Source organism: Nocardia anaemiae NBRC 100462, assembly GCF_001612725.1.
In the GTDB taxonomy this organism is placed as follows: Bacteria; Actinomycetota; Actinomycetes; order Mycobacteriales; family Mycobacteriaceae; genus Nocardia; species Nocardia anaemiae.
Map to the genome: position 1 here is coordinate 403,700 of NZ_BDAZ01000001.1, position 82,569 is coordinate 486,268.

77 protein-coding genes, 1 tRNA gene and 3 pseudogenes (1 of these 81 running past the window's edge) are annotated in these 82,569 nt (G+C 64.4%); 41 read left to right on the forward strand and 40 right to left on the reverse strand.

The genetic code is table 11. From position 1 onward, the window contains the following. Window positions 1-1,110 carry the 3' portion of an FAD-dependent monooxygenase gene (locus tag NA5_RS01755; protein ID WP_218020029.1) on the forward strand. 90 nt of this gene lie to the left of the window's left edge, so 1,110 of the gene's 1,200 nt are visible here — the last part of the coding sequence; its start codon lies off the left edge, out of view; the stop codon is at window positions 1,108-1,110. A gap of 66 nt (window positions 1,111-1,176) precedes the next feature. On the opposite strand, the gene NA5_RS01760 is transcribed toward NA5_RS01755, so the two are convergent. After that, window positions 1,177-2,082 carry an aromatic prenyltransferase gene (locus NA5_RS01760; RefSeq protein WP_063813137.1) on the reverse strand — a complete coding sequence of 302 codons (906 nt, stop codon included), beginning with the start codon at window positions 2,080-2,082 and terminating at the stop codon, window positions 1,177-1,179. A 288-nt stretch (window positions 2,083-2,370) separates the two neighbouring features. Between NA5_RS01760 and NA5_RS43100 the strand changes: the two genes are divergently transcribed. The 3 genes from NA5_RS43100 to NA5_RS01775 all read left to right on the forward strand — a co-directional run bounded on the left by NA5_RS43100 (window position 2,371) and on the right by NA5_RS01775 (window position 4,436). Further along, window positions 2,371-2,508, forward strand: a complete 138-nt coding sequence (locus NA5_RS43100; RefSeq protein WP_084483802.1) for an RICIN domain-containing protein — start codon at window positions 2,371-2,373, stop codon at window positions 2,506-2,508. A 310-nt stretch (window positions 2,509-2,818) separates the two neighbouring features. Beyond that, entirely contained in the window at window positions 2,819-3,166 is a 348-nt protein-coding gene (locus tag NA5_RS01770) for a hypothetical protein (protein WP_062981064.1), read from the forward strand. 355 nt (window positions 3,167-3,521) lie between these two features. Then, window positions 3,522-4,436: a D-alanyl-D-alanine carboxypeptidase family protein gene (locus NA5_RS01775; RefSeq protein ID WP_062981348.1), complete on the forward strand. Its 915-nt coding sequence runs from the start codon at window positions 3,522-3,524 to the stop codon at window positions 4,434-4,436. Between the two features lie 33 nt (window positions 4,437-4,469). On the opposite strand, the gene NA5_RS01780 is transcribed toward NA5_RS01775, so the two are convergent. The 6 genes and pseudogenes from NA5_RS01780 to NA5_RS01805 all read right to left on the reverse strand — a co-directional run bounded on the left by NA5_RS01780 (window position 4,470) and on the right by NA5_RS01805 (window position 10,027). Continuing rightward, window positions 4,470-6,251 carry an ABC transporter ATP-binding protein gene (locus NA5_RS01780; RefSeq protein ID WP_245672036.1) on the reverse strand — a complete coding sequence of 594 codons (1,782 nt, stop codon included), beginning with the start codon at window positions 6,249-6,251 and terminating at the stop codon, window positions 4,470-4,472. A 211-nt stretch (window positions 6,252-6,462) separates the two neighbouring features. Continuing rightward, window positions 6,463-7,389, reverse strand: coding sequence for an LppP/LprE family lipoprotein (locus NA5_RS01785; RefSeq protein ID WP_062981066.1), 927 nt, complete (start codon window positions 7,387-7,389; stop codon window positions 6,463-6,465). A 420-nt stretch (window positions 7,390-7,809) separates the two neighbouring features. Then, window positions 7,810-8,211, reverse strand: a complete 402-nt coding sequence (locus tag NA5_RS01790) for a PPOX class F420-dependent oxidoreductase (RefSeq protein ID WP_062981068.1) — start codon at window positions 8,209-8,211, stop codon at window positions 7,810-7,812. A gap of 267 nt (window positions 8,212-8,478) precedes the next feature. After that, window positions 8,479-9,087, reverse strand: a complete 609-nt coding sequence (locus tag NA5_RS42010) for a DUF2510 domain-containing protein (RefSeq protein WP_245672037.1) — start codon at window positions 9,085-9,087, stop codon at window positions 8,479-8,481. Window positions 9,088-9,453: 366 nt separating this feature from the next. Further along, a pseudogene (locus tag NA5_RS01800) lies at window positions 9,454-9,660 on the reverse strand (type II toxin-antitoxin system VapC family toxin); the annotation flags it as partial. Between the two features lie 22 nt (window positions 9,661-9,682). Beyond that, window positions 9,683-10,027: a YrdB family protein gene (locus NA5_RS01805; RefSeq protein ID WP_062981072.1), complete on the reverse strand. Its 345-nt coding sequence runs from the start codon at window positions 10,025-10,027 to the stop codon at window positions 9,683-9,685. A 249-nt stretch (window positions 10,028-10,276) separates the two neighbouring features. Here NA5_RS01805 and NA5_RS01810 point away from each other — a divergent pair, with 249 nt between their 5' ends. The 3 genes from NA5_RS01810 (at window position 10,277) to NA5_RS01820 (ending at window position 12,554) form a co-directional block, all read left to right on the forward strand. Further along, a complete protein-coding gene (locus NA5_RS01810; RefSeq protein WP_062981074.1) occupies window positions 10,277-11,092 on the forward strand; it encodes a class I SAM-dependent methyltransferase in 816 nt (271 codons plus the stop codon). A 26-nt stretch (window positions 11,093-11,118) separates the two neighbouring features. Next, window positions 11,119-11,541: an NUDIX domain-containing protein gene (locus NA5_RS01815; RefSeq protein WP_062981076.1), complete on the forward strand. Its 423-nt coding sequence runs from the start codon at window positions 11,119-11,121 to the stop codon at window positions 11,539-11,541. A 389-nt stretch (window positions 11,542-11,930) separates the two neighbouring features. Then, on the forward strand, window positions 11,931-12,554 hold the full coding sequence (locus tag NA5_RS01820; RefSeq protein WP_062981078.1) for a hypothetical protein: 624 nt from the start codon (window positions 11,931-11,933) through the stop codon (window positions 12,552-12,554). 355 nt (window positions 12,555-12,909) lie between these two features. Here the strand turns inward: NA5_RS01820 and NA5_RS01825 are convergent, their stop codons facing one another. Next, window positions 12,910-13,557, reverse strand: coding sequence for a CatB-related O-acetyltransferase (locus NA5_RS01825; protein WP_062981080.1), 648 nt, complete (start codon window positions 13,555-13,557; stop codon window positions 12,910-12,912). A gap of 53 nt (window positions 13,558-13,610) precedes the next feature. Further along, window positions 13,611-15,218: a ribosomal protection-like ABC-F family protein gene (gene abc-f, locus NA5_RS01830; protein ID WP_062981082.1), complete on the reverse strand. Its 1,608-nt coding sequence runs from the start codon at window positions 15,216-15,218 to the stop codon at window positions 13,611-13,613. Window positions 15,219-15,372: 154 nt separating this feature from the next. On the opposite strand from abc-f, the gene NA5_RS01835 reads away from it, so the two are divergent. Next, complete coding sequence (locus NA5_RS01835; protein WP_062981084.1) at window positions 15,373-15,999, forward strand: TetR/AcrR family transcriptional regulator; 627 nt, start codon at window positions 15,373-15,375, stop codon at window positions 15,997-15,999. A gap of 245 nt (window positions 16,000-16,244) precedes the next feature. On the opposite strand, the gene NA5_RS40085 is transcribed toward NA5_RS01835, so the two are convergent. Both NA5_RS40085 and NA5_RS01845 read right to left on the reverse strand, forming a co-directional pair. Beyond that, a complete protein-coding gene (locus NA5_RS40085) occupies window positions 16,245-16,679 on the reverse strand; it encodes a hypothetical protein (protein ID WP_157110174.1) in 435 nt (144 codons plus the stop codon). A gap of 603 nt (window positions 16,680-17,282) precedes the next feature. Next, window positions 17,283-18,110, reverse strand: coding sequence for a hypothetical protein (locus NA5_RS01845; RefSeq protein ID WP_062981088.1), 828 nt, complete (start codon window positions 18,108-18,110; stop codon window positions 17,283-17,285). 346 nt (window positions 18,111-18,456) lie between these two features. Between NA5_RS01845 and NA5_RS01850 the strand changes: the two genes are divergently transcribed. Beyond that, window positions 18,457-19,650, forward strand: coding sequence for an NAD(P)/FAD-dependent oxidoreductase (locus NA5_RS01850; RefSeq protein WP_062981090.1), 1,194 nt, complete (start codon window positions 18,457-18,459; stop codon window positions 19,648-19,650). Then, window positions 19,647-20,558, forward strand: a complete 912-nt coding sequence (locus NA5_RS01855) for a sigma-70 family RNA polymerase sigma factor (RefSeq protein WP_062981092.1) — start codon at window positions 19,647-19,649, stop codon at window positions 20,556-20,558. Before NA5_RS01850 ends, NA5_RS01855 begins: the two co-directional genes overlap by 4 nt. Before the next feature lie 161 nt (window positions 20,559-20,719). Here NA5_RS01855 and NA5_RS01860 read toward each other — a convergent pair whose 3' ends face one another. Both NA5_RS01860 and NA5_RS01865 read right to left on the reverse strand, forming a co-directional pair. Next, complete coding sequence (locus tag NA5_RS01860) at window positions 20,720-21,451, reverse strand: MerR family transcriptional regulator (RefSeq protein ID WP_062981095.1); 732 nt, start codon at window positions 21,449-21,451, stop codon at window positions 20,720-20,722. A gap of 40 nt (window positions 21,452-21,491) precedes the next feature. Further along, window positions 21,492-22,871 (reverse strand): serine hydrolase domain-containing protein, encoded by a 1,380-nt coding sequence (locus NA5_RS01865; protein ID WP_062981097.1) that lies wholly within the window; start codon window positions 22,869-22,871, stop codon window positions 21,492-21,494. A 1,942-nt stretch (window positions 22,872-24,813) separates the two neighbouring features. Between NA5_RS01865 and NA5_RS01880 the strand changes: the two genes are divergently transcribed. The 3 genes and pseudogenes from NA5_RS01880 to NA5_RS01890 all read left to right on the forward strand — a co-directional run bounded on the left by NA5_RS01880 (window position 24,814) and on the right by NA5_RS01890 (window position 30,329). Then, on the forward strand, window positions 24,814-25,755 hold the full coding sequence (locus NA5_RS01880) for a glutathione S-transferase family protein (RefSeq protein WP_062981103.1): 942 nt from the start codon (window positions 24,814-24,816) through the stop codon (window positions 25,753-25,755). A 200-nt stretch (window positions 25,756-25,955) separates the two neighbouring features. Beyond that, window positions 25,956-27,149 (forward strand): annotated as a pseudogene (locus tag NA5_RS01885) (radical SAM protein); the annotation flags it as partial. A gap of 96 nt (window positions 27,150-27,245) precedes the next feature. Further along, the gene (locus NA5_RS01890) at window positions 27,246-30,329 is read left to right on the forward strand and encodes a glycine--tRNA ligase (protein ID WP_062981104.1); all 3,084 of its coding nucleotides are present in this window, start codon (window positions 27,246-27,248) and stop codon (window positions 30,327-30,329) included. Window positions 30,330-30,689: 360 nt separating this feature from the next. Here NA5_RS01890 and NA5_RS01895 read toward each other — a convergent pair whose 3' ends face one another. Then, a complete protein-coding gene (locus NA5_RS01895) occupies window positions 30,690-31,649 on the reverse strand; it encodes a DUF6924 domain-containing protein (RefSeq protein WP_062981106.1) in 960 nt (319 codons plus the stop codon). Window positions 31,650-32,005: 356 nt separating this feature from the next. Between NA5_RS01895 and NA5_RS01900 the strand changes: the two genes are divergently transcribed. Continuing rightward, window positions 32,006-32,518, forward strand: a complete 513-nt coding sequence (locus NA5_RS01900; protein ID WP_062981108.1) for an NUDIX hydrolase — start codon at window positions 32,006-32,008, stop codon at window positions 32,516-32,518. A gap of 136 nt (window positions 32,519-32,654) precedes the next feature. Here the strand turns inward: NA5_RS01900 and NA5_RS01905 are convergent, their stop codons facing one another. Beyond that, the gene (locus NA5_RS01905; RefSeq protein ID WP_062981110.1) at window positions 32,655-33,029 is read right to left on the reverse strand and encodes a DUF397 domain-containing protein; all 375 of its coding nucleotides are present in this window, start codon (window positions 33,027-33,029) and stop codon (window positions 32,655-32,657) included. Next, complete coding sequence (locus NA5_RS01910; protein ID WP_245672038.1) at window positions 33,026-33,445, reverse strand: DUF5753 domain-containing protein; 420 nt, start codon at window positions 33,443-33,445, stop codon at window positions 33,026-33,028. Before NA5_RS01910 ends, NA5_RS01905 begins: the two co-directional genes overlap by 4 nt. A gap of 447 nt (window positions 33,446-33,892) precedes the next feature. On the opposite strand from NA5_RS01910, the pseudogene NA5_RS01915 reads away from it, so the two are divergent. From NA5_RS01915 to NA5_RS40090, 6 genes and pseudogenes are all read left to right on the forward strand, one after another. After that, window positions 33,893-34,938, forward strand: a pseudogene (locus NA5_RS01915) (ADP-ribosylglycohydrolase family protein). 76 nt (window positions 34,939-35,014) lie between these two features. Beyond that, window positions 35,015-35,995, forward strand: a complete 981-nt coding sequence (locus NA5_RS01920) for an ADP-ribosylglycohydrolase family protein (RefSeq protein WP_245672039.1) — start codon at window positions 35,015-35,017, stop codon at window positions 35,993-35,995. Between the two features lie 417 nt (window positions 35,996-36,412). After that, window positions 36,413-36,703 (forward strand): WXG100 family type VII secretion target, encoded by a 291-nt coding sequence (locus NA5_RS01925; protein ID WP_062981115.1) that lies wholly within the window; start codon window positions 36,413-36,415, stop codon window positions 36,701-36,703. A 33-nt stretch (window positions 36,704-36,736) separates the two neighbouring features. After that, complete coding sequence (locus tag NA5_RS01930; RefSeq protein ID WP_062981116.1) at window positions 36,737-37,027, forward strand: WXG100 family type VII secretion target; 291 nt, start codon at window positions 36,737-36,739, stop codon at window positions 37,025-37,027. Continuing rightward, the gene (locus NA5_RS01935; RefSeq protein WP_062981118.1) at window positions 37,024-38,481 is read left to right on the forward strand and encodes a WXG100-like domain-containing protein; all 1,458 of its coding nucleotides are present in this window, start codon (window positions 37,024-37,026) and stop codon (window positions 38,479-38,481) included. Before NA5_RS01930 ends, NA5_RS01935 begins: the two co-directional genes overlap by 4 nt. Before the next feature lie 11 nt (window positions 38,482-38,492). After that, the gene (locus NA5_RS40090; RefSeq protein WP_157110175.1) at window positions 38,493-38,780 is read left to right on the forward strand and encodes a hypothetical protein; all 288 of its coding nucleotides are present in this window, start codon (window positions 38,493-38,495) and stop codon (window positions 38,778-38,780) included. Between the two features lie 472 nt (window positions 38,781-39,252). Here the strand turns inward: NA5_RS40090 and NA5_RS01940 are convergent, their stop codons facing one another. The 5 genes from NA5_RS01940 to NA5_RS01960 all read right to left on the reverse strand — a co-directional run bounded on the left by NA5_RS01940 (window position 39,253) and on the right by NA5_RS01960 (window position 42,587). Further along, window positions 39,253-39,528 carry a MafI family immunity protein gene (locus tag NA5_RS01940; RefSeq protein WP_062981120.1) on the reverse strand — a complete coding sequence of 92 codons (276 nt, stop codon included), beginning with the start codon at window positions 39,526-39,528 and terminating at the stop codon, window positions 39,253-39,255. Between the two features lie 448 nt (window positions 39,529-39,976). Beyond that, window positions 39,977-40,459, reverse strand: coding sequence for a SitI3 family protein (locus NA5_RS01945; protein ID WP_157110176.1), 483 nt, complete (start codon window positions 40,457-40,459; stop codon window positions 39,977-39,979). Between the two features lie 15 nt (window positions 40,460-40,474). Further along, complete coding sequence (locus tag NA5_RS40095; RefSeq protein WP_062981124.1) at window positions 40,475-41,932, reverse strand: CdiA C-terminal domain-containing protein; 1,458 nt, start codon at window positions 41,930-41,932, stop codon at window positions 40,475-40,477. Beyond that, window positions 41,929-42,240 carry a WXG100 family type VII secretion target gene (locus NA5_RS01955; protein WP_063813117.1) on the reverse strand — a complete coding sequence of 104 codons (312 nt, stop codon included), beginning with the start codon at window positions 42,238-42,240 and terminating at the stop codon, window positions 41,929-41,931. Before NA5_RS01955 ends, NA5_RS40095 begins: the two co-directional genes overlap by 4 nt. 23 nt (window positions 42,241-42,263) lie before the next feature. Continuing rightward, on the reverse strand, window positions 42,264-42,587 hold the full coding sequence (locus NA5_RS01960; RefSeq protein ID WP_062981128.1) for a WXG100 family type VII secretion target: 324 nt from the start codon (window positions 42,585-42,587) through the stop codon (window positions 42,264-42,266). Between the two features lie 479 nt (window positions 42,588-43,066). Here NA5_RS01960 and NA5_RS01965 point away from each other — a divergent pair, with 479 nt between their 5' ends. Further along, entirely contained in the window at window positions 43,067-43,693 is a 627-nt protein-coding gene (locus NA5_RS01965; protein WP_062981130.1) for a dihydrofolate reductase family protein, read from the forward strand. A gap of 1,015 nt (window positions 43,694-44,708) precedes the next feature. Here the strand turns inward: NA5_RS01965 and NA5_RS41140 are convergent. Continuing rightward, a complete protein-coding gene (locus NA5_RS41140; protein WP_062981134.1) occupies window positions 44,709-45,125 on the reverse strand; it encodes a DUF262 domain-containing protein in 417 nt (138 codons plus the stop codon). Between the two features lie 422 nt (window positions 45,126-45,547). Here NA5_RS41140 and NA5_RS01980 point away from each other — a divergent pair, with 422 nt between their 5' ends. Together NA5_RS01980 and NA5_RS01985 are read left to right on the forward strand one after the other, a co-directional pair. Next, complete coding sequence (locus NA5_RS01980) at window positions 45,548-45,943, forward strand: Het-E N-terminal domain-containing protein (protein ID WP_063813119.1); 396 nt, start codon at window positions 45,548-45,550, stop codon at window positions 45,941-45,943. A 360-nt stretch (window positions 45,944-46,303) separates the two neighbouring features. Then, window positions 46,304-48,580, forward strand: coding sequence for a tetratricopeptide repeat protein (locus NA5_RS01985; protein WP_169811247.1), 2,277 nt, complete (start codon window positions 46,304-46,306; stop codon window positions 48,578-48,580). Between the two features lie 128 nt (window positions 48,581-48,708). On the opposite strand, the gene NA5_RS01990 is transcribed toward NA5_RS01985, so the two are convergent. The 5 genes from NA5_RS01990 to NA5_RS02010 all read right to left on the reverse strand — a co-directional run bounded on the left by NA5_RS01990 (window position 48,709) and on the right by NA5_RS02010 (window position 52,235). Continuing rightward, on the reverse strand, window positions 48,709-49,275 hold the full coding sequence (locus NA5_RS01990; protein WP_062981140.1) for a hypothetical protein: 567 nt from the start codon (window positions 49,273-49,275) through the stop codon (window positions 48,709-48,711). 545 nt (window positions 49,276-49,820) lie between these two features. Beyond that, a complete protein-coding gene (locus NA5_RS01995) occupies window positions 49,821-50,339 on the reverse strand; it encodes a site-specific integrase (RefSeq protein WP_062981142.1) in 519 nt (172 codons plus the stop codon). Next, window positions 50,340-51,071 (reverse strand): hypothetical protein, encoded by a 732-nt coding sequence (locus tag NA5_RS02000; RefSeq protein ID WP_157110178.1) that lies wholly within the window; start codon window positions 51,069-51,071, stop codon window positions 50,340-50,342. A gap of 125 nt (window positions 51,072-51,196) precedes the next feature. Further along, window positions 51,197-51,272: transfer RNA gene (locus NA5_RS02005), tRNA-Gly, on the reverse strand. 96 nt (window positions 51,273-51,368) lie between these two features. Further along, the gene (locus NA5_RS02010; protein WP_062981146.1) at window positions 51,369-52,235 is read right to left on the reverse strand and encodes an NAD(P)H-binding protein; all 867 of its coding nucleotides are present in this window, start codon (window positions 52,233-52,235) and stop codon (window positions 51,369-51,371) included. 96 nt (window positions 52,236-52,331) lie between these two features. On the opposite strand from NA5_RS02010, the gene NA5_RS02015 reads away from it, so the two are divergent. Further along, window positions 52,332-53,102, forward strand: coding sequence for an AraC family transcriptional regulator (locus NA5_RS02015; RefSeq protein WP_062981148.1), 771 nt, complete (start codon window positions 52,332-52,334; stop codon window positions 53,100-53,102). A gap of 5 nt (window positions 53,103-53,107) precedes the next feature. On the opposite strand, the gene NA5_RS02020 is transcribed toward NA5_RS02015, so the two are convergent. Then, on the reverse strand, window positions 53,108-53,863 hold the full coding sequence (locus tag NA5_RS02020; protein WP_062981149.1) for a lysophospholipid acyltransferase family protein: 756 nt from the start codon (window positions 53,861-53,863) through the stop codon (window positions 53,108-53,110). Window positions 53,864-53,871: 8 nt separating this feature from the next. Next, entirely contained in the window at window positions 53,872-54,624 is a 753-nt protein-coding gene (locus NA5_RS02025; protein WP_062981151.1) for a lysophospholipid acyltransferase family protein, read from the reverse strand. A 172-nt stretch (window positions 54,625-54,796) separates the two neighbouring features. On the opposite strand from NA5_RS02025, the gene NA5_RS02030 reads away from it, so the two are divergent. From NA5_RS02030 to NA5_RS02045, 4 genes are all read left to right on the forward strand, one after another. Continuing rightward, window positions 54,797-55,639, forward strand: coding sequence for a hypothetical protein (locus tag NA5_RS02030; protein WP_063813120.1), 843 nt, complete (start codon window positions 54,797-54,799; stop codon window positions 55,637-55,639). Between the two features lie 42 nt (window positions 55,640-55,681). Beyond that, window positions 55,682-57,220: a Rieske 2Fe-2S domain-containing protein gene (locus NA5_RS02035; protein ID WP_062981356.1), complete on the forward strand. Its 1,539-nt coding sequence runs from the start codon at window positions 55,682-55,684 to the stop codon at window positions 57,218-57,220. Window positions 57,221-57,402: 182 nt separating this feature from the next. Beyond that, window positions 57,403-57,741, forward strand: coding sequence for a hypothetical protein (locus tag NA5_RS02040; protein WP_176580242.1), 339 nt, complete (start codon window positions 57,403-57,405; stop codon window positions 57,739-57,741). 553 nt (window positions 57,742-58,294) lie between these two features. Beyond that, the gene (locus NA5_RS02045) at window positions 58,295-58,585 is read left to right on the forward strand and encodes a hypothetical protein (RefSeq protein ID WP_157110179.1); all 291 of its coding nucleotides are present in this window, start codon (window positions 58,295-58,297) and stop codon (window positions 58,583-58,585) included. A gap of 142 nt (window positions 58,586-58,727) precedes the next feature. Here the strand turns inward: NA5_RS02045 and NA5_RS02050 are convergent, their stop codons facing one another. The 3 genes from NA5_RS02050 to NA5_RS02060 form a co-directional block, all read right to left on the reverse strand. Then, a complete protein-coding gene (locus NA5_RS02050; RefSeq protein ID WP_062981157.1) occupies window positions 58,728-59,684 on the reverse strand; it encodes a DMT family transporter in 957 nt (318 codons plus the stop codon). A gap of 765 nt (window positions 59,685-60,449) precedes the next feature. Next, window positions 60,450-60,650 carry a hypothetical protein gene (locus tag NA5_RS02055; RefSeq protein ID WP_157110180.1) on the reverse strand — a complete coding sequence of 67 codons (201 nt, stop codon included), beginning with the start codon at window positions 60,648-60,650 and terminating at the stop codon, window positions 60,450-60,452. Between the two features lie 203 nt (window positions 60,651-60,853). After that, window positions 60,854-62,107, reverse strand: coding sequence for an oxygenase MpaB family protein (locus NA5_RS02060; protein ID WP_062981161.1), 1,254 nt, complete (start codon window positions 62,105-62,107; stop codon window positions 60,854-60,856). Between the two features lie 95 nt (window positions 62,108-62,202). Between NA5_RS02060 and NA5_RS02065 the strand changes: the two genes are divergently transcribed. Further along, window positions 62,203-62,928 carry a TetR/AcrR family transcriptional regulator gene (locus tag NA5_RS02065; protein ID WP_062981163.1) on the forward strand — a complete coding sequence of 242 codons (726 nt, stop codon included), beginning with the start codon at window positions 62,203-62,205 and terminating at the stop codon, window positions 62,926-62,928. Here NA5_RS02065 and NA5_RS02070 read toward each other — a convergent pair. From NA5_RS02070 to serS, 3 genes are all read right to left on the reverse strand, one after another. Then, on the reverse strand, window positions 62,872-64,263 hold the full coding sequence (locus NA5_RS02070) for an MFS transporter (protein ID WP_063813140.1): 1,392 nt from the start codon (window positions 64,261-64,263) through the stop codon (window positions 62,872-62,874). The genes NA5_RS02065 and NA5_RS02070 overlap by 57 nt on opposite strands. 124 nt (window positions 64,264-64,387) lie before the next feature. Further along, window positions 64,388-66,166 (reverse strand): putative bifunctional diguanylate cyclase/phosphodiesterase, encoded by a 1,779-nt coding sequence (locus NA5_RS02075; RefSeq protein ID WP_245672040.1) that lies wholly within the window; start codon window positions 66,164-66,166, stop codon window positions 64,388-64,390. A 189-nt stretch (window positions 66,167-66,355) separates the two neighbouring features. Next, window positions 66,356-67,618 (reverse strand): serine--tRNA ligase, encoded by a 1,263-nt coding sequence (gene serS / locus NA5_RS02080; protein WP_062981169.1) that lies wholly within the window; start codon window positions 67,616-67,618, stop codon window positions 66,356-66,358. A gap of 92 nt (window positions 67,619-67,710) precedes the next feature. Here serS and NA5_RS02085 point away from each other — a divergent pair, with 92 nt between their 5' ends. The 6 genes from NA5_RS02085 to NA5_RS02110 all read left to right on the forward strand — a co-directional run bounded on the left by NA5_RS02085 (window position 67,711) and on the right by NA5_RS02110 (window position 73,492). After that, window positions 67,711-69,402, forward strand: coding sequence for an aldehyde dehydrogenase family protein (locus tag NA5_RS02085; protein ID WP_062981177.1), 1,692 nt, complete (start codon window positions 67,711-67,713; stop codon window positions 69,400-69,402). 131 nt (window positions 69,403-69,533) lie between these two features. Beyond that, entirely contained in the window at window positions 69,534-70,631 is a 1,098-nt protein-coding gene (locus tag NA5_RS02090; RefSeq protein ID WP_371856361.1) for a septum formation family protein, read from the forward strand. After that, window positions 70,631-70,981 carry a metallopeptidase family protein gene (locus NA5_RS02095; RefSeq protein WP_062981179.1) on the forward strand — a complete coding sequence of 117 codons (351 nt, stop codon included), beginning with the start codon at window positions 70,631-70,633 and terminating at the stop codon, window positions 70,979-70,981. The genes NA5_RS02090 and NA5_RS02095 overlap by 1 nt, the downstream gene beginning before the upstream one ends. Before the next feature lie 169 nt (window positions 70,982-71,150). After that, a complete protein-coding gene (locus NA5_RS02100) occupies window positions 71,151-71,462 on the forward strand; it encodes a PE domain-containing protein (protein ID WP_062981181.1) in 312 nt (103 codons plus the stop codon). Between the two features lie 51 nt (window positions 71,463-71,513). Then, complete coding sequence (locus NA5_RS02105; protein WP_062981183.1) at window positions 71,514-72,665, forward strand: PPE domain-containing protein; 1,152 nt, start codon at window positions 71,514-71,516, stop codon at window positions 72,663-72,665. After that, entirely contained in the window at window positions 72,662-73,492 is an 831-nt protein-coding gene (locus NA5_RS02110; RefSeq protein ID WP_062981185.1) for an ESX secretion-associated protein EspG, read from the forward strand. Before NA5_RS02105 ends, NA5_RS02110 begins: the two co-directional genes overlap by 4 nt. A 27-nt stretch (window positions 73,493-73,519) precedes the next feature. Here NA5_RS02110 and NA5_RS02115 read toward each other — a convergent pair whose 3' ends face one another. Next, complete coding sequence (locus tag NA5_RS02115; RefSeq protein ID WP_245672048.1) at window positions 73,520-74,083, reverse strand: NAD(P)H-dependent oxidoreductase; 564 nt, start codon at window positions 74,081-74,083, stop codon at window positions 73,520-73,522. Between NA5_RS02115 and NA5_RS42015 the strand changes: the two genes are divergently transcribed. Continuing rightward, complete coding sequence (locus tag NA5_RS42015) at window positions 73,967-74,572, forward strand: MerR family transcriptional regulator (protein ID WP_245672041.1); 606 nt, start codon at window positions 73,967-73,969, stop codon at window positions 74,570-74,572. The genes NA5_RS02115 and NA5_RS42015 overlap by 117 nt on opposite strands. A 29-nt stretch (window positions 74,573-74,601) precedes the next feature. Here the strand turns inward: NA5_RS42015 and NA5_RS02125 are convergent, their stop codons facing one another. The 3 genes from NA5_RS02125 to NA5_RS02135 are packed head-to-tail and all read right to left on the reverse strand — an operon-like array spanning window position 74,602 to window position 76,626. Beyond that, on the reverse strand, window positions 74,602-75,264 hold the full coding sequence (locus NA5_RS02125; protein ID WP_062981191.1) for a histidine phosphatase family protein: 663 nt from the start codon (window positions 75,262-75,264) through the stop codon (window positions 74,602-74,604). After that, window positions 75,261-76,175 (reverse strand): prephenate dehydratase, encoded by a 915-nt coding sequence (gene pheA, locus NA5_RS02130; RefSeq protein ID WP_062981193.1) that lies wholly within the window; start codon window positions 76,173-76,175, stop codon window positions 75,261-75,263. The genes NA5_RS02125 and pheA overlap by 4 nt, the downstream gene beginning before the upstream one ends. 10 nt (window positions 76,176-76,185) lie before the next feature. Further along, window positions 76,186-76,626, reverse strand: coding sequence for a hypothetical protein (locus NA5_RS02135; RefSeq protein ID WP_062981195.1), 441 nt, complete (start codon window positions 76,624-76,626; stop codon window positions 76,186-76,188). A gap of 201 nt (window positions 76,627-76,827) precedes the next feature. Here NA5_RS02135 and NA5_RS02140 point away from each other — a divergent pair, with 201 nt between their 5' ends. From NA5_RS02140 to NA5_RS02160, 5 genes are all read left to right on the forward strand, one after another. Beyond that, the gene (locus NA5_RS02140) at window positions 76,828-77,589 is read left to right on the forward strand and encodes a DUF2470 domain-containing protein (protein WP_062981197.1); all 762 of its coding nucleotides are present in this window, start codon (window positions 76,828-76,830) and stop codon (window positions 77,587-77,589) included. 253 nt (window positions 77,590-77,842) lie between these two features. Beyond that, window positions 77,843-78,631 carry a CPBP family intramembrane glutamic endopeptidase gene (locus NA5_RS02145; RefSeq protein ID WP_062981199.1) on the forward strand — a complete coding sequence of 263 codons (789 nt, stop codon included), beginning with the start codon at window positions 77,843-77,845 and terminating at the stop codon, window positions 78,629-78,631. 110 nt (window positions 78,632-78,741) lie between these two features. Next, on the forward strand, window positions 78,742-80,124 hold the full coding sequence (locus NA5_RS02150) for an LCP family protein (RefSeq protein ID WP_084483810.1): 1,383 nt from the start codon (window positions 78,742-78,744) through the stop codon (window positions 80,122-80,124). 10 nt (window positions 80,125-80,134) lie between these two features. Further along, window positions 80,135-80,683 carry a ferritin gene (locus NA5_RS02155; RefSeq protein WP_062981201.1) on the forward strand — a complete coding sequence of 183 codons (549 nt, stop codon included), beginning with the start codon at window positions 80,135-80,137 and terminating at the stop codon, window positions 80,681-80,683. A gap of 71 nt (window positions 80,684-80,754) precedes the next feature. After that, window positions 80,755-81,303, forward strand: coding sequence for a ferritin (locus tag NA5_RS02160; protein WP_062981203.1), 549 nt, complete (start codon window positions 80,755-80,757; stop codon window positions 81,301-81,303). A gap of 279 nt (window positions 81,304-81,582) precedes the next feature. On the opposite strand, the gene NA5_RS02165 is transcribed toward NA5_RS02160, so the two are convergent. Next, window positions 81,583-82,506, reverse strand: coding sequence for a DUF5926 family protein (locus NA5_RS02165; protein WP_062981205.1), 924 nt, complete (start codon window positions 82,504-82,506; stop codon window positions 81,583-81,585). Between the last annotated feature and the right edge of the window lie 63 nt (window positions 82,507-82,569).

Genomic DNA, 82,569 nt, shown 5'->3' on the forward strand with positions numbered 1-82,569 from the left:
GACCTGCTGGACATTCTGTATCGGAATGACCCCGACAGCGCCCAGGCGGTGCGTGCTGGGTCGGTCCTATGGCGTGAACAGGCAATACATCTGCGCGGCAACCAAACCGCACATTTCAGTGGCTACGGGTTCAGCATGGGTCGAGCGGCATTGCTCGACGTACTTTCCCGACGCGCGAGCGACCTCGGTGTCGATGTCCAGCACGGGCGACAGGTCCACGATCTGTCCGGCTTCGACGACACCGATCTCATCGTCGCCTCCGACGGCGCGAACAGCCGGGTGCGACAGCTGGGTAACCATCGTTTCGGCACGTCCGTCACACTCGGCGAGAATCGATATATCTGGCTCGGCACGGACAAGGTCTTCACCCGATTCACCTTCGCCTTCGAACACACCTCGGCCGGTTGGATCTGGTTCCATGCCTACCCTTCGGTTGCCGAAAAAATCAGCACCTGCATCGTCGAGTGCCAACCGCAGACTTGGCATGGACTGGGATTCGATGCCATGGACAATCTGGAGAACTTGCGTGTTCTGGAGAACATATTCACCCGCCATCTCGACGGTCACTCGTTGATCAGCAAGACACGCGGCGAATTCGCAAGGTGGAGCCGGTTTCCCGAGGTGACCAACAAGTCCTGGTATCACGACAACGTGGTGCTGCTCGGCGATGCGGCGCACACGACGCACTTCACCATCGGTTCGGGCACCCGGTTGGCAATTGTCGACGCCGTCGTGCTCGCACAGAACCTGTACGAGCATGCCGAGGTCGCCGACGCACTGGAGAACTACGATGCGCAGCGGCGCGCCGCGCTGCGCCCGATACAGGCCGCCGCCCGTACCAGCATGATCTGGTTCGAACACGCCGACCGCTATCTCGACCGCAGCGCCGTGCAGTTCGCCTATGCGATGGCGACTCGGCACGGACTACAAATGCCGTGGCAATATCAGCTACATCTGCTCACCCAGGTACCCACTGTGCGCAGGATCCGGCGGGCCATCGACTCCGGACGGCGGTGGCGGCGGGCTGCCCGACGGGGCGAACTCGCGATGCCACTGCCGTCACCACGACGCCCACCCGAACCGATTCCGACCGATCAATCGATGTTCTGATCCCCACAATCCGGGCACCATGAGCAGTGCCGAGATTGCTTCAGTTGGCACGCTCTATTGGCAGTTCTAGGAATCGGACGTCTTCATCTTGTCCAGGATCCTGGGCTGCCATTGGTAAAACCAACTGAATTTGTAGGACTCTCCGTCTGGCGACGAGGTGGCGGCATAGGTGAATCGACGGTCGGTCGTGCTGAACGGAACGTTGTCGACGAGTCGCTCGAAGGCCGGGTCGATCGGGACTGGGAGTGTTCTCGGGTCCGGTGTTATCACGGGGAAACAGAGGCGCTCGATCCGCGGAGATTCCCAGCTGAAGGTGGCATATATATCGAATGCATTCTCGGTGAGCGAGAGGAATTGATCGCTCGGGTCCGGTAGTCCGGCGTCTCGGTGCAGCGAGACGATGGCGCCGGGTTCGAAGCAGTCGGCTGACAGTCCAGGGAAATACACGTTGATCGTCTTGTCGTGGTAGTCGATGCCGAGCAAGCCGACTTTGTCCGCCAAACCGTGACGTGCGAACATGCGGGCGTGATCGCCGAGACTGGGCGGCATGGCCGGGAGTGCGGCAAGCTCCGATACCTTTTGCACACCATCGGCAGGAAAGAACGGCCAGATTTTTTTGAAGCCGCCGACTACGCCGATGTCGATCCCGTAGCTGTCGATGGGGCACTGTTTCCGAACCTGGTCCAGGAGAGCTCCGACCGGATGATCGGTCTCGGGAATCAGTTTGTTGGAAAGGGCGATGTCGTAAGGGTCGGTGTCCCTCGGCAGCGTCAGAAAACGGTAGTCGAGGTCTCCCGAGCGGCGGGCGTCGGTAACCACTCTGAACGAGATCACGGACTGCGTGAGCAGCGTGCCGTATGCGGTGAGGGTCGACCAGACAGCATCTCGCGCGCAGGGGACATTCACCAGCTGCGCGGATTTCTCAATGGCCGCATAGAGATCGTCCAGCTCGGATTCGGTCGTGGTGAACATGCGTCCTCCCAGATTGAGTGCTACGAGCAGCATCGCGGTCTCGCCAATCCCATTCCGCCAGACAGCAAGTCATGTCCGGCAGAGTCGAATATGGCACGTAGACAGCACTTTACGCTGCGACGCGACCGTTGACCTTCAGTCAGCGGACTCGCGCATGGGAGTCATACGGGACTGAAACTCCTTGACTGCCTGGCTCATTGAGGGCGCGCGGGCGATCAGGACCCCGCCGCGGTTGTACATCACAGACCTGAAACGGTCACTAGCGGATGGGTTCCGGCGACTGCGGGCATGCCCCGGCGCGCCGACTACAACAGCCACAAGTGCCTGGACGTGCCCGCTTTCAGCACGGACGACGGAACGATCGTCGAGCAGTATCAGTGCAATGCTGGCACGAACCAGCAATGGGACCTCCGAGCCAACGGATAGCAGACCGACATTCATGCGAGTCACGCGGCCGGGGAACTGGCGCTCCGAAATCACCCCGCCCAATGCTCATTCGCCACATAACGGCGCTATTCGCGCGCACCGGTGGATCCCGGCTGTCCGTTCAGATCCCCGGTGATCATTTCGTGATGCCGATAATGTGCGAGTTCGCGTGTAGCGCAGTATCGTCGGGCCCGGTGCGCAATAGTGGCGGCTCGATTGCTGTCTATTCATGCGAGCAGCAAGAGGCAGTCTCCCCCTGATGAAGTAGTGGAACTCGGTTGTTCCGAGGATCCGAAAGGTTAGGAAAACAATGTTCCGTTCTGCCCTGATCAAGACGAGTCGCGTCCTTGCGGTGAGTGCCCTGCCGTTAGCTGCGGCCGTTGTATTCGCGGGTGCGTCTTCCGCCTCCGCGGATCAGGCTGCTGTCGCGGCGGCTCCGGTTGTCGCCCAGCCGATCGCCGGGCTCCCGCTCGAGGATGTCACCACCAACCCCGGCGCGCAGTACCCCGATCCAGTGCTGAACGGCGCGGCCGCGGGCGCTGCGATCGGCTCCGCCACCGGTTCCTTCATCGATCCTGTGCCCACCCTTCTCGGCGCCATCATCGGCGGGATCGTCGCCTCGGTAAACCCGGACGTCATCCCGCAGGTGCTGCCCTGATCCCTTAGGGCACAACCCTTTTGGTCGAGTCCGAGCCGCTCCCGCCGCTCGGACTCGACTGGTTCACCGACCCTGCACGTGGGCCAATGCTCACTCAGCCGCTGCCAGGCCACAGTTCCGGCGGCATCGCATGTGCCCAGTAGCTCGGCGCCACGCGTCTGGCAATGCCGGTGTGCAAGAGTTCTCGCCGACCGGCGGGACGCATCGGCCTCGCCGAATGGGGCGACAAACCATATCCGAGCGGGAAGCGCTCAGCGCATCCTGGATTAGCCGATTGCATGCTGTCGCCGGAGCCGCGCATATTTCGAGCGGTGAAATCCCACTAGTTGACGGCGCGACACAGCAGAATGTCGCCATGCAGACATTTGCCCGATTGTTGCAGGCTGTCGTCGCCGGGGCGCTGGTCGTGGTCGCCGGTCAGGGTGTCGCGGCCGCTCCCGCCGCGAGCGAGGCCCATATTCAGTTGCCCTGGCTGACTTCTGAGCCGGGCGCGGTGCAGGCGTCAGGAGCAGCGCTGGCAGACGGAATCACCGGCACACTGCTGTGGTCGCGAGAGCCGAACACCCCGGTCCCGATAGCCAGCATCGCGAAGGTGATGACGGCACTGGTGGTGATCAACGCGGGCGACCTCGACCGGACCATTACCGTGCCGCAAGAGGTCATCGCCTACAGCAGCAAGTACGACGGAAGCACCGCGGGCCTGGTCCCCGGCGAGGTGCTCACCGCGCGACAGCTCCTATACGCGATGATGCTGCCGTCGGGCTGCGACGCCGCCTATACCCTTGCCGAGGCGTACGGGCCGGGCCAAGACGGCTTCGTCGCCAAAATGAACGACACCGCGCGTCAAATGGGCTTGGCGGGAACACAATTCACCGACCCCAGCGGGCTGCCCGCCCCCACCGACTACTCCACCTACTCCACACCGGCGGACCTGATCGCCCTTGGCCTGCGCGCGATGAGCCTGCCGGTGTTCCGCGAGATCGCCAGCTCGCAGAGCTATCACCTGCCCGCCGGGCCGGGTAACCGCGCTCACTTCTGGCAGACCACGAACAGGCTGCTGCGCGACTATCCCGGCACGATCGGCATCAAAACCGGATCCACCGACGCTGCGGGAACCTGCCTGCTGTTCGAGACGGTCAGGGCGGGAATACCGCTGATCGGCGTGGTCCTGCACAGCTCGCCCGACAGCGCCGCCGTCGCAAAGGACGATGCCGAGCGCATGTTGAACTGGGTCTACGAGCCGATCCTGAGCGCACTACTGATCGGCTAATGCCTGCGGATTCGTCGTGTCGGCGGCTGGCGATCAATGGGCCACCATATCCTCGCCGAGGAATCCGCCCGACTGGTGCCGCCACAGTTGCGCGTATGTCCCTTGCGCGCAAAGCAACTGCTCGTGTGTCCCCTCCTCGACGACTCGCCCATGGTCGAGCACAACCAGCCGATCCATCCCGGCCACCGTGCTGAGCCGGTGCGCGACGACCAGCGCCGTGCGCCCTTCCATCAACTCCCAAAGCGCTTGCTGCACAAGCAATTCGCTTTCCGAGTCGAGGGCACTGGTGGCCTCGTCCAGGAGCAGGATGGGCGCGTTCCGCAGGATCGCCCGGGCCAGCGCGACCCGCTGACGCTGGCCACCGGACAGTTTCACGCCGCGCTCGCCGATGAGTGTTTCCATACCCTGTGGCAGCGCGTCCGCGAACTCGGTGACGTGGGCGGCCTCGGCGGCCCGCAGGATCTCCTCGTCCGTAGCGTCCGGGCGCGCGAATCGGATGTTCTCGCTCAGGGTCCGGTGAAACATGGCCGGATCCTGTGGCACATAGGCGATCAGACTGCGCAGATCCGCCTGCCGCAGCCGGGCGATGTCCTGCCCGCCGATGCGTATCGTTCCGGATTGGATATCCATCAACCGCAGCAGCAGTTGGGTGATGGTGGTCTTGCCACCACCGGATCGTCCGACCAGTCCTACCTTGGCGCCGCTCGGCACGTGCAGATCCAATCCGTGGAACAGCTGCCGCGCACCCGCGTGTGTGAAGTCCACTCTCTCGAATCGCACGTCGAAGGCCTTGGGCCGCAGTGGTTCCGGATGTCGGGTATCGAGCACCTTCGGTTCGTCGAGCAGCAGTTCGGTGAACTGCGCCGCCTCGGTGAGCACGGTCTCCAATCGCCGGTAGATCTGGTTGAACCGGAACATGATCCCGGTGGCGTTGAAGTAGTAGGTGAATGCCACCACAATGGCCTCCACACCCGCATTCCCGCCGCTGAGGCCCAGCGCGATCAGTAGGCCGATCACGTTGGTGAGCACCAAAAGCGGCGCCACCAACGTATCTATCCGCTGGTTCGCATAATCCCAGGAGCGCAACGACTTTCGTCGCGACGAGGCGACCCGCCGCCGATGCTCGGCCGCCTCCTGCGGTTCGGCGGCGAAGGCGCGCACCACCTGCATATTGGCCAGGCTGTCGGCCACATGCCCGGAAACCTGCGCGATGGCGGCCTCCCGGTCGTCGACGAGCTTCTGGCGGCGCTGGATCAACGGCATGATGACCAGCGCGGTCACCACGATCATCCCGATCAGCACAACGACCAGCATGGGGTTGTAGCGCCACAGCACAACCGAGGCGAACAGCAGTGGCACCAGTGCTGCCAGGATCTCGAAGGCAAGGGTGTCCACGAACTGTTCGAACCGAGTCGCGAAGCTGAGCGAGCGCTTCGTCAGCGAACCGGCGAAGTTGTTGTGGAAGAACGCCGCGTCCTTGGCGAGCAGCTCGTCCATGGCAAGCACATACAGATGCTCGATACCGTAGGCGTCGACTCGGTTCAAACAGTGAATCCCGATGCGCCACAGCAGTTCCGCGAGTAGCAGGACGCCACCGAAGGCGAAAATATAGGAAGCCAGACCCCCGATGCTCGTATCCCCGGTTACCGCGACCCGACCGACCATCATGGCGACGATCAGCGGCGCGACGTACAGATTGCAGACATTGCCGAGTGCCGGTGCCAACAGCGCCGGAATCGTTATAGCCTTGCGAGAGGCCATTTCCCGGCCATAAAAACGCAGCACCAGCCTGACCGCCGTCGCGCGTGAACTCATGCTCCCCCTTTGTCTCGAATCGAACGAGCGACGCAGGTGAGCAATGATCCCGCGTCCAGGCGGTTACGGCCAGCGAATATTCGCCGACCGCGAGCCGGATCCGCTCTCGGAACCAGTCGGTTACTGCGTGGGTTCGCTACGGACAGACCCTGAAGCGTGCGATCGGGAAGATCCGCATACCGCGCTGACCAAATCGGTCGGCGGGTGGGGCTCAGCGACAGATCCTGTCCGCGACATCGGCAGGCACGCCGATCTCGGTGCAGCGCAGCGCACTACCGACGTCGACAGGCCGCCAGCCTCCCTCGGCCGCTACGTAGTGGAACAACACTTGGGCTCGGTTGACAGTATTGTTGTGGGTTCCGGTATGGGCCATCGCCCACTCGCCCGCACAGTCGATTCGATCCTCGAGTTCGATCGGCGTCGCCAACCGCGCCTCGATGTCAGTGCCGCGCAACGCTTCGAGCAGAACGGCCTTGGTAACCGGGCACACCGACGGCGAACTCGCTGAACTCGGATCGGTCACCTCCGTCGGGAAGTCACGGTCCGGAGTCACCGTGCGATCGTCGGCACCCAAGGTGAGAGTGACAATGACCGGCCCGCCCGAGGGACAACAACTGGCGTCTTTACCCGCCAGCCACCGGTACTGGACCCGGACACTGCGATCGGACGAGCCGACCACCTGTGTATAGGCAGTCGAGTTCTTGGTCGCGGTGCCCAGATAACCCGCGTGGTTGAACAGCATCACGTGCCAGGGTGAGCTGGCGGTGCCGTGCGGAGTCCCAGCGAGCACCCAGAGTAGGGCGGGACAGGCACCGACGGAGGCGTCGGTGCCGCTGTCCGCGTAGAACCCTTCGCCGCCGACACCGGTACCGAGTGTGCCGAGCGCAGCTGCTACCACCGCCGACTTCAGATCGACGCATCTGCCGTTTCCGGCAGTGGCAGGAGCATTGTCACCAGCGGGCTGCGTGGCACCTGGTGGCTGCGCGGTGACAGGAGGCTGAGCCGATTCCGACGCGGCAACGGTGGCGGAGTTCGACACCGACGACGCCCCGGACATCGGCGTTGTGACGCCGTCCTGACATGCCGTCGCCAGCGTCACCCCCGCGACCGCCACGATGATGGCGATGATCCTTTTCATCGAGTGCCCTTCCCTCGGTACTACAGAGCACTTCGGGTCTTGGCTGAATATCGTTGCGCCCCTTCTTTCATGGGCACGCCCGGCGGTGTCCTCGTAAACCCGCCGTCGGCCTCACCGAGGACACCTACATTCGGATTCGAGAAAACCGCGTCGACCGAATCCGCCACGGTGGGCAACCGCGACGCGAGACCTGTTGTAGCTCAGTGCATCCTCGTTGATCCAACCGGCTCCTGGCCGAATCACGCGGTGGCAACTTCCGGCGCTGATGCGGTACCGCCGTCACCAACGCTGCCGCACGACGCGGGTCGACTACATCTACCGCCAGTGCGGCGCGGTCGCCTATCCGGCCGCCTACGACATCAGCCGAGCGAAACGACCCCGCGCCGCGCAACCCATCGAGGGACCTGCGGACGCGACCACTCAGCTGTTGGGCGTCCGACTGGTGAAATCGAAGGGGCCGCTGTCGATCCCCCAGGAGATGATCCGCTCGGGATGGATCCGAATGATCGAGCGCTCCTGGGGAGGGAACGGCGGCTCCTGGTCCTCGAGCGCCTCCGCTGTACCGCGCACCTCGACACCACGAATAACGTACGGCTCCACCGAAACCTGCTCGTCGACAACGAACGACACCCGACTGCCCGCCGCAACATTGCGGTACTTACGGCTGTTCTGCATACGCATACCGCCGATGTCGATGGTGCCGTCCTCATTCACCCGATAGCTGGTCGGGTTGTTCTGCACAACACCATCGGGGGATACCGTGGCCAGCCGACCGATCCCGGCCTCCGCAAGGAACTTCTGCTCATTCGTAGTGAAAGTCACCGATGAAGCCTAGCGAGATGCTGCCTTCGGGCTCCCACGAGCTACCGCTTATCCCGCTGGCGACCGCGGTGTTTCGTCGCAGGAGAACCTGCCATGCGATGGACCCGTTGCTGCGGGTCGCTGACGGGACGTGAGCATGAAGACTTCAGAGCAGTAGTTGCCCTCAGAAGGCCCGGTGTGGCCACAAGTGGTGAGATACGCGACCAGGGTAGAAACCGGCCTACCACTCGCTGCGAGCTCTCCCGATCTGTCACGCCTCCAGGTGCATCAGCTTCTGCGCGTCGCATCCACGACACAGGCATCCACGGCTCGCACTCGCTCGTCGCCCGGCGAAATACCCAGCGGTGACGACGAGGCTTTCGGGAATTGCGAATTGATGCGTGCGCCACCGGTGGAGGCGAAGACGACGTGGTCGCGCAGGATCCACACGTCCGAACGCTCTTCCATCTGTCCAGATGCGTCGAGGGTCGTCGCACCGAAGAACGTGAGACGACCGTCAATGATCACCGTGGCATTGGTGAGCCGGTAGCCATCCATGGTGAGGCCCGCTTGCACCTGCGCGACGAGATTTTCAGGCGCTGGCGCGCATCGCGGATCCGACAGGGACGTCGGCGCAGCGGCCGGTGTGGTTGGCGGCGCGGTAGGGGCTGAGCTGGTCGTAGTACTCGCCGTAGTCGATTCCGACTCTTCCTCATCTAGTCCGAGCGCCTTCGAGATGAGCACGACGACGACTATCAGTGCGAACACACTGACCACGCTGGTGATCAGGGCGTGTACCACAGCCTTGGATTGCCCGCGTATGCCAAGGCGTTCGTCTGGTTCGATGGGCATGGAATCCTTTGTGCGATTGACGGATTGAAACTGCGCCGCGAGCACCTATTGCCCGTGCGCACGAGGCGCAGGAATCAGCCTTTCACGGCACGCCATGGCAACGTTAGCGCCATAGGAACCTGAGCAGCGAGCTGATCTTCACTCACGAAATCGTGCCACGGCGCGACCAGTAATGAAGTGTTACAACAAGTTTGGCCGTCTGTCCGCTGCCAGTTGAAGGGCTATGCGTGCCGCGTTTGTGGCCTGAGCATCTGCACAGCGGTTGGATGGCGAGTTTTGGTGCTGTCGGTCGAGGCTGGCTACGCGGCAGCATCCGCCGGGAGCGGCTGTCCGACAACGGTTGCCAGAATCGACGGGCAAAGTGTTGCCTCCTGACGCGAGGGGCTTCGCGCCGTTGGTACACACCCCGAATCAGAGCAACGTGACGCGGATGTCTGGTTTGGTCTGTTCGGCGGCCTTGGCGAGCCGGGCATCGAAGGTTATGAGCGGCGCGTCGTGTAGGACAGCGACGGCCAGGTAGGCCGCGTCGTATACCGAGACGTTGTGGCGCATCGCCCAGACCGTATGTAACAGAGAGACATCGGTTCCTACGTAGACGATCTGCATAGCGGCGAGCGCTCGGAACGCGGCATCGGCGTCCTCACAACGTCAGGTGCCCAATCCTTATCGCCAGCAGATTTGCTACCAGGACGGCGACGAAGACGACCGCGGCAAGTCGGTAGCTCACAGCCCACAGTCCGACCGCAGCGCTGCCGAAAACCACGACCTTGGTGACGACCGCGAGCGGTGGGTTGTCGAATGTCGCCTGCGGCGCCGCGAACAGGCCCCAGGCCAGCGCCGCGAGGAGTGGCGCTCCCACAGCCAACACGAGCTTGACCGGAGTCACAGTGGCGGTCTTCCAGCCCCACAGTCCCAGCGCCCCGAGCGCGACCAACTCCATCCCGAATGCCAGCGTGAGGTTGGCCCATTTCCAGACTTCCTGCATGTCCGTACTCCCATGATCATCGAGAGCATCGCTCTCTAATGAGAGCAGTGTGCACGGCAGGCTCAGCTTCGTCAAGTTACCGCCTTGCACCGGCCGTGAGCGTCGGCCAGAGAAATGGTGCGTGAGACGAACGCGCTCGACCGTCATCAACTCGAACGCGGTGACGCAGGGCGACGACCCGGCATCGGGCGGTGGTGGCCGGGCGCCGCTTCAATAGGCGGGGCCGACAATGTGAGTAGTGTCGCTGGCGTGAAAGACGCCGGACTCGTCGGAGCACAGAAGACGGCCAGTCCCGTCCTCAGAGCTAAAGCACTGGACAACCGGCTGTCGGACCCAATCCTCGGCGATAAATACGCCGAGCAGGCAATGCGCCGCCTCGACCCGGATTACGACAACCGCAGATTCGGCACCAGCCAGATGGGCCTCGCCGCCGTGGTCCGCGCCAAGGCCCACGACGACTGGGCCCGAACCTTCCTCGCCGATCACCCCGACGCGGTGGTACTGCACCTGGGCTGCGGCCTCGACGCCCGCGTGTACCGGATCGACCCGCCCGCCACCGTCGACTGGTACGACCTGGACTACCCCTCCATCATCGAACTGCGGCAACAATTCCTGCCGCCGCGAGAGCACTACACCCTGATCGGCTCCAACGTCACCGACCTGACCTGGCTGGACAGCATCCCCCGCGACCGGCCCGTGCTGATGATCGCCGAAGGCTTGGTGCCCTATCTGACCGAGGCCGACGTCCAGCGGCTGCTGACCAACATCGTCGACGACTTCCCCACCGGCCAAATACAATTCGACACGGTGCCGGTCTGGGCGTGGCGCACCTCGAAATGGGACCCCACCCTGCGCAAATACGACACCCAGTTCCACTGCGGCTTCAACGATCCCGCCGCACTAGCCGATTGGCACCCACGCCTCGAATACCTCGACGAGGCGCCGATGAACGACTCACCGGTGCTGATGGCCAAGGCGCCCGCGAACGTACGCCGCATGTTCCGCCTCTTGAACCTGCTGCCGGGCATGAAACGCTCCACCCGCATCGTGCGGTTCCGGTTCTGAAAACCCTTCGACACGAAGAGCCACCGATGAGCGTCGCCACCGAAATCATTGCCCGCGCGATCATCCGCGATGACGGTCGGCTACTCGTGGCACGCGAACGCGGCAAAACCTGGGCCTTCCTGCCCGGCGGACATGTCGAACCCGGCGAACGCGTCGAATCCGCACTCATCCGCGAACTCGCCGAAGAGCTCGGAACCGCAGGAAGGATCATCGGCTTCGCCGGTGTAATCGAGCACCGGTATACCAATCGTGGCAACGCACACCACGAACTCAATCTCATCTTCGAAGCAGAACTCGACGGCATACCGATCAGCCAAGAAGACCACCTCGAATTCGACTGGCTCCCAATAGACCAGATCGACACCACCGACCTACGCCCCAGCGCTCTGAAAGCCGTCATCGTCAGCGGCACCCGATCGTTCTGGCACAGCTGGAACGACGCCCAGTAACGCGGTTGCATTCCGCAGCCCCGATCCGACGAAGACGAACCACGGCATCACGACGCCACACGCAGCGGATGCAACGCAGCGGCGCAATGCATCGAATCGAAGAATCGCCTACTCCCGAAGAGGCATCGTGGACCGACCTCCACGACATACTCATGCGAAATGATCTGAGCCACATCGTTTGTCGAGTAGCTGGCCGCCTTGTCCCTACCGAGCCGAACCGGACAAGCAACGATACGAATTGCGCGAGACCGACAAGATGCCGGTCCCAGCCGAGCAGGTTCGGCGCATGCTCGGCATGGTCGAGGAGATCCGTCAGCGGTGACGAGCGATCACGCGGCGCGACGTTCTGCGCGGAGCGGCTCAGAGGGACTTGACCGATAATCCATCGAATGAACGCGGATCTGATGGGCTTGGGAGTCGCTGTCGTGGGCGTGTTGGGCACTGTGAGTGGAGCTGCCTTAACTCAGCTCGCCGCGCTTCGCGGCAAGCGCGTAGACGCTGAGATTCAACGCCTACAACGCAAAGATGAGCGTCAAGAAGCCGCCAGCTTGGCGACGCAGGAGCAGAAGCAGGCGCTGTACGCCGAACTCAACACAGCCGCGCGTCGCTACCGGACTATCGTCCGCGATCATCTCGCCGACTTGCAACGTGACAGCACGATCCCTATACCCGAGCAGCTCGAACCGATGCGGTCGACGTATGGGGACTTGTTCTCGAAGGCCCAGATGGTTCTGCCTGAATCCGCGTTGGCCGTAGCCGTCGTGCTGAATGACTGCCTTGGCCAGGGCTACAGCGCCCTACGCGCCCTCTACGGAACAGACAGTCCGGCCACCGTCGACGAGCTCTTTCAGTGGTTCGACGGACCGGTGTCGGCCGGCGTGTGGCTGCAGCGCCGAGCCTTGCGCACGGATCTTGGTGTGGAGGCCCATGATCCCGAGGTCGAACGTCGGCTCCAGCAGCTCGAGCAAGACCGCGTGGCTCAGTTCGGCAGCTCAGTGCCGGTGGCGGATTGATCGAGCGTGAGCGTGCCGGCCAGGTGCCGCGACCGGGATAGGTCGTGTCGGTAGCCATGTCGAGCTGGAGATCTCATGGCCACGGACACCACACGCGTTTGATCTGCGGAATTGAGGTGGCGCAGATCGAGCTGCGCTGTGGCCGGTGGGCGCTGTCGCTGCGGTCGCGGCTGGTGATGTCTGCCGAGTGGCCGCGAACTACGATGTCACCGGCCAGGGCTGAGATCCGCTGGTATCGGCGAACTACGACGTCGCTGATGCGCGTGGACGTCCGAGGGCTTGGGAGTGCGGCTGGTCACTGTCCGACGTCATCGGCCACTGCTGTGGGAGCGCGGCCACATGATGGCTATACCGCCTACGCGGGCACTGCCTTCTCCAGGTCGTCGATGGTGCCGGACATGATCGTGCGGACGTTCGCATTGATGTGCTCGATCGGCCAGTCCCACCAGGCGATGGCCAGCAGGCGATCGATGTCGTCCGCGCTGTAGCGGTAGCGGATGAGTCCGGCCGGATTGCCGCCGACGATGCCGTAATCCGGGACGTCGGCAGTCACCACGGAGCCAGCGCCGACGATCGCGCCGTGGCCGATCCGCACTCCGGGCATCACCGTGACGCCGTATCCGATCCAGACATCGTTGCCGACCACGGTGTCACCGCGATTCGGCAGGTCCATGAGCAGATCGACATGCTGCGACCACGCGCCGCCCATGGTGGGGAACGGGAAGGTCGACGGTCCGTCCATACGGTGGTTGGCGCTGTTCATGATGAATCGCACGCCCGTGGCCAAGGCACAGAACTTGCCGATGATCAGCTTCTCCGGACCGTAGTGGTATAGGACATTGCGGGTTTCGAAGGTGGTGGGGTCGTCCGGGTCGTCGTAGTAGGAGTACTCGCCGACCTCGATCAGCGGCGAGGTGACCAGGGGTTTCAGCAGTACCACGCGCGGCTGTCCTGGCATCGGATGCAGCACGGTGGGTGCGGTGACCGGGGGCTGTTCGGGCATGCGGAATCCGTTCTGTGAGTGAGTGATCGAGAGTTGTGGTCGATGATCGAAAATCAGGCGGAGGCCAGCGCGCGCATATCGAGCCGGGCACCACGCCAGCGGTCTCGGAGCCGACGATCGTGGCTGACCACTACCAGAGCACCGTGATAGTCGGCCAGGGCGGCTTCCAACTCCTCGACGAGTCCGGGCGAGAGGTGGTTGGTGGGCTCGTCCAGGAGCAACAGCTCCGATGGTGCACTGACCAGTCGTGCCAGTTCGAGCCGCTGCCGCTGCCCGGTGGACAGATTCTCCACCCGGTTCGTGAGCTGGGCGCGTGTGAACAGGCCCAGTGACAGCAGGCGTTCGGTGTGATCGCCGGGCTGCCCCGAACGGCCCTGGGCGAAGGCGGACAGCAAGGTCTGACCGGGTACAGCGGGACGCGGTTCTTGAGCGAGATAACCGACTCGGCCGCGCCGGATCACCGTGCCGCAGTCGGGCGTGAGCTCGTCGGCCAGCACCCGCAACAGAGTGGACTTGCCCGCACCGTTCGGGCCGGTGATCAGCAGCCGTTCTCTCGCGGACACCCGCACACTCGTGGGTGAGAGCCTGCCGTCCACCGCGATATCGTTGACATCCAGGACGACCCCATGCGCGCGTCCAGCCGGGGGAACCGCCTTGAACTGCAACGGTTCCGGCGGTGGCGGTACCGGATCGGCCAGTAACCGCCGCAGGCGTTCCTCGGCATTGCGTACCCGGCCCGCCAGCGACTGCTGCACGCGGCCACCTGCCCGGTCGTAGGCCATCTTGTTGTTGTCCTTCATCGCGCGCCCCGGTGCGACCCGCCGTGCCGTGGTGGCGATGGTTTCGCGCAACTGGTCGGCCTCGCCCTGCCAGCGCAGATGGGCCTGAGCCCAGCGTTGCCGCGCCACATCACGTTCGGCGAGGTAGCCGCTGTATCCATTGCCGTGGCGCACGACGCATCGACGATCGGAATCCACTTCGAGCAGCGTGGTTGCTACCCGCTCGAGGAAGGTACGGTCGTGCGAGACGGTGACCGTTGTGCCGCGCCGAGTCCGCAGATGGTCCTCCAACCAGGTCAACGCGTCGTCGTCGAGATGGTTGGTCGGCTCGTCCAGCAGCAGCACCTCGGGTGCCGCGGCGAGCAGGGCTGCCATGCGCAGACGGACCTGTTCCCCGCCGGACAGTCCACCGACCGCTCGATCACGCGGAACCACCCCCAGCCCGAGACCGTGCAGGGCTCGCTCCACGCGAGCATCGGCATCATAGCCGCCGCGCAACTCGAAAACCGTTGCCAGTTCGGCATATTCGCCCAGGTGGGACTCGTCGCCGGTAGACATCTCCATTTCGAGATGGCGCATTCGATCCTCGATCCGGCGCAGCTCGTGCAACGACCGGTCGATGATCTGCTGGACGCTCAGGTGCGCGGGGAGTTGCTCGTCCTGAGCGAGATAGCCGACGCCCCCCTCGGCGTGCACGACGATCTCACCCTGATCGGGCTGCTCGCATCCGGCGAACAGGCGCAGCAGCGTGCTCTTACCGGACCCGTTCTCCCCGATGATCCCGGTGCGTTCACCCGCGCCGAGCGAGCAGGTGACCGCATCGAGAATCGTGCGGCCGTTGAAGGACTTGCTGACCGCGAGCGCGGTGATCTGAGTGGGCACGAACTACCTCCGAAGCATTCGAGGACGACACGGTCAGGGGCGACCGCTGAGCCTGGTGAACACTTCGAATGAGCATTGGCGACCTCACTAGTGCGACGAATGTTGCGTTAGTATGATCGCACATGATGTCCCGCCGAGCAACCGGATAAGTCCCATGACCCGTGCCACAGAGAGCGCCGCCCCACCGCGGTTACGCCCGGGCGGCCGCACGGCCCGCATTCGCGCCCAGGTCCTCGCGGCCGTTGAGGCGGAACTGACCGAAAACGGCTACGACGCAATGACCGTCGATACGGTCGCCGCCCGCGCGGGCGTGCACCGCACCACTGTGTATCGCCGCTGGCGCGATGTCGGTGGCCTGATCGCCGATGTGTTCGCCGCCGCACGCGATCTGGATTGGCATCCACCTAACACCGGTTCACTGGGCGATGATCTCGCGGAATTGAACCGCGAGATCCAGGATTCGTTCACCGAGGAATCGTCGATCGCGATGGCGCTGATCGCGGTATCTTTTCGCTCGGAGGACGCGGCGCGAGCACTGCGGCAACTGTGGGAGGATCGCTATACGCAGTGCGAGATCGTCGTGCAGCGTGCGATTGGGCGCGGTGAGATCCCGACCGAAACCGATACGCGCGCACTGCTTGTCGCGGCTACGGCGCCGGTGTATCACCAGTTGGTGCTGTTGCGCACTCCGGCCGCCGCCGGTTTTCCGGAGCGTGCGGCCGCGGCGGCGGTGCTGGCCGCACAGGCCGGTGCTTTCCAATCGCTGATTGGCGGAAGCTAATACCGTTGGAACGCGCAGCGGATAGCAGGCCTCGGGCGGTCCGACACACTGAAACCCCGGTTCCCCCGATCGACATCGGTCCGGCTCCCCAACCACCGCTGCCGGTCACCAGCGAAGTCGAAACGCCACGGATCGCACCCAAGACAAAGCCATGCGCATAATCCCCGCCCGGCCGCCGAGCCCAACATTGCGCCAACAACCTGGCAGGAACCCCCGTGGCGCGGGTGAGGGTGTCGGCGAACGTGCTACCCCTTCTTCAATCCGTCCAGCGCCCTGCGAGCTTGGTTTTCGGCGATCCCGGCGAGCTCGTCCCGGTTCACCGGGGGTTCGCCCTTCGCGCGCAGGACAGCGACTTCCACTCGCACCGAGACATTGCTGTCCTGCACGCCGACGATATAGGTCATTCCGTTGCCAGTGTCCGTGGTCGCGGTATGCCAGTAACTCTGAGCGCCGATTCCGGTGACCTCGCCCGAGGCTAGCCCCGATCCGGTGGTGACGGTGTCGGTCTGTTTCCAACGGTCGTAAGCGGGGGCGGCGTCGGCGCCGGTGATCTGGGCCTGCAGGCCGACGCCAGCTTCGTCGATGGCGGCATCATCGGGGACGGTCGAAGGGCTGGTGTAGCGGAGGGCGCAGTACAGGTTGCCGCCGTCGAAGCTATTCGGCGGGAATTCCTGATGCACAGGGGCTTCCCTCGGGGTGGACGACCACCTGTGCAATGGCGTGGGATCGACAAGATCACACGCGTTGGTGATCCCACTCATCGAATAGATTCCCGGCGCCGGTTCCCGGAGGGATGTCGTCGTGGCCGCAGTGGACGAGGCCGAGCTGCTGGACCGGTTCGGGGCAGCGGCGGACCCGCTGTCTCTCTTCCCGACCACGACACCGATCACCACACCGAGACCTAGCACCACCACCAACCCGAGCACACCGGCAACGATCAGACCCGCTCTGCCGCTGCCGGTTCGCGGCGGAGGATACGGTGGCCGCCCGTATCCCGGACCAGGTTGGCCGTATGCGGTAACGGGCTGACCGGGGGCAGCCCCGAGCGCAGGCGGGTACATGCCCGAGTCCGGAATATCCCAGCCCCCAACTCGCGGATCGGGTTGTCGCACAGGAGGATCGGCGCCCTCTGGCGTCGGCCGATCCTCAGATCCACGCTGGGAATCGGTCATCCCTATAGCCCCTCCGGTTGTGCAAAGGTCTCCCCGTCGACCTCAACTCCGCCCCGATCGTATTCCAGCCACCATCGGTCGTACGCACCGTTCCACTCGAGTCACCGGTCGCTACTTCTCCCGCAGACCGTCCAGTGTCCTACGGACCTGGGACCTGGCGATCGAATCGAGTTCGTCCCGCCGCACCGCGGGAGAACCCTGCTCACGTGTGAGGGAGATCTGCACCCGCACCGAAACATTGCCGTCCTGCACACACACGACATAGGCCATGTTCGCGACGAGGTCTCCTCTGACTTCGGAGTACCAGTAGCCCTGATTGCCGATTCCGGTGACCTCACCAGAAGCCGACTCCGCTGCAGGTGTGGCAACATCGGCGTGCTTCCAATGGTCGTAATAGGGAGGCGCCGCACCATTGGTGAATTCGGCCTCGACGCTCATGCCGACCTTGTTCATGGGGAACTCACCAGCGTTCGCGCTGGTATATCCGGCATCGCACTTCAGGCCGCCGCTCTCGTAGGCGGTCGGCCGCGTTTCCCTATGCTCGGGAACACCTTTCGGCGTGGGTGACCACTTGGTCAACGGCGTGGGATCGACAAGATCGCAGGCGTTGGTGATCGCATTCATCGAATAGGTGGCCGTTTTCCCAGCAGCCGAGGCCCCGGCGGACTCACTGCTCCCGTCGCCACGGCCGACCACGATGCCGATCGCCACACCGAGCCCCAGCACCACCACCAGCCCGAGAACACCGGCGATGATCAGAACCGTTCTGCCGCTGCCAGTCGATGGTGGCTGATACGACAGTGTCGGCCCATATGCCTGGCCAGGTGGCCCGTCCGGCATGACCCAGCTGCCCGTCGGCGGGTCCGCTTGCCGCGCAGCAGGATCGACACCCCCCGGCATAGGCGGCTGACCGTCAGGTCCGCGCTGGGAATCGGTCATCCCTGTAGCCCTTCGATTCCGCAACGGGCTCCCCCGTCGCCCCACAACTCGGAGCCGATCGTATTCCCGCCCCCATCGCCACGGGCAGCAACGGTCGCTGCCACTCCCGGCACGTCAGCTTCCTGGGCAGAGGATTTCGTGGATGACGCGCCTAGTCGGCATCCACCCTCGACAGGTATTGCCTCCAGAACGACGCGAGCGACCATCGAGGGCGAATGGTTCGGCGATGTCTCGGGAGCGAGTCCGGCCTGGATCGGCGACCTCGACGGGTGGGTGGCGGCGGGGTCGCGAAGGTGACGAGTGTCACTTCATGTCAGATCTGGGTGGTGGGGCGTGTCTCGGGGGTATGACTGATTTCAACTCCATCACCAAGGTGGTCGTCATCGGCGGCGGTTACGCCGGAACCGTGGCGGCCAATCGGCTGTGGCTGCGTCGCGATGTCGAGATCACGCTGGTCAACCCACGCCCGGAGTTTGTCGAGCGGATGCGGTTGCACCAGTTCGTGGCCGGTACCCACGAGGCCGCCGTCGGTTACGACACGCTGCTCGGCGCGGGTGTACGGCTGATCGTGGATCATGCCGTCCGTATCGATACCGCCGCTCGCACAGTGGAACTGGGCTCGGGGCGCCCGCTCGGGTACGACTATGTGGTCTACGCGGTCGGCAGCACCGCCGCGGTGCCCGAGTCGGTGCCCGGCGCGGCCGAGTTCGCTTATCCGATCGCCGAATACGAACACGCACAGCGGCTGCGCGCCGCACTGGGGGAACTGCCCGCGCAGGCGCCGATCGTCGTCGTCGGCGGCGGGCTCACCGGTATCGAGACCGCCGCCGAACTCGTCGAGCAGGGCCGCGTCGTCACGCTCGTGGGTGGCGGTATGTTGGCGGCGAAATTCTCTGATCCGGCCCGGCGGTCAGTGGCGAAGTGGCTGTCCGAGAACGGAGTCGAGGTGCGCGAGCAGGCGCGGGTGCGCGAGGTGCGAGGCGACGGGGTCGTCTTGGCCGACGGCGATGTGCTGCCCAGCGCGATCACGATCTGGACCGCCGGATTCGGAGTGCCCGAGCTGGCGGCGCGCAGCGGGCTGCGCACCGACGAACAGGGCCGGTTGCTGACCGATGAGACGTTGACCAGTATCGACGACGATCGCATTGTCGCCGCCGGGGACGCGGTCGCGCCCTCGGGCCGGCCGCTGCGGATGAGCTGTTATGCCGCTCAGCCCCTGGGCGCGCAGGCCGCAGGCAACGTGCTGGCCCGCATCGCGGGGTCCGAGCCCAGCGTGCTGGATGTGGCCTTCGTGGCGTGCACCGTGGGTTTGGGCAGCCGCGCGGGTGTGATGCAGTTCAGCCGTCGTGACGACACGCCCGTGCCGATGTACCTCGGCGGGCGCGTGGCCGGACAGATCAAGGAGCGGGTGGGTCTGGCCGGACCGATCGGGACCATCCGCAAGGAGGCCCGCAAGCCCGGTGCGATCCCCACCTTCATGGGCTTGGGCAGGCGCAAGGAATTGCGTGTAGCCGAGCCGGAGGGGAGCGTGCAGCCGTGACTTCCATCGACGAGCACACCGAGCGTTTCGTGCACCTGCGACCGCTGCTGTTCACGATCGTCTACGAAATCCTCGGCTCGGCAACCGAAGCCGACGATGTGTTGCAGGACAGCTATCTGCGGTGGCGGCGAGTGGACCTGACCACCGTGCGTGACACCAAATCCTATCTGGCCCAACTGGTCACCCGCCAGGCGCTGAATGTGTTGCGGGCCAGCGCCAGTCGCCGCGAGGAATACGTCGGCCCGTGGTTGCCCGAGCCGCTGCTGCTCACCGACGGCGACGCCTCGAGCGATGTGGTGCTCACCGAATCGGTCTCGATGGGGATGCTGGTGGTGCTGGAATCGCTCACTCCCATCGAGCGGGCGGTCTTCGTGCTGCGCGACGTATTCGGCTTCGGCTACGACGAAATCGCGTCCGCCACGGGCAAATCCGTCGACGCTGTGCATCAGACGGCCCGCCGCGCCCGCAACCACGTGCAGGCCCGGCGCAAGCGGTACGCCCCCGTCGACACCGCCCGAACCGCCGCGGTCACCGAACGCTTCATCACTGCCGCGACCACCGGGGACATGGAAGGCTTGCTGTCGCTGCTCGCGCCCGATATCACCTGGACCACCGGCAAGGTGACCGCGCTACCGGAGCTGGTCATGGTCGGCGCCGAACGGGTGGGCGCGATTCTCGCGGCGGTCTTCCGATACGCGCAGCGACGACCGCAGGTACGAATCGAGACGGTGAACTGCAACAGCCAACCAGCACTCGCGTGCTACGTCGACGACAAACTGGAAGCACTTCTCGTGTTCGACATCGCCGACGACAAGATCATCAACGGCTACGGTATCCGCAACCCAGACAAACTGGCCGCCCTCGAAATCCCCCGCGCAATCAGCCGCGCCGAGACACCCACGGCATAACCCCCGTCTTCACGCGATGCCGACATCCCGAAATGCCGCATTTCGGCGAGGTTCCGCCACACGATCGTTTGCTACGCGCTAGCCCCAGCGGCCAGATAGCGCCCCGCCAAGTGGCCGCGAGTGAGCTCGGCACTGCCGTGGTGTCCTTCGCGTAGAGAAGGTTATTCAACGGTCGCGCTTTGTGCGATCTGTGTCAGTCGTTCCCAGGCCGGCGATGTGATTCCGATTGATTCGCTCACCAGGCGAACCAGTTTCGGGTCCAACGCCGGGATTGTCCGGCCTGCTCCAGTGGGCCTGGCGGTCAGCCACCGCCGGGTGCGGTCGGCGAGGTCGACCAGGCGCGGGTCGTCGGGGGGCCAGTCGAAGGCCGCGTCGTAATCGAGGTAGATGGCCCGGAATTGCGGATCGTCGATGGCGTCGAGCTTGTCGGCGATCCACTCGGACGCCTGCTTCGGGGCGACCGATTGCAACAGAATCCAGATGTCGCGTTCCATCCGCACCGCCCGTTCGCTTACCCCGAGGTGTTGCAGGCGGTCGAGGTACTCGGCAACATCGGTGGACACGAATAGACGGTCGCCGCAACCCAATTCGGCGATCTGCTCGCGGGTCCGGCGGATCTCTTCGGCGCGTTCTGCGAGCATGCGGTCGATTTCGGCGATCGCCACCGCGAACTCCTCGGAGTTCGCAACCAGTAACTCCTTGACACGCGCCAGGGGCACACCCGCCCGTGCCAGGGTCTTGATCTTGACCAGATCGACCGCGTCTTCGGCACTGTAGCGGCGATAGCCGGAGCAGTCGCGCGCCGGCTCCGAGAGCAGCCCGCGCTCGTGGTAGACGCGCACGGCCTTGATCGTCACGCCCGCATACCGTGCGAGCTGCCCGATCGTGATCATGCGCGTCTCCCTTCGCTGATGCGCCGAGGCGCGTGGCACATCATCGCACCCGGGCGAACAACCGGCCTGCGAGATCGATTCCGGTCAGGGCGCCGGATTCGTCACGGGTGAAGAACCCGCGTTGTCCTTGCAGACCGCCATCGGTGACGATGTACTCGTCCGCGTCGCCGGGCAACAGGCCGAGGACAGCCGGGGGAAGGTCGGGCGGCATTTCGGTGTCCGCGGCGGCACGGATCTCCGGTTTGATGGCACATCCGATCGTCAACACTGCCCCGTCGGCGTCGAGGGTGAGCCGCATCATCTCGTTCTCGTAGTACCCGGCGATCTCCGCCGCCCGCCCCCCGTCGTAGGGCAGCGGTTCCGGGTCGGGTTCGAGTACGCCGAGGTAGTGTTCGAGCACCCAGTTCACCAGGATCCGGTTGAACGCGAGGCCCGCATCCGGGCCCGCGTTCGACGTCACGGCAACGGCGAAGTTCCGCTCGGGCACAATGAGCAGGTCGGCGAACTGGCCATTGCCCGACCCGCCGTGCCCGATGGTCGCGACACCATCGACTTCACGCAGAAACCAGCAGATGCCGAATGCGTCACCCAAGGTGCTGCCGCGCAGTTCTACGGTTTGTTCTCGCATCCGGTGCAGCAGTGCGGTAGGCAGAATGCGCTCGCCGCCCTCGGTCCGGCCGTCGCCGAGATGGAACCGCGCCCAGCGCAGCAGATCGCTCACCGACGTCGCCACACCGCCGCCGGGATTGTTGGCGCGGTTGTCCTTCCACTGCCGGGCCACCGCGAGCACACCGTTCCCATCGACGTTGTGGCCCACCGCGAATCGCCGAATCATCACGTCGTTGATCGCGTAACAGCTGTGCGCCAGCCCGAGCGGTTCGAACAACAGCGACGTGACGGCCCGCTCGAAGCTCGATCCGGTGACGTTCTCGATGATCCGGCCAGCCAGGTTGAACGCCGCCTGGCTATAGGACGCCCGCGCTCCCGGTTCCGCGATCAACGGCGACTCGGCAAGTTTCACCGCGTGCCGCGCCAACGCGTCGTCTCCTTCGCCAGTGTCGACGCCGAGCTTCCATTCCAGCCCGGCCGTATGGTTGAGCAGCCGCAATACGGTGATCTCGTCCGCGACCGAATCGCTTGGCGCGAATTCGGGGACATACCGCCGCACCGGCGCGTCCAACTCCACCCGCCCCTCGGCGACCAGTCGCATCAACGCGGTCGCGGTGAACGTCTTGCTCACCGACCCGACCACGAACATCGTGTCCCGGTCCACTAGAAGCGGATTGTCCATACTCGTCACCCCGTGGCACGCGAAGTCTTCTCGACCACCGGCCAACACCCCGACGGCCACACCCGGCAGGCCCAACTTCTCGGCCGTGGCCGCTACGAATTCCGACAGTTGCTGTGCTACCTCGCTCATGCCACCATGCTCAAACCCTGCCCCAGGGGCAAGGTCAAGCCCTCAGCTGAAACTCGCCGACCGCAAGACCGATCGGATCCGGATTCCACCGCCCTCGGGGTGTCTCATCAACGAACGATTCTGAACACCTCGGACTCCGCTAAGAGGCTGCCGCTACCGTCGGTGGCCAATCTGCGGGCTCTACGTTGGTGGGCTTCCCATCGCGGTTGTCTGCCCAATCGAACTCAGGCGGTGGTGGCCCCCATTGGCGTCGAATCCAGTGGTATTTGGTACGCCACACACGGTTTGAAGTCACTGCACCTTTGTTTCCATGTGACCGGTTGGAGAGCAGCACTCCGCGCATGCAGTGCGACAGCCCTGCCCCTGTGACGGCTTCCGGCCGACGGCACCGTGCGGCAGCTGGAGGGGATCGAGGTCGAGCGCACCTTCGTCGACAAGGTCTCCGGGAAGGACACCGCACGCGCCCGCAGCTTGCCCCCCTGCTTCACCGGCACCTGAATTCCGGTCTTCCGGATTGCCGCAGGTCGAATACCGTCCCAGGGGTATTCGCTCGCATGTTCGCTATGAGGAGATAACTTTGAAGTACACGATTACCGCAGGCGTGTTCGCTGGGGCGGTCTTGATCGGATCGCTGCTGGGAGCCGGCCAGGCTGTAGCCGGAACCGGTCTGCCGCTGGAACCGGTCGGTGTCGAATCGGCGCCGAAGTCGGAATCCGTGCACCAGAGCGGTTTGTCGGAAATCGTCGGCTCGACCGGTTCGAGTAACTCTATTTCCAGTGACCCGTGTATTCCGTCTCGCCCCCTGACGTGCGGGTGAAACATCTGATGGCACGCCGGGGATCGGCCCAGGACTCCCGAAGCTGACCCCCAGGGGCGAAATAGGCTTCAATGGCCCCCGGTTATCCGCGATCTCCCACGCGTGGTTGCGGGGCATGCGGTCGCCGAGACGTTCGCTGGCCCAGCGCGTGGCGCGCAGGCCAGATCCGTGCAGTTCGCGGCCGCTGGACACGGCGCCGCAGGCTCAGTCCTGGTGCACGGCCGATCCTTGACCGGCTAAATCCGCTTGCTGACCACCGGTAACATTCCCTTACCGGTGGTCAGCACCCTGCAAGGATGGATATCCTCCGGACGAAATGTCCGATCTCAGCGAATTCGGCCAAATCTCAGTCGATCTTGGCCAACGGTCCGGATATTTGGCCAACGTCTCAGTGAATCTGCTCAATCCCGGGATCGCGGCTACCTGTCGTTGCCATCATCACTCGAGTCGTACTCGTCGACATCGAGCTGTGTGTACTTCCGCAACCTCGACCAGCGTCATATGGCCGACCGCAGTGCCGAACTCGATATCGCGGATCCAGCGTGCCTCGGCGACACCGACCACCTCGGCCAGCTCACACCAGCGGGCCGCGGCCTCGAAATCGTCGAAGGTCTCCGACGTCGAGCGTCGACGACCGGTCTCGTCGTAGAAGTGGAACGGAACCTGTCAGGCGATCGACCCGTTGCTACGGGGTCGCGGGTGTGATGTGAGAATGAGGCCTCTAGAGCCAATAGTTGCCCTGAGAAGCCTCCGAACTGCCACTTGTCGCCGATCCTGGTGTGGCCGACCATGGCCGGGCTGACCCAGCCGTGTCGACGTCGTCGGTCCACATCTCCATGCCCGCAAAGGCTTTCAGCGCGGCCCGCAGGGTGCGGCGGTCCTGGTATCAGGACAGGTTCATCCGGGCAATCGACGTCCGGCTGTGTAGCGAGGGCTTGCCCGTTGAGACCGTGAACAGATCGCGGCCGCCGATGCCGACGAGTACGAGTCGCCGAAGGTGGAGACCAAGGAAATCATCAGCCGTCAGTGCAACTGATCGCAACTGAACCGGGCGGGGGCGACACGAAATATCCGATGTTCGCCTCCGCCACGGCGCCGCCATAAAAGCTACCGAAGGAGATCTGAATGCTGATCCTCTATGTCGGAGACCTGCACTTCTCGGGCTGGTCGATGCGGGGCCGAATCGCCTTGCAGGAGAAGCGTCTCCCCTTCGAGGAGCGTCGAATCGAGCTGGACTGGCCGACCACCGAAACGCCGGACGGCGTCCTGATCGTCGGCGACATCGCCGAAGAACGCGAAGCACAGGTTGGCTGCCAGTGCCGGTTCACCGACCTCCACCTACTCGACACCGAAAAAGTACTCTCCGGATCGGTGGCGGAACTGCTACCGCGCGTGCCGATTCTGGTTGACACCAGCACGCGTGCTGTCGCCACCGACGTGGTGTCGATCGCCGAATACCTCGACGAACTTGCCCCGGAATCTGGAGTGCGTCTCACCGGGGCGACCCTCGTGCAACGCGCGGTCATCCGGTCGATCTGTGCGTGGGCTACGCACGATCTCTCGCTGCTCATGAACGGGCCCACCTACGCGAAAGCGATTCGCCCACAACGTCCACCGCAACTGGACCAGGACGCAGTCGAACAAGCGCACTGGATATGCGACACCGTGGCCGCGCTACTCGACAACAGCGGCGGCCCCTTCGTAGCCGGGGACTTCAGCTTGGCCGATGTCCTGCTGTCGACCTACTTCCAGCAGATCATCGGTTGGCGGATCGAGATTGCCGACAACAACGTCGGTCAGTACGCGCAGCGGCTACTGCAGCGGCCTTCTGTGCGCGATCATCTCTACGAGGCAACAGCGATTTATCGCGCGATCGACGAAGCCGAGACAGGCAGCCCGCAGTGGATCTTGCGCCACTACCGCTACAACCGCGAACTGAAGCTGTTGCACGACTGGCAAACTGACAAATGCGTACATATAAGCAACGAGACCGCAGAGCGAGTCGTCGATCTTGCCTACGACGGCCAGGACATGGAGGCTATTGCGGCCATCGTGGCCGCGGAATAACAAGCACCACTGGCCCAAGTCAGAGCCGATGTCCGTGGAGTGCTCGACCAACTGACTCCACTTTCTGCGAGCAGGGCGGCATGATGACCACAGCGATCGAATCCATCCCCGCGACACTGCGATACCGGCGAGACTTGGGTCTGTTGTTCGACCCGTACTCCGGCACCTTCCATCGATTGCGCAACAAGGTCGCCAAAGACATGGTGGCGCAGATCTTTTCCGGCGCCGACCGAGCGACCATCATCGGCAACATCAGCCATCGGTACAACGCCGATGCCGATATCGTCGCCACCGACCTCGAAGCCCTCGCCACCACTCTCACCACACCCGCGAGTTCCGAGTCCGAATCTCACGGCGGATCAGTGCACGAGATCGACAAGCGGTTCGACACCACTTTGGATTTCCCGTTACGCCTCGAAATCGAGCTGACCGCCGTCTGCAACTGGAACTGCGGCTTCTGCTACAACGTGTGGAAGATCGATCCGACGATGTCGGACCACGACGTACGACGCGCGGTGCGTGAGCTACCCGAGAAACACATCCCCACTAACCTCGCTACCGCGATCCTGGACGAATGCGCCGAGAAAGGCTGCTTCGTCATCCGCTACAGCGGCGGGGAGACGCTGCTGCACCCCGACGCCATGGACATCTTCGAACATGGCGGCCGACTCGGCCTGTACCAGGTGATATTCACCAACGGCCACTTCATCACCGCCGAGCGCGCCGCCCGCCTCGCGGCGGCGAACGTGCGCTGTGCCCTGGTATCCATCCATGGTGACCGTGACCAGCACAACCTGCTCACCGGCCATCCCCGCGCTTACGACAAGGCCATCACTGCGATGCGTCTGCTCCAGGACGCGGGCATCAACGTGGTGGCCGAACTAACTCTGGTCAAGGAAAACATCAGCGGCGCACTGGATGTCATCCGCGACGTGCACAGCATCGGCGTCCGAGAGTTCGGCGTCATGCGCTATGTACCGACCGGCCGAAACGACGACCGCTACGGAGTCCCGGTGTCGGTAACGCTGCCGCTGATGAGGGAAATCGACCACCTCACGACCACAGAATGCCCCGGCATGACGGTGGCGTGGCCGTGCGCCCAGAAGCTGTGCACCAGCGACACCGACACACCGCTGCATGCCGATGACCCCACTCTGGCGCTGCGGTCTTCACAGATCGTCGGCCACTGCGAATCCGGGCTGGTATGGGCAAGCGTCAGCTACGACGGACAACTACGCAACTGTCCACACAGCAACGTCTACTTCGGCCGCCTCGCCGAGCATCGCGTCGCCGAGCTGTGGCCGACGCTGACCGAGCACGTCCACACGGCAGTCACCACGCGCGACACCTGCGCGGGCTGCGCGGTCGCCGAGACGTGCCGTGGCGGCTGCCACCTGCCGAGCTTCTTCACCCCACGAAAGGTCACAGGACTGGGAATGCCAACGCTGGGCACCACATCCGTCACCGGAATGAGCGGATAGGATCGCGCGATGGCCGACGCCGCATCCTTCCGCGCAGGGTCCCAGCCGACCCTGTCCATGCAAGAAGCGATCCTTCGTCTCCAGAACTACTGGGCAGGTCACGGTTGCGTGATCGCCCAACCGTTCAACACCGAAGTCGGTGCGGGAACGATGAATCCGGCCACGCTGCTCAGCGTGCTGGGCCCGGAACCGTGGAAGGTCGCCTATGTCGAACCCTCGGTCCGGCCCGACGACAGCCGCTACGGCCAGAACCCCAACCGACTGCAAACCCACACCCAGTTCCAGGTCATCATCAAACCCGAACCCGGCAACCCGCAAGAGCTCTACCTCGGGTCACTCACCGCGCTCGGCATCGATCTGGATGCCCACGACGTTCGGTTCGTCGAAGACAACTGGGCCCAACCCGCCATCGGCGCTTGGGGATTGGGGTGGGAAGTCTGGCTCGACGGCATGGAGATCACCCAGTTCACCTACTTCCAACAGGTCGGCGGGCACACCCTCGACCCCATCCCCGTCGAGATCACCTACGGCCTCGAACGCATCCTCATGGCCGTCCAAAAGGTCACCCATTTCAAAGACCTGCTGTACGCGCCCGGCGTCACCTACGGCGAATTCCTCGGACAATCCGAATACGAGATGTCGCGCTACTACCTCGACGACGCCGACATCGACGCCACCCGCGAACTGCTCGACATCTACTCCCGCGAAGCCGAACGACTGCTGGAATTGCGGTTGCCGATCCCGGCACACACCTTCGTGCTCAAAAGCTCCCACGCATTCAACGTCCTCGACGCCCGCGGCGCTATCTCCACCACCGAACGCGCCAAACGGTTCGCCACCATGCGCAATCAATCCCGCGCCGTCGCCGCCCTCTGGACCGAGCTGCGCGCCGAAGCCCAGCACCCGCGCGGCGTCTACCAACCCCTCCCACTCGCCACATCCCCAGCCGATCCCGCTGAAATCCCGTCTGGTGGTGGACTTCTGGTGTTCGAGATCGGGACCGAGGAACTACCACCGCACGTCGTCGACGCCACCGCCACCAGCGTCGAACAAGACCTGACCCGACTGCTCGCCGACACAAACCTTGCCCACGGGCCGATCCGCGTCGACGCCACTCCACGTCGAATCGTCGTGAGCATCGATGACGTCGCCGACTGCGAACCAGACAGTGTCCGAACACAACGCGGCCCCAAAACCAGCGCCGCCTTCACCAGCGACGGCACCCCGACACGCGCATTGGACGGATTCCTCAACGCACAGCAGGCCACCGCCGCAGACCTGACCCGGATCGAAGCCAATGGCATCGAATACGTCGCCATCGAAACCATGCACTCCGGCCGCACTGCCGGCGAAATCCTCACTGCCGCTCTCGCGCAGGTAGCGATTGGGTGCCGGTCGGACAAGAACATGCGCTGGAACGATCCCCTTCTGACCTTCAGCCGACCCATCCGATGGTTGCTGGCCCTGCTCGACGCCACGGTGCTTCCCGTCACTGCGGGCGCACTGCTCGCCGACCGCACCACCCGCGGCCACCGCGACGCCGAGCGGCCCGAGATCAGCATCGACCGAGCCGCCGACTACGAGTCGGTGATGCGCCACGAAGGCATCCTCATCGACCGTGCCGAACGCCGAGACGCGGTCATCCAGGCAGCAACCCAGCTCGCAAGCGAACATGACGCGGTCATCGACTTCGCCACCGAGAGCGACTTGGTCGACGAGATCACTAACCTCGTGGAAGCACCACTCGGCATCCTCGGCCGATTCGACGAGAAGTATCTTCAACTGCCCGAGCAGATCCTGACCACCGTCATGCGCAAGCATCAGCGCTACCTGCCCGTCCGTGACCACTCCGGCAGCTTGCTGCCGATGTTCGTCACCCTCGCCAACGGCACCTGCGATCCCCAAGTCGTCCGCGACGGCAACGAAAGCGTTCTGCGCGCCCGCTTCGAGGACGCGGCGTTCTTCTGGAACACCGACCTGAACACTTCACCGGAGCAATTCCGAGCCCAGCTCAGCGAGCTCACCTTCGAACAACGCCTCGGATCCATGGCCGACCGCGCCGACCGCATCGCCGCGGTCAGTCGCGAACTGGCGCAACGAATCAGCCTGTCCGCCAACGACTCCGCGGCGCTTGCACGGGCGGGTGAACTGGTGAAGTTCGACCTCGCCACCCACATGGTCATCGAAATGACCTCTCTCGCCGGAACCATGGCCCGCGAATACGCCACCCAGGCCGACGAACCCGCCGCCGTCGCCCAAGCGCTGTTCGAGTCAGAACTCCCTCGACACCACACCGACCAACTGCACACGACCCCACCCGGTGCACTGCTGGCAGTCGCCGACCGGTTCGATCTGCTCACCGCGATGTTGGCCATCGGAGCCAAACTCACCGGCACATCCGACCCCTACGGACTGCGCCGCGCCGCACTCGGCATCGTCCGAATCCTGCGTGAGCACCCCGAACTCGAAACCCTCACCTACCGAGACGGACTCAACGCAGCCGCCAACGCCCTGCGGAAACAAGGCATCACCGTCGACGACACCGTCCTCGACACCGCCGAGGACCTTCTCATCACCCGCTACGAACAACGACTCCGCGACGAAGACACACTCACCGCGGTCATCGATGCTGTCAGGCCCGCCGCAGGCAACCCCCGACGAGCCGACCGCTTGCGCGCCGAAATCGACAACGCTCGCAGCCACCACGGCCCACAGTTCGCCGACCTCGTCGAGGGGCTACAGCGCATCGTCCGGATCCTGCCGCCAAACTCTCCCGCCAGCTACGACCCCGCCCAGCTCACCGCACCGGCCGAGCAACAACTGATCAAAGTCATTAGCAGCCTTGACCACACCCGCCAGCAACCGCTGTCGACCTGGGTCGTGACTGCCGCGCCATTAGCCGTAGCCCTGTGGGACTTCTTCGACGACATCCTCGTCATGACCGACGACTCAACACTGCGCGCAGCACGTCTTGGGCTGCTCGCCAGCGTCCTGGAGGCGGCGCCGTCCGGAATCGATTGGAAGGCAGCACATTTGATGCGATCCGACCAAACCGGTGGATTGGCCACTGTCTCGGCAACCCGCACGAATTGAGACGACGCCTATCAGGCCCACGGTCCAAGATGCTGCGTATGGCCGAAATGGCTCCGCACTATCTCGCCGGACAGATGAGGCTAACTGACTTGTAGGATCGCAAAATTCGTGGCAACCGCAGGTTGATCGACCTGGCCTTTTGTGGACTGTCTCGCGCAGTGGCGGACGGTGTTTGTCTCAGTTCGATGGCATTTCTTTGGCTTGGTCAGGGTTGTTCGGCTGGTGTGCTTTGCCAGCGAATGATCCTTTTGGGTCTTGTGAATGCCGTTTCGAGACTCATCGGCGCCAGCGTTGCGCGCGCGATGGTGATGTCACCCCTGCTGTCCGATGCTCGAGGCAGGGGCAGCATCGCGTGCCCCTTCAGGAGCCCTCCCACCACGGCTCCGTGTCCTCCACGGCGACGGACTCGTAAAAGTCCATGTTGCTGATCTCCAGGTTGCCCGCAAGCGATCCGACCATGCGGCAGGGAAGGACGGCGTGCTGCCCCGGAGTGTCGTACAGGTCGACAGCGGTCAGTGGTCGGCCGGGCTCGGCAAAGGTCCTGGCATCGGCGAGAACGACCAGCGTGGTGTGCTCCTCGGCGCGCTCCTTGGGCGGCGGGACCAGCGCCGGGACCTGCCCCGGCAGCAGACCCTCGAAGGCTCGGTCGTCGACCACCAACGCCGACAGCGGATAGCGCTCCACGTCGATCTCGTCCGGGTCCAGGTCGGTACCGACCCAGCCATCCTCGTCGGCCCCGCCCAACTCATCGAGCAGGGCGCGCCAACCCTCCTCGTCGTCGAAGAACGTACGGACCAGCAATACACCAGCGGTGGCGGGCAGTGCAGGGAAGGACCGGTGCGGCGGCGCCGCCGGCACGGGGAAGGCCGGGCGCCCGCCCTCTCCCTCGTACATGCCGCACACGTCCATATTGCGTACCAGGTGGTCGAACGTGAGTGCGCCGCCCAGCAGATCGGCCAGGATCTCACCGAGCCGGGCCGACCGAACCCGGACACCGCGCCCGGGCATCGCCGCCAGGTCCACCAGCAACGGCCCGCCCCCGCCGTACACCACCGGAATGGCCGCCAAGACGACGACCGGCGGCACCGGGCCACCGTCCGCGACAAGTGCGGGGACGTTTCCGCCGTGCAGGAAGTCCCACCCGCAGTCCTCGATCGGTCGCAGCCGCACCCCGCTGCCCCCGACGACGAGCACATCGCCTTCCCGGCGGCCCCCGACCTCGTCAACCAGCTTGCCCCACTGTGCCGCACCGTCCTCGTAGCACGTACAGACCAACAACACTTCACCGGGCTCCGGCTGGGGAAGCCTAGGAAAGGACATAACTCTCCTCCGAAAAGACTGCGGCAGTCGCCTCGTCGCAATTGGTCCCGGCCGTGAGGATGCGTCCTACAGAACACCCCGATCAGCCGCGACTCATAGATGACATGCCCGGCCTCGGTATCCCACCAATTACTCACCGCCGCAAGCGAACCGACCTCTCGACGTCGTCGGCAACACGTGGGACCCGACCTGCACAGCATCGACAGTAGCCGACCCGCGAGACCAGGATGCTTTCAACACCACCACACTCGGCAACTCGAATCCTCCTGCCGCGGAAGGTAACTGGCGAAGATCATGCATCAACAGATCAGCGAAGGAAGCGGAATCTCATAATCACAACCACGTAGCCTCTCAGAGTGAACAAAGAGCTCCGAGTAGCGGCCTACGTTGTATGCGTGCGGGAAGCCGAGATCCTGCTGACCAGGTGGACAGCGCCCGACGGCAGCAAGCAGTGGACGCTACCAGGCGGCGGAATGCACCACGGCGAGGACCCGATCACAACAGCCGTCCGCGAGGTATCCGAGGAGACCGGGTACACCGCCGAGCTCGTCAGCCTGATCGGTATCGACTCGATCAACCGCCATTACCCGCGCCCGCAAGGCGAATTCGCCGACTTCCACGGGCTCCGAATCGTATACGAGGGTCGGATCACCGCTGGCGAACTCCGCAACGAAACCAACGGCTCGACCGACCTCGCTGCCTGGCACCCGCTCGACGACGTTGTCCACCTCGACCGAGTCGAACTCGTCAACATCGGAATCGAGCTGTGGCGGACCAGGCCAGCTCTGGGCCGCGCGAGCGACCGACGCCCTCCGATCAGACGGCCCAGAGCTGATCTGCCGACCTGCCTCGCCAGAGTTCGGCCGTGAACCGCAACTGGCGAAGATCAGCCACCAACCCGCGAGCGAAGGGACTGGAATCTCAAAATCGTGGCCAACTGGGCATGCCATGGTCAATCATTCTGAGATTTGGCCACAACTTCTGAGACCCTACAGCGACACAAAATTACGCCGCGAGGAGTTCGAACTCCCCTGCATTGATGCCGTCGACGAAGGCCGCCCACTCATTGGGGGTGAACAGGAGCCGGGTGCCGTGACGATGGTCGCGCACAGTAACCCAGCCGTCCTGGTGCCGGTCGATCGTCGGCATGCCCTCGCCACGATGCGCAGTGGATCGCACCGAGTGGTTGCAGAAGGCCGGCCAGAGGGAGACGGGCATCGAAATAACAGGCTGGACGCTCGGGTCATTTGCGGGGTCGCGAAGGTACTTGCTATCGCGCAGGAGAACCTTGTCGCCGATGAAGTTGACCTCGATGCACGATGCGCCGCCGTTGTTGCTGAACGAACTCTTCCGCCAACCCGGGCGGATTTCGGTGGTCATTGTTGCTCCATGCTCTTCAATTGCGAGATCCGACTCTCGATGGCTATGGCGGTGTCCGCAGCCGAAAGCGCCTTGTCTCGAAGCCGATCGGCAGCCAGTGAGTACAAGTCTACTTGTGGGCGATCCTGCAAATAGAGAGCGCCGGTGTGGTACTCGACGTACGCGATGCCCCGCGCCTCGGCGAAATCGAGAACGATGAACGAGCCGGGGAGGCCCTCATGGACGGCCACCGTTGTCGGGATGACTTGGACCTCGACGTTCGCCAACTCCATCAGGCTGAGCATGTACTCCAGCTGCTCACGCATGACTGTCGGTCCGCCAACGGGTCTGTCGAGCGCGACTTCCTCAACGACTGCCCGGGCCGTTCTTGAACTGGGCCCGTAGGGCTGGACTGCTCCGAGTGACCGGAGCGGCATACCAATTCCGACACGACAGCTACGCAAAGTGGCTTGCTACAGGCAATTCCGCGCTGCTTGGCAGTGAGCAGCACTCCGCAAAAGCCGAGTGATGTTTAGCGGCATCTATTCGAGAACCCCTGGGGATTTTCGCAGCCGAGCGCTGCGGCGAGTAGACGGTAGTGGGTGTGGCCAGTCCTCGTTGATGCGTCCACCTGATCCGCTGAGACCGGCCAGTTTATTTTTGACCGTGCAAATACCAACCAAAAGTGAGCGCTGCGGCAACCGGGCCCCCAACGAGCAGACACTATCGTCGAGGTCGACGAGGACTACTTTCGAGTAGCTCTTCAGGGTTTCGGCCGATTGCGTAGCAGATCCACTCCGCTTGGCCAACAGTTTCATCCAGTGCAAGGATCGGTGGCCGTGCGGGAAAACGAGACGCTGTTGTTCGACCGGGTGCGTGGGGCGATGTTGGGTGGGGCGGTGGGCGATGCGCTCGGGTGGCCCATCGAGTTTTGCAGCTGGCGCAGATCAGGGAACAGCATGGGGTGGCCGGCGTCACCGATTTCCTGCCCGGCCTGATACCCGATGCGCCGCAACAGATTACCGATGACACGCAGATGACATTGTTCACCGCCGAAGGCTTGCTGCGTTGTCCGCCCGGCGCGGATCCAGCCCCAGTGCTGCGGCGTGCGTACCTGCGCTGGCTGACCACCCAGGAGCAAGCCAAGCCCGCACCCGAACCCGACGGCTGGTTGGCGGGACAGCAGTTCCTTTATGCGATGCGGTCACCTGGCCATGCGTGCACCAGCGGGTTACGGCTCCAAGCGAAGGAATATCGGGCACCACATCTGCCCGGTGAGCCGGGGCCGGTGAATCCGAATTCGAAGGGATGCGGAACCGTGATGCGGTCCGCGCCGTTCGGTCTCGCCGCGCTCGGTCCACACAAGGCATTCGACGCCGCGATGCGATGCGCCCAGCTCACCCACGGCCATCCGACCGGCTATCTTGCCGCGGGCGCGTTTGCGGCCCTGATCGACAGCGTGCTGAGTGGGGTCGAACTGCCGATCGCCGTGCGCGACATCATCATCCGACTCACCTCGATGCCAGCAGACAGCTCCGAAACGGTGTCCGCCCTGGCCGGTGCGCTAGCGTTCGCACATCTCGGCCCGCCGACGCCGGAACGAGTCGAGCAAGTCGGGCAGGGCTGGGTCGCGGAGGAGTGCCTCGCCGTCGCCGTCTACTGCGCGCTATACGCGTTCCGGACCGGCGACGTACGTGGCGCGCTGCTGCTATCGGTGAACCACTCCGGCGACTCCGATTCCACCGGCGCGGTGGCCGGCAACCTTATCGGTGCAGTCCACGGATTGTCCGCCCTGCCGCACGAGTGGGTATCTGCCGTCGAGGGCCGCGACGAATTGGTCCAGATCGCCGACGATCTCGTCCTGAACTTCTTCTACCGAGACCGCTCCCGCCTCGAAACCCGCTATCCGCTCGACACTTCGGTGAACTGAACTGAGCACCAAGCTGCTTCGAGGGTTTCGCTCGCCATCAGCGTGGATCGACTCCCCTTGGCTATCATCAGACGCAATGCATGTCGAGTTGATGCTTGATTCTTTGGACGGACTGTCCGTCGGCGACGCTTTGGGGCAGCAGTTCCCGATCATGCGCCGATCCATCGCAGATCTTCGGGCCGGTAATCTTGCTGCCGGGCCGTGGGGGTGGACCGACGACACCGAGATGGCCTGCTCCGTGGTTGCCGAGCTGTGCACTCGTGGCGAGATCGACCAGGATCGGCTCGCTACCGCATTCGCACGACGCTTCGACCCGAGCCGCGACTACGGCTTCAACACGGTCGCTACCATGCGCCGAGTCCGCGACGGCATGCATTGGCGCACCGCGGCCGCAGCCGCGTTCGGTGACGAAGGTTCCTGCGGCAACGGTGCGGCCATGCGAGTCGCCCCGCTGGGTGCCTTCTATGCCAGCGATCCGGAAATGGTTGTCACCGAAGCGATCCGCTCGGCACAGGTGACACATCTGCATCCCGAAGGAGTCACCGGTGCCGTCGCGGTGGCACTCGCCGCAGCCCAAGCTGCGCACGCCCGCCTCAACCGGACACGGCCCACACCAACCGAATTCATCACCAACGTCCTGGACCGCCTCGACCACAGTGACACGACCCGGCTGATCCGCCGCGCCCGCACCCTGCTCGGAGCCCCCGCCGCCGAGGCCGCGAAAGAACTCGGCAACGGATCTCTGGTCACCGCGCAGAACACGGTGCCGTTCACAATGTGGGTCGCAGCCACATACCTGGACGACTACCCGACCGCAGTCACCACATGCATTGCGGCAGACGGAGATATCGACACCACCAGCGCCATCGTCGGCGGGATCGTTGCCGCCTACACAGGCAACCGCACCGGACCGATCGTCGGGATACCCCAGACATGGCTTGCCGCACGAGAGGCGCTGCCCTACTGGTGCAACAACTCGATCGAACGAACACGCGGGCGCAAGAATTCTGTATTCGGCCGCGCTCGGCGATGGCTGTCCGGCGCATCGTCGAGATGACCACGATCGACCGGCAGGCATCCGCCGTCCTGTCATCGCATTCGTGCCAAGGCGCCCCGCGGCCCACGATCGGCCTCGGCATGCGCGGCCCGGAAATCCTTCAGCCAACGCTCTACTGTGGCGGGTCTCCTTCGTCCATGGCAGTCCTTCGCAAACGCTCGCTGTCCTCGAGGCGGTTGCGGCGATGAACCGACATTCACGGCCGCCGTTGAAGTTTCAGACCACCGGAATTGTCGTCCTATCCGGCGACTAGCTTGTTGCACGAGTGGCCACCGATGCGTGGTTCGGATCGAGAGGTCTCTGATGGAACCGAACATGCATGGCCCGCGTCTAACCTACTGAGACCAAGACCAACCGACGACTGAGAGAACGTGCATGGCTGAAGGTCCATCAACCACCCGGTCACCGTTTGCGATTGTGCCCGACCATGTTTCGGATGCCGGACAGTATGTGCAGCGGACCGCGCAAACTCTCGTCAACGGTGTCCGATCGGCCGACGCAGACGTGCAGGGGCTGATGACGAGCTGGAAAGGCACCGCGGCCACCGCCTATTCGACGGGATGGGAGGAAACCCGCGACGGCGCCCTACAGGTACTCGAAGCCCTGAACACCATGGCTGAGCTGCTCGGTGTCGTAGGTGTCCAATACACCGGCACCGACACCACCAACGCTGCCGGACTCCGGCAATCCTCGCTGGATCTCCCGTAGCTGATTCCGCGTAACCGAACAGGACTGTGGCACATGAGATATCAGGTCGATCTCGACCACCTGGATGACGTAACCGCCCGCATCGGCGGACTGAACGATTTCCTGCGCGAATCCCTACGCGAGATCGATGAACGCATGGCCGTAATGCAACAGAGCTGGAACGGCCACGCCGCCGACAGGCAAGCCGAGGCGCATCGTGAATGGGCTACTGCGGCGCAAGAGATTCGGGAGGGAATCGAGGCCATGCAGGCCGCAGCGCGCACAGCGCACACCGCCTACGGCGACGCTGTCACGGCCAACCTGCGCACCCTGGGGCGCGCGTGACCGCAACCGTTCTCGACGTCGATTCCAGCGTCTACTACGAAGCTGGTGACCGGCTCAAAACGTTGGCCGGTGAATGGTTTTTCGGCGTTGACGCGTTCTGGTCGAAGCTGGACGAATGCGGCAATATGACCGGTTCCTATTCCGAGGCCAAGAAGTGGGCGGAGTCCTACGACGCGCGCGCGGCCGAAGCGTTGAAAATGGTCAGCGATCTCGCGTACGCGACGTTCAACTACGGCCAAATCCTGATCAACCTGGGCTACAACCACGCGTTAGCCGAATGGACCGCCGCAGGTTCCACCGGGCCCGCGCCACAACAACCGGCCAAGGCATTCGCGGGCTACCCGTGCCGTATCCCGTTACCGTCGGCCGGTGGCCCCGGTAACGGGTTGATCGATGGCGGGGTCAAACTAGTCGAGGCCATCGGCATCACGGTGCCCGATGGCAACGCCGATCTACTCCAACGCGCCGCCGACACCTGGGCCGCTATCGCCGATGCCACACCAGTGACGGCCATGGCCGCGGGCCTGGAAGCCGCGGCCCTCCAGTTCGAGGCCATCACCAGCCCCGAAGTCTCCTTCATCGATGAGGACATTCAGGCGCTGAAAGCAGCGGCCGAAACCACTGCCCGCGTATTCCGGGAACTGTCCGGCTCGACGCGTGACCACCATGACGGCCTGGTCGAGATGCGCGCGAAAATGGTCGAATTACTCAAAGAGCTGGGTGAGGAACTGCTCAAAGAGCTGGCCATATCCGTGGCCATCGCCGCCGCGTCATCGGTGATCACCTTCGGTATCGGCGCAGCGGTGGCATCGGCGCGGGTGGTATCGATAGCCGCCAAGATGGGCCGCCCTATCCGGCTCGTCATCGACGCATTCAAATCCGAACACAACATCGCCAAAGGCGTGCGGGCCGAGGAAACCCTCGGCAAACATGCCGACGATGTGAACCGGCTCAAAGGGTTGAAGGCGGACAATTTCAAGGCACCGCCGCGGGCGTCGCTGACCGCTGAAGATGAGGCGATCCTGCGGCAAGGCGTTAGTGACTCGCGCGGCAATTCGCTGACGGCCGCACTCCGGCGGGGTGACGCCACACCCGAGCAGCAGCGCCAGGCCGAAGCCCTCACGCAGGCAATGAACAAGCTCCCCGTCCATGAGGGGCCGGTTGTGCGACAGACCAATCTGCGCCAAGAGCTTCTTGACCAATACGTGCCCGGCCAACGGGCACCGTCAGATCCCGGTTTCATGTCTACGAGCACGAACCCCAAAGGCGCGAACGATTTTATTGTCGACAATTCCAAGGTCGAATTTAATATCGAGAGTAAAATGGGCCGTAATTACAGCCAGTACGGAACACCGGACGAAGTCCTGTTTTCGCCGAATACCCAGTTTCAGGTGCTCGGCAAAACACCGCCCGATGCGAACGGGCGCGTCGTCATTACTATGATGGAAATCTAGGAGAGCCTCACGTGCCTAAGAAAATTGGCGGCAAAATCATCTATACTCCCGAAGAGGCCGAAAACCTTGGGCTGAAAACGCCGTCACCGGAGGAAATCGCACGCGCCCAGGCCAGTCTCGCCCAATTCCAGAAAGACCGTGCAGCGGCCGGACCTGCCCCAGAAGGAACCTCACCAGGGTTCGGCGGCCGGTTCTCCGACGACTTGGACGGCACCGAATGGGAGGGCTGGACCATGGACCCGAAAACCGGCCAATGGCGCAACCAGAACGGCAATCCGGTCGATGAGGGCAAGGCGTGACAAGGGATACGCAGTACTGAGCCGGATACCGAGCGGGCCGCCGCAGCCGCCGAAGTCGCCACCACCGACCCTGACCAACTCGCTGTCGGGGCTCGGCCTGATCGGTGCCGATGCAGCTGCCGAGTTCACTGCGGCGGCCCGCCAGCAAGCCAAGCCGACTCACTGGCCAACGCCGCGAATCCCTGAGCGGTTTTCGAGCCTCTCCTCCGGGGCGGCACGGTCGCGACCGCGTCCTCTTCTCCATTACGCCCGAAGACTGGCCAACTTCGATCCATCACGCCAGACTGCACCGGCCTCGCCGCAACACAATCCTTACTCCACTTCGCCTGTGTCTTGCCGATGATGTGGGCTTCCGCACTGCCGCGGACTTGGTCGACATCCGATCAGGGATGAATTGGTTTCCAGTGTCTACAACTGGCTCAAAGGCGTCGCCGCCAAGGACGACTCGGCCGTCTGGCCCGATCGGATGGATTTACGCAGTGACCACGTTGAGCTCAGAAAGCACGCCTTGGGGGTCGTTGAGGTAGCGGTATTCCTCCACCGGGGGACTGAACTGGCCGAGCACGTTCGCCACGGCATCGCGTTCCGCCTCAGTCACCGGGATCCGACGCTTGATGAGACTGGCACACAGCACGTCGACGAGCATCGCCCACTCACCCACGTCGCTGTAGGTCCGATAGCTTTCGACCAGGTCAGAAGGCAGGCGGTCGGCGAGGCTCTCGAGGAGGTCTCGCGAGTCCTTGCTCATCTTGTTGAGCCGACGGTTACCGGCTTCGATGGCTTGTGGGTCTCGCTGACGTTTTCGTGCCGCCCTGTCCGAATTCATCGCTCTCCGAGCCTATTTGATCGGGTTGCCATTCGCGTCGTTCCTGACAACCCCTTCACCCCCGATGGGATAGCCGGTCACGACTGAGCCGTCGGGAGCGACGATGAAGACGATCTGGGTACCACCCGCAGGTCGCCGCGTACAGTGGGCGCGCCCTGAACCACGATCTCCGCTCAGCGCTTCGGGCTTGTCCGGTCCGTCGACGTCGATGTATTCGGCCTGGTACTTGATGAGGCATGGAGCATGAGCGCTGCGGCCACGGTGAGTGCGCCCGTTCCCGTGTGATCCCCTGAGGAATTGTCGGCCGAGTCAAGCGGGGAATTTTGATTCGCCGTTTTATTGCAGTGCTATGCAATAAGAGAGATTCATGTTAACTGAAGTGAAAATCCTCGCGTCGATATGGCAAGTTGATCATGGCCAAGCGCGTGTGATCCCAAACCAGCTCATCCGACTTCAAGCTCAAATCGCCATTTCGCCGCAGTAGCCACACGCCTTCAGAGTCCTCCAGGTACAGAATGGCATCACCGTCGATGCGCTCGAGCAAGCCCGAGACAACTCTGACCATGTCGTCGCCTTGAGCCGAGGTTGGCGTATCCTTTCCGTACTCGAATCGCACCAACACGGTCGGAGTGAAACCAAAGTCCTCCTTGACCGGGTCTCCCCAGCGAGAAGGCACCGACACGGCAACACGAATCCAAGTTCCGTACCGAGTTAGAATTCCCTGGCGAATTAGAAACTCTGCGGTGGGCACCGTATCGATGATTTCATTGCTCTTAGCGACCTCGATCACCGTATGGGCGAAGTCATCAACAGAGGCTGGAATTGCCATCTTGAAGATGTAGCACAGCGACACTCAAACCTCCTATCATCAGGGGAAGAAGGGGACAATGTTACCACCACTGTCGATAACTAGTACTTCCTTAAGGCCTTGAATGGGCCAGTCCCGAAGCTGAGACTTAAGCGTCGTAACGTCGACGCTGCTATCGGACAAATTCAGCACGATCCTATCGGCCTGCCCGGAGGTTACCTTCCCCTCGATCGTCGATGCAATATTCCTCGCGTTACCGGTCGTTGGTGCATAGTTATCGAATATTTGGCCCTCGATCTTGTAATCTGGATTCTTGTTACCAGGTACCGAAGGATTCTGCTCGACCTTGTATCCGCCCTTGGCCAGAGCGTCGGCGGATTCGTTCTCGCGCGTGAGGGCGCGAATGTTTGCCGGATCCTTATCATTGGGATCTATCGGCGTTCTTCTACCACCAGGAGTAGCGTTCGGGTCATGGGTACCGGAGGGTTTGGTTGTATCTGACTTGGTAAAGGGCCTCTTGAGCTTCTCGACCAATTTGGTTGAGAGTTCTTTGATGCGCTGGATGGATTCTTTGGTTTTGGTGGTTGCCCGCTCGATCTTGACCGCAGCCCGGAGTTTCGCCGCTTGTACGGCACGCTTGATCAGGTCGGCGAACTTTTCGATGATCTTCGCTACTTTGACCGCGGTTTTGGCGGCCACCGCCGCGGCGCCGACGCCGAAGCTGACGCAGGAAGTGACCGCCGCGAAGACGAGGTCAACCGCGACTTCTGTGGCGAGCTCTACGGCGAGGTCTTTGACCAGTTGCACGAGCGCGTCGCGCATGTCGTCGTGGGCTTTTTTCTGGTCCCGGCAGGCTTGGGCGAGTTCGCCATAGGCGCCCGCAAGATCGCCTGCGGCAGCTTTTAGTTCGCGGAGGTCTTCATCGATGAAGTTCGCGTCCGGGGAGGTGACTTGTTCAAACAGGGCGGCCGCGCGTTCGATTTCACCCGGAGTGGCGGTAACTGTGCCGTTGGTGGCGAGGTTGTTCCAGACATCGGCCGAGTGTGAGAGCTTGGCCGTGTCGCCATCGGGAATAGGAATGCCGACTTTCACGGCCAAGTCGAGGCCGTCGTCGACGAGTCCGCGGCCGGGTCCGCCCGCAGAAGGGGGCACCAGCAGCGAGACGAGCTCTTGCGGGGAGAGAGTGAACGACGGGGTCAGATTAGGAGCGGTGGGCTCGGGTTGCCCGCTGTTCGGGTCGTGGTCGGCAAGGGCATGGTTGTAGCCGGCCTGTTTGAGTACCTGGGCGTAGCCATCAAGCGCCAGCACCATGTCGATGGACATCGTGTAGATGTCTTTGCATTGCTGGTCATAGGACTCGGCCCACTTCATACCGTCGCCGACACTGCCGGCCATGTTGGTGGTGTCGCCGAAAGACCTCATCGCGGCCTTGAACGCCTCGAAGTATCCCGAGGAGGCTTTGGCGCAGATGTCGGCGGCGTCGTAATAGGTCTGGGCCGAGACGTCGAGGACCGTCACGACCGACTGCCCGAACTACGGCCGAGCATCTGCAGGTTCGTGGTGATCGCGGCCTGGTAGCGGTCCCGCGCGGCCGTGGCTGCGGTGCGCATGGTCTCGATGCCCTCGGCGACCTCTTGGGCGCCGGTCACCCACTTGGTGAACGCCTCGTTGGCGGCAGTGGCGGAGGGGCCATTCCAGCTGGACTGCAATGCGGCTGTGCGTTGCTGGATGCCGGAGACGCTTTCGGTGAGGAACCCGACGAACCCCTTGAGCTGCGTAGCGATGTCGTCGAGCTCGGTCAGATCCACCCGGAACGAGTCAGCCATGAATTTCTTCCTCCCCCAACGCCTTACGGCAAATCCAATGAACTGGTGCCGGCGGCGCGCTGTGTGTCGAGCGTGGTGTGTGTCTCGGCGACCACGCCGAGAAGTTCAGCCAACGTCGCCAACGCCTCCAGGATGGTTTCCGCGCCCTTGCGGGTCTCCTCCCATCCGGAGCGATAGGAGGTAGCGGAGTTGCCGACCCAGTTCTCCAGCAACTTGCTGACATCGGCGTCGATGGAGCGGAGCCCGTTCACCAACTCCTCGGCTGTCAGTTGCACGTAACGACCAGCATCGGTGACCTCGGCTGGAGCGACATCGAACGTTCCATCCCAGGAATTCGATTGCGCCACATAACCTCCCCAAGCCAAGGACACTGCGAATCTACATCAAGTCATACCGCTCGATAAATCCCAAGTCATTGGGGGCGCCTCCTGGTAGCCGCCGCGCCAGTCGCCCACAACCGCAGACCCACAACTGCTAGAGATCCCGTCGTCATGGGCGAACTCAACCAACGGGGCACCGCATGCGAGAAGACCGCCGGTACGTGGGCAGCGCACCATATGTTGGGGCCGTCAACAGCTGAAAACGATGACCGGTCAACACCGATACGAATTGTGTCTGGGCGGTGGAGCTTCGGCAGATGCCAACTCCGTACACAACCGTGCTACCGCCTCGTCACGGACACTTGCTTCGCCGCGATCTTGTCCTCGTCCCAGGTTGCCGCCGGCTCGGCCTGCATCATCGTGATCTACATCGTTGGAGCGCAAAAGATTCCGCCCCTCCCACGTGACGCCGCTCAGAATTAGTGCGCCGCTCCGTCTGCATTCATATGAAGCTCACCGTTCAGACGTTCCTGACCCTCGACGGCGTGATGCAGGCCCCCGGCGGGCCCGAGGAAGATCCCAGCGACGCCTTCACCCACGGCGGCTGGCAGGCCCCCTTCCCCGACCAAGTCGTCGGCGAGTTCGTCACCGAACTCAACAGCCACGCCAGCGCGTTCCTGTTCGGACGCCGAACCTTCGACATCTTCCGCGGCTACTGGCCTGATCAAACCGACCCCGACAACACCATTGCCACGGCGATCAACTCGCTGCCCAAATACGTCTTGTCCAACTCGCTCAGCGAAGCCGATGCCACCTGGCGCGGCGAACACCCCGACACCGCTCACCTCCTGACCGGCGACCTCGTCGCGGCCGTGCAGGCACTCAAGGACGAACCCGGCGACGAACTGCAGATCTGGGGAAGCGGCAAACTGCTCCAGACACTGTTGCAGCACGAACTCGTCGACTGCTTCCGCCTGATGACATTTCCGCTACTGCTCGGCTCCGGTCGCCGCTTGTTCAACGACGGCATCCTCCCAGCAACGATGCGCCCGGTCGAGCTCACCGTGACCGACCTCGGCATCGTCCTGGGCACCTACGAACCAGCCGGCCCGGTTCACCACGGCCAGATGTAACCCGAACCGTGCCAGGCCGCCACATCGCGACTTGCCATCACTGTGACGGAGGTGGCGACACGCACCGGTTTGATGTCGTCCTGATTCCCGATCACGGTCAGCCGGTCGATCGACAACCCCAGCCTCGATCGACACCATCCGCGCGGTAGCTCGAGCCCCGAAGCTCGACGTGCGCGATCGCGCACTGGTCCGGTATCGCACTCGAACTCGACGAGCCGTACACGCCTGCACCGGAAGCAGCGTCGGCTGATCGTCAATGACACGGGTCACGTACCAGCGATCGATAAAGTTGGCGATCCGCTTCGCCTTGTCCTTGGCAATCGTCAGCCCGTCGTCTGGCCGAACCGCGGCGAGGATGCCTATCATCTGACTACTCAGCCCATTGGCCTCGTTGAAAAAGATCGCTTCCAGCTCATCGAAATGACGGCACGTAGCGTGCAGGAACGTCCGATAGAACGTTGCAAGCTGGATCAGCTCATCGACGAATTGGAAGTAGCTGTCGCCCTCTTCAGCAAGCCCGAACGCTTCGCGTTGCTCCTGGACCCACACACTGGGCGATGTATTGATTTCCTCCATGTCATGTGCGAGATTTCCGCACCGGGCGTGCTTCGCGATCAGAGCCGCCTTGATGAACTTCGCAGGAGCGTCGTGGTCTTCCCGTACAGTTGTGAGCTGGCCAAGCATCGTCCGCCACCGGATGTTCAGCTTCTCCTCATCCCGGCGGACGTGCGACAGTAGAAAGCTCTTCAGCAGATCAACCGACGTGAGTCGAGCGCCCCGGTCATTCATAGTCTCGAAGATCCGGAAACCATTGTCTCGACTCGGAGCCCGGATCCCCACCAGGACAACGTCGTTCAGCAACCACCTCACGAAACCGCTCAATGCCGTGCCGCCGACTCGTTCCCGGAGCAGTTGCTCGACGTCCACAGCCCTGCTCACCAGGTTGCGCACCGACAGGGACGCGCCCGCTGGCAGCTCATAATGCAGTCCGCGGTAGAAGGCGTCCAAGGCTTGCTCACGCTCTTCGATCACAATCCGGAACTGCGGCCGAGGGGTCGAACTCTCGAATAGCACGATTGAGCATGTCCTGGATCTGTCGATCCGCATTGTCCACCATCCGATACAGAAATATGAAGATCAAGTGCAACGTGGTGAAACGCTGCTGACCGTCGACGAGAAACCGCCGCTTCCGGTCTGTCTCGTAATAGACGAAGGGCCCCAGGAAATATGGCGGCAACTGATGCCGGTGGCGGCGGCCGAAACGAGAGTCGTACGCCTCATCGAACTCGTCGCACAGGTCGGTGATCAAAGTCCGGACATCCTGTGCGGTCCAGGCATATTCGCGCTGATAGTAGTCGATCGTGTAGGTGATCGAGCCCTCGAACAGCTTCTTCAGGCTGAACATCTCACCGGTGATCTCATCTGCCCGCATCGCTGGCCCCCATCCCGCTCGGTCAAGATTGCCTAGGCCTGCGAACAGACCCAAATAGCATTGAACAACGAGTCCCCGCGCCATGCCGTCCGTTCGAGCGAGACCACGAGCCTTAGTCCAGGCGTTGCCCGCGGCTGCAGTGGTCTGGGTTGCCCGCCCTGGTCGATGCGGCCCCGTCCGGTTCCGAAGCCGAACAGCCCTGGCGGTGAGCACCGCGCCGGGGCCACTGCCGAACATCCTGAAATAGCCGATTACCGGATGTTCGATGCGGCATAAGCTGGGTGAGGTCGGGTGTCGATGGGTTCGGCTCGCGCGAACCAGACTCGCCGTTGTTGTTATGGCCTCTTGCTTGCCCGGTTGTGGCCTGGTTCAGTTGGGACGTGTCTCGGTTGAAGTTGTCTCTCCTTTAGGAGGTCGGTGGGGTGGATCCGTTGACGGTGATCGCGGCGGCGTTGGCTGCGGGAGCGTTGAAGGGGGTGGGTGAGACGGCTTCAGCAGCTGTGGCAGATGCGTATCGAGGGCTGAAGGGTTTGGTGACCGGTCGGATCGGTTCGAACCCGCGGGCGGAGTTGGTGGTGGATGAGTATGAGGCCGATCCTGAAACCTGGCAGGTTCCCCTGCTCACGATGCTGAGCGAAGGTGGCGCTGATCGTGATGAGCAGGTACTAGCCGCTGCACGGCGGTTACTGGAATTGACTGACCCGCAGGGAAGTTCGGCCGGCAAGTATGCGGTCGATGCGCGGGGCGCCAATGTCGGGGCGATCGGTGACCACTCTCGCCAGCACAATACTTTCGGTACCCCCTCGGCCCAGAACTGACTCTCGGGGATTGTCGGGAGCCTGACGGTGTCCAAGAAGCAACGAAAGGCCCAGGAGCGGCGTCAACCAGTCGAGTCGGTGGTGCATGCGACGGGCGCAAATATCGGGGCGATCGGAGATCACGCCAGTCAAACCAACTATTTCGTGACGGTATCGATTCGCGCGGAACGGTTCTGGACCGAAGGGCTTACCGAGCCTCCGCTGCTACCAGCCGATGAGCTGGGGGTGAGTGCGATGCTAGGAGCCAGGTTTCAGGTCGTACCTTATACAGGCCGTGCCCGAGACCTGGCAGAGCTAGCGTCATGGCGCGACACCGCGACCATTGCGCACGCGGTGCGGCTGCTGCACGGTCCGGGTGGCATGGGTAAAACGCGGCTGGCAATGCAGTTCGCACACGACAGTCAGGTCGCGGGTTGGGCGGTCGCGGTCGCACACCATCACAGTGAACCCACGCATGCGTCGTCCGCAGTCCCGGTCACGGCGCCGGGGCTGCTGTTGATCGTCGACTACGCCGAACGGTGGCCGCGAGACGATCTCGAGTCTTTGCTGCGCGATTTCGTCGCCACCCAACCTATTTCACCCACGGACGCGCCTTTGCCAGTGCGGGTGCTGCTGCTGGCCCGGCCGTCGGGATTATGGTGGCGTGCGTTGGCCAACCCGCTGACCAAACTGGATTTCGCCCTCGACGAGCACAGACTCACCCACACCGGTGTCACCGACCGCCGCGCTATGTTCGAGGCAGCCCGTGACCGGTTCGCGGAACTGCTCGGAGTGGCCGACCCGCACCGGCTCGAGCCGGTTGGATCGCTAGCCGATCCCGCCTACGAATTGACCTTGACGGTGCAGATGTCCGCACTGGTCGTCATCGACGCCACAGCCCGCCGGACCACCGTGCCCGGCAGAGCAGATGAGCTCTCGCGATATCTGCTCGACCGCGAAATCGACCACTGGACAACTATGTTCGACCGCCATCGCATCACCACCGCGCCCCGCCAGATGGCCCGTGTCGTGTTCGTCGCCGCCCTCACCGGCGCTGTCGCCTACGACCAAGCCGCCACGATCCTCACCCGCCTCGGGATCGAACCGGCCAACATCAGCGAGCTGATCGATGACCACCGCCTCTGCTACCCGCCCCTGCTGCCGACTACCGCACTACAACCCCTCCTACCGGACCGCCTGGCTGAGGACTTCATCGCATGCACAATCCCGGACCCCACCGACGCCTCCTCAGGTGATCCGTGGGCAGCCCGGGTGCCTGAACGCCTCCTCACCTATTCCGATTCACACGAGCAACCGACCACGCCCGACCACGCCAAACACGCGGCGATAGTGCTCATCGAGGCCGCTGGCCGCGCCCGACACATCACTGAGACCGTGCTCAACCCACTCCTGCCCCAACATCCCAGGATCGCAATCGATGCCGGTGGTTATGCGCTGCTGCGCCTGGTCGAGCTACCCGGGCTCGACGCAGCAGCCCTCGCCGCCATCGATGCATCCTTACCGCAAAGACACACCGAATTGGACATCGCAGCAGCCGCTATCAACGCCGCATTGCTGCCCTACCGGATCGCTAGCACGACCGACCCCAGCGAACTCGGCGTCACCGCACTCGACTACGGCGCGCGAATGGCCAGCGTCGGGGAATACGAAATCGCTCTCGATGCAACCGCGGGCGCCGTGGCGTTGTTTCGCACGGTGTCTGCGGCGAATCCGACTGCTGACGAGCGCAACCTGGCCCGGGCACTGGCCAATTTCGGAATCTTCTTGTTGGCGGCCGGGAAACACCAGGAAGCACTCGCCCCGGCCGACGAAGCCGTCTCGTTGTTTCGCCGGTCGGTTGCGGCGAACCCGGCTACCTACGAACCCGACCTTGCCCAAGCGCTGGGCAACTACGGAGCCGCGTTGTCGGCGGTCAAGCAGCACCAGGAAGCACTCGCCCCAACGGGGGAAGCCGTCGCCATTCGACGCCGGTTGGCCGCGGCCAACCCGGCCGCACACGAGCCCGACCTGGCCCGATCACTGGACAACCTCGGAGTCTTGTTGCGGGAGAAGGGACAGCTCAAGGATGCGTTTGCCACGGCACGGGAAGCTGTCGCCATTCGACGCCGGTTGGCCGCGGCCAACCCCGCCGCCTACGAACCCGACCTCGCCCGATCACTGGACAACCTCGGAGTTTTATTGTCGGAGGCGGGACAGCACGAGGATGCATTCACCCCGGCCAAGGAAGCCCTCGACATTCGACGCCGGTTGGCCGCGGCCAACCCCGCCGCCTACGAACCCGACTTCGCCCGATCGCTGGAGAACTTCGGAGCTCAGTTGTCGAAGGCGGGAAGGCACAAGGAGGCAGTCACCCTCGCTGAGGAAGCCGTCTCGATGCTTCGTCGGTTGGCCGCGGCGAACCCGGCTGTTCATGAGCACAGCCTCGTGAGATCACTGGCCAGCCTCGCATTCCGGTTATCGGCGTCAGGACAGCATACGGATGCGCTCGCCCCGACTGCAGAGGCCATGTTCCTGTTTCGCCGGTGGACTGCGGCGGATCAGACCGCCGACGAACGCAACTTCGCCCGATCACTGGCCAGCCTCGTATTCCAGTTGTCAAAGGCGGGGCAGCACGAGAAGCCGTTTTGCCCCGACTGACGAAGCGTCACCATCCGACACCGGTCCCCCGCCACTGCACCCCGGGTACTGCCATTGACGTTGTCGCAATGCCTGCGCCGAGCTCAGTCGCTAGTGCGGTAAACCGATGCTGGAACGGGGGCCCGAACCTAGTCCACCCTCGAGTCTTCGGTCGTCGACTGATGTTGTAGGCCATACAGATCGGCACCGCCCCCACTCGGTTTGGCGTCAGGATCGACATGGATAGTGCTGATCTGCCCGCCGTATGTGCGCAGGATCTCGGTGACGTGGTCGCGGTGTTCGCGGGCGGCGCGGTCGGCCATGGCGTGGGCGGCGGTGATGGCGCGGGAGTACTCCATGTCGCGTTGTTCGAGTTGATGGTGGTGTTCGGTGGCCTGGTCGTCGAGTCGCTGTCGCAGGGTTGCGTTCTCCTCAGCTGAGGTCTTGGCGTTGGTGAGCGCGGCGTCTCGTTCGCCTTCGGCGTGGGCTTGTGCTGCGCGGGCTGTGTCGAGGTGTGCGCGCATTTCCTTCAGGACCGCTTCGGCTTCCTCGTATACCCGGTCGCGGTCGGCTTCTGCTTCGGCGATGCGTTCTTGTGCGTCGGTAGCAGCTTGTGCGGCAAGGTTTTTGGTCTGCTGTGCTTCCTCGGTGGCTTCGTCGGCGGCGGCCAGGGCCAGTTCCTCGACTTCGACCGCCCGTTCGAACCGACGCGCCATCGCCGTGGCCGCTTTCTCCGCGTCGGCGCGAGCCTGTTCGGCGGCGGCGATGCGGACGGTCGCGTCCCGTCGAACCTCAGCGATCTAGCGGTCGATAACCGCAGGGTCGGTGACCTCAGCGATCAGTTCACCGGCGTCGACCAGCATGGCCGCCAGTTCTGCGCGGGTCAGCTCGATGCGGTCGACAAGATCGGCGAGGGGCATTCATGCCGTCGGTGACTGGACGCAACGGGCGCTGCTCCACGCGTTTGGCGGTCTTGTCGTCGGCTTTGCGCTTGCGGCGCAGGGCTTTCTGCGCAGTGTGGTCGGGGTTGTCGCAGTATTTGCGCGGTGCGCCCGGTCTGCCACTGGTCGGGACGGCGGTGTCGCATGTGCCGCCGTTGTCCAAGGGGAACTGGCATCGCGCCGGGGTATCGGTGGTTGTGGTGTGTGGGTTGACGGCTTTCAGCAACATGGAATTCCGTTTCATTCCATTTCATTTCATTCCGACAATGCGGTCATGAAATGAATCCTGGTGGACAGGTGGAGTACTCGAATCAGCTCGTTCAGGCGACGGTGCGCAGCATCGCGGCGCGGGCGCGGGGCAGCCGGTTGGCGATGACCTGTGCGGCTGCGGCGCTGGCGCGGCGGTCGTTGTGGCCGTAGCGGGCATCGGTGGTGTTGACCGACTTGTGTCCCGCGTCGCGGGACACGACGAACAAGGGCACGCCGTCCTGGAGCTTCCAGGAAATGCCGGTATGCCGAAGCGTGTACGGGGTGAGCCGTTTGTGGCGCATCGAGGCGATCGCGTCGGCAAAGCGCTCCAGCAGGTAGTCCGGATCCGCGCCCTTCCATTGGGCGTTGGGGCCAAACGGGTCGAGATTGCCGTCGGCGAGCGCGCGCAGGCGGCGTATGGCGGGGACCCACGCTTTGGCGTAGAAGTAGCCCGCGCTGATCGGGGTGTCGTTGCTGGTGTGGACCAGCAGCTCATCACTGGGCCGGTCGAGGTCGAAGCGCTCGAGGGTTTCCAGCGGAACCGTGATGGTGCGAATGCCGCGCGAGGACTTGGGCTTTCCCAGCTTCATCTAACCGCCGAGGTACTTCCACGCCTTGTTGATGCGCACATCGCCGGTCCGCTTGTCGATGTCGCGGATCTGGATGGCGGTGACCTCACTGGGCCGCGCCATCGAGACCAGGTTGAACTCGGCGTGCGGACGCCACCGCGGCGGCATCAACTGCTCGAACAGCTCCCATTCGTCGTTGTCGAAGATGTCTAGCTCCGGCGCGTCGTGGCGCGGTAACCGGATCCCCAGGCACGGGTTGTACGGGATCAACGGCGACGGTCGTTCGGCCACCGCCGCGTTCAAACCAGCAGAGAGAAATCCGTGTTTGTTGTGAATGGTTTTCGCGCCGTTGCCCCTGTCCTGCTCCAAATGCACAATCCACGCCGCGTCCAGATCCTGATTGAACGCGGTGATCGGCAGCGAAGAGCCGAAGAACGGTTCGATGTCGACATCGATGTAGCGGAGGTAGCCGGCGCGGGTGCGTTCCTCGATACCGGTCAACCGCGCGGTGTACTTACGCAACCACTCGACCAGCGTCGTATACCGCACTCCGGCACCGAGCTGGATCTCCCGGATCCTGCGCGCCTCGCCGACACCGACCACCTCGGCCAGCTCACACCAGCGCACCGCGGCCTCGAAATCGTCGAAAGTCTCCGAGGTCGACCGTCGACACCCGGTCTCGTCGTAGTAATGGAACGGAACCTGCCAAGCGATCGACCCGTTTCTACGGGGTCGCGGGCGGGGTGTGAGCATGAAGCCTCCAGAGCCGGTGGGTGCCCTGAGAAGCCGTTGAGACCGCTTGTTGGTGACGTGGTGACACAAGTGGTGACATACACGTCTACACCAGGGTAGCTCACGCTACTGACCTGGTGTTTTCGTGGAGCGGATGACGGGATTCGAACCCGCGACCCTCACCTTGGCAAGGTGATGCGCTACCAGCTGCGCTACATCCGCATGCGGTTGTCGGGGCCGGGAGGCCGCGACGGCGTGCCTCGAGAACTCTAGTCCGTCACCGCGTCCGAATGAAAATCGGGCATTGGCCGTTGCGGATCAGGGAGCGCTCGAGTCGGCGAACCGCGGGAAGGAGGAGGCGTGGTCGGTGGCCCATTCGGCGTAGCTGCGGGGTGGGCGGCCCAGGACTTGGTGGACGTCGTCGGTGAGCGTCGCGTTGCCTCCGGCGCGGATGTAGGCCTGGCCCGCCAGTGCGCCTTCGACGAATTCGGGGGACATGCCGGACGAGATCATGTGTTCGCGCGCAACGTTTTCCGGCACGTCGACCACATCCAGCGGATGACCGAGGACCGTCGCCAGGGTGGCGACCTGGTCTGCGCAGGTGAGCAGCGCAGGCCCGGTGAGGGTGTAGATGTGTCCGGAATGGCCGGGCGTCAGCAAAGCCTCGGCGGCGACCGCGGCGACGTCGCGTGGATCGATGACGCCCTGGCTGCCGGTACCCGTGAGATTCGGCACGGGCTGGCCGGATCGGATGGCATCGGCCCAGCTCAATGTGTTGGAAGCGAAGCTCGACGGACGCAGAATCGTCCATTCGAGACCGCTCTCTCTGGCGGCCTGCTCGCCGGGCATATGCCAGGTGCCGACGCGGCCGAGTTCCGGATCGCCGGTACCTATGGCGGAGAGTTTGACGATCCGACGGACGCCCGCGTCGCGAGCCGTGCGAACCAGCGCGCGATCGGTTTCGGCATCGTCGGGGCCTAGGACACCGACCAGGAAGGCGGCGTCCGCGCCGGTCATCGCGGCGGCCATCGAGTCGGGGTCGCGGTAATCGCCTCGGACCGCCTCGACCTCGGCGGGCACCCGCTGCGGATTCCGCGTCACCGCGCGCACCGGCACACCACGCGCGGCCAGCTGACGGACGACTTCACTGCCGATGGTGCCCGTGGCACCGGTGATGACGATCATGAGAAAAGCGTGCCGCCGGTGCCGCCCGGTTCGATAGGAAATTTCGGCACGGCTGCGGGCGCTGTATCCGGCTGTGAGCTGCTTACGGTGGTGGCCATGCAGGTAGACCTGATCGAAGCCACGGTGTCCGCACCGAAATCGCTGCGTCCGTGGATCACCGAGCTGGGCCGCTTCCCCGCCGCAATCGATGCGTCCCTGCCGTTCACGCATGTGCCGCACGCCGGGACGACCATCGTGTTGCGCGCCGACCGCCCCGACGTATTCGTGCTCGGCCCGCAGACCCGCGCCTCGTACTCCGAGCCCGATAAACCCGCTGGCTGCGCCCGGCTGCGCCTTGCCCCCGGCGCCACCCGCCAACTGCTCGGCGTGCCCGCCGCCGATCTCGCCGATCGTGTCGTCCGTCTCGCCGAACTCCCCGGTGTCGCCGCCGAATTGGCGAACGAACTAGCCACGCTGCCAACGGAAGAGGTCCTGCCCTTTCTGGAAGAGGTTCTTCCACAACGCATCTCCGAAGACGCGAGACAGCGCACCCACCGCGAACTGCTCCGCGATGCGGTGGCCGCCATATCCGCGGCACCCACCGTCCGCGGCCTCGCCACCGACCTCGCTGTCAGCGAACGACAACTACGCAATCTGTTCACCGACGGAATCGGTATCTCCCCAAAGCATTTCGCCAGGATCGGCCGCGTCCGCCGGATCCTCACCGATGCGAGCAACACCGAGGCGTCATTGGCCGATGTCGCAGCCGTCCACGGCTACTACGACCAATCCCACATGTCGGCGGACTTCAAGGCGCTGATGGGTGTGCCACCGACCAAGTTCTTCCAGGGACAGGTGCCCGCACCAACCCCGTGTCGGTCTGTCTGACGACCTCAGCGATTTTGCCGCTGTGCCGCACGAGCGCGGCGGCGGGCCATCTCTTCCCGCTCGAGCACCGCGGCCTCGGCGAGAGTGGGCGCACCGCCACCCAGGCGGGCCGGAACCCACGGCGCGCCTTCGGGCATCGGGTAGCCGGTTTGCGCCTGTTCGAGCAATTCGCCCATGCGCGTGCGGATTTCGGCGATCAGGTCGTCGGTCGGTTCGGCGGGCGCGATCGGGTCGCCGATGCGGATATTGATCGGAAAACGATGGCGACCGAGTTGTTTTGGGAACCCCTTGGTCCAGATTCGGTGCGCACCCCAGATGACGATGGGAATGATCGGCACGTCCGCATCGATCGCCATACGAGCCGCGCCGGATTTGAATTCCTTGAGTTCGAAGCTGCGGCTGATCGTCGCCTCCGGATAGACCACGACCAGTTCGCCTGCCCGCAACGCCTCGACGGCACGTCGGAATGACGCCGCCCCGGCCGCGCGATCGACGCCGATCGCCTTGCAGTGCTTCATCAGAAAGCCGACGATGCCGTGCTCGAGTTCGGCCTTCATCATGAAGCGGACATTGCGCCGCGAGTTGCGCCCGACCAGCCCGACCTCCATGAAGTCCAGGTAGGCGGTGTGATTCACGGCGAGTACGGCACCGCCGGTGCGCGGGATCCGGTCTTGGCCGGTGATATCGATGCGCAGCCCCTGCACCGCGAAGATTGTGCGAACCAAGCCGGTGAGAATGTCATAGACCGGTTCCCGCGACATAACTTCCCCTACAGCGAATCCTCGGCCGCACGGCGCGCCGCCTTCTCCTCGGCTTCGGCGGCATCCATGGCATCAGCTTCTTCGAGGGTAGGCGCACTGCCGCCCAAACGTGCCGGTACCCAGTACGCACCGGGTTCGTGCACGTAGTCCTTCTGCAGATCCAGCAGCATGTCCTGCATGGTGCTGCGGAGTTGGGCCGTGAGTTCGGCGGCGGGCTCATAGGGCTGGATCGGTGCGCCGACGGCAATGGAGATCGGAGTTTTGGTGCGGCCCAGACGCTTCGGGAACCCCTTGGTCCACACGCGCTGGGCACCCCAGATGACGATCGGGATGATCGGCACGTCCGCCTCGATCGCCATGCGCGCGGCACCGGATTTGAACGCCTTGATCTCGAAGCTGCGGCTGATGGTCGCCTCCGGATAGACGCCGACCAACTCGCCCTTGCGGAGGTATTCGAGTGCCGCCTTATACGAGTCTGCCCCGGCGGACCGATCCACCGGAATGTGCTTGAGCGCCCGCATGATCGGGCCGGAGATGCTGTTGTCGAACACCTCTTTTTTGGCCATGAAGCGGATGTACCGCTTAGGGGTGCGCACCGGCAGGCCCGCGTAGGTGAAGTCCATGTAGCCGGTGTGGTTCACCGCGAGGACGGCACCACCGCGCGCCGGAATATGTTCAGCGCCCTTGACGCTGAACTTCAAACCTTCGACGAAGAAGACGGTACGGGCAAGCCCGATTATCGTCCGGTAGACGGGTTCCACAATTCCGCTAGCGTAGTCGCTGACTGTCCCATCCGGCAGAGCCGCCGCGACTGCGTGCGCCTGACCCGTCGCTCAACGTCTACGAAAGAGGACCCCCGAAGTGGAACGCGCCCGCCCGATACCGCGTGAACGCGACTGGAAGGACCCGCGCGAACGCGACCGGAGAGGGCTGATGGCCATCATGGGTGCTCTGGTGTTGACCGGTGCCGTCCTGCTCACCGGCTGCGATTCCGTATCCGGCATTCCCGGCGACGAGCCGAAGCAAACATCGGCGCCCACCACGACACCGTCCGCCGCGACCGCGACCACAACCACGAAGGTTTTGGCGCAGGCGTTCGCGGTTCCGGTCGGCGAGGTTCCCGGCCTGCCCGGCGCGGCCGATGTCGCCGCGCACTTCGGCGCTGTCCTGGCGGGCTCGACGCCAGCCGAATTACGGTCCAAGTGCTGGATGATGGCTCCGGGCAATGTGGCCGATATGGCCAGCGAACAAACGGCGATCCTCAAGGCCCTCGCACAGCCCGCGACCACCACGCAGAACACCGTCACCTGGCAGAACGCGGGCACTACCGTCACCTTCGATCGAAGCGAAGTCGTGGCGGCCACCAAGAACTCGTCCCAGCTCGTCTGCCCCTGGGTGGCACAGGACGGCTCGGAGGCCGGACCCAATGAGGCCGATGCCAGGCACACCGTGCGGCGCTATCTGTCCCGCTTCGTCGGCACCCCGCTCGATCCCTCCGATAAAGAGGGAACGTACCCACTGGTCTGCAAGGCGAGTCCGGCGAACTGGGATCCCAACGGAACCGGAAGTCCGACAGCTCCGCCGCTGGCCAACAACCCGGGCAGGTTGACCGGGACCACGAAATTCACCGATCAGGAGATCCGCTCGGAGCGGCTGCGTGCGGGCTACGTCACCGTCGAGGTTCCGGTCACGAACTCCTCGGGTGTGACCCAGACCCGTACCTTCACCCTGACCGCGGGCGCCGAGGGCTACTGCATCGGCGACGTTTCTGCCTAACCACTACCCTGGATGGCTGGTAACGGTCAGGAGGAGCAGCTCGTGCAGATCACCAGCGTCGGACACGCCGGATTCCACATCCGCACCGCGGCCGGATCGATCCTTTGCGATCCCTGGGTCAACCCCGCGTACTTCGGTTCGTGGTTCCCGTTTCCGGACAACACCCAGCTGGACTGGGACGAGCTGGGCAAGTGCGATTTCCTGTACGTCTCGCATCTGCACCGCGACCACTTCGACGCGGCGCATCTGGCCGAGCACGTCAACAAGGACGCGACCGTACTGCTGCCGGACTACCCGGTGCCGGATCTCAAGCGCGAACTGGAGAAGCTCGGCTTCCACAAGTTCTTCGAAACCGAGGACTCGGTCAAGCATCGGGTGAGCGGACCCGGCGGCGAGATCGACATCATGATCATCGCGCTGCGCGCACCCGCCGACGGACCGATCGGCGACTCCGGGCTGGTCGTCTCCGACGGCGAGACCACCTGTTTCAATATGAACGATGCCCGTCCGGTGGATATGGATGTGCTGCACGATGCGTTCGGGCATATCGATATCCACCTGCTGCAGTACTCGGGCGCGATTTGGTATCCGATGGTCTATGACATTCCAGCGCGGACCAAGTCGAATTTCGGTAAGCAAAAGCGTCAGCGCGGAATGGACCGGGCGCGCAGCTATATCGAACAAGTCGGTGCCACCTGGGTGGTGCCCTCGGCCGGTCCGCCGGTATTCCTCGACGACGAATTGCGCTATCTCAATGACGATCGCGGCGACGAAGGCAATATCTTCCCGGATCAGATGGTGTTCCTGGAACAGATGAAGATCCATGGCAACGAGGGCGGAATCCTGATGATTCCGGGTTCGGTCGCCGATGTGCGCGGTGCCGAACTCTCGCTGACCCATCCGTTCGAGCCGGGCCTGATCTACGACAACAAGGCCGAATACATCGAGCTGATGGCACAGCGTCTCGCGCCGGTGCTGGCGGCCGAAAAGGCTTCGTGGGCGACGGATGACGAGCCGCTGCTGGAACCGCTGCGGGCACTGTTCGAGCCGATCATGAAGCAGAGCGACCTGATCTGCGATGGGATCGGCTATCCGGTCGGGCTGGTCATCGGTGAGGAAACCGTGGTGCTGGACTTCCCCCAGCGGGTGGTGCGCGCGCCCATCGAGGGTGAAGGCAAGTACCGCTACGGCTTCCGGATCGCGCCGGAACTGGTGCGTACCGTGCTGCGCGACAACGAGCCGGACTGGGTGAATACCATTTTCCTGTCCACACGATTCCAGGCCTGGCGCATCGGCGGCTACAACGAATTCCTTTACACCTTCTTCAAATGCCTCACCGATGAACGGATCGCCTACGCAGACGGCTGGTTCGCCGAGGCGCACGACGATTCCGCGTCAACGGAATTGGCCGGGTGGGAAGTCCAGCGCCGCTGTCCCCACCTCAAGGCGGATCTGTCGAAATTCGGCGTCGTCGAAGGAAATACCCTCACCTGCAATTTGCACGGGTGGCAGTGGGACCTGGAATCCGGCCGGTGCAAAACCTCCAAGGGGCATGAGCTGCGCTCGCGCAAGCTCGTCTGAATATTGGCCCCCTGGTGTCTTTTGCCGACTTTCGGTCGGTTCTGAAATTCGGTGCAATTCGGCCGCTGACGTGGTGGTGGTTACTACCGTGGGCTCCTACAATCAGGTGCGTCGGGGAATAGCGATAGAACTCGATGATCGGCGATTCAGGTCCGCGCGACGATTCGCCGGAAGAAGGCACCATGATCACCAGCAAGACGCGCGGCATCAGCACGCGCCGACTACTCGCGAATATCACACTGATCGGAGCGGCGATGGCGGCTCCGATGATTGCACTGGCGGTTCCAGCGATGGCGATGCCGACAACCGGACCGGATGTAGTGCAGACAGATAATCCGCACTGCCCTGGCTATGGGCCCGGGTGCAAAGGCTGGGGCGGCAACGGTGGTTGGGGTGGGGGCTGGGGTGGCAACGGCGGACGGGGTGGCAACGGTGGATGGGGCTGGGGAGGCGATTGGGGTGACTGGGGCGGCGGTTCGAGCCAGTGGCTGTTCCCGCCGGGCTGGTTCGGCAGCAGCTGACCGAACGAATCCGAGCGCTGCGAGATAGGTCTGCCGGTGATGCGGCGACGTCTCTGGGTGGGCCCTATCCGGGCGCGTGTTCCCGAGTCCGGGCGCATGCCCCTCCAGATGCGCCCGCCGCGAAAACCCAAGTGCGACACTTGCACTGGCCCTGTCCCGCGAGCCAAGCGCCGAGCCATCACAATGCTGGATCGCCCTCGTGACCACATAGCCTGGCTCGCGTATCGACGCGTCGATACCCCCGACGTGCCGACCCGCAGGCGAAACACTCGGGACAGCCTCGCGAGCCGTCGTTGTGACACGTCGACGCCCCGCGACATGGGACACCACATCGGCGCGTCGACCACAGAGCCTGTGGGAATCGCAGGGCAAGACCGCAGGAGCGGTCAGCCGATGCCCGCAAATCAGGACAGCGCGTTGGACGGAGCGGGGGCGCTGAGACCAGCCCCGCGCACCCGGTCATGCACACACACGGCGCAGCAATGACGTGAGCCTGTCGGATTCGCCGGGCAGACACTGGGGATCGTCCTCGCAAACGCCTCGCCGTAGTTGCATGTCAACGACCCAGATGGCGGAGCTGCCGAGCGGCTCATTGGGTTCAGCACCGCGACCACTCGGCGAGAACAAGCAGGTCGACGCCCCGCAACGCGGGACAGCGCGTCCGCTGGAGCGCGGTGCCGCGGCCGACTCCCCGAATGCACTGTCATGCCTGCACATCGGCGCATTGACGAACCGGCGTGATCGGAATTACTGCACGCAGCGCCGCGACCGCTCGGCGGGGAACGTGCAAGTCGACATGTCGATGATCCCCAACTCAGGGCAGCGTGGCGGTGGAGCGGGTTGACGCTGGCCTCGCGGGCGCGTCGGCATGGCCGCACACCGGTGCACCATGGTCCCGGCGCTATCGGAATTGCAGTGCGGCACATCGGGATCGGCCTTGCGAGCGGAGGGCACCGATGAGTAGAGGCGCCGCAAATGCGCTGGGGTCAGGTTTGTGAGCGGGTGGCGACGAGGACGGCGACGAAGGTGAGTGCGCAGCCGAGTACGGCTGTTGGGGATAGTCCGGCGCCGGTCGGGGTGAGCAGGTCCAGGGTGATCGAGGCCAGGAGTTGGCCTGCTACCGAGGTCAGGCCGAGCAGTAGGACGCCGATCCAGCGGACGGTGATGGCAGCCAGGGCGATGAAGGCGACACCGATGAGGCCGCCGAGATAGAGCCATGGCTCACTGGGGAATTCGGTCGGACAGCCGGTGCCGACCAGGATGCAGGCCTCGATGGCGAACAGGGCCGCGGTGCCGATACCGAAGTTCACCAGGGTGGCGGAGAACGGGCCGCCGACCGCGCCGACGCGACCGTTGACCGCCTGCTGCCAGGCCAGTCCGATTCCGGCCAGCGCGGGCAAGAGGATCAGCACAGCGGTCGGGCCGGTGCGCAGCCATTCGGGAACTGCCGCGGAACCGACCGGCGCACCGGACCGTCCCGCAACGGCGAGCAGCACCGCGACCATGGCCAGCGACGCGCCGCCGACGCGCGAGACAGTGACCGGAGTGCGGCCGTTCGGCGCCAACCCGAGCCGGTCCACCACCAGACTGCTCAGCAATTGGCCGCCGACCGTTGCGACGGTGAAAGCCGTGACTCCGATCGCCGCAACGGTAAGTCCTTGGCACGCAACAAAGAACGCTCCGCAGAGCCCACCGAACAACTGCACCCGACGCAGCTCACCATCGGCCACTGCCCGCCGCACCCGCACCAGCCCGTCCCGCAACCAGGGACTGACCGCGAACGCGACCAGCAACACCACCAGCCCGAGGCCGAAACTGATACAGGCCGCCGCGATCCCATCCTGCAACCGCACCCCCAATGCCCCATTGATCCGGCCCTGCACCGCCACCCCGACCCCGATGCAGAACCCGAAGGCCAACCCCACCTTCGCCCGCGCCACCATCCCCGCACCGTACCGCCACCCCCGCAATCCCCGACCGAGCCACAACACACCGTCCCGTACATCAGCCACCCATCGCTGGAGATCGCAGCGCTGAATTCGACCACGAACGCCCGCGCACACATTGACCGAAGGTTGTTCCTCCGATGTGCGTCTTGCGGCTGCCCCATCGACCGAGTCGGCCCGCTCCCCCAACCAGCCGAGCCGCCACGCGGCATTCACCGGAAGACTCACTCACGAGCCCGACGGCATCGACCCGAGCGACCGTCCTGCCACAACCGCAGACGAACCGCGACGCTAATTCCGTTCGCTGACAAGGCCGTGCACCTATTCGGATCGGACACACGGCACCGAGCATTGCTCGTCACGGCGCGACAACCAGGCACACCTCGGCACATGCTTCACCCCGCCCTCGCCTATGGCATGCGGCGCGCGCCAGCGCCGCCAGGGCTGTCGCACACCTAGTGATGACCTCGCATAGGCCACAAGCTATGCGAGACAATCACTAGATATGCGAGACCAGCATTCGGCCGCCTTGCGGGTGCGGCGTGCTGCAATGCCGTATGCGGCGGGCGTCCGAGCGATCGTCAGGTTTCGATGACGGCGGGCATTCCCGGTGCCCCTGGCGATGGCCTTGTCGAGCACCTTCTGCAGCTCGATTTCAGCGACTCGTGGCGGGGAACCACCAAGCAAGTTGGTGCGGTAGCGAGCTTTCCCGCCGCGCTCGGAACCCCACCGCGAGATCCGCGCAACTGCCCTCGTCAACGGCTACCCTGCGCTGATCCTGCGACTCGACGACGGGACGGAATCGCGGGCGCGAGGGCGTGGCGCGACCTGATCGCCGGACAGGCCCACGGCTACCGGTGTCGGATGCGCGACGTGCGCGATCGTCCACCGTGCGATGCCGGTCAGTACGGCGCTGCACAAGGCCGCACCGATCGCGACCGGCACGATCGTTGATCGGGTCACCGACGACAACCGCAATCCCGACGCCTCGCTTACCCCGCCCGATCGTCGACCGGGTCACCGACGACAACCACGATCCCGACGCCTCGCTTACCCCGCCCGCCCGTCGACCAGGCCACCGACGACAACCACGATCCCGACGCCTCACTTACCCCGCCCGCCCGTCGACCAGGCCACCGACGACAACCACGATCCCGACGCCTCACTTACCCGGCGCGCAACGCAGTACGGGCGGCGTAGGTGTCGTGACGTGCGTAGGTGCGGTCGCCGCCGTTGCGGGCTATGGAGCCGCGGACCAGGCGGGCGCGGATACGGGCGCCGAGTCGTTCTTGGAGGCGGGTGGCGCCCGGGATGAGTTGGCGGGGCACTTCGATGGCGCCGTTGACTACCGCGGTGGCCATAACGGCGCTCTGGAAGAATTTGCTGTTCTCCAGGCCGAGGAAGTCGGCGTTGGTCGGGCCGAGGACGATTCGGCTATAGGCGACCATATAACTGGTGATTACCCGGCGGATGAGGCGCTGAGCGGCGGTGTCGGTGCCGATGAACAGGCCGCCCGCGGCAGGGACCAGGGCTTGGGCCAGGCGTCGGGAGTCCTCGTCCGGGATGAATTCGGTATCGGCGAGGATCCAGAAAGCACGCCAGGTATCGGTTTCATTGGTCGGCAGGATTTCGGCGTCGATGCCGAGCAAGAAGCCGACATAGCGCCACAGCTGGAATACCGCGTCCTTCTCCTGCGGCGAAAAGCGCAGACCCAGCGCCTGTGCGCCAACCAGATTCGCCATCGAGAACAGCCCGAGCGTGCCGACGGTCAGCACCTGGTTCACCGGATGGTCCCAGGCTTGGTAATCCCAATCGGGGCGTCGATTCATGCCCGCGCGCACCAGTGCGTGCATCAGCCGCACCCGCAGCACGCTCTGGTAGCCGACCTGATTGCGTTGCAGCCCACCGGGAGTCGTGACGTCCAGCCACCACTGGGTGGTTTCGGCCAGGCGGCGCGGCGCCATGGCATCGAGATCGCCGGTGCCGACCAGGGTCTTATCCGCGCGGGAGGCCAGATAGCCGCCCATCAGCGCGAACATGCCCATCGCGATCCCGCCCCAGACACTGGTTCGTTCCACGACCCGGGCGCCGCGGTCGATTTTGGCGCGGTCCAGCCAGTACGGGTCCGACTCGACCTGACCGAAGAACGCCGCCAATTCGGCAGGCGCGTCCGGGACCGCATCGATACCGCGCTCCACGGCGATCTCGAACATCCGGCGGCCCTCGCCGACCGGCAGCCGCTTGAACATCGCGACCACGTCGTCCGCGAGCGGATCTCCGACCTGCGCGAACCGGCGGAACGAATCCCGCTGCGCCGCGGTGCAGCGCAGGTCGCCGGGAGCCAGCACTGGCACCGCGTACCGGAACGGGAACTCCGTGAACAGCGGCGGAGTGGGCAGGAGCTGGTTGTCATGCGTCATTGCACTTCACCCATCGGAAGAGAGCTTCGCGCCCAGCACGGCCGAGCACATTCTGACAAGACCGTCCCACAAATTCAGATATCTGGCAAGGATCTATGCCAGAATGGACCGCGATGGCTACTACCTCGCGGTCCTACGGCGGCATACCGATCGAACAGCGCCGCGCCCGCCGCCGCGCCGCCCTGCTGGACGCCGCGCTCGAGATCATCGGAACCTCGGGATTCGCCAAGCTCACCGTCTCCGGACTGTGCACCCAGGGCAGGCTCTCCGAGCGCTACTACTACGAGAGCTTCAGCGACCTCGACACTGTGTTCAGCGAGTTGTTCGAGCGCATCGTCGACGAAATCGGCCAGGTCGTGGTCGGCGCATTCATGGGGACCGATGCCGACATCCACGCCAAGACCCGAGCAGCCATCGCCGCGGCCGTCGACCTGATCGCCGACGATCCACGCAAGGCCCGCATCGTCACCGTCGAGGCGCAACTGAATCCGGCACTGCTCATGCGCCGCGCCGAAGTGATGCGCTCGTTCGCGGGCATCATGATGGCGGTCTGCGCCGAGGAAATCGGTGCCGATATCGTTGAAAGTGCCGGTGACCAAGCCGAATTCGCCGCCACCCACCTGCTCGGCGGTCTCTGGGAAACCACCAACAGCTGGCTGGCGGGCACCCTCCCGATCTCCCGCGACACGCTGATCGACCGCTCAGCCGACCAATTCCTGCTGACCGCAACACATCTCATCGAGGCGACCCACAGCTCCCACCGATCACTCATCGGCGACCGCCGCCTCGTATTCCGCAGCGGCACCGATACGACTCGGTAGCGAAAACGGGATCAGCAGGGCAATCGCGAGCAGGGACGCACCCAGCAGCGCGACCGTCGTCGACATCGACAACCACATCGTGGCGATTGCGGCGAAACCGAATACCGCCAGTGCGACAACCTCCGCCGCGAGGCCGGATACCGAGGTGACCGTCGCCCGCGCAGGCCCTTCGATCGCGTCCTGCAACCGCGCCCCCGCCACGACACTGGCGTTGTAGACGATGCCGTAGGAGGCGCCGATCGCCGTAAAGCCCACGCCCGCAAGCACATACACCGCACCCGGCCAGCGGACGGCAAGACCCGCTACCACCGCACCGCCCACGAACAGCACCCCACCGAGACCCACCGCAATCGCCATCGCACGCGCCGACATTCCCTCGGTACGCCCGGCCGATACCGAACCCACCAGCGAACCGACAACCGTAATACCGACCAGAACCGGCACCACCGCCGTCGCCACCCCGACCTCCTGGGCGAGCAACGCGAAGTACTCATCGAAGGCCGTGACCCCGAACAGCAGCGCGCCCAACGCCACCACATTGCGCACAGCACGCACCCGAATCGCCTCCCCCACACCGGTTCGCAGCATGTTCAGATACGTCCCGAAGGGCCCTGTCTCGGCGGCGTCGATCGCCACGCGTCCTGTCTCCGAACTGTGAGCGGCGTGCGGTCTCTCAGCAATATCGCCATCCAGCTGGCCAGCAAAACCGGACGCGCTCGGGTCCCGCATCACGGCCGTCAAGCCATCCGCAGCTCGAGATGTCTCGGACGAATCCTCCAGATCCTCGACCGCCGAAGCCGACACAGCCTTCGGTGCACTCGGCAACGAGAGCCCGACCAGCGTGTGCACCGCCGCGAACGCCACGCTGCACCACCCGAGCAACGGATAGCCACCCCAGATATACAACGGCGTCGCACCGAGGATGGCGATCACGATCGCGGCTTCCGATGCCGCCCTGGCATATCCGATGATGCGCGGATACGCCCGCTGCTCGTTGCGGGCGACGAGTTCGTCGTAGAGCAATGCCTCGAACGTCCCCGACACCAGCGCGCCCGAAGTACCCCACAGCACGAAGCCGATCGCGAATCCGAGGTAGGTCGGCAGCACAGTCCAGCAGGTGAAACCGGCGGTCAGCAGCACACCGCTCATGACGAGCAGCCCACGCCGTGACACCGTATCGGCCCAGGCACCCGATGGCACCTCGAGCAGGAACGCGGTCGCCGACCACATCGCCAGCAGGGAAGAGATCTGCCCGGCGCTCAGACCATGATCGGCGAACAACACCGCGTACAGCGCGTACAGCGGAATCAGATCACCGATGCCCTTGAAGAGCACCGCACGCACCGTGAGCGCGCGCAGACCGATCCCGCCGGACAGCGACCTATCGAATCAATAGCCGTAGAGAAGCAAACGCATACCGTCAGCCTGCCGAGCCGTCCCCGAGCCCGTCAAGGGATTTTCAGCCGAGCGGCAGCCACCCGTTGGCGGTGTGCAGGTCCCCATCACCGAGCTCCCGATCATCGAGCCCAGGACCGACTCGCCCGTTCAGATCGGTGATCAGCTCCGAAACCGGATGCGAATCGCTGTAGTGGTAGCCCTGGGCCAGCGCGAAACCGAGCTCCGTCAGCACCGCCGCCTGGTATTCGGTCTCCACGCCTTCCGCGATCACCTGCAGGTCCAGCGCACTGCTCAGTGCGGCGATCACGCCGAGCAGCGGCGGCGCGGGCGAATCCGAACGGATCGCGGCGACGAAGGACTGGTCGACCTTGAGAATGTCGCTGGGCAGGGTGGCCAGGCGGCTCAGCGACGAATACCCCGTGCCGAAGTCATCGATAGCGATGCGCACACCCCGCTCGCGCAGGATGTGCAGATTGCCGATGGCCGTTTGGGATTCGGCCGCCAACTCGCTCTCGGTCACCTCCAGCACCAGTTGGTCGGCGGGCCAGCCGGTGCTGGCCAGGATATCGGCGACGCGGTCCGCATAACCGGTCTCGGCCAGTTCCAGGCCGCTGACATTGACGTTCAGCGTGAGATCCAGCTGGGCGAAGGTCTCCTGCAGGCGAGCGGCGTCCGCACAGGCCCGACGCAAGACCAGCTCGTCCAGATCGGAGATGAGGTCGTACTCCTCCGCGACCCGGATCAGCCCCTCGGTGGTGACATCCGGCTGCGCACTCGACGACCAGCGCAGCAATGCCTCGACACCGACCGCCTTACCACCGCCCTCGGTCAGGCTGACGATCGGCTGGTAGTGCACATCGAGCGCGCCACGGTCGATCGCCTCGCGCAACTCCACCGCCAGCGGCAGCTGCCGCGACGACTCGAGCACCGTCCGATTGCGCCCCGCCTGCTTGGCCCGGTACAGACCGACATCGGCCCGACTCACCAGCAACGAACCCGATTCACCCTGCTGCCATGAGGTGACACCGGCCGAACAGCCGGTGGTCACCGATGCCCGTAACTGCTCGGTCAGCAGAATCGCCGCCTGCTCGGTGGTATTCGGCAGCAGCAGCGCGAAGGCGTCGCCGCCGTAGCGAGCCAGTCGCTGATCCGGCTCGAGCAATTTCGACCAGGTATCGGCGACCCGCTGCAGTACCGCGTCGCCCGCGCGATGGCCGAGATGATCGTTGATCTTCTGGAAGCGGTCGAGGTCGACGAGCACCAGAGCCAGTCCCTGACCGGTGCGAGTGGCGGTTTCGATCGCGCCGTTCAACGCGCGGTCGAAACCGCGCCGGTTGAGCAGGCCGGTGAGCACATCAATATCGGCCTCGGATGCCATTCGGGTCAGAATGCCGACGACCACGCCGACCCCGAACGTCACACCCGCCGGAATCAATCCGGACCACCACGGCAATGTCGGATGCACCGGCCGCATCGGCATCACCCACAGACACATGGCCATAGCGAAGGCTATGTGCGCGAATGCCTGCGGCCACGCGAAGAACAATGCGGCATCACAGGCCACAAATACATAGAAGGAGGCCAGACTGATCGCGCCGACGGTATTCGGGAACGCGTAAACCGCGATTGTCACCAATACCGTCGCGATCGCGACATAACCATGGTGAATCCCATGCGGCAACCGCGGACCCCAGCCGAGCAGGCTGAGTCCGAGCAGCAGCGCCACCGCGGCGGCGGTACCCACCAGCGCTCGATTGCCTTCGCTGCCCGGGGCGATTCCCGTGATCAGCAGGCCGAGCGCGCCCCCCATGACATAGAAGGCCCCGGTGGTCCGGGACATGACCATAGCCGTGGCCAACGCAGAAGCGGCCCGCACCCGGGTTCGGGTATCGCCGCGAGACCCGATTCCTCGCACGGTGAATAGCCTAGACATAGAAATTACCTACAGTTGCCACATCCTGTGAATCCGGCATGGCGAACCCCTAGCTATTTACCTGCAGGCAATGTGGGACGGGCTATTTCGAGATGTTTATCGCGGCGGTGTCAGCACCTCGGTACCGACGAACGGTACCAGCGCTGCGGGCACCCGGACAGAACCATCGGGCTGCTGATGGTTTTCCAGGATCGCCACAATCCAGCGGGTGGTCGCGAGCGTACCGTTCAAAGTGGCTGCGATCTGCGGCTTTCCGTTCTCGTCGCGATAGCGCACGGCGAGGCGGCGGGCCTGGAAGGTGGTGCAGTTCGAGGTCGAGGTCAGCTCGCGGTAGGTCTGCTGGGTGGGCACCCAAGCCTCGCAGTCGAATTTGCGCGCGGCCGAACTGCCCAGATCGCCCGCGGCCACATCGATGATTCGGTAAGGCACCTCGACGGCCGCCAGCATGTCCTGCTCCCAGGCGAGCAGGCGCTTGTGTTCGGCCGCGGCCTCCTCGGGCGTGGTGAACACGAACATTTCGACCTTGTCGAATTGGTGCACCCGAATGATGCCGCGGGTGTCCTTGCCGTAGCTGCCCGCCTCGCGCCGGAAACACGACGACCAGCCCGCATAGCGCTTCGGACCGGCGCTCAAGTCCAGAATCTCGTCCGAGTGGTAGCCCGCCAGCGGCACCTCCGAGGTACCGACCAGGTACAGCTCGTCCTCCTCGAGGTGGTAGACCTCGGCGCTGTGCTGGCCGAGGAATCCGGTACCGGCCATGATCTCCGGGCGCACCAGCACCGGCGGAATCATCATGGTGAAGCCGTTGGCCACCGCCTTCTGTGCGGCGAGTTGCAACAGACCCAGCTGCAGCAGCGCGCCGTAACCGGTCATGAAGTAGAAACGCGCGCCGGAAACCTTCGCACCGCGCTCCATATCGAACAGACCGAGCGATTCGCCGAGCTCCACATGGTCCTTGGGCTCGAAGTCGAATTCCCTTGGCGTGCCGATGGTCTCGAGCACGATGTAATCGTCCTCGCCGCCCGCGGGGGCACCTTCCTGGACCACATTCGAGATGGCGCGGTGCGCGAGGTCCATATCGGCCTCGGCGGCATGCTGGACGACCTCGGCCTCCTTGACCTTCGCCGACATCTCCTGCGCATGCTCCAACAGGACGGACCGCTCCTCCGGTGTCGCCTTGCCGATCAGCTTGCCCATCGCCTTGTGCTCGGCGCGCAGGTTGTCGGCGGTGGCCACCGCCGCACGCCGCGCCGCGTCCGCCTCGAGCAGCGCGTCGACGAGGGCGGGGTCTTCGCCGCGGGCGCGTTGCGAGGCGCGGACCGCGTCGGGGTTGTCCCGCAGGAATCGGAGGTCGATCATGGGTGACCAGCCTAATGGTCACGGTATTGCGGTTTCACGCCGATATACCAGGATGTGGACCGCCCCGCGGTGTACGCGCGCATAGTTGGCTTGTGGGCACACCTTTCGACGAAACCGCTATTGATAACGCAGTGGCCGATCTGGTCGCGGGTGAGAAAACATGGGCGCATACCCCGCTGCGGCGCCGCCGCGAACTTCTCGACGATATCCACACCCGCACCGGCCGCTTCTGCCATGAATGGGTGCGGGCCGCGCGCACCATCAAGGGTCTGGATCCGGACTCGCCGCTGGTCGGCGAGGAATGGATGTCGGGTCCGATGACGCTGCTGCAGGCCACCGCCGCGCTATCGGCCACCCTCTCGGCGCTGGAGCAGGGGCGCAGTCCGCTCGACGGGGTCGCGTTGGCCGAGGCGCCGGGCGAGCGGGTCGCGGTGCCGATTCTTCCGCTCGATTTCTACGACAAGTTGCTGCTCAGCGGCTTTCACGGCGAGGTGTGGCTGCGTCAAGGGGTCGACGCCGATACCGCGCGCCGACGCGCCGGACTCGCACAACTCGATCCCACCGCGACCGGCGGCATCGGCGCGGTCCTCGGCGCGGGCAATATCACCTCGATCCCCCCACTCGATGTGCTATACGAGCTCTACGCGCACAACCGGGTGGTGGCGCTCAAGCTGAATCCGATCACCGACCCGCTGTTCACGGTGTACGAGATGGTCTTCGCACCGCTGATCGAGCTCGGCGTGCTGCGGATACTGACCGGCGGAGCCGAGGCGGGCGGGTACCTGGTGCACCACCGCGACGTCGCGCATGTGCATATGACCGGCAGCATGCGGACCCATGACGCGATCGTCTGGGGTCCGGACGGCAAGGCCGCGGGTCGGCCGCTGCTGGACAAGCCGATCACCAGCGAACTCGGCGGCGTTTCGCCGACGATTGTGGTGCCCGGCGAATGGGATGACGCCGACCTGCGCTTCCAGGCCGAACATGTCGCGACCCAGCGGCTGCACAACGGCGGCTACAACTGCGTCGCGACCCAGGCGGTGGTGGTGAGCGCGGACTGGCCGCAGAAGGACCGCTTCCTCGCCGAACTCCGTGACGCGATCGAGCGCGCACCACAGCGCCGGGCCTACTATCCGGGCAGCGACGATCGGGTCGCCGCGGCGCTGGATTCCTACCCCGATGCCGAGCGGCTCGGGCCGGATCGCGAACGCGTGCTGATCGAAACTGTGCCGTCGACCGAAACGCCGCTGCTGCGCACCGAATACTTCTCGCCGGTGCTCGGAGTCGTCGAACTGCCGCATACCGGCGGTGAATTCCTGCAGCGCGCCGTCGATTTCGCGAATGACGAGGTGATCGGGACACTGGGTGTCAATGTGATCGCACACCCGAGCACCATCAAGCGGCTCGGCATCGCCTTCGACCGGGCCGTCGAGCGGTTGCGCTACGGCGCCATCGCGGTGAATGCCTGGACCGCACTGGCTTTCCTGGCCCCGCGCGCGTCCTGGGGCGCCTATCCCGGCCACACACTCGATGACGTGCAGAGCGGAATCGGCGTGGTGCACAACGCTTTCCTGCTCGACGATGTGGAGCGCACGGTGGTGAGCGGACCATTCCGGCCCGCGCCCCGGTCGCTGCTGCGCGGCGAGTTGGCACTGTCGCCGAAGCCGCCGTGGTTCGTCGGCAATGCGACCGCGGCCGCGACGGGACGCAAGCTGACCGAGTTCTACGCGACCGCCAATCCGGCGCGATTGCCCGGCCTGTTCCTGTCCGCGTTCCGCGGATGACGCGCCTCGCATAGGTACGACCGGGGCGCTTCGGATCGATTCGACCAGGTCGTAGCACCAGCGAACAGACGCTGACATGATGGACCGCGATGTCTGCTGATGATGTGACCAAGGACCGGCGCGAATCCGAGCTGCCCTCGGGCGAGTCGTCGCGCGCGGAATCGTTCCCGCAGTCGGTGATCATCGACCGCGACGCCGTCGCCGACGGCAAGCTGCATCTGTCCGCGCCGAAGCTGCGTTGGGTATTGCTCGCCGCGGCGGCGGGGGCCGTCATCATTTCATTGGTCGGCCTGTTCATCACCGGGTACGACAACGACAAGCGTCTCGAGGCGCACAATCCAGGTTCGCCGGGACAGACCGCCTTGGACAAGGAGTTCGGCACCGCGGCCAGGGGCGATTGCCTCAGCTGGAGCAAGCAGGACCGCGGCGATCTGGTGAAGGTGGCCTGCTCCAACAAGCATCTGTTCGAAGTCGCGGCCGATGTCGATATGGCCAAATATCCGGGCGTGGAATTCGGTCCGGGCTCACGCTTTCCGGACTCGCTGCGACTGACCGAACTCAAGGAAGAGCATTGCACCCCCGCCGTCGCGCAATATCTGAACGGCAGGTTCGATCCGCGCGGTCGCTATGTGGTCGGCCTGATGTACCCCAGTCCGGACGGATGGAAGCACGGCGATCGAACACTGCGCTGTGGACTCCAGTTCTCCGGTAGCACTGGCACCCCGCTGCCGACCAGCGGCGCGGCCGCCGAACACGATCAGTCGAAGGTCTTCGAACCGGGCACCTGCCTCGGTATCAATCAGAATCTGCCCACCGATCCGGTGGATTGCGCGCAGCCGCACGCCGTCGAGATCGTGTCCACCGTCGATCTCGGCCAGCACTTTTCCGGCGGCCCGCCCGCCAAGGACGACCAGGACAAGTTCATGGAGGACGAGTGCGGCCGGGCGGCAAACGACTATCTCGGATCACCCGACGCGGTGCGCAATAAGACGCTGACGGTGTTCTTCGACTATCTCGACGCACGCAGCTGGCTGGCGGGCAGCCACAAATTGGACTGCATGATCGGAAAGGGTACCGACCGTGAGGGTTTCGCGCCGATCACCGGAACCGCGAAGGGCGACATACTGATCAACGGCCAGGCTCCGGTGCCGCCGCCGAACTCCGGCCGCTCGACTCCCGCCCCGCTGCCCGGCGCCGCGCCGCTGCCACCACAGCCACAACCGCGCTGATGGCGGTGACCATGTCGGCGGACCGGTTCGAGGAGCTGGTCGGCGATGCGCTCGACCTCATTCCGCCGGAGTTGGCCCGCGCCATCGACAATGTGGTCGTGCTGATCGAACCGCGCAATTCGGAGGATCCGCATCTGCTCGGGCTGTATCACGGAATCGCGTTGACCGAACGCGACAGTCACTACGGCGGTTCGCTACCCGACACCGTAACCATCTATCGCGAGGCGATTTTGGAGATCTGCGGCAATGAGCGCGAGGTCGTCGAGGAGGTCGCGATCACTGTGATCCATGAGATTGCACACTATTTCGGCATTGACGAAGACCGGTTGCATGAGCTGGGATGGGGCTAGTCTTATCCAAGCTGTGTTCTCGGGCTCGGCTCGACGAGCGCGAAACCAGCACGGATGACCGGAAGAAACTTGGGGATTCGATGGAACCGATCGCGTTGCTGTCGCGTCCTATCACTCGAAGGGGGAATTCTCGTGGTTCCGCCCCACAGCCACTAGAAGGAGTCGAGTCATGGTTGGACATGTACTGATCTCGCCCGAGGCCATTCTCGCCGCCGCGGCCGAACTCGATCTGGTCGCCGAGCGGCTGGCCGCGGCGTCCATGATCACCGCACCGGCGACGCACGTGATCCCGTCCGGCACCGAAGAGGTATCGCTGGTGGCCGCCAGCCACTTCAACCAGGGCGCGGTGACCCACGATCATTCCATCGCACAGGGCATTCTCGAACTGCACCATGCGGCCCAGACATTGCGAATGCAGCTGGCGCAGCATATCGCCGGTGACGTCGTACGCGCCGCTGGAGTCAACGCCATTCAGGTCTAGCCCGCGCGGCTGTCCTCGACCACCATTCAGACATTCAGGGGAGTTACAAGCATGGTTGCAGGAGTCACCGGGGTCGTGTGGGTCGCCCGGCCATCCGAAATCAATTCGGCCACTCTTCACGCGGGCGCACACGCGATCCCGATTTCGGCCGCCGCCACCGCGTGGGGCGCGCTCACCGCCGCCTGGGTCGACGCGACGACCACCGTTGCCCGCGTCATGGCCGAACTCGGCGTCGGCATGCAGGGCGTCAACGGTATCGCCGCGCTCAGCAAGCTGACCGGATTCCTCGGCTGGTCCGAACAGCAGGGTGTGCAGGCCGCGGCGATGGGCGGCAAGGCCGCCGCGAACGTCATCGCTTACGGCGTCGCCGCGCTGGCGATGCCGAGCCCGCCGGAAATCGCGGCCGTCAATGCCGCGCTGGTGGCTTCGACGAACCCCGCCGGTGCCGTCACCGGCGCCTATGAGGCGGCTGAGGTGGCCAGGCACGCGATGGATCTGCGCGCGGCGCTGGTGATGGAGACCTATGAGGCGGCGACCTCGGCGATGGTGGCCACACCCGCCGAATTCATGATGCCGCCGCCGATCGCCGCGGGCGCGGGCCAGGCCAACCCGAGCGGGACCGCCGACGCCGCGTTCGAAGCGCCCACCGATCCGATCTCGACCGCAGTGGCCGCCGTGCAGGCGTTCGTTTCCAACCCGGGTGTGGCCAGTGCCGCCACGCAGGCCGCACAGGCGGTCGGATCGGTGGTCAGCACCGGTGTGTCAACGGTCGGCAGCGTGGCGAGCAATGCGGTCGCCGCGGCGACGACGAGCACGCCGATGACCACCATGGCCCCGATGGCGATGGGTGGTGGCGCGATGGCCGCCGCGGGTAGTGCGACCGCGACCCGTGCGGTCTCGTTCTCCGGCACCTCGGCCGGGGCGGGCAGCGCCCAGCTCAAACTGCCGGAAGGCTGGGGTACGGGCAGCGTGACCGGCAACACCGCGACAGCGGCACCCGAGACGGTCGCATCCGTCGAAACCACACCGGCCCGGTCGATCAACAGCGGCGCGGGCAACCCGCTGCTGGGCAACCAGGCCCGTGACACCGAGGACGACGAGTCCGAGTACGACAGCAAGATCGACCTGCGGGCCGATCACTTCACCGATGGCCGCCTCGCCGCCGACGGGGTGATCGGCGCCAACGCCGGGACGGTGGGGTGACCGTCCTCGGTTCTATCGGTGGCCCGTCCGCACTCGAGGCGGTTGTGCTGTCACCCGACGAGATCCAGTTTCTCCGCGAGAAGCTGGATCTCGATGACCTTCCGGTTGTGCTGAACGCTTACGCCCGCTTCGACAGTGTGCCCGCGCATCAGGCGGCAATGGCCGCCGCGGCCGAGTCGCTCGAACAGCGGGACCTGCTGATCGACGGTGGGATTCAGCCCGACCTGGAGGACCGACTTCGAGTGCTGAACCGGCCGCACTGGATCGTCGCCATGCGGTTGATCGTCGAGGGTTACGTGAGTCGGTTCTGTCTGGCGAAGGGTGACGACCTTTCCGTCGTTGCCCTGCGCGGGCAGGACTCGTATGTGATCGACGAAGTGGGAATCGACTTGGCGGGCACCGTAATAGCGGCGCTCGGCACGGCCCAGCCGCTCGAGCTCTACGGCATGAACGCACCGACGGAGGAGCTTGCCACGATCTTCGAGGACGTCGGCGATGCCACTGCCACCGCCGAACGACTCGCAAGGGTCGGCAATCCCGCGCAGGACGCGCAAACTCTCGCCTCGGCCGTGGTCGAAATACATTCGCATGCGCAGATCACCGCCGTGCTGTACGGGGACGGCACCCGCGACATCGTCGACAACCACATCGCCGTGTTCAACACCCGCCATGGGCGATTCATCTCCACGGCGAGCGTGGCCGACGACGGCACCAAGTGGTCGTCGCTGGCCAGCGGTACGCCCGCCCGCCTGCGCGCCGCCGTGGAAGATCTGATCCATTCCCTGCCGGAGCGAGAAGAGTTTCCGAGGAATACTAGTTTGGCCTGAGGGCGCATCCGCTGGAATCAATGCCCGCTACGCCGCTTCCTGATCTCGAGCCGATTGCGCGCGCTGCGCCAGATCGGCACCGATCCGGTATGCCTGGTCGATCAATTGTTCGTGAACTCGCGGGTCGTCGGTCTCGGTGCCGTAGAGAAACTCGATGGATGACTCGGCTATCCCACAGTATCCGGCAATGCCGTGCACCATCTGGGTCGTCATCGCCTCCTTGTATCGGCGCCGATCGTAAGTGCCTTCATCGAGACCGGCAACTGCGATGAAATGCAAAGCGCTTACTGCACTCCGACCGGTTTCCGAACTGGTGTCGTATGCCCAGCCTCTGGCGAATACGCGGTCTATCCATCCTTTGGCCAAGGCTGGCATCGACCACCAGTGCACCGGGAAGAGAAGAGCGATTACCTCGCCCGAATCGAGCAATTCCTGCTCACGTCTGACATCGGCGGGAACCGTGTCCTGTAGCCGGTGCACGGCCAGATCCTGCTTGCTGAAGACGGGATCGAATCCCGACTTTGTCAGATCATGTGTTGTGGCAGTGGTGTTTCCATCCGCCAGGATGCCTCGTTCGACTTCCCTGGCAATAGCCCAGGTAGCGGAGTCGTGATCCGGGTGCGCAACCACCAGTACGACGTGCGGCCGACCGTCTTCGTTCGTCATATGGCCAAGCTAAAGTGTGACATTAGCGTCAATGTCAAGGAGTGCTGCCAGATGCGGATCAGCGATCTGAGTCGTATCACCGGCGCAAGCCCTCGGATGCTCCGTCATTACGAGGCCGCCGGTGTCCTCTCGCCTCGGCGGGATGCCAACGGCTACCGGCGTTACCGCCCCGAGGATGTCAAGACGGTGAACGATATTCGCTGCTTGCTGGCATCGGGATTGTCGCTGACGGAGTCCTACACGATGTTGCATATTGCGTGCACCGCCCCGTCCAGTGCATCCGAGGACGATCGTGATGCCGTGCTGCGGCAAATCGATGAGCGCACAAGCCAATTGGACACCGCCATCGAACGACTCGTCGCCGAGAAGGCCAACCTGCTCGAGCTCCGCTCCGATATCGAGGCTGGCCGATAGCGCGCGGGGGCATTGTGCCCCAAGGGGATTCAGCCCATGGGGTCGTCGGCCGTGGGGGAAACTTCGTAGGCGAAGGGTGGGGTGAAGCGCCCCCAGCGGATGCATTCCCAGCCGCCGACGGGTCGGGGGACGAGTTCGATGGTTTCGGTGTTGTCGAGATGGTTGTTGGTGGTGAAGGGCGGTTCCACGCCGCTGAGGTTGCGGGAGACCAGGCGCATGGCGGCGCCGTGACTGACCACCAGGATGTCGCCGTCGCTGCCATCGGTCAGGTATTTGGTGCGTAGGCTCTCCACGACCGGTAGGAAGCGGGCCAAGACGTCGTATCCGGATTCGCCGCCGGGGACGCGTTCGGCGAGATCGCCTTCGTGCCAAGCTCGATAGATTCGCTGGAAACGCGAATGGGCTTCCTCGGTGTTCAGGCCTTCCAGGTCGCCGACCTGCACTTCGTGGATGTCATCGAGCACCTCGACCGATACGCCGGTCGCTGCCTCGATGTATCCGGCGGTCTGTCTGGCGCGCAACGCGGACGAGGAGAACAGTGCCTTCGGCGGTCTCAGCAGACTGGAGCCGAATGTCTTCGCTTGGGCCGCACCGCGTTCGGTAAGCGGTAGGCCAGGGATCCGGGTGTCCAAGATTTTCGCCACATTGCCTTCGGTCTCGCCATGGCGAACGAGTATCAATCTGCCGGTCATAGGTCGGCCACTCCCTTACGCAACTGGGTCAGCCACTCGGCGGCCGGTTCATCCGAGGGCGGTGGGGTTCCGGTCGCCGAGGTCGCGGGCCAGGAGCCGAGAAAACGGATCCGCGCCGTGCGGTGCAATGCCTTGAGTGCCTCGGCGACCGCGGTGTCGTCGATATGTCCGACGCAGTCGAGGTAGAAGCGGTAGGTGCCCATACCCGTTCGAGTCGGCCGGGATTCTATTCTGGTGAGATCGATTCCGCGCGTGGCGAATTCGGCGAACGCGCGCATGAGTGAGCCCGGTTCGTTCAGCAGCTCCAGCACGATCGAGGTGCGGTCCACACCGGTTGCGGGCGGCGCGACTCGGGGGCGGGTCACCAGCACGAAGCGGGTGATGGCCTGGTCGTGGTCGGCGACCCCCGAGGCCAGCGCCGTCAGACCGAGGCGTTCACCGGCCAACGCGGTGGAGACCGCGGCGTCGGCGCGCCCCGCCGCGACATCCTCGGCGGCGGCCGCATTCGAGGCAGAGGTGTACATCTCGACATCGGGCAGTGTGCGCGATATCCAGAGCCGCACTTGCGCCCCGGCGACCGGATAGGCGGCCAGGGTGCGAACATCCGCGAGCTCCGTCCCCGGCCTGGCCAGAATCGCGAAGCTCACCTCGAGCTCGGTTTCGGCGACGATCTGCAGCCGCGGACCGATGGCCAGCGAATCCAGGGTCGCTGATATGGAACCCTCCACCGAACTCTCGATCGGCACGACGGCACCCTCGACCTCGCCGGATCGAATCAGGTCGAGCGCCGCGCCTTGACTGGGCGCGGCAATCCGCTCGACCGGTCCTTCGAAGGCTTGCGAGGACTCGAGTTGGGCGAGGGCCATCTCGGTAAAGGTTCCGGACGGCCCGAAGTACGCGATTCGCGGCACGGTTACGAGATTACTTGCGTGCACTGAGGATGCTCAGAGTTCCAGCTAGATCGTCGGGCGCATCGGTTTCGATCGCCAGCAACACACTGCGCGCCGCCTCGACCGCGGGTGGCTTCAGCGAGGTCAGGAAGGCGATATCGGGCCGGGCCAGCGCCGCCGGAATATCCTCACCGCACAGCGCCGCAACCGTTCCCGCGACGATAGCCAGCGCCCGCTCCCCATCGGAAGTGCGCGCGATGAACCCGCCATCCGAATGCGCGATTTCGACCAGAAATTCGGCGACCTCCCGATCGGTCGCATCGGCGTCGAGAACCCGAACACCCGCCGCCCCGGACCCCGCCGCCCGCACCAACCCCTCAGCCAAACTCCGCCGCGCCGCCGACGGCGCCGCCAACGCAAGCAACACCGGCTCCCCCGCCACCCCATGCGCCGCCTGCACTCCATCCGCCATAACCCCACCGTAACCATTTCCCACCACTGAACTCCCGAGCCCACCTGTTCACCCGGTCGCACCTGTTCACCTGCACCCGGTACGTATCCACCTACGCACACCGGTCGACAACGTCAGGATTCGGGAGCGGTTGCGGAAACCGCAAGCGTCACTTAGCTTAGGGTTACCTAATTAACCGATCGGCTCGTACCGGAGGTCTGCATGCTGAAGCCGACTGTCGCACCGTCTACCGCTGAGCGGGTCCGGAGTGCGTGCGCCCATGCGGAGCAGGCGGTGTTGGCGATGCCGGGAATTGACCCGACGCCGATTTCGGTGCATCACGTGCGGCAGTGCGGAGATGCGGTGATCGCGGTGCCGACCACGTCCATGGCGGCGGTATTGGCCGGGAATTCCGGTGAGAGTGGTGCGCCCGCGGTGCTCGAGCTCACCGATCACACGCCGCTGCCACTGCGGGAACCGGTGCGTGCGTTGGTGTGGTTGCGCGGGTGGGTGCGGGCGGTGCCGACACAGGCGCTGCGGGCACTGGCCACCGAGGTCGCCAAGGATCATCCGCATCCCGACCTGCTCGATGTCGGCCACAGCTCGACCCTGTTACGCGTGCTGATCAACTCCGCGGTGGTGGCCGATTCGACCGGCGCCGAATCCGTCTGCGTCGACGAGCTCCGCCTGGCGGAACCGGATCCGTTCTGCGCACTGGAATCCGCCTGGCTGCAGCATATGGACGCCGACCACGCCGATATCATCGCCCAGCTCGCCCGCCACCTCCCGCCGCGCCTGCAGACCGGCGCCGTGCACCCGCTGGCCATCGACCGCTATGGCGTGACCCTGCGCATCGAAGGCCACGACGGCGACCACGATTTCCGCCTCCCCTTCAACTCCCCTGCCGAGGACATCGAGTCCCTCGGCCGCGCCGTCCGCACCCTCGCGGGCTGCCCCTTCCTGAACGGCCTGCGCCGCATCTGATCCGACGCCGCGGACACCCACGGCGCGTGCCGAAAACCGTTGCGCTGCGGCAGGTTCGGCACAGCAGCGACGACACCATCGAGCGGACGTGAGCCAGCCGTGCGGTCGCACCGGGCGGAGCCAGGATCCAGGCGGTCCATCGTCGCAGATCATGTTCCAGCAGCCGGATCGACGACAAGGTAATCGGCACCTGCGAACCGCCACTCGACACGCACCGCCTCGCCGAATCGGTGCGGGCAATAGATTCGGACGCATGCGTGCTGAGACCGGTGCCGGGGACGAGTCCGAGCTGACCGATCGGGAGCGACTGGGGATTCGGCTGGAAATCCTGGTCGTGCTGGTGGTGACGTTCGGACTGAGTGGCTTGAACGCGGCGCTGTCATTGCTGAACAGCGCGCTGTCGCCGGGCGGCGTCGGCGGGCAGACCGTGGCGCTGAATCCGACGCGGGCGGCCCAATCGACCATCGACCTGCTGTTCCAGCTGCTCAGTGCGTTGCGACTGGCCGGGTGGGGTGCGCTGGGGCTGTATCTGTTGTGGCGCAGCGGGATCGGGCCGCGGTTGATCGGATTGGCCAGGGTCCGTTGGCGTTCCGATGTACTGCCCGGTCTGATCCTCGCGGCGATCATCGGGCTGCCCGGGCTCGGGCTGTATTTGACCGCACACGCGCTGGGATTCAGCGTGACGATCGTGCCGAGCTCGCTCGGTGACCACTGGTGGCGATTGCCCGCACTCATCGTTTCCGCCTGTGCGAATGCGGCGGCCGAGGAAATTGTGGTGGTGGCCTATCTTATTACCCGGTTGCGCAGGCTCGGCTGGTCGGAGAACCGGTCGCTGCTGGCCTCGGCATTGCTGCGCGGGAGCTATCACCTGTATCAGGGCCTGGGCGGTGGGCTCGGCAATCTGGTCATGGGGTTGATCTTCGGCCGCTTCTGGCAGCGCACCAACCGGCTGTGGCCGCTGATGATGGCCCACGCGACGATCGATGCGGTCGCCTATATCGGCTATACATTGCTACGCGGTCACGTTTCCTGGTTGCCGTAACATCCGCCGGTCCGCGCGGCGAATTTATCGACAAGCGCTCACCCCGAGCGCACCACCTTCCGGCCGCTCGTCAAGCCCCCCGACGGCCCTCGAACAGTAGAGTCTGTGTGATGAACGGCGACGACCCCCAGCGCTACGACCGGACGCGCCGGGTGCCGCAACCCTTCGGAGATCCCGGTGCGCCGTCCATGCCGCCGCAGCGGCGCGAACCACATCCGCCAGGTCGTCGCGGACCCGGACCGGACCCCAGGCATATCGACCCCACCAAGGTCATCCGCCGCGACGGGTCGGATTACCCGCCGCCACTGGCGTATTCGCAGGTACCGCCGGAAACGCGAAGGCCGCCGCGCAGGCCGCCCCATGCGCCGCCGCAGCAGCCGCAGCCGTACCACGAACCCCGGCCTCGCGGCGTCCCCGGCTACGCGCCGCCCCAACAGCCGCTTCCCTACCAGGAATCGCCGAACCTGCGGTCACGTCGCGAGGTCCCCCCACCGCCGCCCTCCCTGCCGCCGTCGCGGCGCGAGCGCGAACCCCGCCCGCCGCGCCGCCGTCGCAAACTGCACCTGTTCCGCTGGTCCCTGGTGCTGTTGGTGGTGTTGGTCCTCGCGGTCGTCGGCGCGGTCGTCAAACTCGACGGTTCGCTCAATCGGATCGATGCCCTGGCCAACTACTCCGACCGCGTCGGCGATACGCCGGGCACGAATTGGCTGCTCGTCGGCTCCGACGGCCGGGCCGGACTCACGGCCGACCAGGAACAGGAACTCGCCACCGGCGGTGAGGTCGGACCCGAGCGCACCGACACGATCATGCTGGTGCACATTCCGAAATCGGGTACGACCACGCTGGTCAGCCTGCCGCGCGACTCATATGTGAGCATTCCGGGCCACGGCAAGGACAAACTCAACGCCGCCTTCGCCTTCGGCGGCGCACCACTGCTGGCGCAGACCGTCGAAACCGCCACCGGCGTGCACATCGATCACTACGCGCAGATCGGATTCGGCGGCTTCGCGGGCATCGTCGATACCCTCGGCGGTATTGACGTCTGTGTGCCCAAGGCCATCGACGATCCGCTCGCGGGCATCAATCTGGCGCCCGGGTGTCAAACCCTGGACGGTCCGCAGGCCTTGGGTTTCGTCCGCAGTCGTGCGACCGCCCTCGCGGATATCGACCGGATGAACCACCAGCGCCTGTTCATGGCCGCCCTGCTGAAAAAGGCGACCAGCGCGGGCACGCTGGCCAATCCGTTCACGCTGTGGCCGCTGGCCAGCGATACCGCGAAATCGCTGAAGGTAGATAAAGGCGATCACATCTGGAATCTGGGCCAGCTCGGGTGGGCAATGCGCGGCGATACCGTGGCGACCACCGTCCCGATCGGCGGTTTCACCGATACCGATAGCGGAAATGTATTGCTGTGGGATAAGCAACGTGCCGGTCAATTCTTCGACGACCTCGCCAAGGACCAACCGATCCCGGACGATCTGCTGACGAGGTAGCGTCGGGCCTATGCCCGATACCGATGCCGACGAGCCGTTCCCGGACCTGCTGCGCGACCAGATTCGTCGTGGCTTCACCGCCTCGCAGCAGTATCTGGCGGCGGCGGTCTACTTCGATTCGAATCGCCTGCCGCAGTTGGCCAGGCACAGCTACGGCAAATCCGCCGAGCACCGCTCGCATGCATTGCGCATGGTGCAGTACCTGCTGGACCGCAATTTGAGAGTGCAGGTCGGCGGCCTGGACGACGTGCAATCCAGCTTCGAATCACCGCGCGGCGCCGTCGTTTTCCTGCTGGAATCCGAGCGCGCCCGCAATGCGCAGATCACCGAGTTGGCCAGCACCGCGCGCGCCGCCGGAGACTATCTCGGCGAGCAATTCATCCAGTGGTTCCTCAAGGAGCAGGTGGAGGATGTCGCCGGGATGATCACGCTGCTGACCGTCATCGACCGTGCCGCGGGCGATCTGTTCGACGTCGAGGACTTCATCTCGCGCGAGCTGCGCACCACACCGCGCGCCGACATTTCCGCACCGAGAATGGCGGGCGCTAGTAAGAATTAATTAGGCAACACTAGCCTCAATAAGGCTGCACTTGGATGACACGCGACATGACCAGCGCTAATGTCGCAACTATGTCCAGCCATCCGGAGTCCCCACGCAGCAAATTTCACGGCCTGCTCCACGATCAGATCCGGCATGAATTCAATGCCGAGCATCAATACATCGCGATCGCGGTCTGGTTCGACAATGCGGATCTGCCGCAGCTGGCCAAGCGTTTCTATGCGCAGGCGGTCGAAGAGCGTAATCACGCGATGATGATCGTGCGGTACTTCCTGGACCGGGATATCAGCGTCGAGCTTTCCGGCATCGACGCCGCGAAATCGCATTTCGAGAATGCTCGCGAACCTATCGCGCTGGCCCTCGCGCAGGAAAAGAACGTCACCGACCAGATCATCCAGTTGGCGAGCACGGCCCGCGAAGAGGGCGATTACCTGGGCGAACAGTTCATGCAGTGGTTCTTGAAGGAGCAGGTGGAGGAGGTCGCGAATATGACGACCCTGCTCACCATCGCCGATCGCGCCGGGTCGAACCTGTTCGACCTCGAGGATTTCGTCGCTCGGGAAATGAGTGGTCCGAGTGATGCTTCCGGTGCCCCTTCCGCTGCGGGTGGCAGCATTTAAATTCGCGATTCAACAGGCCCGGCTCGTCGCGACGAGCCGGGCCTGTCGCTGTGTATCGAGCGGGGTCACAACCCCGCGGTCCGCATAACGGCTTATGCGGCGCTCATGGAGCTGAGCAGCGTCTTGAGCAGCGTCAGAATGGCTTCCATGATGGTCCTACTTTCCTCATCATTCGGTGAGACTTCGCTCACCACCACCAGCTTTCGGTGATGCAGAGAACCTAACCGAGGTCGATTAGAAAGGAGGGTGTTTCACAAAATTCTCGGTGATTTTTTTGAATCACCGCAGAGTGACCTGACGCGACCGCAGCCCGTCCCGGGAGCGGCGCTCATCCGCCGAGAGCGGAGTCTCGTCGGCCAGCGCTGCCGCCAGGCGTTCCCCGAATTCGATCGCCGGTTTGGTCCACTCGCTGGCATGCGGTTCCGTATCCAGGTCGAAGACCGGAACCAGCAGGCCGTGCGTGCGGAACGAGCCCGCGAAACGGGAACCCTCACCCAGATGCAGTCCGCCCGACGCGTGCAGCCGCGCCAGCGCCAGCATCAGATCATCCTCGTTCTCCGGGCGCACCCAGCGCAGATGCGCCTTATCACCGGCATCGACCCACCAGCCCGCGCCGATCGCATCGGGGCCGAGATCCAATCGCGCGGACGGCATGATCGCCTGCTTGGCCTGTTCGATGGTCGCGGCGACCTGCGGATCGGGCTGCACACCCTCGGGCACCCACCAGTCGAAGTCCTGGTGCACGGTCAGTTCCAGCGGTGCGTCCGGATCGATCACATCGGCCAAACGCGGTCCGCCCTCGGCACTTTCGGCCGCGGTCAGCGATTCGCCCGGTTCGGCGGACTGGGTCCACAGGATCGCCGCCGCGATATCGGCGGCCGGATCCGGACCCTGGAATTGCACCTGCGTCGCGACGTATCCGGTCGGCGGCTCGCCCGCCCGCACCAATCCGGCGACCGCGCCCGGCAATACGGTGGCCAGCACGACGGAACGCTCCGCCGCGATATCGGACGACAGCCGCAGCGTCGCGGTCGCCGACGGCACGAATTCGCGCAGCGCGACCAGATCGCACTCCGCGGCCAGCCCCTCGAACGGACGCGCACCGGACTGCGCCGCCTGCAGTTCCAGAGCCGCCCGCCGCTCGGCGAGACGCTGGGCCCGGTTCCCTCCGGGCTTCGGACTATTGCGCTTGCTTTTACCCACGGCAGGTCAAACTACAGTGGCTGTGTTTGATTTGCCGCGCCTGGCGGCGCGGCGTGTTCGCGG

Excerpts from the sequence above, each read along its gene's own strand:
- NA5_RS02105 (WP_062981183.1), top strand. The coding sequence starts at position 71,514 with ATGGTTGCAGGAGTCACCGGGGTCGTGTGGGTCGCCCGGCCATCCGAA.
- NA5_RS01775 (WP_062981348.1), top strand. The coding sequence starts at position 3,522 with ATGCAGACATTTGCCCGATTGTTGCAGGCTGTCGTCGCCGGGGCGCTG.
- NA5_RS01845 (WP_062981088.1), bottom strand. The coding sequence starts at position 18,110 with ATGACCGATTCCCAGCGCGGACCTGACGGTCAGCCGCCTATGCCGGGG.
- NA5_RS01995 (WP_062981142.1), bottom strand. The coding sequence starts at position 50,339 with ATGAAGCTGGGAAAGCCCAAGTCCTCGCGCGGCATTCGCACCATCACG.
- NA5_RS02075 (WP_245672040.1), bottom strand. The coding sequence starts at position 66,166 with ATGTCCCGGACCACCGGGGCCTTCTATGTCATGGGGGGCGCGCTCGGC.
- NA5_RS02060 (WP_062981161.1), bottom strand. The coding sequence starts at position 62,107 with ATGACGCATGACAACCAGCTCCTGCCCACTCCGCCGCTGTTCACGGAG.
- NA5_RS02125 (WP_062981191.1), bottom strand. The coding sequence starts at position 75,264 with ATGACCGGCAGATTGATACTCGTTCGCCATGGCGAGACCGAAGGCAAT.
- NA5_RS01965 (WP_062981130.1), top strand. The coding sequence starts at position 43,067 with ATGAAGCTCACCGTTCAGACGTTCCTGACCCTCGACGGCGTGATGCAG.
- NA5_RS01880 (WP_062981103.1), top strand. The coding sequence starts at position 24,814 with ATGCTGATCCTCTATGTCGGAGACCTGCACTTCTCGGGCTGGTCGATG.
- NA5_RS01990 (WP_062981140.1), bottom strand. The coding sequence starts at position 49,275 with ATGGCGCGTCGGTTCGAACGGGCGGTCGAAGTCGAGGAACTGGCCCTG.
- NA5_RS02140 (WP_062981197.1), top strand. The coding sequence starts at position 76,828 with ATGCTGAAGCCGACTGTCGCACCGTCTACCGCTGAGCGGGTCCGGAGT.
- NA5_RS02160 (WP_062981203.1), top strand. The coding sequence starts at position 80,755 with ATGTCCAGCCATCCGGAGTCCCCACGCAGCAAATTTCACGGCCTGCTC.
- NA5_RS02145 (WP_062981199.1), top strand. The coding sequence starts at position 77,843 with ATGCGTGCTGAGACCGGTGCCGGGGACGAGTCCGAGCTGACCGATCGG.
- NA5_RS01905 (WP_062981110.1), bottom strand. The coding sequence starts at position 33,029 with ATGACCACCGAAATCCGCCCGGGTTGGCGGAAGAGTTCGTTCAGCAAC.
- NA5_RS01780 (WP_245672036.1), bottom strand. The coding sequence starts at position 6,251 with ATGAGTTCACGCGCGACGGCGGTCAGGCTGGTGCTGCGTTTTTATGGC.
- NA5_RS02000 (WP_157110178.1), bottom strand. The coding sequence starts at position 51,071 with ATGCTCACACCCCGCCCGCGACCCCGTAGAAACGGGTCGATCGCTTGG.
- NA5_RS02010 (WP_062981146.1), bottom strand. The coding sequence starts at position 52,235 with ATGATCGTCATCACCGGTGCCACGGGCACCATCGGCAGTGAAGTCGTC.
- NA5_RS02155 (WP_062981201.1), top strand. The coding sequence starts at position 80,135 with ATGCCCGATACCGATGCCGACGAGCCGTTCCCGGACCTGCTGCGCGAC.
- NA5_RS01785 (WP_062981066.1), bottom strand. The coding sequence starts at position 7,389 with ATGAAAAGGATCATCGCCATCATCGTGGCGGTCGCGGGGGTGACGCTG.
- NA5_RS01985 (WP_169811247.1), top strand. The coding sequence starts at position 46,304 with ATGGGTAAAACGCGGCTGGCAATGCAGTTCGCACACGACAGTCAGGTC.
- NA5_RS01760 (WP_063813137.1), bottom strand. The coding sequence starts at position 2,082 with ATGTTCACCACGACCGAATCCGAGCTGGACGATCTCTATGCGGCCATT.
- NA5_RS02135 (WP_062981195.1), bottom strand. The coding sequence starts at position 76,626 with ATGGCGGATGGAGTGCAGGCGGCGCATGGGGTGGCGGGGGAGCCGGTG.
- NA5_RS01920 (WP_245672039.1), top strand. The coding sequence starts at position 35,015 with ATGCATGTCGAGTTGATGCTTGATTCTTTGGACGGACTGTCCGTCGGC.
- NA5_RS01860 (WP_062981095.1), bottom strand. The coding sequence starts at position 21,451 with ATGATCACGATCGGGCAGCTCGCACGGTATGCGGGCGTGACGATCAAG.
- NA5_RS01805 (WP_062981072.1), bottom strand. The coding sequence starts at position 10,027 with ATGCAGGAAGTCTGGAAATGGGCCAACCTCACGCTGGCATTCGGGATG.
- NA5_RS02020 (WP_062981149.1), bottom strand. The coding sequence starts at position 53,863 with ATGTCGCGGGAACCGGTCTATGACATTCTCACCGGCTTGGTTCGCACA.
- NA5_RS02045 (WP_157110179.1), top strand. The coding sequence starts at position 58,295 with ATGTCAACGACCCAGATGGCGGAGCTGCCGAGCGGCTCATTGGGTTCA.
- NA5_RS43100 (WP_084483802.1), top strand. The coding sequence starts at position 2,371 with ATGCCCCGGCGCGCCGACTACAACAGCCACAAGTGCCTGGACGTGCCC.
- NA5_RS01910 (WP_245672038.1), bottom strand. The coding sequence starts at position 33,445 with ATGCCGCTCCGGTCACTCGGAGCAGTCCAGCCCTACGGGCCCAGTTCA.
- NA5_RS01890 (WP_062981104.1), top strand. The coding sequence starts at position 27,246 with ATGGCCGACGCCGCATCCTTCCGCGCAGGGTCCCAGCCGACCCTGTCC.
- NA5_RS01955 (WP_063813117.1), bottom strand. The coding sequence starts at position 42,240 with ATGGCTGACTCGTTCCGGGTGGATCTGACCGAGCTCGACGACATCGCT.
- serS (WP_062981169.1), bottom strand. The coding sequence starts at position 67,618 with ATGATCGACCTCCGATTCCTGCGGGACAACCCCGACGCGGTCCGCGCC.
- NA5_RS02100 (WP_062981181.1), top strand. The coding sequence starts at position 71,151 with ATGGTTGGACATGTACTGATCTCGCCCGAGGCCATTCTCGCCGCCGCG.
- NA5_RS02040 (WP_176580242.1), top strand. The coding sequence starts at position 57,403 with ATGATCACCAGCAAGACGCGCGGCATCAGCACGCGCCGACTACTCGCG.
- NA5_RS41140 (WP_062981134.1), bottom strand. The coding sequence starts at position 45,125 with ATGCGGGCAGATGAGATCACCGGTGAGATGTTCAGCCTGAAGAAGCTG.
- NA5_RS01940 (WP_062981120.1), bottom strand. The coding sequence starts at position 39,528 with ATGAGCAAGGACTCGCGAGACCTCCTCGAGAGCCTCGCCGACCGCCTG.
- NA5_RS01825 (WP_062981080.1), bottom strand. The coding sequence starts at position 13,557 with ATGCCCGAACAGCCCCCGGTCACCGCACCCACCGTGCTGCATCCGATG.
- NA5_RS01930 (WP_062981116.1), top strand. The coding sequence starts at position 36,737 with ATGAGATATCAGGTCGATCTCGACCACCTGGATGACGTAACCGCCCGC.
- NA5_RS01865 (WP_062981097.1), bottom strand. The coding sequence starts at position 22,871 with ATGAGCGAGGTAGCACAGCAACTGTCGGAATTCGTAGCGGCCACGGCC.
- NA5_RS01850 (WP_062981090.1), top strand. The coding sequence starts at position 18,457 with ATGACTGATTTCAACTCCATCACCAAGGTGGTCGTCATCGGCGGCGGT.
- NA5_RS01815 (WP_062981076.1), top strand. The coding sequence starts at position 11,119 with ATGAGCGTCGCCACCGAAATCATTGCCCGCGCGATCATCCGCGATGAC.
- NA5_RS02030 (WP_063813120.1), top strand. The coding sequence starts at position 54,797 with ATGGCCATCATGGGTGCTCTGGTGTTGACCGGTGCCGTCCTGCTCACC.
- NA5_RS02015 (WP_062981148.1), top strand. The coding sequence starts at position 52,332 with ATGCAGGTAGACCTGATCGAAGCCACGGTGTCCGCACCGAAATCGCTG.
- NA5_RS01895 (WP_062981106.1), bottom strand. The coding sequence starts at position 31,649 with ATGTCCTTTCCTAGGCTTCCCCAGCCGGAGCCCGGTGAAGTGTTGTTG.
- NA5_RS02050 (WP_062981157.1), bottom strand. The coding sequence starts at position 59,684 with ATGGTGGCGCGGGCGAAGGTGGGGTTGGCCTTCGGGTTCTGCATCGGG.
- NA5_RS02150 (WP_084483810.1), top strand. The coding sequence starts at position 78,742 with ATGAACGGCGACGACCCCCAGCGCTACGACCGGACGCGCCGGGTGCCG.
- NA5_RS01770 (WP_062981064.1), top strand. The coding sequence starts at position 2,819 with ATGTTCCGTTCTGCCCTGATCAAGACGAGTCGCGTCCTTGCGGTGAGT.
- NA5_RS01835 (WP_062981084.1), top strand. The coding sequence starts at position 15,373 with ATGACCCGTGCCACAGAGAGCGCCGCCCCACCGCGGTTACGCCCGGGC.
- NA5_RS01820 (WP_062981078.1), top strand. The coding sequence starts at position 11,931 with ATGAACGCGGATCTGATGGGCTTGGGAGTCGCTGTCGTGGGCGTGTTG.
- NA5_RS02065 (WP_062981163.1), top strand. The coding sequence starts at position 62,203 with ATGCCAGAATGGACCGCGATGGCTACTACCTCGCGGTCCTACGGCGGC.
- NA5_RS02095 (WP_062981179.1), top strand. The coding sequence starts at position 70,631 with ATGGCGGTGACCATGTCGGCGGACCGGTTCGAGGAGCTGGTCGGCGAT.